Here is a 115,343-nt window from a genome sequence, read left to right on the forward strand (position 1 = left end):
AGAAAAAGTAATTATAAATTAAAACTAGATGAATTAATTACATTAGGTATTCCAGATCCCGTAGAGTTAGACGTAAAAGCCGAAGAAATACACTTGGACGTTTTATATGAAGATAGTGACGTAATTGTGATTAATAAACCACAGGATATGGTTGTTCACCCTGCACCAGGCAATTATAGTGGTACCTTGGTTAATGCACTCTTAAATCATTGCACAGATCTATCAGGCATCAATGGTGTGCTTAGACCAGGGATAGTTCATAGGATTGATAAGGACACATCTGGAGCATTAGTGGTAGCTAAAAATGATAACGCCCATAATTCTCTTGCCGCACAGCTTAAAGATCATTCAATGACAAGAAGTTATTTAGCTCTTGTAGAAGGTATAATTAAAAGTGATGTAGGCACAATAGATGAACCGATCGGAAGACACCCTAAAGATAGGATAAAAATGGCAGTAGTTGAAAGTGGTAAGAAGGCTGTTACCCATTTTAAAGTAATAGAAAGATTTGATAGTAATACATTAGTAGAATGTAACTTAGAGACAGGGCGAACTCATCAAATAAGAGTACATATGGCAAGGATAGGACATCCTTTAGTTGGCGATTTGATATATGGTTATAAAAAGCAGAGCTTTAATTTAAAAGGGCAAGCTCTTCATGCGAAAAAACTTGGATTTATACACCCAAGTACTAATGAATACATGGAATTTATTTCACCCCTTCCAAGTTATTTTGAAAAACTGATTACTAAGTTGAAAAATAGTTGAAATAGCGCATAACATGTGATATTATGGTGGAAATACAATACCACATGTCAGGTGTATTGTGTTATTAATATAATATTTATCCCTTTAAATGTTCCAGAGAGATCATAAGGATAAAGATAGTAATACTATTATTTAAGTATAGTATGCCTTTACCTTTTGGTGAAGGCTTTTTTATATTAAGCTCATTAAAAGAAATAATACTATTAAGTAGGAGGCTAGGTTATGGAATTTAAATCAGTGCTGTTAGATGAAAAAGCCATAAAAAGAACATTGACAAGAGTAGCACATGAAATTATTGAAAAAAACAAAGGAACAGAAAACATTATGCTTGTAGGAATTAAAAGACGAGGAGTACCAATTGCAGAAAGAATTGCCCTTTTAATAGAACAGTTTGAGGAAATTAAAATTCCAGTAAGCAGTGTCGACATTACTTTATATAGAGACGATCTTACATCAATAGACAATCAGCCAGTATTAAATAATGTAGACTTGGAAATAGATGTAATAGGTAAAAAAATCATTTTAGTAGATGATGTTCTGTATACTGGAAGAACTGCAAGAGCTGCTATTGATGCCATAATAGATAAAGGTAGACCTCAAATGATACAATTAGCTGTTTTAGTAGATAGAGGACATAGAGAACTACCTATTAGGGCAGATTATGTAGGAAAAAATATACCTACTTCAGGTAAAGAAATTATTTCTGTTGAACTTTTAGAAACTGATGGGAAAGATTCAGTAAGCATATTTGAACTGTAGCTTCGAAGAAGATAAATAGCTTCGAAGAAGATAAATAGCTTCGAAGAAGATAAATAGCTTCGAAGAAGATAAATAGCTTCGAAGAAGATAAATAGCTTCGAAGAAGATAAATAATCGTTTAATATAGTCTAGCGAGACTAAAAGGGGGAACAAAATGAAAAAATTTGTAGATGTTGATGAAAAATTACCTTTAATAAAGACTATCCCATTAAGTTGCCAACACTTATTTGCTATGGTGGGTGCGACTATACTTGTACCAATGTTAACAGGTCTTAGCCCATCAATTGCGCTATTTTGCAGTGGTGTGGGAACACTATTGTATATTTTATGTACAAAAGCTAGGCTTCCAGCATATGTAGGATCATCTTTTGCATTTATAGGACCGATGTCAGTTGCAACAAAGTTATATGGACAAAGTTCTATGTTGTCGGGCATTATTGCAGCAGGGTTTGTATATGTAATTGTAGCTTTAATTATTAAACTTGCAGGAACCAAATGGCTAGATAGAGTACTGCCCCCAGTTGTGGTAGGTTCCGTTGTAATTGTAATAGGACTTAGCTTAGCTAGCGTAGCAATAGATTGGTCGGGTCTTAATGCATCATTTACAACCCCAGCACTTGAAGGTGTATCTAGAGGTACATGGGTATTTATATCAATGGCAACACTTGTCATAGCAATAATGGGTACTATGTATTTTAAAGGATTTTTCGGGGTAGTACCAATTTTGATTGCAATGGTAGTAGGATATACACTTTCTGTATTTTTAGGAGTAATTCCGAGTGAAGTTTTAAAGGAAATATGGTCTGCTAAATTTATTACATTACCAAGTTTTGTTATGCCTTCCTTTAACATAAATGCTATTATGCTTATTGCCCCAGTATCTTTCGTAACACTCGCTGAACATATCGGTCATGTATATGTTACAAGTAATGTTTGCGGAAAAGACTTCGCAAAAGATCCGGGGCTTCATAGATCAATCCTTGGAGACGGTGTTGCTACCATGTTTGCTGGGTTTGTAGGTGGTCCTCCTAATACGACTTATGGTGAAAACATAGGAGTTATGGCAATCACAAAGGTTTATAGTGTTTGGGTAATTGGAGGAGCCGCTATCATCGCAATTATATTATCATTCATAGGACCAGTATCTGCGGTAATAGGAAATATTCCACTACCTGTAATTGGGGGAGTTAGTGTAATGTTATTTGGAATAATTGCATCCTCTGGTTTTAGAATTTTTGTAGAAGATAAAGTCGATTTTAGTAAAAAGAGAAATCTGATTATTGCTTCAGTGATAATAGTTTTAGGTATTGGCGGAGGCGGTATTAAGGTTCCATTAGCAGGGGCAGAGGTAGAAATTGCAGGAGTGGCTTTAGCAACTTTAGTGGGTATAATATTGAACTTAGTTTTACCTGAAAATAGTAAGTCAGGAGATAATTAATGACATTTCAAAGGGAAGGTATCCCACTTCTATAAGTGGGAGTTAATTACTCTAGCAAAAATAAAATTTCAGTGGGGGATAACAATTGAGAATTGGTATCTACTCCAGAGGGTTACAAAGGGGTAAATCTCCTTCTGAAGCCGTCAATTCATCTTCTGCGAAGCTGTGCAGCACCGCAGGTGATGATAAATAGGGGTTTCAAACAAAAGTGCCAGATTAGTTCAGGCACTTTTATTTCAATGTGCTTAATTTAAAAATTCTAGACAATACTAACAAATAGAGATATTATAATATAAGAGAGATACGAGAAATAACGTAAGAAGAAATGGGAGAGATAATATATGATGTATACTTTAATTGCCACTACTACTTTTGGAATAGAAGCGGTTACAGCAAAGGAACTAAAGGCACTTGGATACGAAGATTTAAAGGTTGAAAATGGAAGGGTAACCTTTGAAGGGGATGAAATGGATATTGCTATATGCAATACTTGGCTAAGAACAGCAGAAAGACTTTTTATAAAGATGGCTGAATTTAAGGCATTGTCTTTTGAAGACTTATTTCAAGGAACACTCGCAGTCGATTGGGGTAATCTAATACCAGAAGACGGCAATATGCATATCGTAGGCAAATCTGTAAAATCACAACTCCACAGTGTGCCAGATTGTCAAGGCATAGTAAAAAAAGCGGTAGTTGAGTCTATGAAGAAAAAATATGATAAAGAGTGGTTTTCAGAAGAAGGACCTGAGTATAAGATAGAGGTTGCAATCTTAAGAGACGTAGTAACTTTATCAGTAGATACTTCGGGTGCGGGATTACATAAGAGAGGATATAGAGAATATGCTGGTGACGCACCACTAAAAGAAACTTTAGCTGCAGCCCTTGTGTTAATAAGTAAATGGGATAGCTCAAGAGTTTTAGCTGACCCGCTTTGTGGTTCGGGAACAATTGCAATAGAAGCAGCTCTTATAGCTAAAAATATTGCCCCAGGGATAAATAGAAAATTTGCAAGTGAAACTTGGCCTAATATAGAGAGTGATATTTGGACGCAAGTTAGGGAAGGTGCAAGAAAAACTGTAAGTCCTAATGAAGTTGAAATACTAGCTTCTGATATTGATGGAAGACTATTAAAGACAGCAATTGACAATGCAGAGAAAGCAGGAGTCAAGGATTTTATAAAATTTCAAAAAATACCAATGCAAAGTTTTGCGTCTAGGCAGAAATATGGAGTTATAATAACAAACCCACCATATGGAGAAAGATTAGGTGAAGCAGAAGAAGTAAAAAGACTGCATGTTGATCTTGGAGAAATGTATTCAAGCTTAAATGAATGGTCTTGCTTTGTTATAACAGCTAACCGTGAGTTTCAGAGGGACTTTGGAAAGAAAGCAGATAAAAATAGGAAATTATATAATGGAAGATTACTATGTTATTATTATCAATATATAAAAGAGATACCTAGGAAAAAAAAGGAAGACTAAGAGTGTAGCCGTATGGAAATTCTCCTACGTGCCTTGAAATAAGACTCAAAACGTGAAATTCAATCAATAAATTCTAATCTTTTGCGAATATAAAATTTTCTGACGTTCGCACTCCATTTATTGTCAGGTTCACGAGAATTTTATATTAGCAAAAGAAGAATTTCTAAATGAAGATAAGACAAGTGATATATACATATATCACTTGTCTTATCTTTTGACTTAAAGTTCGTTGAATGGATCAGAAAAGTAGTTATATAATTTCAAAAAAATGCTGGATTTAACGATGATTTAATGTTGAATACGGAACAAAACACACCATAAAAAGTTATTTTATGGTATTAGACTTAAATAAAAAAATATATCAAGTATTAACAACTAAAATTATTTGCGAAGGAGAGAGTTTTTATGAGTATTATTAATATTATTATTCCATTATTTTTTATTGTGATTATTTTAAAACAGTTAAGAGATATGAAAGCATTAATGGTGCCAACAAGAAAAGGGTATGTAGAAATTATTACTGTATTATTTGGTGTGATTATTTTCATTGGTATTATATATTTTTATGCTAATACCTGGGTTCATTATGTAACAGGGGTACTAGCTATTTTTATGTTTGTAAGCATGTGGATTAAAGAAGGAATTAACTCAAAAGGCTTCATATCAATGAATAGATGTAAAGAGAGTATTTCATGGAATGAAATTGAAAAAGTTATGGTAATTAGTTCAAAGGATATAAAGGTTAAGTTAGCAGGTGAGTTTATGGAGCAGACATTTCATTTTAAAAAGAGTGATTACGATAAAGTTATTACTATTCTAAAAGAAAATTTACCTATACAAGCACAGTTACAAACTAATCCTCAATAGGGAGATGAAAAACATGACTGTCCTGTACTGAAAACTCAATTTCTAAATATGGTAATAGCTAAAGCAATCTTTAAATTAGAAGTTCCGGTTTTTATTTTGGAAAGTGAACCTAGGTATATTAAAAGCATTTTGTTGAGTATTTTAGATCGATATAGTAAACTGAGCTCAAAAAAGTTCCTACACTGGACATTATAGGAACCTTTTTAAAAGTAAGTTATTTTATAAAAATTTAGTTTAAATAAAAGGATACTATGATACAAAAATATTCAGGTCAGAAAAGCAGAAAACCCCACGATATATATTCTGTTTTACCAATATAAGGGGTTGGATTTTCAGTACAACTAAAATTAGTAGTTCTTAGAGAAGCGAATGCATTAATCGTATTGCAATACGCGTAATATATACTTTATTTATTTATTCAACTCTTTCTAAAGTACTTTCTATAGGGGTTATATACATAGTTTTATTTGTTGAGTAAATAACCATACCAGGTTTTGAACCAGAAGGTTTCTTTACATTTCTCACCTGGGTATAATCAACAGGTACACTAGAGGAATTTTGGGATTTACTATAAAATGCTGATAAGTTTCCAGCCTCGAGTAGGGTGGTTTCAGGTATATCACCAATGTTTTTAATAATAACATGAGAACCAGGTATATCCTTTGTGTGAAGCCACATATCGTTTTTGTTGGCAAGTTTTAAAGTTAAAAAATCATTTTGAATATTATTTCTACCAACATAAATATCAATGCCTTCACTTGAGATGAAGTGCATAGGTTTGGTCGGCTTTGCCTTTTTATTTTTACCTTTACTGTGTTTTTTTAATGTAATATAGTCAGTTTCTATTAATTCATTTTTAATATCTTCAATTCCATTATAATTTTCTACATTTAGTATGTTGGTGAGTACAGAATGAAGATATTTTAACTCGTTTTCAGTGAGAGTCATTTGAATTAGGCCCATTTCTTCTGCTATCTTAAATTTATTATATTTTTTATAATAGTATTGAACATTCTGCGATGGAGTTTTGTTTTCATCAAGTTTTATTTTAATGTACTCACCATCTTCACTGTAATAATTTAAAAGATTAGCAACTTTGTCACCCTTTTTAAGGGAGTGTATATTTGCAGTTAAGAGTTCACCATGTAATTTATAGGTGCCTTTAGTTTTACAGTCATTTAAGGTCGCGTTTAGTATTTTCACTTTTTTATCACAACGATTAATATTGTTATTAACTATTTTTTGAAGGTTTGAGCTTTTAGAATTTAATCTATCATGTTTATCTTTTCTAAAATAAAAAGTCTCTATTAACATAGATGGTGATTCAAATTCTTCAAAATCACAATCTTTTAATGAAGTAAGTTTTATACAATGGAAATCTTTTAGTTTATCATTCATAGCATAGGCCGCTAAAAAAATATTATCATGCATGTTTTTAAAGATGCTTATAGTGAAATCATAAATGTTTTTAGCGTGATCTAAATCAAAAACAATATTTTCCTCATAGTACCTATAAACAAGTTCTGATGATAAGTTGGAGCTTATTCCTGTAAAAGCACCAGTAAAAAACTTTTCAGCGAATGGTATGTTTTTATCCATTAGATATTTATAGAATTCATCATACTCAAAATTAAAAGGATCTAGTTTTGTGGAAGCGGGAGGGTATATATATTCTACACCTGTGTATAAAACACGATAACTGTTGACGTCTGAACTAACATGCTTAATGCTATCCATAATTAAATTATCACGGGTACGAACTAGGCTAATATTACTGTGCCTGCCCATTATTTCAACTATTAATGAGTATACACTATCAAAGCCTAATTCATCGCTGCTTTTAAAGTCAATAACTAGTATTCTATCTGAATTTAGTTGTCTTATATCTAAAACTGTGGCAGTATTTAAATATTTTCTTAGAACCATGCAAAATTTAGGCGCCTGTATTGGGTTTTGCTTATTAAAGTCTGTAAAATGAATTCTAGGATAATTGGAACTTGAACTTATTAATAACTTATAGACTTTTCTATTTTTTTTGAAACTTAATATAATTTCATCTTTTTCTGGTTGGGTTACTTTATCAACTCTACAATCTATGATTATATCTTTTATTTCCTCAACGAGGCTAGATAAATAAATTCCATCTAATGCCATATATATCATCCTTTCCTTCTGAAATGTAGTTAAGTCAGCATAAATTTATATTTATGCTTTGTAAATAATATATTATATAATATACTATTATTAAGATGTATTATTATTAATAGTATACCATTAAAGAAAATTATTGAAAAGTCATGGTATGCGGATAGCAAAGAGGAGGAGTTATATGGGAATTATAAAGTTTACAAAAATGCAAGGAACGGGAAATGATTTTATTGTTATTGAAGATTTTGAGGGCAAATATGACAATTTAGAGCAGTTAGCTAGTAAACTTTGTGATAGGCATTTTGGAATAGGTGCTGATGGTATTTTAATGGTTAGAAAAAGTAATATAGCAGATATACAAATGATAATTATTAATGCTGATGGTTCATATGCGTCTATGTGTGGTAATGGCATAAGATGCTTTGCCAAATATATTTGGGAAAAAAAATATGTGCAAGGCGAAAATATAAAAATTGAAACTGGTGATGGTGTAAAGCTCGCAAGTATACGCATTAAAGATGGATTTGCTGAAAGTGTAATTATAAATATGGGAAAATATAATTTTAACACTAAAAGTATTCCAGCTTTAGAAAAGGGAGAAATAGTTAATAAAAAGTTAGAGATTAACAATAAGGAGTACTATATTACGTCATTGCTTATGGGTGTACCACATACTATTGTTTTTGGGAAACATGAAGATTATAAGGTAGAGGAAGGGAAATTAATTGAGAATCACGGTTTATTTCCTGAAAAAACAAATGTAAACTTTTGTGAAATAGTAGCTAAAAACATGATAAAGGTTAAAACTTGGGAAAGAGGTGCAGGGCCAACTCTCGCCTGTGGCACGGGTAGTTGTGCATCAGTGGTAGCAGCCAATAGATTAGGGTATATAGAGAAAAAAGTATCGGTACAGGTTCCAGGTGGATTACTTAATATAGAGATTGTTAAAGAAGAGGTTCTAATGGAAGGGCCTGCAGAAATTACATTCGACGGAAAATTTTTTCTAAATTAATTTGCATACAACTGTCTATTTACTAATAGCGCAGTTGTTTTTTATTGTATTTGTTTTTTAAAAAGTGAATATAATTTCCAAAAGTGACAATGATTACAAACATGATGCGCTTTATAAATTTTACACATTAAGGAAAGGTAAAATAACATGAAAAAAAATTTACTAAAGTTATTATTAGACAAAAACCTAATTACCACAGAGAGTTATAAAGAGGTAAAGGAGATTTCACTTAAGAAAAATTGTAGTGAAGAACAAATAATACTGTATGACATAAAGATAGATTTAAATGCTCTTATTTCAATAGTAGAGAATGATTTTAGCATACCATATGTTGATATAGAATCTATTTGTACAAGGAATAAAGCATTTAATCTAGTTTCAAAAGAAATAGCAAAAAGATATTGTTTAATACCTTTTTATGATAAGAACAATGAAGTATATGTGGCTTTTTCAAATCCCTTCGAAATAAAAGTTCTTGATGAACTAAAATTTATAACGAATAAAAAGATTAAAATATTCTTTGCCCGAGCTAGCCAAATCTCGGATGCTATCGAAAATTGTTATGGAAAACAAATTGTCGATGTTGCAGTTGAAGAAATGAAACAAGAATATATGCTAGAAGCCAAGCAAAAAAATGAAGATGGTAATTCAACATTTTCTATTGAAAACGCACCTGTTATAAGGATAACAAAATCCTTACTAAAACAGGCTGTAAATGAAGAAGCTAGTGATATTCATCTGGAGCCTTTTAAGAATTTCACTATAATTCGCATGAGAGTAGATGGCATACTAAATGAAATAAACCAAATTCCTAGTAATGTATATAAATCCTTATGCACAAGGGTAAAAATAATGGCAAATATGGATATAGCCACTAAGTTAATCCCGTTAGATGGCAAGATAACTGAAAATATAGATGGAGTAGACTACGATTTCAGAGTGTCCTCGTTGCCAACAATGTATGGAGAAAAACTAGTTATAAGGGTTTTATACAAAGCGGAAAGATTCATTGATTTGGACTCATTAGGATTTAGCCCCGATAAAGTTATGATCTTAAGGGATACATTAAAACTTTCTCATGGAATGATAGTGGTAGCGGGACCTACAGGAAGCGGGAAATCAACAACATTATATGCGCTACTAAATGAAATCAATAGTAAAAGCAAAAATATTATTACTATAGAGGATCCTATAGAATATAATATGCCTAGAATTAATCAAGTAAATGTAAATAATAAAGCGGGTCTTACTTTCTCAAATGGGCTCAGAAGTGTATTAAGGCAAGATCCAGATGTAATAATGATTGGAGAAATACGAGATGAAGAAACAGCACAAATAGCTGTGAGGGCATCAATAACGGGACATTTAGTTTTATCAACGCTACACACGAATAATGCAAATACTTCAATATCTAGGCTGATAGATATGGGTATTCCATCATATTTGGTTGCAGATTCATTAGTTGTGGTAGTAGCTCAGAGATTAGTAAGAAAATTATGCCCTTATTGTAAAATTGAATATGAGATTACTTATGAGCAATCTAAGCGTTTAGGATTTAAGGGCGGAGAAAAAACATATAGTGCTTTAGGATGTAATAAGTGCAATGAGACTGGATATAAAGGGAGAACTGTGATATATGAATTATTAAAATTAGATAGTAATCATAAATCTATTATAGCAAAAAGTGGAATAAGTGATGAGCTTTGGAAATATTGCAATGAAAAAAAGTCAAGTTCGTTTATGGAGAGTTGTAAAGAGCTAGTGATTAATGGTGTAACCTCAATAGAAGAATTTGTAAATGCTACTTATAGCTACAATTTAAAATAAGGTAGCTGAAAATAATAACAAGTCAAGTATGACAAGTGATAGGTGAAATATAATATGAGATATAAATACACAGCTAAAACATCAAATGGAACTTTAATAAAGGGCAGTACAGAAAGCGACAGTACTTACGAACTAGCATTAAGCTTACGTGAAAAAGAAATATTTTTAATAAAAAGTAAGCGGATAAAAAAAATAACTAGTATTTCAAGTAAACCTAATTTAAAAATGATATCTATATTTTGCAAGCAATTCTCAATATGTATTAAATCGGGTATACCAATATGTGATATTCTTAATTTGCTTTACGAGCAAATGATTCATAAATCCATAAAAAAGAGTCTTATTAGCATTAGAGAAAATGTACAAAAAGGTAATTCACTATTTGTAAGTATGAAGAAGACTGTAAATGTATACCCTGAGTTTATGTTAAATATGATTTATTTGGGTGAAGAGAGTGGAAAACTGGATATAATTCTAGGGGAATTGTCTAAGTATTATGAAAAAGAGTATAAGCTCTTAAAAAAGTTTACTAATTCTATGATTTATCCCTGCACAGTATTTCTAACATTAATGGTTGTATCATTGTTTTTGATTATAAAGATAATCCCAGTATTTATATCAAACTTAAATTCTCTTGATGCAGATATTCCACTAATAACTAGGCTTGTTTTAGAATTCAGTAATTTTGTGCGTAGCAATTCATTATGGATTTTAATAATTTTTTTAATTCTAATTTTTGTTTTTATAGAATGTCTTAAAACTGAAAGTGGAAAGGTTATTTTTGACAAATTTAAATTTATGTGTCCTATAGTAGGTCAGGTGCATAAAAGGATTATTTATACAAGGTTTTCTAGAGGACTTAATATTTTATTAAGCAGTGGAGTGGGGCTACTTAAAGCGTTTGAAATAATTGATGATGTTATTGGTGATAGATATTTTAAGTTAAAGCTTAAAACAGTTTTTAATGATATAAAAAAAGGAGAAAGTTTATCGAATTCATTAGATGCAATGAACCTATTCCCACAATTTTTTGTGGCTATGATAAAAATAGGCGAAGAAACGGGGAATTTAGATGAAATGTTTTTAACAGCTGCAGATATATTCTATGAAGATGCTCAGGAAAATGTAGAGAAAGCCACAGTACTATTAGAGCCAATTCTAATAATATTTTTAGGAATTATGATTGGCACAATTATATTAGCGGTTATGCTACCTATGCTTAATGCTATGGACTCTGCGGGTAAATTTTAATGATGAAAAAGAGTGGATTTACATTAATTGAGACGATAATAGTTATATCGATTATGAGTATAATTGGTGGATGTAGCGCTATTTCTGTTAGGTATTATAAAACAATAAGAAACAAAATAGATGCGGATTATTATTGTAATGCTGTAGTAGGTTTTATTAATAATTCAAAAATGTATTGCAAAGAAAATTCTTGTAGTGCCGTTATAACTTTTGATATACCAGGAAATCAAATGATGTTACATGCTGATGGTGTGCCGATAAACAATCTAGCATTATCAAATAAGATAGTATTAGATAATGTAAATGTGGACCAAAGTAAAATGGGTATAGATAATGAGGGCTATATTAAGGAGGCGTACACAATAACCTTAAAGGAAAATAATTTAGTGAAACATAAAATTACAGTGAGAGTAGGTACGGAATATATTAAAATTATTGAGTAAAAGGGGATTTACATTAGTGGAGGTATTGTGTAGCCTCGCAGTATTCTCCATCATTTTCATTTGCATGATGTCCTATGAAATAGCTTCTTTAAATATAAAAAAGGATATTAAAACTATGAATAATAATGTGCTTCTAATGGAAAGTTTAAAAAACAATATTATATACTCTATGACATATGAAGAATTAGAACAGTTAAAAACAGATAAGAAATTTTTTGTAAACAAAGAAAATCTAAGTTTTGATAAGAGTGAAACTGATGTGAGGAATGTGTTTTCAAATCAGCGGCCTGTTTCGAGTCCATATATGGAATTAACATTTTCAGGTCCAGATAAGAAGGTTTATAAGCTAAATCTTTCATTATACTCTGGAAAGCTAAACAATGTTTCAGAATTACAGTGCAGTTTCTATAAAGGTGACCATAAATGAAGAAAAAGGGATTTACACTTATAGAAATAGTAGTTGTTATGGCATTGGCATTTCTAATGATAGGGGTGGTAGGTAGTTTGCTTATATCTTATGTGAAAAGCTATAAAAGCAGTATATTACAAAACAGGGGGTTTAATTACTTGAATGATGCCATATGTATAATAGAAAAAGGAGTGAATCAGAATGCCAGAGAAGTAGAAACATCTGGAAATATTATTACGATAAATTATTACAAAGGAAGTAGTCCTAAATATATAAAACTGCTTAATGAGAAACTTGTTGTTTCTTCTAACAAAACGAGTAATTTGGGCAATAATACAATTATTGATGATGTGAAAGAATTTGTGGCTATAAAATCCGGGGAAATTCTTTATATTAAAGTGGTTTGGTACAACGGGCAAAGTATTGAGAGGTGTTTAGCGATAGAAAATGCAAACTAAAAAGGGGTTTATATTGATTTATACGATTTTGTTAGGGATTATCTGCTTAACTATCATGATGTATATATTTGATATTCAAATGTCAGAAGTGGAGTATTCTGCAAGTAATAAAAAACATATATTAAAAGAGGATAATTATCAAAGAGACAAAGAATATTTAATGACTTTATTTTTTACTTATATTAATGAAAATAAGGAGAAAATGAAAACAGATGGAACAACTAAGGTTTTTAATGATTCTACAGGCGACATACCAGAGTATAAAATAATAGAGTATGATACAGCTAAGGCGATTTACTCTAAAAAAACAAATGAATTAATTATTAAAACAGTTGACCAATATAGAACAACTAGAAATGATTATTTTAAATTAGAAATTATTGATGAAAAATTTCAGATTATATTTATAGAAACTGAATATATTTATAAAATCTGATTATTTTGTAAATAAAGGAGGTAAAAAATGAAATTTAGAAAAAATATGATTTTAGAAGTTTCAAAGCAAAGAGTATCAGGCATAGAATTTTCTAAAAGATCTATATTAAATAAAGCTGTAAAGATTGCTTGTGAAAATACATATTATAAGGATACGCTAAATATAAAAGATTTCAAAATTGATATAAAAGATAAAAATTTATATGTTCTTGTTGAAGGAGAGACAGTATATATTAAGCTGGTAAAATTGCCTTTAGTTAAAAAATATCTAATTAATGATATGATTAAAAATGAATTAAGATATTATTATAAGGACATAGATCATATTGCATATACCTATAAGTTGATTAAACAAGACAAATTCAATATGGAAATATTAGTTTTTTGCCTAAATGGAAATAGATTAGATATTTTAGAAGACAGCATTAATAATAATATTAATCTGAAAAAAGTAAACTTAATTCAGTTTTGCTTTAAAAACTATTATTCTAACCAAATGAATATGGAAAACTATGTTCTAGTTTTCTATTATAATTCCAATTTGTATTTTTTAATATGTCATAATGATGAAATCGTGGTTAATAATATTATAGGGGTTAAGGACTTACTATTATTTAAATTTTCAAATTTAATGAACAAATTTTTAGAAAAGTACAATGACTATGCAAAACTATGTGAGAAGATATATTATGCAAATATTGAGGAATTGAATATTGATGAATTTAAATATTTAGGATTAAATCATCAAATATTAGGTGAGTTAAATCGAGAAGAATTGCTGAAATATATAGTAATAAGAGGGTAGAAATGTATGGTAAAAAGAACATTCATTCCAAATTGGTACATAGATAAAAAAGATAAAATAAGGAATAAAAAAATAAAAGTATGTATTATAGTAACTTTAATAGCAAACATTTTTTTATTATTTCTTATACTAAATATTTCCAATAAAATAAAAATTATAGAGCAAGAGCAAGTTAAAGAAAATAAAAATAATATTAGTGTGGTAGAAGCTGCTGAGACTGATATAATTACTAGAGAAAAATATAAAGAGCTCAGTGATTTTTTTGGGGAAAACAAGTTTAGTTACAAAAATATTATTATAACTAAAGCTGGTTTGGAAATAGACATTGAAGTTAAGAGTTATGAGGAATATGTTAATGTGATAAGATATATAGAAAATAAGTATTCAATAAAAAATTTAACTCCAAATAATAAAGAGGAAGGGACTTTTAACTTTAAAGTTATATTAGAGGTATAAAAATGTGTAAAACTAGAAAATTCAAGGGAACATTAGCTATATTATTAATGTTAATGGCAATGTTATCTTTTAAACTTATGTTTGTGAAGGATAAATTTATTGCATATAAAAAACAGGTCGTATTTAATGTTACAAAAAACGCAAATGTTACAAAGGACGAAAATGATAATAATGAAGAGAAATATGGATACAGTGATATTTTGGAATGTCTAATAGAAAACAAAGATTTTGAGATGAAATCTATTAATATGATGGAAAATGAGAAATGTAATGTTGAAGTGAATTACAACGGAGATATAAAATTATTGAGAAGTTCTTTATCTGCTTTAAATGAAAGTGAAAATTTTTTAGGGGTTAAGAGTATTAGTATTAATAAAGATACTAATACTACAAATATAAGTATCGACTTTAAAAAGAATAAGTAAGTTATAAACATATCTAATTTTTTTATAAAAAGAATTGGATATGTTTGTTTTTATGAAGCTATATGGACTTAAAATGGTGTTTTTATAAAAAAGATGCAACATTTTCAAATAATATATAATTATATTTGCAAATGTCATTAAGTTTTGATAAAATAACATTGTTCCACTGTAATGTTTTTATCTAGAGTGGTTATAGAAATTGGTATTAATTTATCGAGTAAGGTTATAATATAAATGGTTAATTGAATTACTAATGAATTTTGGAGGGATACACAATGATATCAGCGGGAGACATAAGAAAAGGAACTACATTTGATGAAGGTGGACAAGTTTACACCGTAATAGATTTTTTACATGTAAAACCAGGTAAGGGAGCTGCATTTGTTAGAACTAAATTAAGAAACGTTATTAATCAAGGGGTTACAGAAAAAACATTTAACCCAACTACAAAATTACAAGAAGCAGTTATAGAAAGAAAAGAAATGCAATATTTATATGCATCAGAAGGATTATACTACTTTATGGATCAAGAAACATTTGAACAAATACCACTTAATTATGAAAAAGTAGAAGATGCCATAAAATACTTAAAAGAAAATATGTTTGCTATAATAAAATTTTATAAAGATGATGCTTTTTCAGTAGAAGCTCCAAACTTTGTAGAACTAGTTATAACTAGTACTGAACCTGGGGTTAGAGGTAACACATCTTCAAGTGTAACAAAACCCGCTACTGTGGAAACAGGAGCAATAATTCAAGTTCCAATGTTCGTTAATGAAGGTGAAACTATTAGAATAGACACTAGAAATGGCGACTACATGCTAAGAGTTTAAATTATATATTTAAAAAGAACCAATTTGGTTCTTTTTTTTTGTTCTTTTTTTGAGAGGGAAGACATATATTTTTTTCAGATGATTAAATTAATTTAAATCACATTAAATCATCTCCTGGGTGATGCACAGCTTCGCAAAAGATGAATTGATGAACCTCAGAAGGTGATTTATACTCAAACTTATAGAAGTGGGAGACTTTCCTTCTGGAATGTCATTAAAAAAATTCGATTATATGGAATATTTTACGAGGTGGTAAAATACAAATTATATATGAGAGGGTGAGAAAAATGTTGGCTACAAAAGATTTATTTGAAATATTACCTAAGACTATTAGAAGTAAATTGGAACAGATTGATAATTTGCAGCAACTTGAAGAAATTAGAATAAAAGTAAACAAGCCTCTGTTTATTCACATTGGCAGTAAAGAAGAAATCTGGAATTATATCGCAACTCCAGAAGATATAAAATACATAATGCAGAGGATAAGCAATTACTCAATATATGCTTTTGAAGATGAGATTAGACAAGGATATATAACTATAAAAGGTGGACATAGAGTTGGACTATGTGGGATTTGTGTTATTGAAAACAATAGCATTAAAACTATTAAAGACATTTCATCTATAAACATAAGAGCATGTAAAGAAATTATCGGTTGTGCTGATAAAGTGATGCCTTATATTACTTATAATAATTCAGTGCACAATACAATTATTATATCTCCTCCTAAATGTGGTAAAACAACCCTACTTAGAGATATTTCGAGGCAAATATCAAAGGGGGATAAAAACAAAAACTTTAACGGTAAAAATGTTTCTATAATTGATGAACGATCAGAAATAGCTGGTTCGTTTAAAGGAATACCGCAAATGGACGTGGGAGTGCGTTCGGATGTGTTAGATAATTGTCCAAAGAGCCAAGGAATTATGATGGCAATTAGAAGCATGTCACCTGATGTTATAGTTTGTGATGAAATTGGCACCCAAAATGATATGGAGAGCATTTTAATGGCATTAAATTCTGGAATTAGTTTAATTACAACTATTCATGGTTTTGGAATTGAGGATTTGTATAAAAGATTAGTGTTTAAAGAGATTGTGGAAAATTACGTATTTTCAAGAGCTATAGTTCTTAGTAATAAAAAAGGAATTGGAACAATAGAGTGTATTTATGATTTTACTAAAGGTAAAGATATATGGAGGTCATAATATGATTAAAATAATTGGATGTGCTGTAATATTATGTGCTTCAACTATGGCAGGATTTATATACAGTGAAAGATTAAAGTATAGAGTTTTTCAGTTAAATGAAGTTCAAAGGGCAGTTTATCAACTTCAAAATGAAATAACTTATGTACATGCTCTTTTGCCGGATGCTTTTAAAAATATAGCACATAAAAGTAAAGAGCCTATAAGGGAACTTTTTAATAAAACCAGTGAATTACTATCTGACAATGAATATGAGAATGTATATGAGGCCACGAATAGTGCAGTAAACTTAATGAAAAACAGATTATATTTAAACTCTGATGACATAAATGTTATTTTAGATTTAACAAAAACCTTAGGGGAATCTGATATTGAAGGGCAAAATAATATTTTTTCTTTGACTATAGCAAATTTAAAAAAACAAATTAAAATATCAGAAGAGTTTATGAACAAAAATATAAAAATGTACAGATATTTAGGATTTTCTTTTGGAGCGATGCTGGTAATAGTACTAATATAGGGAGGAGGTTTTTAAGTGTTAGATGTTAGTTTGCTGTTCAAGATAGGGGCAACAGGTATTCTGATCATTATTATTGATAAGGTTTTAAAAAGTGGCGGCAAGGAGGACATTGCTGTAGTTGCAAATTTAGCAGGAGTAATACTACTTCTTATAATGGTGATAAATTTAGTAAACAAGCTATTTGATTCTGTAAAAACTTTGTTTCAGTTTTAGGAGGATATAATGGAAATAATTAAAATTGTTGCATTTGCTTTCACAGCATTATTTATCGTACTTATATTTAAAGGTAGAAGGGATGATTTAGCTATTCAAGTTAGCATTGCAGCCGGAATATTAATTTTTTTATTTATGATAAACAAACTTACAATAATAATGGGTTTTTTGCAAACATTAGCAAATAAGGCCAATATTGATGTTGTGTATTTAAACACAGTTTTTAAAATACTTGGCATTGCCTATTTAGCTTCCTTTTGTAGTGAAATTTGCAGGGATGCTGGTGAGAATAGCATTGCAACTAAAGTGGAATTTTCTGGAAAAATACTAATTTTAGTTTTGGCAATTCCTATTTTGATGGCAGTAATGCAATCTATTTTGAAAATAATGTAGAGGTATAGTATGAAAAAAATATTACTAATTTTAATACAGAGGTATAATATGAAAAAAATAATAATAATTTTACTATTTTTAATATGTTTGCCTATTAGTGTACAAGCCACACAACCAGGTAAACTAGGAGAAAAAGAAGAAAAAGAAATAAGCAATTTATATGATTATATTACTAACATAAAAACAAAATATGAAATATTTAATGATATGGACCCACGAACTTTTGTAGAACAATTTATAAAAACTGGTGAAAATGGTTTTAGTTTTAAAGAAACCTCTAATTACGTTATTAGATTCACATTTAAAGAAGTAGTTGCATCAATGGAGTTAATAGGTAGTCTTATGATTATTGCGGTTATTTGCGCGTTACTTAATAATCTTCAAAGTGCCTTTAATAAAGAGGGTTTATCTAACATCGCTTATTTTGCGTGTTACGGTGTAATGATCGTGATGATAACTAAAAGCTTTTATATAGTAGCAGAACTTGCTAAAAGTACTATTCTTAATATGACAGATTTTATGGCGGCACTTATGCCAGTACTAATGATGCTCCTAGCTAGTGTGGGAGGATTTGCAGAAGCGACCTTACTAGACCCTATAATAATGGGTTTTGCTACTCTAAGTTCTAGAATTTATGTAGATATGATCATTCCTATAATATTTATGAGCTTCGTACTTCAATTTGTTAAGAATATATCCAGTGATTATAAGATAAATAATTTAACAAAGCTTTTTAAGCAAATTGCTATTTGGTCACAAGGAATAGTGATGACAGTATTTATTGCGGTAATTACTTTAAGAAGCATAGCAGCAAAAACAATAGATCAAGTTACTATAAAAACAGCAAAGTTTGCAGTAGATAATTTTATACCTGTAGTTGGAAAATGTTTATCTGATGCGATTTCAACAGTAGCCGGATACTCACTTCTTTTAAAAAATGCTATAAGTGGGTTAGGATTAGTTATTATTATAGTAATTGTTTTATTCCCTATTATAAAACTGTTAATTATGGCTTTTTTATATAAAGTAGCAGCTGCATTAATTGAACCAATAAGTGACAGCCGTACAGTAGATTGTATGAATTCAGTAGGTGATTCTATTCTTCTTTTAATGTCCTGTGTAATATCAGTAAGTGTAATGTTTTTCATAATGGTTGCAATAGTAGCTTCAACTGGCAAAGGCATAATAAGCTAATAATCTAGAAAGTGGTTACTATCCTATATAAATTTATTCATAAAGGAGGTGGTGATAATTTGATAGAAGGATTAAAAGTCTGGGTAACAAACATTACCATTGCTATATTTTTTATTACTGCAGTGGAGATGATTTTGCCAGACAATAGCATGAGAAAATATGCTAAATTTGTATTAGGACTGATGTTAATTGTGGTAATTATAAATCCCATAATGAAGATTTTTGATAAGGACTTTGATTTTAATTCTTATTCAAATAAAGCAACAACTTACATGGAGGGTAGTAATACCGAAAAAGATATTAAAAAGTATAAAGATATTAACATACTTAATACAACGGAAAATTTTAAAAAGAATTTAGAGAATGAATGCATTATAAACTTAGAAGAGGAATATCCAGAGAATAAGTATAATGCTGATATAGAGATTGTTTACGATAGTAAAAATCTAATATTTAAGATTAATACGGTTGAAATTGGAATTGTGGAAAAAGGGGTTAAAAAGATAGAAAACATAGAAATTAATACAAAAAGTGTAAATGCATCTAAAAAAAATATTATGCAAGGCGAACAAGGAAACAAAATAAAGAGGCTCCTAAGTAGTAAATTCAAGATATCTGGTGATGCTATTACTGTTTATAAATTAAATTCATAAAACCTATAATTGTTAATCAGTATATAAAAACAAGAAAGGAGGGGGGGGATTCTATGAACAATGATAATTTGCTTAGTAAATTTACTGAGTATATTAAAACAGAATTATTAAATAGTGGTCAAGGCAACAATAAAAACAATAAAATCAAAAAATCTGACAAGTTATTGGGAAACTTGGTATTAGTGATTTTAGTGGCAGTTGTAATAATTTTAGCAAGTAGTTTTTTTAAATCTCCAAAGCAAACTTCAGCTGTCGCAGGCGATGCACAAAATGATAAAATTGTTAAGGAAAATAAAGCACTACAATTAAATGATTATGAAGCACAATTAGAAAGCAAACTTAAATCAACACTTGAAGGGATTCAAGGAGTTGGAAAGGTGCAGCTTATGATCTATTTTGAGAGTGGAGAGGAGAGTGTTCCAGCGGTAAATGTTAATGATTCTAAAAGTCTTACACAAGAAAATGATACAACAGGCGGAAAAAGAAACATCACTCAAGAAAATAACGGAAGTGCTGTTGTTATGTCCAATAATGGAAATGAAAATGCACCATTAATTGTGAAAAAAATTAAGCCTATTATTACTGGTGTATGCGTAGTGGCAGAAGGATCTAATGAAAAAGTCACTGAACTTAGAATTAGGCAGGCGGTAATTGATTTATTTAATTTACCTAAAAACAAAGTTAATGTATATCCTATGAATAAGTAGCATATAATTTCAAAGAAAGGTAGATGGGGGGGAATATTATGAATAAAAAACAGTCTGGTATAATTGTTGCGTTGGTAGTACTTATTGTGTTTGCAGGGTATCTTGCGGCAAAGGTGAATGGACCATTATATGTAAATGATGGTGATTTTAGCAGTGAGAAGAGCGCAATATCTCTAAAGGAAAGTAAAAGTAATTCATCCTATTTTGAAGAAGCAAAATTATCAAGAGATCAAGAAAGTGTAAGCACTCTTCAATCGATTAAAGCTTTAATTGATGATACTAATACTCCAAAAGCACAAAAGGCAACTGCGTCTGAGCAATATCTAAACATATCAATGGCTTCACAGAATGAATCAGACATAGAACTTGCACTAAAAGCTCTAGGGTTTGAAGAAGCAATGTGCAGTATAGTAGATGATAAGGTACAAATATTAGTTAAAAGTGATAAAAAACAACTTTCAGAGGAAGAACTTCGTAGCATTAATGATGTTGTAATGAACAAAACAAAATTAGAAAAAATTGAAGTTAAAATCAAGCAATAGTAATTGTAAATGCTATATTTATCTGATATAATAAATATAGCATTGTCATGTTTTACCTAAGCTAAATAAGGGGGTACTAATATGGAAGATAAAATTTTAAATGAAACAGAAATGGGCACTGTTAAGATATCCGAGGATGTGGTTAGTGTAATAGCAGGACTCGCTGTTGCTGAAATACAGGGAATCGTTGGTATGAGTGCTAGTCTCGTTGGTGGAATAACTCAAATATTAAGCGGAAAGAAGAATTTATCTAAGGGCGTTAAAGTCAATGTAGGAGAAAGTAGTGCAGTAATTGATTTACACGTTGTAGTTGAATATGGTATTAAAATTCCGGAAGTAACTGAAAAAGCACAAATAAATGTGAAAAAATCTGTAGAGCTTATGACAGGCCTTACAGTAACAGCCGTAAATGTGTATGTACAAAATGTTGTATTATCTAAAACAGAAAAGCTAGAGGAAATAGAAGCATAGTAATAAACACCCTCTGTAATCAGAGGGTGTTTATTACTATGCTTGTTATTTTTATATTAAAAGTATAATTTAGGATGAGAAAATTAGGAGGATTACTAATGAATAGAAGAAAGTCAAGAGAAATAGCAATGAAATTACTTTTTGAAATGTCAATAAATAAAGAAAACTATGAGGATATAATTGAAAATTTTAAAGAGAACACAGATGTTGATTTAAATGAAATTGATATGTCGTATATTACCAAGATGCTAGCCGGGATTCATGAAAATAGCAAGGAGATTGATGAAAATATTGAAAAGCACTTAATTAAGTGGAAGTTGGCTAGATTATCAAAAATGAATCTAGCTATCTTAAGAGTAGGTGCATATGAAATATTATTCGAGGAAGAAATACCAGGTAAGGTTTCTGTAAATGAGGCAATAGAACTTGCTAAGAAATATGGGGAAGATAGTTCCCCAGCTTTTATAAATGGTATCTTAGCGAAGATGATTTAAAAAAGGCAAGATAATTAAATAACAATAAAATAACTAGGGCATCTTTGACTAGTTATTTTTTTTGATAAAAGAGGAATTTTGAAAGTGTGTTAGAACTGTATTATAATAACTAGTATTTAAAAAACACATAACAAGGAGAGGATAATATGGGAATTAAGGTTAATGGAAAGGTGATAGTTGAAAAGTACAGAGATGAAATTAAATCAGTTATAAAAGGCGGTATTAGTAAGGGACTTAGGGTTCCATCAATTAAAACCATATTAGTAGGTGACGATGGAGGTAGCACGTCATATGTAAAAAGTCAGAATAACCTCTGCAATAAATTAGGTATATCTTATACTTGTATTCACTTGGATAAAGACGTTGATCAAAAAGATATTGTAGATATTATAGAAAAATTGAATGAAGATAATACTGTGGATGGTGTAATCATTCAATTGCCTTTACCGAAAAAGTTTAATGAGAAGGAAATCACTTCTAAAATTTCATATAAAAAGGATATTGATGGATTAAGTGATGTAAATATGGGCAGATTTTATAAGGGAGAGAAAAGTTTTATTCCTTGCACTGCTTTAGGAGTCATTGAAATGATTAAAAGTACTGGATGCGTTATTAAAGGGAAACATGCTGTTGTTATTGGTAGAAGTAATATTGTTGGAAAACCAGGAGCACAATTGCTACTTAATGAAGATGCAACAGTAACAATATGTCATTCTAAAACAACAAACTTAAAGGAAGTTTGCAAAACAGCAGATATAATAGTTGCCGCAATAGGTAAACCAGGTTTTGTAACAAGTGATTTTATTAAAGAAGGAGCAGTTGTTATAGATGTTGGGACAACAATGGTGAATAATAAAGTAACTGGGGATGTATCTTTTGATGATGTTATTAATCATGCAAGTTATGTTACACCAGTACCAGGTGGAACGGGACTAATGACTACGACAATGCTTATAAAAAATGCTTGCATGGCATGGAGGGATAATGTTTATTAAAGTATTAACAGTAACTGATCTTAATGGATATATTAAGAAAATAATAGACAGTGACTTTATATTAAAAAACTCAAATGTTAAAGGCGAACTATCTAATGTAAAATTGCATTCTAGCGGGCACATATATTTTTCATTAAAAGATGCATTTGGAAAGATAAATTGTGTAATGTTTAAATCGCAGGCTTTTAAACTTAAAATTGCACCTAGAGATGGCATGAATGTTATCATCAGTGGTAGGGTTTCTGTTTATGAAAAAGAGGGGTCTTATCAGCTTTATTGTGACTCCATGGAGCAGGATGGAGAAGGCCAGTTATATTTGACTTTTCAAAATCTAAAAGAGAAATTAGAGAAAAAAGGATTATTTGATAAAGAACACAAGAAAAGTATACCTTCATTTCCTACTAGAATAGGAATAATTACATCCCCAACAGGAGCTGCAGTTAAAGATATTATTAATGTTGCAACAAGACGTAACTTAAAGGCTAACATGCTTATATACCCAACAATTGTTCAAGGTGTAAATGCTAGCGAGAGTGTTGCGCAAGGTGTAAAATATTTTAATGAACTAAAAAATGTTGATTTAATCATTATTGCAAGAGGAGGAGGCTCAATTGAGGAGTTATGGGCATTCAATGAAGAAAATTTAGCAGTCACTATCTATAATTCTAAAATACCTATAATTACTGGAATTGGTCACGAAACGGATTTTACTATAGCAGATTTCGCATGCGACCTTAGGGCGCCGACTCCATCGTCCGCAGCAGAAATTGCTGTGAGAAATTTAAAAGATTTAAATAATGAAATTAAATCACTTAGAGAACTCTTACTAAAATCTGTGGAATTTAAGGTTAACAAAGAATATAATAAAGTTAATTTATTAAATAAAACTTTGAAAATAAATAGTCCTTTAAATTTTATAGTTAATCAATACATCCATATAGATAATTTAAAAGAAAATCTAAGTTACAGGTTTAATGCGAAAATTTCACTAGAAAAGCAGAAACTTTCCAAGTGCAATGCTCTTTTGCATGCTCATAACCCCTTAAATGTATTGAATAAGGGATATGCGGTACTTCAAAACAATGAAAATGAAGTTATTAGTGAAATTAGTGATTTGAAAAATATAAAAGAGGTGAAAATTACATTAAAGGACGGTAGTGGTAGATTTAATGTAAGAAATTTGGAGGAGTTCTAATGGCAAAGAAAAAAGAATCTTACGAAAATATGATGGTTCGTCTTGAAGAAATTGTAGACCTGATGAATGGGAATGAAGTTACGTTAGAACAAACTATGATTAATTATGAAGAAGGTATAAAAATCTGCAACAGTTTATACAAAATTTTAAATGATACAGAAGGTAAAATAAAGATATTAACAGCTGAAGGTGAAAGGGATTTTATGACTCTTGCGGAGGTCGTTAAAGATTAGATTACACTATATTATTTTTACAACCTATCATGAAAAGAAGGGATATAATGAATATAAAATTGCTAAAAGATGTAGTAGAACACTGGATAAATGATTATTTTGATAATAAACCAGAAATTGACAATAGAAATTTCGAATCGATGATTTATAGTATAAAAGTCGGTGGGAAAAGAGTCAGACCGATTTTAATGATTCTTACATACAATATGTACAAGGAAGATTATAGAGATATTTTACCTTTTGCAGCGGCCCTTGAAATGATTCATACATATTCCCTTATTCATGACGATCTGCCCAGTATGGATAACGATGATTTGCGCAGAGGGAAGCCTACAAATCACAAAATTTATGGAGAGGCAATTGCAATACTCGCAGGAGATGGATTATTAAATGAAGCTATGATTATAATGCTAAATCAATGTTTAGATGGAAGTTTAAATAAAATTAAGGCAAGTGCCTTCATAGCAAAAGCTTCTGGAGCTCAGGGGATGATAGCTGGACAAATCTGTGATATTTTAAGTGAAGGCATCGCAATATCAGAGGAAGAACTTCTGTATATGCATAGAAATAAAACTGGAGAACTAATTAAAGTAGCAATAATATGTGGTGCTATCTTAGGCAATGCCAGTGAAGAAGAGTTAAGTGAATTAAAAGAGTATGGTGACAAATTAGGTTTGGCATTTCAAATTAAGGATGATATATTAGATGTAATTGGAGATGTTAGTGTTTTAGGTAAAAATGTAAAAAGCGACGAGTGTAATAATAAAACTACTTTTATAACCATGTATGGTTTGGAAAAATGTAAGGAAAAGTGTAATGATTTAAGCGAAGAGTGTTTTGAGATATTAAAAAATCTTAAGGTGAATACAAAGTATTTAGAAGAAATGACGGAATTTTTATTAAAAAGGGAATATTGAAAATTTACTAATATTCTTTGATTAATGAACTACACCTTAAATGTCATTAAATTGTATTTTAAGTCGAAACAGCTTTTGAATTAAATATTATTATATGATATAATATCTCCATAAATGTGGGTATGATAATATAATTAATAAAAGAGGATAGATGTATATGAGTAAAATTTTAGATGATTTTAATGACATAAATTCAGTGAAAAAAATGTCTATACAAGAGTTGAATGTTTTTGCAGGAGAAATTAGAAGTTTTCTAATTGAAAAAGTATCTAAAACTGGAGGACATTTAGCTTCTAATTTAGGTGTAGTAGAATTAACATTAAGTTTATACAATGTTTTTAATTTGGATAAAGACAAATTAATATGGGATGTGGGTCACCAATCTTATGTACATAAAATTCTTACAGGAAGAAAAGATAAATTTGATGCACTTAGAAATTTCGGTGGATTAAGTGGTTTTCCTAAAAAAGAAGAAAGCAAATATGATATATTTGAATCAGGACATAGTAGTACTTCTATTTCTGCAGGGCTGGGCATTGCAAGGGCTAGAGATTTACAAAAGGAAGATTATAACGTTATTTCGGTAATAGGTGATGGTGCACTTACAGGAGGTATGTCTTTTGAGGCATTAAATGATATAGGCTTTAGGAAAACTAAAATGATTATTGTGCTTAATGATAATCAAATGTCTATTTCTAAAAATGTTGGAGGCATGTCTAAGTACCTAAGCCAATTTAGAATTGACCCAACTTATAATAGAATAAAAAAAGAAATAAATTCTACGCTTAGAAAAATTCCTAGCGTAGGAGACGGTATGGTTAGTTCAATTCAAAAGATTAAAAATGGAATTAAGCAGGTTATTGTGCCAGGGATGCTCTTTGAGCATATGGGTATTAAATATTTAGGACCTATAGATGGACATGATATTAAAGAGGTAAGCAAGGTATTGAAGCTAGCTAAAGAAATAGACGGACCAGTGATTATTCATGTTATAACTAAAAAGGGCAAGGGTTATAAATTTGCTGAAAACCAGCCACGTAAATACCATAGCGTAGGTCCATTTAACCCCTTAATTGGAGAGCTATGTGGTAGTTCTAAGAAAAGTTACTCTGATGGATTTGGGGAGCAGATTGTAAGCCTTGCAAAGGAGAACAAAAATATAGTGGCAATAACAGCTGCCATGCCTGAGGGTACTGGCCTAGAAATGTTTTCAAAACAGTTTCCTAATAGATTTTTTGATGTAGGAATTGCGGAGCAACATGCAGTTACTATGGCAGCAGGAATGGCATCGCAAGGTTTAAAACCTATTTTTGCGGTTTACTCAACTTTTCTTCAGAGAGCTTATGACCAAATTGTACATGATGTATGCATTCAAAAGTTACCTGTTATTTTTGCTATAGATAGAGCGGGCATTGTTGGAGCCGATGGAGAAACACATCAAGGAGTATTTGATTTATCATATTTATCTCATATTCCCAATATGACAATTATGGCTCCAAAATGTATAAGTGAATTGAAGTCAATGTTAACTTTTGCAGTTAAACAAGATTACCCAATTGCTATAAGATACCCAAGGGGTGGGGATAATTGCAATGTTAAAATGTCTCCTATTGAAAACTTTAAGAGGGGGAAATGGGAAACCCTTTTAGGCGGAGGAAAAATAGCCTTTATAGCTACAGGTAAAATGGTTCAAAATGCTATATTGGTTAGAGAAAAATTAAACAATATGGGAATAGAAGCTACTGTAATTAATGCGTGTTTTATTAAACCTATTGATAAAGAACTACTTTTAGAGCTAGTGAATAAAAAATATTCTTTAGTAACTATAGAGGATAATCTTGTGCATGGGGGATTAGGTTCTTTAGTACTAGAATATGTGAATTCACTTACGACAAAAACAAGGGTCATTAATTTAGGATTTAAAGATGAGTTTATTCCTCACGGAACAGTTGACATACTGTATAAATTACATAAACTAGATGTAGATGGAATTTTTGAAAGTATTTTAGGGTTAGTTTAAATAATGCACTTTAGTGGAGTCTTAAGGAGTTTTTTATGTTAGAAGATAAACAAAGATTAGATGTTCTTGTAGTTAAAAGGGGAGTTCTATTTTCAAGAGAAAGAGCAAAGGAAAATATAATTTCCGGAAATATATTTGTGGATGGTATTATGACTACTAAATGTGGGAAAAAAGTAGATATATCATCTAGTATTGAATTCATAGGAGAAGATATTCCTTATGTAAGCAGGGGTGGATTAAAGCTTCAAAAGGCTATAAATTCTTTCGATATTGAACTTAAAGATAAAGTTTGCCTAGATATAGGCGCATCTACAGGCGGGTTTACAGATTGCATGCTTCAACATGGAGCATGCAAGGTATACGCTATAGATGTTGGAACAAATCAGTTAGGTGATAAATTGAGAGGCGACGTGCGAGTAGTATCCATGGAAAATACAAACATAAGATATTTAAATGTAGATAGTATAGGAGAACTTGCCGATTTTGCAAGTATTGATGTATCATTTATATCCCTGGAAAAAGTTATTCCCAATTTACTTAACCTATTAAAAAATGATGGTAGCGTTGTAGCACTATTAAAGCCACAATTTGAAGTAGGGGTAGGCATCGTAAATAAAAAAGGTGTGGTTAAAAAACCTAGTGAACATGTAAAGGTAATAGTTAGAGTTTTAAACTTTCTGAGATGTCTAGATGTAAAGGTTATTAATGTTAATTACTCATCGATAAAAGGACCTAATGGGAATATTGAATATTTAATTTATTTTACAAAATCTAAAGAGAACTATGTGAATTATATTGAAGATAATATAACTCACATAGTTAGTGAAGCTCATAAAGATTTAAATAGGGTAAGCGAGGATAAAAATAATAGTTGATATATGATATAGAAGGCGGCAAGGAGGGAATATGAAAAAAATTGGCATTAATATAAATACAACTAAGGATGAAGATGGGAAAATAAGTAAGTATGTAAAAAATATTATTAGTAAGTATATAGATGATACTAACATATTTGTATTTAAAGATTCCATTGGCCTTGAAAATATAAAATATAACGATTTAGATATTATTATTGCTTTAGGTGGAGATGGAACTATTTTAAGAACATCGCGAAATTTAAACAACTCTAATATCCCAATTTTAGGTGTGAATATAGGCAATCTGGGATTTCTTTCTAGTGTGGAGTTACTAGAGTTTGAAAATGCTATGAAAAGATTTAGTGAAGATGATTATTATGTAGAAGACAGAATGATGCTTAATTGCACTTTGCCATATCGAGATAAAACTGAAGAATATACTGCTTTAAATGATATAATTGTATCAAAGGGAACACTAGCGAGAGTTGTTAAATATGAATTACACATAGATAATAAGTTTTACATTGAGTTTACAGGGGATGGGCTTATAATATCTACGCCAACAGGGTCTACAGCATATTCATTATCTGCAGGAGGGCCTATAATTTATCCTAACTTAGATGTTATAGCTGTAACTCCTATTTGCCCATTATCTTTATATATGAGAACTATAGTGCTGGACTGTAAAAGTGAAATATCTATAAATATAAAAAGTGAACATGAAAGCATATTTTTGACATTAGATGGACAACGGGCAATAAAGCTAAATAACTATGAAAAAATATTAGTAAGTGTTTCAAATAAGAAGTGTAGATTGGTTAAATTTAATGATTATAATTATTTTGAAATTTTGAGAAAAAAAATAATTTCTAGAACAATGGATTGTGAGGGAGAAAAAAATGAAGATTTCACGTCATGCAAAAGTAATTGAGATTATCCAAGCTAATGAGATTGAAACTCAGGAGCAGTTAGCAGAAGAACTAAAAAACAATGGATTTGATATTACTCAAGCAACTGTATCGAGAGACATAAAGGAATTGAAATTAATTAAGGTTATGAATGCACATGGAAGTCACAAGTATGCAACTAGTTCTCCAGCAGATACCTTTTTATCAAATAAATTGGTTAATATTTTTTCTCAAACAGTTCTTTATGTTGACCATGTAGATAATTTTATAGTATTAAAAACGATTTCTGGAGCTGGAGCTGCTGCTGCTGAAGCTTTAGATTCTTTAAAGTTCAATGGTATTGTAGGTACTATAGCTGGAGATAATACTATATTTATTTTAGTTAGAAAAGAAGAAGAGACAAAAGAGATAATCCAAAAAATTAAAAAAATGATTAGTGAATAGGAGGAGGTAGTATGCTCCTACAATTAAATATTATGAATTTTGCCCTAATTGAAAAGTTAAGTATTAATTTTGAAAAAGGATTTAATGTCCTTTCTGGTGAAACAGGAGCGGGAAAATCAATTTTAATTGATGCTATAAATTATGTATTAGGGGGTAAATTCAATAAGAACTTAATCAGGACAGGTGAAAACAAAACTTATGTTGAGGCAATATTTAGCATTGATACTAAAAATAACAAAAATGCTTTAGATGAGATGGATATTGATTATGAGGACATGGTATTTATAAGTCGCGAAACTTTTCAATCTGGGAAAAGTATTGCAAAAGTTAATGGTAAATCATTGCTACTCTCAAAGGTTAAGTGTATTAGTAAAAATTTATTGGATATTCATGGTCAACATGATAATCATAATTTATTAGATAAAGTCAATCATATATTTTATGTGGATTCCTTTGGAACTGATAAAATTCATAAGGTTCTTGTGGGATATAATGAGAAATATGTAAGAATGACTACAATCAAAAATAGAATTAATAAACTTGAAGGAAATGAAGGACAGCGAGAAAAAAGAATCGATTTCTTGAATTACCAGTTAGAAGAAATTAAAAGCGCCAATCTCAAAATTGGTGAAGACCAGGATCTTTTAGAAAAATATGCAATCATTAGCAATGCAGAAAATTTGGAAAAACATTTATCAAAAAGTTATGCATTATTAGATACCAGTGATGAGGAAAATACTTCGGTTTTTTATAATTTAGCTATGGCTATTAGGGAATTAAGAAGTATAGAAAAGCACATGGAAAAAATAAAATTAATTGCAGACTCTATAGAAGAAAGCTATTTTAATATAGAGGAAAATATTACGGATTTAAGAAACTTAAAAGAGACAATTTATTATGATGAAAAAGAATTAGAGTATATGAATAGTCGAATAAGCCTGATTAACACTTGTAAGAAGAAGTATGCACCTACCATTGAGGAAATTTATGAATATAAAGAAAAAATCCAAATTGAATATGAAGAATTAATTAATAGTAGTGATATAATCATTGTTCTTAAAAAAGAAAAAATAGCTCTTGAGCGTGAAATGAAAATTATAGCAGATCAGATTCATGAAATTAGATCTGATACAGCAAAAAAACTCCAAGGTAAAATAAAAGATGAATTAAATTATATTGGCCTTGAAAAAAGTGAGTTCTACATAGAAGTAAAACTCGTAAATGAATTTTATGAAAATGGCTGTGATAAAGTTCAATTTTGTATATCTACTAATCCTGGAGAACCACTAAATCCATTAGAAAATATTGTGTCTGGTGGGGAATTATCACGTATAATGCTTGCACTCAAAACTGTATTCGTTAATAAGGATGAAATACCTACTGTTATATTTGATGAAATAGACACTGGTATTAGTGGTAGAATCGCGCAATGTGTTGCAGAAAAGATGTATTCAATATCATTAAACCATCAAATCCTTTGTGTAACACATTTGCCCCAAATAGCTAGTATGGCAGATACAAATTATTTAATATCTAAAAATGTTTTAAAAAATAAAACTTATACCAATGTTATAAAAATGAATGATGAAGAAAAGCAACAAGAAATAGCTAGAATGATTGGTGGTACACAGGTTACTAAATTAACCTTGGAAAATTCTAAAGAAATGATAAATATGGCAAAGAAACAAAAAAAATATTAATTTTGTTATTTAGGTTAGCATAGTTATAAAAATAGGTTAATAGGGAAAAGTAAAGTCATAATTTTATGGCTTTATTTTTTTCGTTTTTTTTAACCTAAAGTATAAAGCCTCTAAGTTTGTATAATTAATAAAAATGTAAAAATAATTGCAATAGAGGGTAATTTTTTTAATTTAGTATAAATTAGTTTTGAATCTATGTCTTTGACTATTTTTGAATTAATGTTATAGCATAATATGGAGAATTCGAGGGTAACTTAAAGTTATAAATATAAGAGAAAAGGAGGTAAAGCTTATGAAGAAAAGGTTAAATATAATATGTTGGATTATAACACCTTTAGTAGTAATAATTGCTTTAAGTGCGTATCTTAAAGTCCAAAATAAAATTGTTGCAGCATATGATAGACCAATGGAAACATTATATTCTAACAAACTTGTAAAAGTAAAAGACGATAAAGACATTATTCTTAATAAACCAGATATAAATAATAAAAAGAAAAATGAGAAAAAAGTTAATTTAGAAAATAGCTTAGAAGTTGAATCAACATTTATAAAAGACAAATCAGATTTAATGGTTTATCCAGGAGGACAACCAATTGGTGTTAAATTGAATACTAAAGGTGTTTTAGTAGTAGCTTTATCTGATATTCAAGGTATAAATGGTAAAACACCAAGTCCTGCCGCAAATGCAGGTGTACAAATAGGTGATAGTATAATAAGTATAAATAATGTTGAAATAAATCATGCAGAAGATGTAATAAGATTTATAAATAAAGAAAAAAATACAGAACTCACTCTTAAATTACAACGTAAAAATGATTTAACATTTTTTCAAGTTAAAATTAAACCAACTATTGATTCAGAAGATGGAAAACAAAAAATTGGTTTATGGGTACGCGACTCAACTGCTGGTGTAGGAACATTAACGTTATATGATGATAAAACTAAAAAATTTGCTGCGTTAGGTCATCCTATTACAGATGCTGATGCCGGAACAATATTGAATGTTAATAATGGTGTAATTATATCATCTAATATTGTATCAGTAAAAAAAGGAACAAGAGGAACTCCAGGAGAGTTAAGAGGACTTTTCATAGATGAAAGCAAAATAAAAGGTCAAATAACCAAAAATACTGAATGTGGTATATTTGGAGAAGGAACTAAAAGTCTTATAAATAATAAATTTAGTAAACCTATGAAAATAGGACTAAGAAATGAAATTAAAGAAGGAAAAGCTCAAATTTTAACCACTATAAATGGTAGTGAACCACAATTGTTTCAAATAGAAATTCAGAAACTATTACCTCAAAATAAATCCGGATCGAAAAGTATGGTCATTAAAATTACAGATCCTAGGCTTCTAGAAAAAACTGGCGGCATAGTGCAAGGTATGAGTGGTAGTCCAATAATTCAGAATGATAAGATTATTGGTGCGGTAACCCATGTTTTAATTAATAAACCTGATTTAGGATATGGAATATATATAGAATGGATGTTGAAAGATGCAGGTATTTTATCAAATTAACTAGCATTATTTAAAAAAAGGGGTTAAAATAGATATTAAGCAATAAAGGATAGCGGATGCTATCCTTTATTTTATAAAAAATGATAAATAATGATAAATAATTATTTATTTGTAAATTTTCTTAATATAAGAAGGAATTGTAATTCTTTTGTCGAATTAATATTTGTTAAGATATGGGAATTTATTTATAAAGGGGAGTTATAATATGGAAGAAGCTAGAATTAGTGTGCTTATTGCAGATGATAATAAAGAATTTTGCAATATTTTAAATGATTATTTATTAAGCCAAAGAGATATTATGGTTACAGGTATTGCAAAAGATGGAATAGAAGCTCTTAAGTTAATAAAAGAGAGAAAGCCTGACTTGGTAGTATTAGACATAATAATGCCACATTTAGATGGTCTTGGGGTACTAGAAAGATTGGGTAGTATGGACCTTGAACCAATACCAAAAATAATAGTATTATCTGCAGTTGGGCAAGATAAGATTACACAAAGAGCTATTGCATTGGGAGCAGATTATTATGTAGTAAAACCATTTGATATGGAAGTTTTTACAAAGAGAATAAGACAAATGTTTAATAATACAATTTCAAGTGATAACAGCAAAAAATCAATATCTTTTATTGATACATCTGAAACTAGAAAAAGTAATCATAACGAACCAATGGATTTAGAAGCTGAAATTACAAATATAATTCATGAAATTGGTGTTCCAGCTCATATTAAGGGATACATGTATCTAAGAGAAGCAATCACTATGGTAGTTAATGATATTGAACTTCTATCCGCAGTGACGAAGGAATTATATCCATCTATTGCTAAAAAATTCAACACAACTGCTAGTAGGGTAGAAAGAGCAATAAGGCATGCTATAGAAGTAGCATGGGGACGTGGTCAAGTTGAAACAATAAATAAAATATTTGGTTATACCATACATAATGCTAAAGGTAAACCAACCAATAGTGAATTTATAGCTATGGTAGCCGATAAGTTAAGATTACAAAACAGGGTTTCTTAGCCTTATATAACGACGGTTTCAGACCGGTTTGTTTTTTATCGAAGTTAATTATTTAGTTAATATTGAGTTATAAAACAAAAACTAATAGACTTATTCATTTATTAAGTAAATGAATAAGTTTATTTTTATGGAAATAATTGATACTCATAAAATGTAGTAGATTAGCCAATAGTTTCATAGGGGATTTTGATATAGAAATATGAGTTTATTTTTTGAAAATCATACTTCTTATTATATAAATTCTATTCGGAGAAGCGTATCCCATAGCTAAATAGGACTTTCCATATTCTAAAGCAAAAGTTAAACCCTCACTTTCTCCTGGGTTATTAAAATGATAAGTTGCAATTATTATACCTTCATAATTTAATATTGTAATCTTATTATTTGTATATAAATAAATGTATTTGCCATCTGTTTCTAAGCCTTGTGGAACACCTTGCGTAGCAATATTAAAAGTATTTATTACATTCATGTTGGCTAAATTTATAATAGTAAATGTTGGATTACCAATATCAGCTCCACTTGAAATGGTATGGAGTATTAAATAATCATGGACATTATCTATAGCAAGTAAGGCTGATGTTCCCAAACGTTCATAGCTTAAATTACTTAATATTGTACTTGTAGTATAATCAACAACATAAATATGAGTTAAATTAGTTCCTCCACCATTAGCAATATAAATTTTGTTTGTTTTGGTTCTATATCCAAGTTCAGCACAATGGCCTAGAGACATAGATGCTGTTTCACATATTTTCTTTCCTGACATATCATATTTAATTATTTTCCCGTTTCCAGCTCCTAAATCAAAGCCACAATAAAAATGTCCATCAAAAAATGTTAATCCTTGAAAATTTTTAGTGGATGGAATACGAAATAGTAATTCATATTGAAATTTTTCTGTTTTATTATTCGGAGATATTCTGTCATTTTTAATAGCAAATGTTAAATTATTATCGAAAGTATTAATAGATAAGGCCAAGGCACACACGCATAAGTATCTTCTATAAGTTTTCAATTTAATAACACCTACCTTTTATTTTATAGTATGTTTATAATCATAAATTTTAATGCTAGCGATTTCTGCGACATGGCAAAAAAATATTCACTTATGTAGTAAAGTAAATTAAATATGCATATAACCATCTTTGATATCATAAATATGAATTAAGTTATAATATTGCAGCACCGCAGGTGATAATTTAATTCATATAAGGGGGATTTTAGCATACATATAACGTAAGTGAATTTTAACAATATATTATGAATAGCTAAAAAACAAGCAGAATGATCAACAAAAGGGGGAAAAATTATGTCATCTAATACTTTAATGGGAAACATAAACAAACATATACAAGAAAATTTTTGGCTATATATTATAAGTATTCTTTGCGTATTTACAGGTATAATTTTAGGAATCTACAGTGTGAAGTACATGGGGGATTTTGAACGAAATGATTTAGTAAATTACTTGATGAATTTTATTGATCCTTCAAATACAAGTGGGATTAGTTATAAATTAATATTTTTACAATCGATTAAAAATAATCTGCCTGTGATTATTTTTCTTTGGTTTTTAGGTTTAACTATTATCGGGATACCAATAATTATAATTATTGATTTATTGAAAGGATTTACAGTTGGATTTACCTTTAGCTTTATGATTAGCGGCCTAGGAAAGAATGGCATTGGTATAGCAATACTAGGGGTGATACCTCAGAATTTAATTTATATTCCATGCATTATTTTTGCATCTGTAGTATCAATGGAATTTTCTATAATGCTACTTAAAAGTAAGTTCAATAAACAATGGACAAGTAGTTTATCTAGCAGAATAATATATTATAGTGCAATATTCATTGTAATAATAATTTTCTTGTTTATAGGGATAATTATAGAATCTTATATTGCACCGCATTTTGTTAAAAATCTTATTAATAATTTGGGAGCAGTAAGCAAATGAAGCATAAGGATGTATTGCACTTTATAATGTTAACAATAAAATGTTTTGTGATTTTACTAGTAATTGGAATTTACTTGCCTAAAGCTGTGGATTACTTGCTTCAAAATTTAATTAATAATACAAAAATCTACAAAAATAGTGTTGTAGTTTACAAATTAGTTGATAATAATTATAAATTAATTTATAATTATATTCTTACATTTTATTTATTCTTTAGAGTATAATGTATGTATATATTAATATTCTCTATAATATGGGAGATACATTATGAATGATTTATTAAAAATCTATAGCGATAATTTAAAAAACAATAAACTAACGAGAAATACTATTGAAGCTTACACTCGAGATGTTAAACGTTTTATTGAATTTATAGAATATAAAAATGAAAGTATAAAAACGGTTGATTGCATAACAATAATGGCATATTCTGAGTATCTTAGAAAAGAAGGTCGTGCAAATAGTTCCATAGCAAGAAGTATAGTTTCCATCAGAAATTACTATAAATATCTTATTAAAAACGATTTTGCAGAACATGACCCAACAGCCTATTTTTCAATTGCAAAAATTAAACGAAATATACCTCAAATTCTATCTATCGAGGAGATAGATGAATTATTAAATCAACCAGAAGAGTCAACGATTAAAGGATGTAGAGATAAAGCAATGCTAGAATTAATGTATGCTACAGGCATAAAGGTTTCAGAACTTTTAAGTTTAACAACATATGATATTAATTTAGAATTGCTATACATAAGGTGCAATAATGGTAAGAAAAATGAAAGAATAATTCCTATTGGTACCCAGGCGGTTAGATGTCTATCGCAGTATTTAAAGACAAGATCTATTATAAACTTAAATAATTTAAGTTTACTCTTTTTAAATATAAAAGGGGATAAAATGACAAGGCAAGGCTATTGGAAAATTATTAAAGAGTATGCTAAAAAGACTAATATTAAAAAAGCTATAAATTCTTATACAATAAGACATTCATTTGCTGTGCATTTATTGCAAAATGGCGCTGGTATAGCCTCAGTTCAAGAACTATTAGGTCATAATAGTATGTCTACAACTCAAATTTACTCAACTATAGTTAAAAAGAGCAAAATTGCTGAAATTTATAAGAATACTCATCCTAGAGCATAAGATAAATGATTTAACTACAATGTAGAATTTAAATAGAATATAGAAAAATCCGCTTTCACTAATTATGAAGGCGGGTTTTTATTTTTGTTTTTAACTATAATAATTTTTTTATTTTATTATAAATAAATAGTGATAATATTAATGCAAATTGGTAAAAATAATGTTATGAATTTTAATCAACGCAGACATTTTTGTCTAGCGAAAAGTAATAAGAGGAGGATACATATGAAAAGGAACTTTAGGAACGTATTATGTTTAATTTTAACGTTGATTTTTACAACACAGTTTTTCTGTCTGCCAGCTAAGGCAGAAGGAGAAAATAAGGATGATAAAGGAATTGTAGTAGAAGCAAAGTCAGCACTACTAATGGAACCATCCACTGGCAAAATAATATATGAAAAAAATTCTCATGAGAGATTTGCACCAGCATCAGTAACTAAAATAATGACTATGTTATTAGCTATGGAGGCCATAGATTCTGGTAAGATTAAATTACAAGATAAGATAACCGTAAGTGAAAACTCGAAAAAAATGGGTGGAAGTAGTATGATTCTTGAAACTGGTGAAATTAGAACCGTGGAAGAAATTTTAAAAGGGATTGCCATTGCATCAGGAAATGATGCAGCAGTGGCAATGGCAGAATATCTAGGTGGCAGTGAAGGTGCTTTTGTAAATATGATGAATGAAAGAGCAAAAAGTCTTAATATGAAAGATACTGCTTTCAAAAACTGCACTGGTCTAAGTGCAGTAGGGCATTTTACAACTGCCTATGATATTTCAATTATGTCTAGAGCACTATTAAAACATCCTAAAATATTAAAATATTCAGGAACCTACATGGAAACTATTTCAGAGGGCAGAAAGTCACCTATAGGTCTTGTAAATCATAATAAGCTTGTTAGATTCTTTGCTGGATGTGATGGACTCAAGACTGGATTTACAAATGAGGCAATGTATTGTATGTCTGCGACTGCAACACGAAGCAATGTAAGGATGCTTGCAATAATTATGGGTGCGCCAACTTACACAAAAAGAAATAGAGATGCTAGCATGTTAATGAATTACGGATTTACAAAATTTGAGACGAAAAAAGTAATAGCAAAAGATCAAGGATTAGAAAAAGTAATTTTAAATAAGAAAGGTGATAAGTTCCTAATAGCTAAAGCACATAAAGATTTCCTTATAACCCTTGAAAAAGGTAATAAAAATAAAATAACTAAAAAATTTGTTATGAAGGAAGGTTTGAAAGAGTATAAAAAGGATGTCGCAATTGGATTTTGTGAAATATATGTCGATAATAAGTTAAGTGGTAAGATTGTTATTTACAGCGATAGGGATATAAAAAAATCTAGAGTGTGGGATAATATTAAAAATAACTTTACAGACTTATTTGATAAGGCGATTTAACAAAACTTTATAGTAGTGTTTACAGATTTATGTAGATATAAAAATATAGCTTCTGGGCAATAAATTATTTGCTTAGAAGCTAAGTTTTTATAAAATAATATACTTTAGGAATTAAAATGTCAGACTTAATTGGGAATATTACAAATATTAAAGGACTTGAAAAGTGTAATATGAAATAAAACAAGCTAGTAAATTGACTAGTTATTTTTCCAAAGATGAATTATACTTAGAATAGACTTGATATAAAGAAATCAAAGTAAAACTTATATTTCTTTAAAATTATTTATTTAGGAGAGAGTGTACATGCCATTAAGTATAAAGGTAACTAATTTTGAAGGCCCATTTGACTTGTTATTACATCTTATTAAGAAAAATGAGATGAACATATATGATATCAATATTGTTGAAATCACAAATCAGTATTTGGGGTGTCTTAAAAGTATGAAGGAAATGGATTTAGAGGTGACATCAGAATTCATAGTTATAGCCGCAACTTTAATTGAAATTAAATCGAAATATTTGTTGCCTAAAAATAAAGAGGATCATAGCGAAGAAGAAGAAATTGATGTAGAAAAGGAATTGCTAAATAAATTGATAGAATATAGAAAATATAAAACTATAGCTGAAAATTTAAAGGTGTTGGAACAGGGTACAGGTATAATGATTAGTAAAAAACCAGAAATAATTGAAGAGGATAATGAAAACACTAAGGAAATGGATTTTTTGAAAAATATTACAATGCTTGATTTGTACAATTCATACAATAATTTAATGCAAGTATATATAAATAAAATGAATACTGATAATATTATAAATAAAAAAATCCTATTAGATGAATATAAAATAGAAGATAAAATGGAGGAATTAAAAAGAGAGCTTGAATGTTTTGGAAAAATTCATTTTACAAAGTTAATATATGGATATTCATCAAAGTTAGAAATTATTGTTACGTTTCTAGCATTACTTGAGCTTATAAAGATTAGAAGTGTGATAGTAATTCAAGAAAGTAATTTTAAAGATATATATTTAGAAAGGGTAAATGAATATGAACGAATTTAACACTAAACAATTAGAGATTGAAGAGGTTTCTACTAAAAATATATATTTTTCTATTATAGAATCATTGCTGTTTGTTGCCGGTGAATCATTAAAGCTAACTGAAATAGCGAATATATTAGAATGTAGCATTGGTTTCACAAGAGAATTAACAAATGAATTAAGAGCAAAATATGAAGAAGAGCAAAGAGGAATTAAAATTATAGTAACTAATGATGAATACCAATTTGTTACAAAATCTTGCAATAGTGAATATGTACAAAAGCTATTAAAGACAAGTATTAGACAATCTTTATCTCAAGCGTCTATTGAAACTTTAGCAATAATTGCGTACAAGCAACCCATAACCAGAGTGGAAATCGAGGAGATAAGAGGAGTTAAGAGCGATAGAGCAATTTATACATTGTCAGATAAAAAATTAATTAAAGAAACTGGACGAAAAAATGTTCCGGGAAGACCAATTATTTATGCAACCACGGATGAATTTCTTAAACATTTTGATTTTCAGAGTCTAAATGAAATGCCTTCTTTAGAGGAGATTAACAAAGAAAAAGTACAACAAAATATTGATAGCAATCAAACTGAGTAGATATTTTTTGAAGGCAACTGATGTATACACTTATTAACCCCACTATAATAAAATTTCCAGTGGAAAATTCTTATTATGGTGGGGTTAATATTTTTAATATATAATTTGAACAATTAAGAGAAGTTATTCAGAATACTTATCGCTATCTTCGCATTCTGTATTCTTATCACAACTATCTTTAAACATACCCTTAATAATATCGATAACCTGTGGTACAGTATCAACGATTTTATCATATGTATTTTGCTGATCTACAGGCAATAGTCTTACTGAATCGTTTTTAACAACTAAAAATGCAACGGGCTTAACAGTGACTCCAGCTCCAGAACCACCACCAAAAGGATAGTTATTACTTGAGTCAGAAGACGTAACACTATTGAATTCACTACCTCCAGATGCAAAACCAAAACATACTCTTGAAATAGGGATAATTGTAGTCCCATCTAATGATTGGATAGGTTCTCCTACAATGGTATTCACATCTATCATATCTTTTATGCTTTCCATCGTGCTCCTCATCAAATTTTCAATTGGATGATTATCCATGTATATTTCCTCCTTTATATTTTTTTATATTCATTTTGTTATGTTTTATGGTTATAAGGCAAATTAACATAATAAATGCTATATAAGTAATTTTTGCTAAATTGACGTAAATTATACTCGAAATTTCCATAACAAAATCATTTTTTTTAAAATGAGGGTTAACTTTAAAATCAATATTTTTAACTTTTACAAAATCTGTTAATATTAAATACAAAAAACTATAAGTTGAATGAATTAAGCCAAATAAAATAGCGACCAATGCAGCATCATCAAATCCATATTCTAGTTTAGTATTTAAAGTTAATGTTGGTTTGAATTTTAATTTCTTAATTTTATAGGTAATTAATTTTATATCGCTTAAAATTAAAGACTTAAAGAAATTTTCTTTTAGGCTACCTTTTAAATCATTTTTATTACCATTTTTTAAAACTTTTTTAACCTTTAATTTCTTATTATAAATGTAAATTCCCAAAATTTTGTTTGAGTACTTAAGGGTTATTTTTAAATGGATTGGAAATAATATAATTATTATAGTTAAAAGAAATACTATTATACATTTAAACATCTTAACCTCCCAATCTATCTAATAACTGGTATTATGTCCAATAATTTATAAAAATATCAACTTGTGTATATAATATTCAAATTTAAGAGAGGTGAAATAATGAGAAAAAATTTTAAAGTATATTTATCATTATGTTTAAGTTTGTTTTTTCTATTTTCGTCATTTGTTGAAAATGTTTTTGCAGAGGATTTATATGTTAATGCTATAAGTGCTATAGCAATAGATGCTGATTCGAAAATTGTTTTATATGAAAAAAATGCATATACACCAATTGAAATTGCAAGTACTACAAAAATACTAACGGCGCTTGTAGCAATAAAATGTGGAGATTTAAACAAGAAAATAATTGTATCAGAGAAAGCAGCATCTATACGCGGTTCAGAAATAGGATTAAAAAAAGGAGAGGAAGTAACCTTAAAAGAATTGTTGTATGGACTCTTGTTGAGATCTGGAAATGACGCCGCAATTGCAATTGCTGAAGGAATTAGTGGAAGTGTTGATGAGTTTTCAAAGCTTATGAATGAGTATGCTTTAGAAATTGGATTATTGAATAGCAACTTTGAGTCTCCTCACGGGTTAGACAGTGCAAATCACTATTCTACAGCGTATGATTTAGCTTTAGTTACTGCAAAGGCAAAAGAAATTAAATTTTTTAATGATATAGTAGGATCTAAAGATGTGGATGGTAAACAGAATAACTTTACTAGAAGTTACCACAATATAAATAAAATTTTATATCTTTTACCAAATTCAACAGGAGTAAAAACAGGATCTACTGGAAAGGCAGGTAAATGTTTAGTAACTTCTGTTAAAATTCAAAATAGAGATGTTATTATAATTACACTAAATTGTACACCTAGATGGAAGGAAACTGAGAAAATAAGTAAGTATGTTGAAAAAAATTATGAATACAAAAAAATAATCAGTAAAAATGACATTTTAGAACATCTAAGCATAAAAGACGGAGTGGGTAATGTTGAAATAGTAAGTAAAAGAGATATTATAATTCCAGTAAAAAACAATCAAAAAATAGAATTCAAAATTAGAAAGCCACTAAATGAGATTTATGCCCCAATACATGAAGGGGAAGAGGTTGGTAGGATAGATGTATATGCAAATAATAAACTCTTATTTACAGAAGCCTTAGTGGCTAAAAATTCTATAAAAAAGAAAAATAAGGTTAGACAAGAATTTGATAAAATTAAAGATTTAATTATACCTAACAAATAAGAGAGAATATAAGTCTCTCTCTTATTTGTTAGAAAACTTTAACAGTGTACAAATACAATTTATGGTTATTTTTCAAGGTGATTCATTGATAATAATGATTTATATAATTTAGATTTTTCTAATATGTGGGAATGATTAATTATGAATATTAAATTTAAGTTGTAACAAATTTCACAATTTCAAATATTTTAATAGTATAGTACTTTAGGAGGTTAGAATGATGAGTTATGAACCCTACGATTGCATTGATGTAGGAAGTGAATTTTGTCCTTGCCACACTAAACTGCGATAATCAGTTTAGTGTTTTAATTTTTACAATGCCTCTAGCGCCATCCCAGTATATTGAGTTTACAATATTATTAATTAATAAGCGTTTGTTATTAAAATCTAAGATATCCATTATTGATGAAAAGCTATTTGAAGAATTTAAAAATTTATCGACAATCGGATTATTATTTTTAAATTTATAGGAAGTAGAGGCTAAGTCTTTATATTTAACACTTAATTTTTCTAATTCAATTCCTAATTTGTAAATTTGAGGCCTTATATATTTGGATATTTCATTGTCCAAAGATAATTGATTTACTAGAATATCTATTTGATCTTGTTTTATATTTATTTGTGATGATAAACTCTCTATTTCAGATTGTACCAAATTAGTTTTTGATAGTTCGGATTTTATTTTATTTAACTCCTCTAATAAAATATTTCTTGAAATTGTGATATTTTTTAAATTATCTATAACTACCTTTTCGAGTTCATCTACGCGTACATTAGGATTATTACATCGCTCGCCTTTTGAATAATCTTTAGTACTACAAACATAATACTGGATTTTTTTATTAGTTGTTGCACTAATATGACCATGTTTAACAATCATACTTTTACCACATTTAGAACATTTTAAAATTCCGGTAAGTAATGCTGCTGCAGAGGTTCCGAGCCGTGGTGCCTTGTTTTTATTATCATCTAATATTTGTTGAACCTTAAGCCAATTGAAAGCATCAATAATTCCTTCGTGTTTAGAAATAGCAGCTATCCATTCAGTTATATCTCGTTTAATCCTAGCACCTTTACTCTTATTATAAGTTATAATACCTTGTTTATCATTAGCTTTTCCCATTACATTCATGCCAATAAGCTGAAGGTGATTCATAACAGCTTCATTTGCTCTAACGTAAAGGGGGTTTCTTAATATAAGTTGAATCCTTTTCTTATTAAAGTCAGCGCCGTTTTTTGTTTTAATATTCTTTTTAAAGATGAAAATAAAAACCTGGCTAATAGATTTATACTGTAGATATTTATCATAAATAATTTTTACTACATCTAATTCCTTTTTTATGGGTGATAATGTATACATAGATTTTTCTCTAAATTCACCATCCAAATAGGATAGTTTTCTACTTTCATACCCCAAAGGGGTTTGACCTCCTAACCATCTTCCACTTTTAGCGAGTTCTAACATATTGTCACGAACCCTTTCACCAATAGTTTCACGTTCTAGCTGCGCAAAAACAGATGCAATATACATCATGGCACGACCCATAGGGGTTGATGTATCAAACTGTTCATTAACACTTATAAAGCTAATGTGTAAACTATCTAATTCATTTATAAGAGTAGTAAAATCAGAGATATTCCTACTAATTCTATCCAGTCTATAACAAATTAGTACATGAAATTTTTTTTCCCTTGCATCAATGAGCATTTTTTGAAACTGAGGCCTTTTGATATTTTTTCCTGAAAAACCTTCGTCCTCATATATTATAAATTTTTCGATTTCTAAATGATTACATTCATGTTTACATAATTCAATTTGGTTAATTATCGATTCGCCTTTTCCTGTGATTTTTGATTTTCTGGAGTATATAGCGGCAATTTTCAATTTATTACTCCTTAATAATTGATTTATAAAATTTATAAAAGCTTATATAAGCATTATAAATAATTATGATATATTCTATAAACTATAATTTCTTCACAAAATAAAGATATGTATTTTAGAAAAATAATATTACGTAATCATGTATATAATTAAATATATATAGGTATATACATGATTACGTAACACTAAGGTTTAAAGATGCATACTATAATATAATAGTTTATTTGGAGGATTATAAATGAAAGTTAATTCTACAATTGTTTTAGAATTAAATAAAAAAGAAGTAGAACTCTTGGATGAGCAGTATACAAGGACTGTTGCGAAAATAATAGCTTCAGAGCTTACGTTACAAGAAATGAACGAATTAATAGAAAAGTTAATGATTAGCTAAGATATTTCAAATTGCAGGAAAAACAGCACTACAATAAAAAGGAATATATGTATAATAGTAGAATAAAATAGAAAAGTAAAAGAGTTAAAATAATAAGGAGCAGTTATTCTATTAATGAGAAATAAACAATCAGAATATATCGAACAAATTCTATTGAAAGATGATATACTGTTATAATATTGTATACAACATAAAATATGGAGATGATTTATATGAAGTTATGTGAAATATGTAAAAAAAATATTGCAATGATATTAACATCAAGAATTGAGAATGGAAAAACCGAAACTATAGGATTATGCATAGAGTGTGCTAAAAAAAGGGGTATTCCAGTTATGGATCAATTAGTGCAACAAGCTGGATTATCCTCAGAGGATATTGAAAACTTAAATGAACAAATGGGTAATATGTTCAAAAATATGAATTTAGAGGATATAGATCTTGAGGATTTAAATGCTCCCAATATGGATATTGAGAATGGTGATAAAAAAAAGACCATTGGTAATATTTTTAATGGATTATTTTCACCTGTTGATGAAAATAGTGATTTTATAGAGGATGAAGGTCAAATCTCATCAAAGATTAAAGAAACAGCTGAAGATAAATCAAAAAAGAATTGGTTTAAAAAGAAGCGAAAGAATTTAGATACATATGGTATAAATCTAACTAACAAAGCAAATCAAAATGGCGTCGACAAGGTTGTTGGACGGGATAAAGAAATCGATAGAGTGGTACAGATTTTAAATAGGAGAAGCAAAAATAATCCAATATTAATTGGAGAAGCAGGTGTTGGTAAAACAGCTATTGCAGAAGGGTTAGCTGTAAGAATTGTAGAAAAACAAGTTCCAGAAAAATTATTTAATGCGGAAGTTTACCTGCTTGATTTAACTGCGGTGGTTGCAGGTACACAATTTAGAGGGCAATTTGAAAGCCGCATGAAGTCAATTATTGAAGAAGCTAAGGAAAATGGAAATATAATATTAGTTATTGATGAGGTGCACAATATTATGGGTGCTGGTGAGGTTCAGGGGGGTGCAATGAATGCAGCAAATATTTTGAAGCCAGCTTTGGCCAAGGGGGAAATACAAGTTATTGGAGTTACTACATTGGAGGAATATAGAAAATATATAGAAAAAGACGCAGCACTCGCGAGAAGATTTCAGCCAGTCCTAGTTGAGGAACCTAGTATAGCTGAGACAATAGAAATTTTAAAAGGAATAAGAGGCTACTATGAAGAATACCATAAAGTTAAAATATCTGATGAAGTAATTGAAGAAGTTGTAAATTTATCTGAAAGATACATAACAGAAAGATTTCTGCCAGATAAAGCCATTGATGTTATTGATGAGGCCGGTTCTAGAGCTAATTTAAAAAATAAAGGTCTTGTCGAACTTGCAGAATTAAAAGAGGAATCAGAAAAAATTCAAAATGGAAAGAAGGAAGCTGAGGTTGCCGGAAATTTTGAAAAGGCTGCAGAATATAGGATGAAGCTATGCAAAGTAAAAGAAGATATTAACGAAACTCAAGAAAAATATAGTGATGTTCAAATTACTCTAGAGGATATTGCTTTTGTGATTGAGTCATGGACTAGAATTCCAATTAAAAAAATTACAGAAAAAGAAGCGAAAAAGCTATTAAATTTGGAAGGTAGGCTACACAAACGAGTTATAGGTCAAAATGAAGCTATTATAAGCTTATCTAGAGCAATTAGGCGGAATCGTTCCGGATTTAGAAAAAAGAAAAAGCCATCTTCTTTTATTTTTGTAGGACCAACAGGAGTTGGAAAAACAGAGCTAGTTAAAGCACTATCTTGTGAGCTTTTTGGAAGTGAGGAGTCATTAATTCGTATAGATATGTCTGAATACATGGAAAAACATACAGTTTCGAAGCTAATTGGTGCACCACCAGGGTATATAGGATATGATCAGGGTGGACAATTAACTGAAAAAGTCAGAAGAAAGCCATATTCAGTGATTCTTTTAGATGAAATTGAAAAGGCTCATCCGGATGTATTTAATATGCTGCTTCAAATTCTTGAAGATGGAATACTAACAGATAGTCAAGGCAGAACTGTTTCCTTTGAAAACACTGTAATAATAATGACGTCTAATGCAGGTACTAAGTTTAATTCAGGTAATATTGGTTTTGTTCAAGGTGATTATGATATCTTAGAATCACGTGTAAAGGACGCTTTAAAAGAAACATTTAGACCAGAATTTTTAAATAGAGTAGATGAGATTATTGTATTTACCACTCTTAAAAAGGAAGAGCTACGTAAAATAGTAGATTTAATGATGATGGAAGTAATAGGAGAGGTAAAGGAAAAGAAAATTACAGTGCATGTTTCAGAAGATGTAAAGGACTTTATATTAGAAAAAGGATACGATGATAAATACGGTGCAAGGCCACTTCGAAGAACTATTCAAAAATACATTGAAGATGAAATTGCAGAGCATTATCTTGAGAATAAATTTAGTGAAGGATCAAATATATCCATAGAATTAAAAGATGACAAAATTGTTATAATATAAAGTTAAAAAGCTGCTGAAAATTATTCAGCAGCTTTTGATTTAGCAGTATTATTGTTCAATATCTTGTTTTGTGAAGGTATAAACTTTTTTGGAATTATAAAGTTTGTAATGTTCTTCTACATAAATGATTGAAGTGAATATCACATTACATAAGAATATTGCGAAAAAAATATCCATTATTACGTGTTGTTTAACAAATTCAGTGGATATAATAATGAGAAATCCTAAGATATTAACTGGAATTTTAATACGTTTTCTAGCATTAGCAGCGTTAATCCCTTTAACAGCTAGGTATGCAGTAATTACATGGATGCTTGGAAAACAATTATATGGTCCATCAGAATTATAGGTAAATAAAATCAGCTTCGAGAATATATCATCCCCTGTAACAATAGGCCTTGGAACAGTTGTTTGAAAAAAGTAATAAGTGACAAAAGCAACAACATAACATAGGACTAAAGTAAGCATAATCCTATAATAAACTTTTCTGTTCTTAAAGCATAAATAAATAAAACAAAATGCTAAGAAAAACCACAAAGTCATATAAGGTATTATAAAAATTTTTATAAGTGGTAAAGATCTATCTAAATCAGTAGTTAGATCATAAACTCCTCTTTGAGTATTATTTAATGTCCAATAGAATAAATTGGAAAAAGGAACAGAACCAATAAGTAATAATGGCAATAATTTTTTTAAAAGAGCTTTCAAATAATCAGTCCTTTCTTCAATGACCATTTTAACGGAAAATAACAATAATTTCAATGATTTTTGTAAAAAGTTTTTATGAATATTATGTAATTAATATGAAAATTAAGTGATTGTATGTATATAAGTATAGACTTGATTAAAAGAATATCGTAGTTTGGCGTCTCAACCATGTCCTTGCCATCTGGCAGAAACAGGGGACTGCATATTATGTTCACAGCTAGCAGGTAAAGATTTCTGCGACTGCTGCAACTTTAATGGGGTATGTATATATCAAGAATATGTTTCAAACAATTTTAAAGCTAAAGAGGGTAGGAAATATTATCATTGTAAAATATTAGAAAAAAATAAATTAGAGGACAATGTTATTATACTTACAGTAGGTGCAAGTGATAAATTGGTAAGTGAATTAGTTTATGCGGGAAGTTATATTTTTGCACGAAGACCAGATACAGAAACGAGGTTTGATACGCCAATATCAATATTGGATACGGATACCAGAAATAATACTATAACTATTGCTATAGAACTTAAGGGGACTAAAACCAAAGCATTAGATTTGTTAAAGCTAGGGGAAGAGTTGCTTGTAAAAGGGCCATTTTGGAATGGTACTTTAGGACTAAAAAACATATATAAAGTTAAAAATAGTATATGCTTAATTGTAGCACGAGGTATAGGGCAGGCACCTATGATACCAGTACTTAAATATTTGCATGCAAATAATAATGAAAATATAGTTGTGCTTGATAATTCCCCTTATAAAAATAGTTTTGTGAGTGAGTATTTAGAAAAGTATGCTTCAAAAGTTATACAGTGCAATACTATAGAGAATGGAAGAGTAACAGATGAATTTAATAATATATTAAATGATTTAATTAGTAATAATAACATTAGTTTAGTTCACTGTGATGCTGCAGATGTTTTAAATTATGAATTGATGAAGGTCGTAGAAGATATGGACAAAAACATTAAATATTCTTGTTGTAATAATGCCAAAATGTGCTGTGGAGAAGGTGTGTGTGGCTGTTGCACAAGAATAAATAACGACCTTAAATTAAGGCGGCTCTGCAAAATGCAGACAGAACCTAAATATGTATTAGAAGGGAGGAGAATATTTTGAAGGTTATCGTAATTGGTGGTGGGTGGTCTGGTTGCAGCGCGGCAATAATAGCAAAAAAAGCAGGAGCTACGGTTGCGTTATATGAAAAAACAGATATGCTCTTAGGACTTGGCAATGTAGGCGGTATAATGAGAAATAATGGAAGGTATACTGCGGCAGAAGAAATGATAGCGCTTGGGGCAGGAGATTTAATACATTTGACTGATGAAAACACTAGACATAAAAATATTGATTTTCCGGGGCATAAACATGCCTGGCTTTACGATGTAAACAAGATCGAACCAGCAGTAGTAAAATATTTAAAAGCTATGGATATAGAATTAAACATGATAACAAGAGTGGTAGATGTTGAAAAAGAAGGCAATAGAATAAAAGGAATATATCTATCAGACGGGGAATATGTTGAGGCAGATGTATTTATAGAAACTACAGGTTCAACAGGGCCAATGGGTAACTGCTTAAAATATGGAAATGGATGTTCAATGTGTATTTTAAGATGTCCAGCTTTTGGGCCAAGGGTAAGCATAAGCTACAGAGCAGGAGTTGAAGACTTAAAAGGAGAAAGACAAGAAGACGTATATGGAGCTTTTAGCGGCTCGTGTAAACTAGCTAAGGATTCTTTAGCCGATGACGTTGTAAAACAACTAGATGAAGCAGGAGTGGTTGTTTTGAAGATTCCAGAAGAAGATATAAATTTAGAAAAACTTAAATTAAAGGTATGTCAGCAGTATGCCCTTAAAGAATTTGCAGAAAATGTAATTTTATTAGATACAGGTCATGTAAAGCTTATGACTTCATATTATCCATTAGATAAGTTAAGAAAAATTAAAGGACTTGAAAATGCAAAATATATAGATCCATATGCAGGGGGAAAGGGAAACTCTATAAGGTATCTATCAGTAGCTCCAAGGACAAATAGTATGAAGGTTATAGGCCTGGATAATTTGTTCTGTGCAGGCGAGAAGTCTGGATTATTTGTAGGTCACACAGAAGCAATGATAACAGGGGCTTTAGCCGGACACAATGCCATAAGAAATTATATAGGAATGCCTCTTTTGATGTTGCCAAGGTCCCTTGCCGTTGGAGACATAATGGCCTATGCGAATGAAAAAATGAAATCTAAAGAAGGAAGAAGAAACAGATATACTTTTGCGGGAGCGGGGTATTTTAAGAGAATGCAAGAACTTGGACTTTATACTTTAGATAAAGATGAAATTAAGGGGAAAGTAGAAAAACTAAATTTAACTAATATATTTAATGAAAAACTTATATAAAAGAGGGTTAGTAGTATATTTTACAAGGTAATACACACAATATTCTCATGTGGAAAAGATTTATTATATACGGATTTTTAGGGCTTTTAGCAGAGATTTTGTGGAATGGGTTTGGAGCAATGATTAAGGGCGATGTATTACTTAGGGGCACTACCTGTATCTGGATGTTTCCTATATATGGGCTTGCTGTATTTCTTGAACCTGTGCATTATAGGATAAAACATCTTCCGCTTATTGTGAGGGGAGGCATATATATGGTCCTTATATTTGCAGTAGAATTAATTAGCGGACTACTGCTTAGGGCGTTTTTAGGTGAGTGTCCATGGAACTATGTAAATAAAAAAAATTCAATATGTGGGATAATTACATTAGGTTATGCACCGGTATGGATGGCCTACGGAATTATGTTTGAAAAAATACATGATGTTATAGTACGCATTGAAAACAGTCTCAGTGGTAATGCTAATTAGGTTTAGATTAGGTCTTAAAAATTATAAAAACTTGATGACGTAGGTTTAATGTAACAAGTACATTAAACTTACTTCATCAAGTTTTCGTTTATTATATAGGAAACAGCTTGCGGAACTGAAATGATGCATTAATAGAAATATTTGCTTTTTTCTTTTTTATTATGAGTTTACTGTTAATATAATTTGAAATTGGAATTTAAAAATAAATGTATAGCATTTTATAAGTATAGTAAAGTAATAACATAGCTAGAATACCCACTATAATCCAAAATACAGCTAGTTTATAATCGTTTTTTTTTACCTTTGGAGTGAAAACATCAACAATATTATTAAGTGGTTTATTAATTTCTTCATGTATAATTTTTTTAAAGTCATTGTCCATTTAATACACCTCATTAATCAATTACTTATTTATATATATTATCTACATATAAATTAATATTCCATTTGTGAATAATTCCATGATTATTATAAATTTTATCATTCAATTGTGGAAATAAACTAAAATAATTGATTGTAAAACTAAAACTTTGACATATATGAAAATAAATTCTAAGTAAAGATGCTGGGTATAATAAATATTATATTGAGGAAAATAATAAAGTGAATGTAAAGAATTTTAACACAAATATCGTTATTGAGGTAAAAGTTTCAGACTTTATTTAAAAGCGGAACATAATTAAATTTGAAGGGAGTTTTAACGATGCCTGATCATCAACATGTTGGAGGTAGTAAAAATAGTAATATTGATGTTAAACGCGACGATATCAATAAACCTAAGAAAAGCAAAGGGGATAAGAAAAAACCACCTTTGTATGAAAATTTCAATGGAAAAACCCTTGATTAGGTTATAAAACTAGTGGCTAGTATTGCGTGCCTAAATCAAATGAATACATGTGGCTTAGATTATATTAGATATATGAAGGAGGTTAATAATATGCAAAAAGGCAAAAAAAGTGAAGTTAATGGTCAAGAAATTAATATTGGGACTAAAAGAACAGATGCTAGCGATAAGCAGAAAGGTGTGAAGAAAGAAAAAAGAAATTAAAATAAATTTTCATACTAAAAGCTACAGTTTTTTTTAGTTTAAAGTCTTAACTATAAAAAGAAAAGGAGTGTGATTTAATGATAAGTAAAATAGAGGATTTTATAAGTGAAGGTTATAAAATAATGAAGTTTGAACGTGATATTGATAAAGTTACTGGTCAAGAGGTAGGGAAGATTGAAGTTAAGGCGTTAGACGGATATAGGCAGTATATAACCTTAGATGATAATTGTGCCGATGAAATAGAAAAAAAATTATTTGAATATTTAAAAAGTAAATAGTATGGTTCTCTAGCTACCAAATCCATAAACGATTATGTAGTAATAAATTATGTATAATGAAAATGATGTTAATAAGATATGCTTATAACTATAAGCATATCTTATTTTTTTGTTAGACCGGCAGGTGAGTATGCAAATACACGAAAAATTCATTTGCTAATATTTGTGTGATAAGCTATTTAAGGTTATAATTATTTTACAGTTTAAAAATAAACAAAAAAATATCTGTTTTTAATAAGGGTAGGAGGAATTTTAATTGAAAAAAGTTGTGGTTATTTTTAATGGAGGAACAATCTCTATGACGGTTGACCAAAGAATAAAGGCTGCGGTTCCAACGCTAAGTGGAGAAGAAATAATGTCTATGGTTACGGGAATTGAAAATTATGCAGAAATAGAATCACATACTTTTTCAAATTTACCGGGACCTCATGTGACACCGGAACTAATGATGGATTTATCTAAATATATACAAAGTTTTTTATGTAGAGACGATATATGTGGGGTTGTAGTTACTCATGGTACAGATTCACTTGAGGAAACAGCGTATCTGTTACACCTAACTATTGATAATCCAAAGCCTGTAATTGTTACAGGATCAATGAGAAATAGTTCGGAGCTTGGATATGATGGCCCAGCAAATTTATCAGCTTCCATCTGTACCGCTATTTCGGAAGATGCACGTAATAGGGGCGTATTAGTATGTTTAAATGACGAACTTAATTGTGCTGGAGAGGTTACTAAATCACATTCAATGCACTTAAATACTTTTCAGAGCCCAGAGTTTGGACCAATAGGGATTATAGATAATAATGAAGCAATATTCTATAGGGAAAGTTTAAAAAAAGAACATATTATAACAGAAAAAATAGAAACTAGAGTAGATTTAATAAAAGCTTGTGCTGGGATGGATTCGAAATTAATTGACTTTTGTGTGCAGCAAGGGGCAAGAGGGATTGTTATTGAAGCTATGGGAAGAGGAAATATTCCACCTAAAATGGCGGATGGAGTAAAATCAGCTATAGAAAATGGAGTGACAGTAGTTATGGTATCTAGATGTTTTAAAGGACGAGTATTAGATTCTTATGGATATCCAGGTGGTGGAAAAGAACTTAGAAATGATGGTGTGATTTTTGGAGATAGCCTGCCAGGCCAAAAAGCTAGAATTAAACTTATGCTTGCACTTGCAAGTACAACTAGGAGAGAAGAAATTAAATGCATATTTGAAAGCGGTCGGTACAAAAGCCGAATTTAAAAAACAAATTAAGCTTAAATATTCGTGATGGTATTGACGTACATGCCTATTTTTGTTATTATGTTTGTATAAAAGTAAAATAACCACTATGGTTTATTAATAACCATAGTGGTTTTATTTTGTATTGCAAACACATGGAGGGAAACTAAATGGAATATTTTAAATTGAAAGAAAACGGAAGTGACGTAAAAAAGGAAGTTATTGGAGGGATAACTACATTTTTAACCATGGCATACATTATTGCGGTTAATGCAAACACATTAGGTAATCCTGGTGTAGGAATGCCTGTACCCGCTATAGTAACTGTAACTTGTTTAACAGCGGCTTTCGCTACTATATTTATGGGGTTATATGCTAACTTGCCCTTTGCTTTAGCACCAGGAATGGGATTAAATGCATTCTTTGCATATACTGTAGTAATAGGAATGAAAGTTCCGTGGCAAGTAGCATTAGCAGCTGTCTTTGTAGAAGGAATTATTTTTATTATATTATCATTAACTAATGTTCGCGAAGCTGTAGTTAATGCTATACCAACAACTTTAAAATTGGCAGTTACCGCAGGTATTGGACTTTTCATTGCATTTATTGGTTTTGTAGATGCTGGTATTGTAGTTACTAATAAAGCAACAAAGGTTTCTATGGGTAGTTTTAGAAGTCCTACAGTATTAATAACTGTAATAGGAGTAATTATAATAGTGGTGTTGTCTAAAAAGAAAGTTAAAGGGGCTATATTATGGGGAATAGTTGCAAGTACAGTATTGGCTTGGTTATTTGCAATAATATTACCAGAAGCTGCAGCAACTTATAAAATAGGTACACCACAAGGTATATTTAAATTTGAATCAATAAAACCAATTGCAGGTAAACTAGATTTTTCATACTTAACTGATACAACTAGAATATTGGGATTTATGACAATAGTCTTAACGTTTTTATTTGTTGACTTTTTTGATACTGTAGGAACTTTAGTAGGAGTTGCTTCAAAGGTTGGAATGCTTGATAAAGATGGTAAGGTAAAAAATGCTGGACGTGCGTTACTAGTAGATGCCGTTGGTACTACTGTGGGAGCTTTTCTTGGTACATCAACTGTAACCACTTTTGTAGAAAGCTCAGCGGGAGTTGCAGAAGGTGCTAGGACTGGACTCGCTTCCGTTGTAACAGGAATATTATTTTTAATAGCAATGTTCTTTTCACCTTTGTTCATTGCAATACCATCATGTGCAACTGCACCTGCTTTGATAATTGTAGGATTCTTTATGATGGAGAATATAGTTAAAATAGATTTCAGTGATTTTACAGAGGGAGTTCCTGCTTTCCTAACAATCGCATTAATGCCTTTGACTTATAGTATTGGAGATGGTTTAACTATAGGTATTCTTTCTTATGCGGTGTTAAACCTAGTAAACAATATATTTACTAGGGATGCTAGTAAAAAGAAGAAGGTTTCAGTTGTAATTTATATCTTAGCAGTATTGTTTATTATCAAATTAATTGTAACTGGTTAAATTATCTGTAAAGCAGTAATAATATGTGTATTATGAATATACTAGAGCATGATAGTATAACTTATCGTGCTTTAGTATATTTTTTAACGAAAATTTAGAAGTCATTAATATTGTAGTTTTGAATATAATAAATAACTTCGACAGTGATTTAACGCGGATAAGTAAAATAACTGTAACAAGGTTAGTGCCGCCCGAATAACATAATAAAAGAAATATATAAAGGGTGATATTATGAAAATAAATAATAGACTATCCAATGTTTATGAATATCATTTTAAAAAGATTAACGATAAAAAAAATGAAGCTTTGCTGAATGGGAAAAAAATTATTGACCTTAGTATAGGGGATCCAGATTTAACAGTTCATTCAAAAATTACCGATGCCTTAATAGAGGGATTAAAGGATGATAGATATAATAATTACCCTCCCTACGATGGGTTAATGGAACTTAAAAAAGCAGTTATAAGGTACTATAATCAGGTTTACAGCGTAAGTCTAAGTTTGGATGAAGTAATAATTCTTATAGGATCAAAAGAAGGTATAAGCAATATAATACCAGCTGTATGTGATATAGGGGATTGTGTAATAGTGCCTGAGCCTGCATATCCTGTTTACAGTACTTGTTCAAAACTCTGGGGTTGCGTGCCATATACTGTAGCCCTAACACAAAACAATGGATATATGATGAATCTTGAGGTCATCCCCGAAGAAATTGTTAAAAAATGTAAGCTTATTTTTATAAATTATCCCAATAATCCAACAGGTGCAGTAGCGGGTTCTGAGTTCTATAAGAGGATTATAAAGTTTTCTTATGATAATAATATTGTTTTATGCAATGATTCAGCATATAATGAAATAATTCAAGTAAATAAAAAAAATATAAGTCTTATGCAATATGATTTAAAAAGGAAATGCGTAGAGTTTGGAACTTTATCTAAAACTTACAATATGACAGGGTATAGAATAGGGTATGCTGTAGGTAATGCTAAGGTAATAAACTCTCTTTTAAAGATAAAAAGCAATTGTGACTCTGGTCAATTTATTCCAATTCAAAAGGCTGCTATTGCTGCTCTTAATTTAGAACGTGATTATATTCATAATACAAGAAAAATATATGATGAAAGACGTGAAGTTGCTAAAAGTGTTTTGCTACAAAAGAATGTTGATTTTTTTGATGCAGAGGGCACTTTTTATTTGTGGTGCAAAACACCTAAAAATTATACAACAAATGAGTATTGTGAAGAATTATTGGAGAATTATGGGATTGTGGTTACGCCTGGAAATGTATTTGGAAAACTTGGATACGATTATTTCCGTATAGCATTGACTAAAGATAAGCTTATTATTGAAAAAGCTTTAAAATCTCTAAAAAAATGTGGTGATTAATATTATTATTGGTATAATATAAATTATATAGGAAATATTTTAATATAAGGATGAGCTGTTTTTAAAATAAGTCGATTTATAATTTGATAACATTTCAGAAGGAAAATATCCTACTTATATAAGTGGGAGGTACATACTATAACAAAGAGAAAACTTCAGTAGAAGTATAAATTCCCTTCTGAATTCGTTAATATTGAATCACTTAAGTGAGAATTTAAAAGTATTTTTTTATATGAAAATCGTAATAAAGTGAGAACTTATAATTTTAGCTTGAAACTTAGGTGATAGTTTATGTATAATTATAAAGATTCACAATGAACATTGGAAGGATGCGTTGTTATGATTAGGAGTATGACTGGGTTTGGAAGAGGAAGTTGTGAAAAAGATGGTAAAAGCTTTACCATAGAGATTAAAAGTGTCAATCATAGATATTTCGAAACTAATATAAGAATGCCTAGAGTATTAATAGCGTTTGAGGATAAAATTCGGAAGATAATTGGTGAAAAAGTAAAAAGGGGAAAGCTTGATGTTTTTGTAACTCAAGGGAATTATGATAAGGAAGATGTTGAGGCTTATTTGAATGAAAAATTAGCTGAAAGCTATATAAACTGCTTTCGAACATTAAAAGATAAATATAATCTGGATGGCGACATTCTAGTTGACACAATAGCTAGATTGCCGGAGGTAATAACTCTTAAACAAAAGGAAGAAGAGGGTTCAGAAACTTTTGATCAGATTGAACAATCACTAAAAAAAGCTCTTGAAGCTCTTCTTTTTATGAGAGAAAGAGAAGGCCAAAAATTATTAGCGGATGTTATCATTAAATGTGATTTAATCAATGGGTTAGTTGAAAAAGTCAAGGAAAGAGCACCGTTTATTGTTTGTGAGTATAAAGAAAAACTAGTTCAAAAACTAAATGCTTTGCATAAAGAAGTAGGGTTTGATGAGAATAGAGTTGCCATGGAAGTTGCGATTTTTGCTGACAAAGCTGGAATTGATGAAGAAATTGTAAGATTAAATAGTCATATAGAGCAAATGAAGGAAACTTTAATTTTAGACGAACCAATTGGCAGAAAGCTTGATTTCATTATTCAAGAAATGAATAGAGAAACTAACACTATAGCATCAAAAGCAAATGATTTAGAAATTTTAAATACAGTAATTAATATGAAAAGCGAAATAGAAAAAATTAGAGAACAAATACAAAACATAGAATAAACAGGAGGCACACGATGAGTATAAAATTGATAAACATAGGTTTTGGGAACATTGTTTCAGCAAACAGATTAGTAGCCATAGTTAGTCCTGAATCGGCTCCAATTAAAAGAATAATTCAGGAAGCGAGAGATAGAGGTATGCTAATTGACGCCACTTATGGAAGAAGAACCAGAGCAGTTATTATAACTGATAGTGATCATGTTATTCTATCAGCTGTTCAACCTGAAACTGTTGCGCATAGGTTATCTGTTAAAGATGATGAAAGGTTAGACGAGGTTGATGAATAATGAGGAGTAAAGGACAGCTAATTGTTATTTCAGGCCCTTCTGGTGCTGGTAAAGGGACTGTATGCAAGGCGCTTCTCGAAAAAAACAATTTTTGGATTTCGGTCTCTGCGACTACAAGAAGCCCAAGAAGCGATGAAATAGAAGGAATAAACTATTATTTCATAACTAAAGAGAAATTCCTAGAAAAAATCGCATTAGAAGATTTTCTTGAATACGCAGAGGTTTATGGAAATTGTTATGGTACTCCTAAATCTGAAGTTCTAAAAATATTAGATGGCGGTAGGGATGTAATACTAGAAATAGATATTCAAGGCGCACTTAAGGTGAAAAGGGCTTATCCAAGCGGTTTATTTATTTTCATTCTTCCACCGTCTATGGAGGAATTGAAAAATAGAATTACAAATAGGGGCAGTGAAACGCCAGAGTCCTTAATTACTAGATTTACATCGGCGCATGAAGAAATTAGTTTTGTATCAAAATATGATTATGCAGTTGTAAATGACACTGTAGATAATGCTTGTGAAAAAATTCAAAGCATTGTAATTGCAGAAAGATGTAGAGTCGATAGAATGAATGGAGATTTTCTAAAGGAGGAAATTAGTAATGAATAATTCAATGATTAACCCATCAATAGTAAATTTATTAGAAAAAGTAGATAATAGGTATTCGTTAGTTGTAGCAACATCAAAAAGAGCAAGACAAATAATAGAAGGTCAAAGCCCACTTGTACAGGTAGATTCCACAAAGCCAGTTACTATATCTATACATGAAATTTATGAAGGAGCTATTGTGGCGATGACAACAAAAGAAGGAATAAAATAGTATGGAAAACAAAAAGACAGTAGTTATTGGTGTAACAGGTGGGATAGCAGTATATAAGGCTTTAGATGTTATTAGTAGATTAAGAAAAGAAAATGTTTGCGTACATGTTATCATGACTAAAGCGGCGTCGGAGTTTGTAACCCCTCTAAGTTTTCAATCTATGAGTCAGAACATTGTCATTCATGATATGTTTGATGAGCCTAAAGCATGGGAACTACAACATATATCTCTTGCTAAAAAAGCAGATCTATTTGCTGTAATTCCAGCAACGTCCAATATAATTGGTAAAGTTGCAAATGGGATTGCAGATGATATGTTAACTACTACTATTATGGCAACAAAGGCACCAGTGATTTTTGCTCCAGCAATGAATGTCAATATGTACAATAATCCAATACTGCAAGGTAATATTCAAAAGCTTAAGGCTTTTGGATATGATTTTATTGCGCCAACATCAGGAAGACTCGCCTGTGGGGACATAGGAGAAGGAAAGTTAGCACAAACTGAAGATATTTTTGAAGAAATCATGAGCAAGTTGTATCCTATAAAAGATATGAAAGGCACTAAAGTTTTAGTTACAGCTGGGCCTACAATTGCGCCTATTGATCCTGTAAGATTTATAACAAATAGGTCAACAGGCAAAATGGGATATGCAATTGCGAGAGAAGCTAGAGATAGAGGGGCAGTTGTAACTTTAGTATCTGGACCATCTGGTGAAAAAACACCTTTTGGTATAAATGCCATAAAGGTTAATACTAATGAAGAGATGAGAACTGCTGTAATAGATAATTTTTACGATAGTGATATAGTTATAAAAGCAGCAGCTGTATCTGACTTTAAGCCTAAAACATACTGTAGTAGCAAAATTAAGAAAAGTGGAAATGGATTAAACTTAGAATTTGTACGTGATAATGATATTTTAAAAGAATTAGGATCGCTTAAGAAGAATCAAGTATTAGTGGGTTTTGCAGCTGAGAGTAATGATTTGCTACAAAATGCGCAATCAAAACTTCTTAAGAAAAATTTAGATTACATAATTGCCAATGATATAACGGGAACAGATATTGGGTTTGGAACTGAAGATAATAAAGTGATTATTTTAAGCAAAGACAATAGTCCAATAACAATAGACAAAATGCCAAAAAAAGAAGTTGCTAGGGAATTGTTTGATTTAATAAATAAAAAGCGCTAATGCGCTTTTTTATGTTATATAAAATCATAAAATTAAAAGGGTGATTAAGTGTATCAGTATGCTGGAGTTGTGGTGAATAATGATTCGGTTCAAGTGGATAAGGTTTTTACATATAAAATACCTATTAGATTAATAGGCAGTGTCCATTTAGGATTTAGAGTTAAAGTGCCATTTGGTAGAGGAAACAGGACAGTGGACGCTTTTGTATTGGAACTTTATAAGCAATGTGAGAATGTGAAGAATATTAAGGAGATAACAACTATATGTGATGAAATGCCACTCCTTAAAATAACTGATATTGAACTTGTAAAGATTATGAAAAAAAAATACCTTTGTACATATTTGGAATGCATAAAAGTTATTATTCCAAGAGGTATAACAAAAGGTATAAAGAATAAGACGATGCAAGTATTAACTGCGAGCAAGGAACTAGAAGGCAAATTTTTAAATGAACCTTACAAAAATATTTATGAGATAATACAATTAAATAATATGAAATATAATAAGACTGAGTTCAGTAAAAATTTTAATAAATCACTGTCATCAATAAATACAATGATTAAGCATGGATTCTTAACCACGCAAGAGGTTATAATTAATAGGTATAGCGAAAAAAACTATTCTAGGTATGAAGAAAAAACACTAAATGAAAGACAACAGCAGTCAGTTGATTTTATAATAAATTCTAAGGCGAAAAAATTCTTGATACATGGAGTTACAGGTAGTGGAAAGACTGAGATATACATGAATTTAGTTAGTTATATGTTAAAAGAGAATAAGCAGTCTATAATACTTATACCAGAAATATCGTTAACCCCACAAATGGTTGAAAGGTTCAAAGGTAGATTTGGACGTGATATAGCAGTTTTTCATAGTAGGCTATCAGATGGTGAGAGATATGACGAATGGATGAGAGTAAAGCTCGGAAATGTTAAAATTGCTATTGGGGCAAGGTCAGCTATATTTTTACCTTTTGAAAACTTAGGATTAATTGTTATAGATGAGGAACATGAAGCGAGTTATAAATCCGACAGTAATCCAAAATTTGATGCTCGTGAAATAGCTTATATGAAATGTGAACTAGAAAATTGCAAATTAATATTGGGGTCAGCTACTCCATCTATTGAAAGTTATTATAGGTCTACCATAAAGGAATTAGAATTAATTACTATTAATGAGAGGGCAGATGGTGCTGCCATGCCAAAAGTAGAAATCGTTGACATGCGCGAAGAGTTAATGAATAACAATCGTTCAATATTTAGTAAGCCACTGCATGAGGGTATTATTGAATCTCTAAGCAGAAACGAGCAGGTGATTTTGTTTTTAAATAGAAGAGGTTTTTCGACCTTCGTATCCTGTAGGAAATGTGGTTATGTTTTCAAATGCAAAAAATGTGATATATCATTAACCTACCATAATTCAAGTGAATACCTAACTTGCCATTATTGTGGGGAAAAAGAAAAAATAAGTAAAACATGTCCTAATTGTGGAAGTAGTTATGTTAAATATTTTGGAGTTGGAACAGAAAAAATTGAGCAAGAAATTAATAGGATTTTTCCAAGTGCAAAAACTCTAAGAATGGATTTTGACACAACTCGGAAAAAAAATTCTTATGAATATATATATAATACCTTTAAAAATAAACAGGCAGATATTTTAATTGGAACTCAGATGGTCGCTAAAGGATTAGATTTTAAAAATGTTACTTTAGTAGGAGTAATAGCTGCGGATTTATCATTGAATTTACCGGATTTCAGGGCTTTTGAGCGGACGTTTCAACTACTTACTCAAGTCTCAGGAAGAGCAGGTAGAGGTAAGAAAGAAGGCAAGGTAGTTATCCAAACATATAATGCTGACAATTTGACCATACAGTATGCAGCGGAGAATGACTATGATAGTTTCTATAAAAATGAAATCATGATGAGAAAAGTTATGGACTATCCACCTTTTACAAGTATTCTAGTCATAACTATGAGTTCTGAGGATGAAAATTTGTTAATAAAAAGTACACAAAATGTTGGTGAAAATTTAAAATATAAGATTAAAAACAATGATAAAATTACATTGCTAGGTCCATGCCCTTGTGGAGTTTCAAAAATTAAAAACTTCTATAGATGGCAAATTATAATTAAAGGAAACATTGAACAAACAATTGCAGAGGAAATAAAAAAATCGGTTTATGAATTGCTTAAGAATGTTTATACTAGTATACGAGTTAGTATAGATATTAATCCAAGTAACATGATCTAACAGCACCTTTGGTGATAATTAATGACAAGGAGGTTTTCGTATGGCTATAAGAACGATTAGAACCTATGGCGACGACATATTAAGGAGAAAAAGTAGAGTGGTAGATGAAATTAACCCTAGGATTCTATTATTAGTTAAAGATATGAAAGAAACTATGTATAAGTCTAAGGGAGTAGGGCTTGCTGCACCGCAGGTTGGCATTTTAAAGAGGATAGTAGTTATTGATGTTGGTAATGGACCTATGGCAATTATTAACCCACAGATTGTAGAAATACAAGGTTCACAAATAGACAATGAAGGTTGTTTAAGCATACCAGGAGTACAAAAAAATGTAGATAGGCCAGAAACAGTAAAAGTGAAGGCATTAAGTGAAAATGGAGAAGAGATAATAATAGATGGAGAAGGTCTTCTTGCAAGAGCACTCTGCCATGAAATTGATCATTTAGATGGGATATTATTTATAGACAAAGCAATAGAGGGTGAGGAAAAATAATATGAAGATAATTTTTATGGGTACGCCAGAATTTTCAGTGCCATCCCTTTCGCAACTTATAAATGAATTTGAAGTTTCTGCTGTTTTTACTCAGCCTGATAGACCGAAAGGAAGAGGTAAAAATTTAGCAATGTCCGCTGTTAAACAGTTAGCTGTGACTTATAATATACCGGTATATCAGCCTTTAAGACTCAGAAATAATGAAGAAATGATAGAAATGATTAAAAACTTAAAACCGGATTTTATTGTAGTAGTAGCGTTTGGACAAATCCTTCCAAAGGAAGTGCTTAGTATTCCTAAATATGGATGTATAAATCTACATGCATCTTTATTACCCAAATATAGAGGCGCGGCTCCTATAAATTGGTGTGTTATTAATGGTGAGAGTAAAAGTGGAAATACAACAATGCTTATGGATGTTGGTCTTGATACAGGTGATATACTTTTAACAGAGGAAATGGAACTGCCAGGTGTTATGTCTGCGGGAGAATTGCACGATATTCTTATGAATAGCGGAGCACAACTTTTAGTTAAAACAATAAATGGTATAGTAAGTAACGAAATAGAGCCAGTTAAACAGGAAAATGAATTTAGTTCATATGCTTCTAAGTTAGGCAAAGAAATGGCAAAGATAAATTGGGAATGTAGTAATGTTAATATTCATAATTTTATAAGAGGATTAAATCCATGGCCAATTGCATATACTCATTATGAGAATATAGTAATGAAAATATATAAGTCAAAAGTAATAAACGAACAATCAAATAAAATGATTGGGAGTATTATAGAGGTTTCAAAAGAAGGATTAAAGGTAGCAACTGGTAGTGGTGTTTTACTTATTGAAGAGATACAATTTCCGGGTAAGAAGCCTTTAAAAGTAAGGGATTATATAATAGGAAATAAGATAAATGAAGGTTCGATTTTGAAATAAGAAGGGGTGAATAATATGCTTTTTTATGATAATACTATGGTTGTATTATTGCCAGCTATAATTATATCAGGCTTAGCACAACTTAAAATTAAGTCTTCATTTAGTAAATACTCAAAGGTGAATAGTGCAAATGGATATACAGGGGAGAAGGTAGCTAGAATGCTACTTGATGATGGAGGGCTTTTTGATATACCAGTGGAAATAGTAGGTGGAAAGCTTACTGACCATTACGACCCTTCTAAACGAGTTATGAGGCTCTCCAAGGAGGTTTATAATGGGACAACAGTTGCAGCTATAGGGGTTGCGGCTCATGAAACTGGGCATGCGCTTCAAGACAAAGAAAAATATGCGCCTTTAAAAATAAGGAACGCTATAGTGCCAGCAGTTAATTTTAGTTCTAATGTATCCTGGTTACTATTTTTAATAGGAATAATTTTAAGTGTACCTTCTCTAGTGAATATTGGAATTATATTATTTTCAGCAGTGGTAGTATTCCAGTTAATTACCTTGCCAGTTGAATTTAATGCATCTAGTAGAGCACTTACAATTTTAGAATCCAAAAGTATACTTTATGGAGATGAAATAAAAGGAGCTAAAGCAGTATTGAGTGCAGCTGCTATGACATACGTGGCGGCAACACTTATGGCAGTTTCTCAGCTTATACGTCTTGTTCTTTTAAGTCGCGATAGATAAAATCAAATAGAAAATTGAGGTAATAACATGAACAATAGTAGGTTAGTAGCAATTGTAGTTATAGAAAAAGTAATAAATGAAAACGCTTATTCTAATATAGTTTTAGGTCTGGAACTTAATAAATCCGATTTAAATGATAAGGATAAAGCGTTAGTTACAGAAATAGTTTACGGTACTTTAAAATATAAATACACAATAGATAAAATATTGAGCAGTTTTTTAAAAAAAGGCTTTGAAAAGGTAGATAGTTTTGTTTTAAACATATTAAGAATATCAATATATCAAATTAGGTTTTTGGATAAAATACCAAGTTTTGCTGTGGTTAATGAGGCTGTAAACTTAACAAAAAAGATGAGTAATGTAGGAGCGGCACAATTTGTTAATGGAGTACTTAGAAACTATCTAAGGGGCGACACCGCGGTGTATTATAATGAAAAAAATGATATTGAAAGATTATGCTTTGAGTATTCCTTCACTAAGGCTTTAGCTAAACTCTTTATAAAGCAATATGGGATTGAAAGCGCTGAGAAAATTCTAAGTGGCTTAAATCAAAAACCTGATGTTACAGTTAGAGTTAATACTCTGAAATTAACTTATGAGGAAATATGGGAAAAACTTATAGAAAATGGGTATAATATAGAAAAAGGCTATGCGTGTTCTGAGGCAATACGAATTATTAAAGGGAAAAATATAGAGAATAACCTTTTATTTAATGAAGGAAGTATAACAGTCCAGGATGAAAGCGCAATGCTTACAGCCCTTTCTATGGACCTTTTGCCAAATCTAGAAGTATTAGATCTTTGTAGTGCACCAGGTGGAAAGACAACACACATTGCAGAAATTATGAAAAACACAGGACATATTTTTGCATTTGATTTACATGAAAATAAGTTATCATTAATAAAACAAAATTTAAATAGAATAGGAATTGTAAATACAACTTGTGATGTTATGGACGCTACAATTTATGATCCAAGTTTACTTCAATCTGCAGATAGGGTACTTATTGATGTACCTTGCTCTGGTCTTGGAATTATTAGAAAAAAACCTGAGATAAAGTGGAGTAAACATATAAAAGACATAGAAAATATAATTCACACACAAAGAAAAATAATGGAGAATGCTTCAAAATACATAAAAAAAGGTGGAGTACTTGTATATTCAACATGTACCCTTAATAAGGAAGAAAATGAAAGCAATATTGAATGGTTCCTAGAGTCTCATTCAGAATTTAAGATTGAACCAGTATTTTACGGTGAATTTGATAATATAAACTATAGTGATAAAGGGTATGTTACTATATTACCGAATGAATACATGGATGGATTTTTCATAGCCAAAATTATAAAATCATAGTAGGTGTATAAAATGATAAATATATTAGATATGAATTTAGTAGAGTTAAAGCAATGGATGAAAAGTAATGGGGAAAGTGAATTTAGAGCTAAGCAAGTATTAGACTGGATTTATAAGGGAATATGGGAATTCGAAAATATGAATAATATTCCGCTCAGTATAAAAGAAAAGTTAAAAAATAATTTTTACATAGGAATACCTGAGCTCGTAGAGGAATATACTTCAAAACAAAATGATACAAGAAAATATCTTTTCGCTTTAAACGATGGTAATTTAATTGAATGCGTTGTTATGAAATATAAACATGGGAACTCTATATGCATATCGACTCAAGTTGGATGTAGGATGGGATGTAAATTTTGCGCATCTACCATTGGAGGAATGATTAGAAATCTAACTCCAGGGGAAATGCTAGCTCAAATAATGAAATCACAGCATCTAATTAATGAGCGAATTTCTAATGTTGTATTAATGGGAAGTGGGGAGCCATTTGATAATTTTCATAATGTAATAAAATTTCTTGAAATTGTGAATTCAGAAAATGGGTTAAATATTGGTCAAAGACATATAACTATTTCTACCTGTGGTATCGTACCAAAGATTAAAGAGTTTGCTGATATTAACTTGCAAACGACACTGGCTATTTCACTTCACGCATCTACGGATGAGATTAGAATGAAGAGTATGCCAATTGCAAATAAGTATTCTATTGCAGAAATTATTGATGCATCTAAATACTATATAAATAAGACTAATAGACGCATAACTTTTGAATATGCTCTTGTAAAGGGTCTTAATGATAGCACGCAAGATGCAGAAAAATTAAGTGTATTGTTAAAGGATATGTTATGCCATGTTAATTTAATTCCAGTTAATGAAATAGAAGAGAATGAATTAAAAAGATCTTCAAATGATGACGTTGCTGAGTTTAAGAGGGTACTTGAAACTAATAATATCCAGACAACAATAAGGCGCGAAATGGGCCTGGATATTAATGCGGCTTGTGGTCAACTTCGGAGAAGCTATATTAAAAGTGAAAACTTAAATGAGGGGGTGTAAAAATGCTTGGGGTTTTATCTGATGTTGGAAATGTTAGAAAAACAAATGAAGACTCGGTAGGCTATTTTGAAGATACTGATTTTGGTATTTATGCTATAGCAGATGGTATGGGTGGTCATAATGCAGGAGAAGTTGCAAGTCAGCTAGCTATTAAGGTTATAATAGAATATATAAAGAAGAATCATCATGGTTTAGATCTCAAAGAAGTGCTTTCTGAAGGAATAAAATCTGCAAACAAGAAAATTTATGACATGGCAAGTGGTAATGATTCGCTTAAAGGGATGGGGACAACTATAACAATCTGCTTTAAAAAACAAAATGAAATGGTTGTTGCAAATGTAGGTGACAGTAGTTGTTATATTATTGATAATAACAAAAAATTATTAAAAATTACAAGAGATCATTCTTTGGTACAACAGCTTTTAGATAATGGTACTATAACTGAAGAAAAAGCTAGAACTCATCCGAATAAAAATATTATTACAAGGGCACTTGGAACAAATGAGTTAGTAGAAGTTGATTTATTTGATGTTAATTTGACCAATATATTCAAATGTATTTTATGCACAGATGGCCTTACTAACGATGTGACTTATTCTGAAATGTATGATATTATTATTAAAAATGAAAATGACAATATTTCTAGCTGTAAAATGTTGGTGGATTTAAGTAAATCTAAGGGTGGACGCGATAACATATCGGTTATCGTATTTGAAGGAGAGTGCAGAGATGATAGGAACCATATTAGGGAGTAGATATGAACTCCTTGAAAAAATTGGAGAGGGTGGAATGGCGATAGTTTATAAAGCTAAATGTCGTTTGCTCAATCGTTATGTTGCTGTAAAAATATTAAAAGAAGAATTTTCAAATAATATAGATTTTATGGATAAATTTAAAAAAGAGGCTTCATCCGTAGCTAGTCTCTCATCAAATAATATAGTTAATATTTATGATGTTGGACAAGAGCGAGATATTAACTACATTGTAATGGAATATATAAAAGGAAAGACTTTAAAGGAAATTATACTTGAAAATGGTAGTATGAATTATGATCAAATAATAGACTATGGAATGCAAATTGCAAAAGCACTTGAGTGTGCTCATAAGAATAACATTATACATAGAGATATAAAACCTCATAATATTTTAGTGACTGAAGATGGAACGGTTAAAGTTACAGATTTCGGTATAGCAAAAGCTGCTAGTTCTGTAACTATAACTAATACCAGCACAGTGATGGGATCAGCTCATTATTTTTCACCTGAACAAGCTAAAGCAAGTTTTGTAGATTGTAGAACAGATATTTATTCTTTTGGAATAGTTCTTTATGAGATGTCTACAGGGCAAGTACCTTATGATGCAGAAAGTCCTGTATCAGTAGCATTAAAACATATACAGGAACAAGTTGTGCCACCTAAGAAAATAAATGGTAATGTTCCTGAAAATTTGAACAAATTAATATTAAAGGCTATAGAAAAAGAACCTATAAAGAGGTATCAAACTGCGAATGAGATGTTTTTAGATCTGCAGAGAATACAAAAGAATAGTTCATATACTATCGCAACAAATAGCATGGAAAATGAATACACTAGGGTTATGGCAGCTGTAAATGTAGATGACTATGAAAAAGAAGATGATCATGAAGAAGAAAAAGAAGAAGTAGTAGAAAAAGAACAAGTAATTAAAAAACCGAAGTCTAAAAATAACAAAAAAAATAAAACGATAATAATGGCTTTTGTTGCAATAATTTTATTGATTGTTTTAGGTAGTGTTGCGGGAGTCACATTAAAGAACTATCTTACTGACAAGCAAGTTAATGTGGCAGATAAGATATTGGTGCCTAAAATTATTGGCTTAGATAAGGTAGAGGCAGAAAAATTAGTTGTAGAAAAAGGCTTGAATTTTGTAGTGGCTGGAGAAGAAAATAGCGAAAAACCCGAAGGCGAGGTACTGTTATGTTTTCCTGATGAGGGAACAGAATTAAAGGCTAAGGGTGAAGTAAGAGTTACGGTGAGTAAAGGGCCTGCAAGTTTCAAAATTCCTTCTGTCAAGGGGACTGATAAAGCTTCGGCTACTGCTATTATTGAACAAAATGGATTGGTGCTAGGAAATGTAACATCTGAATTCAATGATTCCATTGCTAGTGGTTTAGTAATAAGCCAAAACCCAGATCCGGGTAGTTTAGTTCAAAAAGGCGATAAAGTAGATTTAGTAATAAGTAAGGGTGTAGAGATTAAATTAACAAAGGTTCCAAATCTAAATGACGTATCTTTAAATGATGCAGAGAGAGTATTGCAAAATGCAAATTTAAAATTAGGTGAGCGACACCCGGTGGTAACTCATGATAAGTCACTTGATGGTAAAATATTCAATCAAAGTATTGCTGCAAATACGGAAGTTACGGAAGGTAATTCTGTAGGAGTTAATTATTACAAGTATGAAGAACCTAAAAAAGAACAATTTGATGTTCCAGACTTTAAGGGGAAAACTGTTAAAGCAGCACGTGAGTCAGCTGCACAATCGAATATAAACATAGTAGTTTCTGGTAATGATGAAGATATCATTGAGTCGCAAGACAAGGAGCCAGGGACTAAGGCAAATGTTGGAGATACTATAACTTTAACATCTAAGGCTGCGGAAGTTCCAGTAACTCCTGAAACACCTCCAGCAACAACTGAAACACCCCCAGCAACAACTGAAACACCCCCAGCGACTCCTCAATAAGAATAAGTAATTACAAGATATATGAAATATATTCAAAAATATTAAATAGAAGGTAAATGGTGAGGGATATATGCAAGGAGTAATCATAAAAGGTGTAGGCGGGCTATATTTTGTAAAAGTTCAAGACAAAGTCATAGAATGTAAGGCAAGAGGGAAGTTCAGGTATACTGGGCTTTCCCCTGTTATTGGTGATAAAGTGGAAATAATGCTTGAGACAGATGAGAGCAAAGGTGTAATTGAAAAGATTTTTCCAAGAGAGACTGAGATGATACGTCCAGTGGTTGCTAATGTTACTCAAGCTTTTGTAGTTTTTGCCTTTAAACAACCTGACTTAAATATGGATTTGCTCAATAAATTTCTAGTGCTTTGTGAACATTACAAGTTAAAGATAGTTCTTTGTTTAAATAAGTTGGATTTAGTTGAGCAAGTTGATGAGGGCCTTATAAAAGAATTAAAAAGCGTAGGATGTGACATAGTATTTTTAAAAGCAAAAGAGGGTGATGGACTTTCTGAACTTAAGACTAGAATAAAAGATAACATTACCGTTTTTTGTGGACCGTCTGGAGTTGGAAAGTCAACTATACTTAATAGTATACTTGGAAGAGAAGCTATGAAAACTGGAGATATAAGTAAAAAATCGCAAAAGGGTAAGCATACTACAAGGCACAGTGAACTTATTGAATATGAAGAAGGATTTTTGTTAGATACTCCAGGATTTTCAGCCTTAAGTTTAGATTTCATTGAGAAAGAACAATTACAAGATTGTTTCCCGGAATTTGAAAAACATAGATGTGAATGTAGGTTTTCTAATTGCATGCATTATAAAGAACCTAACTGTAGAGTTAAGCAAGCTGTAGAAGATAATGAAATTTACAGGGATAGATATAAATTTTATATAAAGACATTAGAAGAAATTATTGCTAGGGGGAATAAAAAATGATAAAAATATCACCATCTATACTGTCAGCGGATTTTTCAAGGCTAGGGGAACATATTAAGCAGCTAGAAGCGTGCGGTGCTGATATGATTCATATTGATGTAATGGATGGTATGTTTGTACCTAATATTTCTTTCGGTATTCCAGTTATTAAGAGCATTAGAAAACTAACAAAATTACCATTTGATGTGCACCTTATGATAGAAGAACCGTCTAGATATGTAGAAGACTTTGTAAATTCGGGAGCTGACATTATAACTGTCCATTATGAAACCGATAGGCATATTGATAGAACTATTAATTACATAAAAAGTTTTGGGATTAAAGCGGGTGTTGCATTAAATCCTGCTACACCTGTAGAATGCATAAAACATTTAATGAGTAATCTTGATATGGTACTTATTATGTCAGTAAACCCTGGATTTGGTGGGCAAAAGTATATTGAATACTGCTCGGATAAAATTAAAGAAGTTAGAGATCTTGCAGATATTTATAATAAAGACATTATGATTCAAGTAGATGGTGGCATTGATGTAGGTAATATTCAAGAAGTTGTTAATAGTGGTGCTAATGTTATTGTGGCTGGGTCGGCAGTATTTAAGAATGATGAAATTGAGAAAAACATAAAAGCATTAAGATTAGGTATTTAACATGAAAGTCATAATAATCTCAGGAGGAAATCCACCATCACAACAATTACTCATGAATGAAATTACTGAGGATGCATTTTTAATTGGAGCAGATAGTGGTGCCAATTGCCTATATGACTATAATATAAATCCTCACTTACTTGTAGGAGATTTTGATTCTATTGATAAAGAGGCCTTGGATTATTTTAAAAAAAATAATTCTATAATAGATATTTATCCTACAGAAAAAGATTTTACTGATACTGAAATTGCAGTTAAAAAGGCTTTGAAAATGAAACCAAATGAAATAGTATTATTGGGGTGCACTGGAAGTAGAGTTGATCATCTGCTTGGAAATATTGGAATGCTAAAAAGTTGCTTAGAAAATGGCGTTAGTGCATGCATTAAGGATGAAAACAATAATATTAGGTTGATTGATGCCGGGACTTCATTAAGTGGCACCGTAGGCGATATATTCTCGGTACAATCTTATGGCGATGAAATAATAGGATTAACTATTAAAGGCGCAAAATATCCTTTAAATAATTACAATTTGAAAATTGGACAGAGTATAACTATTTCAAATGAGTTTGCAGGACCTCAGGTTCAGCTTAAATTTAAATCTGGAACGCTGATGATAATATTATCATCAGATTAATACTTCAATTAATAAATATTTTTATGCGCAAAAAAAGTATATATTACGTATAATGCATTGAAGCGAGCTTTAGAACTTCTTATTTTATTTTTAATTAAGATGCGTTAAGGAAAACATATGGTTGAGTAGAAATCGAGTTTATGTTTTTAACAGATTAATTAAAAATAAAATTAGTAGTTATTAGCGAAGTGAATGCATTAATAGTAATATATACTTTTTTATTTTTTATTTTTGGCAATATTATTGAAAGTAATTCATATAATAATATTGGAATACTTTGAGAGGGGATTAACTTACGAAAAGGTTTTATAAGTGTTTAGAAAAGCAGCTTGGAGTAATCATTGCATGTTTAGGCATAGGAATCATAACAGTAGTAATAGTCCCATTTTGGTGGTGGATAATTGTTGTAGGAGGAGGAATTGTTTATTATGGCTTTACTATAATGGATCATAACCATCATTGTTAGTGAGGTTCAGATAGATAGTGAAAGTTAGAAGAAATTTTACGGATTTCATGTTTGGGAGGTAAGAGAGATGAAAATTATGGCTATTAAGTTACCGAGATTTATATCTCGAATAATTAGATTTTTTTTAAAAAAATAACATAGAAAAACTCAGTTATTACAAAAAAAATCAGTTTTTAGAGGTGGGTTTAAAAAAAACAGCTTTTAAAGCTGGATTTAAATAAGCGATGTAGCTTTTAAAGCTGGATTTAAATAAAAAATGCAGCTTTAAAAGCTGCATTTTTATTTTTTAATTATATAGCACGTTGGACTTTACCTGAACGAAGACATCTAGTACATACATGTATAGATTTAGGCGTTCCGCTAACTATAGCTTTAACTTTTTGAATATTTGGAGCCCATTTTCTTTTTGATTCACGGTGTGAGTGACTATATTGGCTACCTGAAATTACACCTTTATTGCATATTTCGCATTTTCTTGACAATGAAAACACCTCCTTGACTACGAAGAAAAAAATCTTCTCAATTGAAACACGCATAATTGTAACATGAATATTACTACTCTTGCAAGTTAAATAAGAAATTATTCGTAACTAAAGCAATTATAAAATTAATTTTGTTGAATAAATTAGTATTATACTATAAAATAATCTATATAGCGGTATAAGGAGGAATTAAAATGAAAGGTAACATTGCAAGAGAGAATGGTAATATATATTATTCAGAGGAAGCGTTAGCAAACATAGTTGGTATTTCTACAACAGAGTGTTATGGAGTTGTTGGGATGGCACTCAAAGATGCCAAGGATGGATTTTGGCAATTGATTAAGAGCGACGCTTTAAATAAAGGAGTTAAAATTAATTCTAAGGAAAACCAACTATTTATTGAATTATTTATAATAGTTGAATATGGCACGAAAATATCTGTAATAGCAAATAATATAATTCAAAAAACAAGATATAATGTTGAAAATTATACAGGACTGAAAGTTGCAGCAATAACCGTAAACGTCCAAGGTGTAAGGGTCTAGGGAGGTAGCAATGGAATACTTAAAAATTAACGGACAAAATTTTCGTAATATGGTAATAAACGCATCTAATAGGTTAGAAGAAGAAAAAGAATATGTAAATTCGTTAAATGTATTTCCTGTTCCGGATGGAGATACAGGTACTAATATGTCAATGACTTTTAAAGCCGCAGTGCAAGAAATTGAAAGTATGTCAACTAAGTCTATTGCTGAGATATCTCAAAAACTAGCTAGGGGCGCGCTGATGGGCGCAAGGGGTAATTCAGGTGTTATATTATCACAAATATTTAGAGGCATTGCAAAAGGGCTAGAAGGCGTAGATGAAGCTACTTCTGAAGAATTGGCTAAAAGCATTTTAGAAGGTGCCCATTTTGCGTATAAGGCGGTTATGAGACCCACTGAAGGTACGATTTTAACTATTATTAAAGCTGCGGGTGAAAGTGCAGTTAATAGCGGAGCAACTGAAGTAGTTGCGCTCATGCAAGAAGTTTGCAAGTGTAGTGAAATTATGCTAGATAAAACTCCAGATATGCTTCCAGCATTAAAACAAGCAAAAGTAGTTGATGCAGGTGGAATGGGACTTTTAATATTGTTTAAAGGAATGCATGAAGCTCTAAGTAATAATATGGAATCTCTAATTAGCAAATCGGAAAAGAAAAGTACAAAATCACAAACAAAAACACCTGCAGCTTTAGATATGCCTGTAGACATAAAGTTTGGATACTGTACTGAATTGTTAGTTATCGCTGAAAATGTTGATGCTAATGAATTAAAGAGATATTTAGAAAAGTTTGGAGACTCAATGGTTGTGGTTTCGCAAGATGAATTTGTTAAAATCCATATACACACAAATGATCCAGGGGTAGTGCTTTCAAAAGCAGTAACACTAGGGGAACTGTCTAAGGTGAAAATTGAAAATATGAGAGAACAACATAGAAATTTATTAGGCATTGCGGATGAGAAAGTTGAAGGACCAGTGAAAGAAAACATTATTGAGAATAAAAAATATGGATTTATATCTGTTGCGCTTGGAGAAGGAATTAAGAATATTTTTGAGGATTTAGGTGTGGACGTTGTAATAGAAGGCGGCCAAACCATGAATCCAAGTACACAAGATATATTAGAGAGTATTAATAAAGTTAATGCGGAAAATGTATTTGTATTACCTAATAATAAGAATATACTTATGGCAGCGCTGCAAGCGGTCGAACTGTCAGATAAAAATGTAATTGTTATTCCGTCGAAAACTATCCCACAAGGAATAACTGCTGTAACAATGTTTAATCCAGAAGTTAGTGTAGAAGAAAATGAAAATATATTAAAAGAAGCAATAAAAAATGTTGCAACAGCTTCTGTAACATATGCAGTTAAAGACACTGAATCTGATGGTAATCTAATAAAAGAAGGAAACATTCTAGGTTTAATTGAGCAAAAAATTAAAGAAGTTGGAACAGATATTTATAAAGTTTGCGAAGATACTATAGACAGTATGGTTACAGAGGATAGTGAGCTTATTACAATTTTCTATGGTGAAGATTGTATAATAAGCGAAGTGGAAGAATTTATTTCTGCCCTAGAACACAAATATCCGAATTTAGATATTCAACATTATAATGGAAAACAACCACTTTATTATTTTATTGCGTCAGTTGAATAAAAGCCTTAGGGCTTTTTTTCTTAGGTATTTAATGTACCTTAAAGATTAGTAACGAACAAAACTAATATTAAATCATCTCCTGCGGAGCTGCAACATCTTCGCAGAAGATGCATTGACGACTTCGAAAGGAGAGTTACCCCTTTGTAAACCTCTGGAGTAGATAACAATTCTCAATTGTTATTCCCACCACTGAAGTTTGCTATCTGTTAGGGTATGCGACTCCCACTTATAGAAGTGGGAGTCTTTCCTTCTAAAATCTCGTTAAAATCTTATTTTTGGAGTGGTATAGGTGGATATTCATAGCGATATAAAATATATAAAGGGTGTTGGACCTAAAATGGCAGAAAATTTGAATAAGTGTGGAATTTTTAACGTATTAGATCTGATATTATATTTTCCACGAGATTATGAGAATGTATCTGCGAATAAAAGCATTCTGAAATGCGCGGAAAGTGAAAAACTCATTGTAGAGTGTACTGTGCTAAATATATTAAAAGATGTTAGGTTAAAAAATAATAAAACTCTTTCTACCATAGTTTTTTGCCAAGGGGATAATAGATTCAAAGGTAAATGGTTTAATCAAACCTATGCAAAAAATAGTTTTAAAATTTCAAATAAATATATTATCACAGGCAAAGTTAATAAATTCAGGGAAGAAATCACAATTATGAATCCTAAGATAGTAAAAAATACGTCTATGGCTACAAATAACATTATTGCCAAGTATCCACTTAAAAATAATGTTACAAATAATTTTTTTAATAAAATTATATCTGACGTATTATGTGATGTTGAAATAACGGAGAATTTGCCTAAATGGCTTGTGGAAAAATATGATTTTTGTTCTTTAGATAATGCTGCTCGAAATATACATAGCCCTAAAAGCTTAGAACTCCTTAATAAATCAAAGAGAAGGCTTAAATTTCAAGAATTATTCACTTATTCATTAAAAATATTAATGCTAAAAGAGTTTATAAAATATCATAATAATGGTATTCAATTTAAAATAGCACCAGAGCTTATAATCTTAAAGGAGCAACTTCCATTTCAGCTTACTAAGGCACAAAGTAAAGTTGTAAGAGAAATTCTAATAGATCAAAAGAAGGATATAGGAATGAATCGAATGGTGCAGGGAGATGTTGGAAGTGGTAAAACTATAGTGGCTATAATTACTATGTTTAATGTTGTGAAAAATGGGTATCAGGCATCTATGATGGCACCAACTGAAATCTTAGCAAAGCAACATTATGAAGAAATTCAAAATGTATTAAAAAATTTTTCACTAAAAATACAACTACTAAGCGGAAGTGTTACAGCAAAAAATAAACAATTAATTAAACAGGAGTTAAAAGATGGAACCATTGATATTATTGTTGGAACTCATGCACTTATTGAAGATGATGTAGAGTTTAAAAACTTAGGAATGATTGTTACTGATGAGCAGCATCGTTTTGGAGTATCACAAAGAAATAGATTTTCTAATAAAGGTAAAAACATTGATATTCTTGTAATGACAGCTACCCCTATTCCCCGGACACTCTCTTTATATTTATATGGTGATTTAGACGTATCTATTATAGATGAATTGCCTCCAGGCAGGCAGAAAATTGATACAAGCTATGAAAGTATGTCCTATAGTAAAAAGGTGTATGAATTTGCTTTAAACGAGATTAATATGGGGAGGCAAGTTTACATAGTTTGTCCATTAGTGGAAGAAAATGAGGAGATGAAGTTAAGTTCAGTCGAGAAGCTTTACGAAAAATTAAAAGAAGAATATTTTGACTCTATAGAAATAGGGATGATATATGGTAAAATGCCAAGTAAACAAAAAAATGAAATCATGGATAAATTTAAACTTGGAGAAATTAAAGCGCTGATTGCAACTACAGTAATTGAGGTTGGAGTAAATGTACCAAACGCTACAGTTATGATAATTGAAAACTCAGAAAGATTTGGACTTGCACAACTCCATCAACTTAGGGGACGAGTAGGAAGAGGAAAGCATAAGTCATATTGTATACTACTGGCGAATATTACAAATAATATAGTGAAAAGAAGATTAGAAATACTTATAAAAAGTAATGACGGTTTTTTTATTGCTGAAGAAGATTTAAAAAATAGAGGCGCAGGAGAATTATTTGGCATCAAGCAGCATGGTGAATCAGGGTTGATTTTATCAGATTTAATTGAAGATATAGATATTTTAAAACTTGCAAATAGTGAAGCAAAAAAGTTAATGCAAAGTAGGAATGTTGAAGACGTTAAAATAAAGGATGCAATAATAGAAAAAATCGAGCAAAGTTCTAACTACATTTGTTTTAACTAAAGAAAAAATTTCTTTGTATAAATTATATATATATGTTAAAATATTATCGAAACTGGCTTAAATGGAGGAATAAACATATGAGAATTATTTCAGGAAGTGCAAGAGGAAGAAAATTGTTGTCCCCTGTAGGGATGGGAACGAGGCCCACATTAGATAGAATAAAAGAAGCTATATTTAATATAATCCAGGATAGAACACGAAATGCTGTAGTCGTGGATATGTTTTCAGGTACTGGTAGCTTAGGTCTAGAGGCCGCAAGTAGGGGAGCTGAGAAATGTTATCTAATTGATATGGGTGATACTACATTTGATATGTTACAAAAGAATGTAGATAATTTAAAGTTTAACGATAAATGCAAGTGCTTAAAAGGTGACACATATAAATACATGCAACAATTTGCAGATGAAAAGATTGTGTTTGATTTGATTTTTATAGATCCACCATATGCTAAAGACATGATTCCACCTGCTATTGAGATTATTGCATCAAATAGCCTTTTAAGGGAAGATGGGTTGATTGTTTGTAAAATAGATTCTTCAGAAGAAATATATGAAGGAAATTCTATTATTCAGCTTTCCGATTTAAGAAAATATGGTAATACTACTGTATTGCTTTACAAATATAAGGAACTAATAGTTAAGAATTATTAGTTCCTTAAGAAAATACATGAGGGTAACAATTTATAATTGTTACCTACCTCAGAGGAAAACGTGGAGGAATAAGATGAAAAAAGCAATTTGCCCTGGAAGTTTTGATCCAATAACTAACGGACATTTGGATATTATTAAGAGGGCGTCTAGAGTTTATGATGAATTAATCGTAGGAGTGCTTGTTAACCCTGAGAAAAAATGTCTCTTCTCTGTAGATGAGAGAATAGAACAAATAAAAAATGTAGTTAAAAATTTACCCAATGTACGCGTGAAGAAGTTTAGTGGTTTACTTGTTCAACTAATGAATCAAGAGGGTGCTAGTGTCATTGTGAAGGGACTCAGAAGTGTTTTAGATTTTGAATATGAGTTTCAAATGGCATCAATGAATAACAAATTGGATCCAAGTAAGGAAACTGTGTTCATGATGACAAAGACAGAATATAGCTATATAAGTTCCTCTTCAGTTAAACAGGTTGCAATGCTTGGAGGATGTATTGAAGAATTAGTACCTGAGGAAATTATTCCAGATATTATTAGGAAAATTAATTCTAAATAGGGGGGAAATATGGATGTTATAAAACTTTTAGAATACCTTCAAGAAATTGTTGAAAGTTCTTCTAAAATACCTGTTACAGGTAAGGTGGTTGTAAATAAAAGAGAAATATTAGATATAATTGATCAAATTATGAGTCATTTGCCAGATGAGTTTAAAAAGGCTCAGTGGATTTGTGATGAAAAAGAAAGAATTCTTGTTGATTCAAAAAAACAAGCTGAAATTTTTGAAGAAGAGACCATTGATAAAATAAGAAGAAGAGTTGAAAAGCAAGACTTAGTTAAAGAAGCACAAACTCGAGCTGAAGAAATTATAGCATCAGCTCAGAGAGATGCTAAAATTATGAGGCTTGGGGCTAAAGATTATGCGGATGAAATATTATCCCAATTAGATAAAGAGATTGAATTAAAAGGTCAGAAAATGCTTCATAAGATTAAGGGCGATGTTCAAGATTTTTTAATATCTCTACAAGGAGAAGTTACGGATACCACAACTTCAATAAGAGATAATGTAAAAGAGCTAAGAAGTATGAAATAGTTTAACTATATTTATAAGTAATATCGGGATAAATAAAATGATTAATATTAAAAAATATAAATTACTAACTTTATATATACTTACATTATTAAAAGTAAAAACCGATGTAGTATGTAGAAAAATACAATATAGAATCAGCGTTAAAATTGAGGAAATTATGCCTTGAATAAACTTTCGAGCAATGTATTTTTTTATTGAGACATCATATTTATAGGTATAGCTATAAACTTGAGAAATTATAGACAAACCACTAAAAGCAATTAAAAAACTCAAAACTGGAAGTTTTACATACAGATTTGAATTACTAGAGGATATTAAATAGCATCCGTTAGTCATCTCTAACATTCCTAATAATAACCCTTCTATAAAATTCCCAGAACAGCCAATAATTAAAGAAAACTTATTAAGGGCAATGTGAAATATTACATTGTCTTTAATTAATCCTGTTATTACGGAGAATATTACAATAAAACCACCGATATTTAAGGCATTCTTCATGGCATCTTCAATACTGTTTTTCAATATCATGCCAATATTTGTGGTGGGTGGATGGTTTCTTGAAAAATTGTCACCTCTATTTTTAATTTTAAAATAAGAATCTTTTGAGGGAATAATAAATCCCATAAACATGCAAGAGAGAATATTAGAGAGTATTAACATATAACCAATTTTAGCATTTGACATCATAGAAGCGCCCACTGCGCCTATAATAAAAAGTGGGCTTGCATTAGAAGCTATATTTAGCAATCGTTCACAGGTATTTAAATCAATTATATTTTTTTCGTACAAATCGCAAGTGTATCTCGCACCAAGGGGATAACCACATAGTAAACTAACTAAAAGAGCAAAGTTACATTCTTTTGGTAGCTTTAAGGGTTTACAAATTAGATTGCCTAACAATTTAGAATAAATATGAATGCCGTCGTAGCTTATTATAATATTTATTACAACTAAAAATGGAAAAAGAGAAGGAAAAATTGAATTGAAAAACAATTTTGCACCAGAGATAGTGTACTGGATACAAATATTAGGAGCTATTATTATTTGTAGAATAAAAAGAGAACAAATTAATGTTATTGATAGATTTATCTTCAAAGCTTTAAATAGTTCAAATAATAATAATATTATGAAAATTAATAATATAATTAATAGTAATTTCAATGTTAGACCCCTTTTTAAGTATTACTGTATTAAATATATTTAAATTTTCATAAATTTATGTGTTGGAAACACTAATTTTAAATATAATAAATGCTACTATCTATTTATGATAGCAGCATTTATTTTTACTTTATAATTATAGGCGATATCAAATAATCGCTATTATGACTTATACTACTATTTATAATGCTATAAGCCCTTGTAGACTGAGTATCTAGTTGCATGGTGTCATTGCACTTTTTAGGAATTTTAGTATAAAGCGGAATGCTACTGTTTGATTTTATAGATTTTAGAATTGACTTTCCATTTGAGTTAAATCCTAAAATTCGAGCATAAGGGCAAGGCATTGATCTTAATTTTTTAGTATCAAAGCTATCAAATCCTATAAAATATTGACATAATATTCTACTAATGCGAGTGTAAGTGTAGCGTTTGCTTTTTATATTGGCCAGTGCACTAGAGTAACTTAAACTATTTTGTAAGGAGCTAATAATCCTATTATCAAGACCCTCAGATACGTCTGGTAAATTTACTAAAGAATTTTTTGATGTAGCAGATTTATGTTTAATATACGGGAACATGGAATCTTCAAATGTAAATTCATAATTTTTCGAGTATAAGTTTTGAAGTTCAGTTAATACTGAACTTGGGATATGACCTGCAAGTTTTATTAAAGAACCATTTTCTTTCAAAAATTTTCTTATAGCTGTCGCGCTTGAAAATTCATTATGTAAAAGATCACTGTTATAAGATGCACCTTCTCTTTTTAATGTGTAAGGTGTAATAGAACTTTTTAACTTGATTAAGCTTTTGCAATACTCTATACCTAGTATATTATTAGGTGAATTTAAACAGTTATCTAATAATAAGTCTGATATGTCCAATTTTGAATTCATCAAATAATCATAAAGTGCATTAGATCTTGCTAAAGGGTAAGTGATACCTTTTGATAAATAAGTTTTTAACAGTGATTTAAATTCAATAGGTTCTTGAAGTAATATATTGGAAATATTATATAAATCATTAATATTTCCATGTTCACTACCAAAGCAAATATTATCCACTACTCCTAGGCTGTTTAGAAGACTTACAGCGCCAAAGGAAAAAAAATCTGCTGATGATACGCTGTAGATAGTTGGTAGCTCTATTACTAAATCTACTCCGTTATTTAATGCCATTTTAGTTTTTGTCCATTTGTCTATACTTGATGGAATACCACGTTGAGTAAAATTCCCACTCATAACACAAATTAAGGCATCACAGTTTGTGAGCTCCTTGGTTTTATTAATATGATATACGTGACCGTTATGTAATGGATTATATTCAACAATTATACCTGAAATATTCATTAAATCACCTCATGAAAGCTCATATAAATATAAGCTAATAATTTATGTCTAAAGAGAAACCACTAAAAATAATGCAATAATTATATTCTGAAATGTCGTTAAAACTTATACATATTATATAATATAAAATGAATTAATTAAAGTACATATATTTCAAAAAAGACAAAAAGGATGAAAATTAAGAATATTTAAAATATAATATATGTAAATGATTTTGTAGTTTTATGTTGAAATGTATAGGGCAAAGGGTGTATATTATTATTGTATATTAAGTTGATAATAAACGAGAGGGGCAATAAGAATGGCATTTATAGCTAGAATGTGTAAATTGGCACAGGCAGATAAAAAAAGAATAGTACTTCCAGAGGGAGAAGAAGAGAGGACTATAAAAGCTAGTGAAATCATCAAAAATAATTCACTAGCCGAGGTAATATTAATAGGAGATAAAAGTGTAATACAAGCAAAAGCAGCTAAGTTATCAGTTAGCATTGAAGGTATAGAAATTGTAGACCCAAAAACTTCTGAAAGAACTGATTTTTATGCAAAGGAATTTTATGAGATAAGAAAAAATAAAGGAATGACTCTAGAAAAAGCGTCTGAAACAATGCAAGATTGTGTGTATTTTGGAACTATGATGCTTAAGATGGGAGAAGCTGATGGAATGGTTTCCGGAGCTGTACATTATACAGGAGATTTACTTAGGCCTGGAATGCAAATTATTAAAACTGCACCAGGAATTAAGATTATTTCAAGTTTCTTTATAATGGAATTGCCTCACGATGAATATGGAGAAGATGGACTGCTTTTATTTGCAGATTCCGCTGTTAATATAAACCCTAATGCGGAGGACCTAGCAGCTATAGCTATTAGCACTGCAGATAATGCAAGATTGTTATGCGATTTTGAACCTAAGGTTGCAATGTTGTCTTTTTCAACTAGAGGAAGTGCAAAGCATGAATTAGTTGATAAAGTAGTAAATGCTACTGAAATTGCAAAGAAGGCTAGACCTGATTTACAAATTGACGGAGAACTTCAGTTAGATGCAGCGATTGTTGCTAGTGTAGCAAAACAAAAAGCACCAAATAGTACTGTAGCTGGAAACGCAAACGTTTTAATATTTCCAGACATACAATCTGGAAATATTGGATATAAATTAGTGCAAAGATTTGCTAAAGCAAAAGCTATCGGACCGGTTTGTCAAGGATTTGCAAAGCCTATAAATGATTTATCAAGAGGATGCAGTGTGGATGACATAGTTAATGTTGTTGCAGTTACTGCGGTTCAAGCTCAAATTCAAAATAAACTTATATAAAACATATAATTTAAATATATATTATTAGGAGGAAAATTTAATGAAAGTATTAGTCATAAACTGTGGAAGTTCATCACTTAAGTATCAATTAATAAACATGGAAAATGAAGAATGTTTAGCACTCGGATTAATAGAAAGAATAGGAATGGAAGGTTCAAAATTAACGCAAAAGGTTAATGGGGAAAAATATATTATTGAAGAGACTATGAAAGATCATACAGATGCTATTAGATTAGTAATTGGCGCACTTGTAGATTGTGATCATGGTGTTATTAAAGATTTATCAGAAATAGATGCAGTGGGACATAGAATTGTTCATGGTGGAGAAAAATATGCAGAATCAGTTATAATTAATGATGAAGTGATGAAGAACTTAGAAGAATGTGCAAAACTTGCACCACTTCATAATCCAGCTAATATAATCGGGATTAATGCTTGTAAAGCATTAATGTCTAGTACGCCTATGGTAGCTACATTTGATACCGCGTTTCATCAGACAATGCCAGAAGTTGCATACATATACCCACTTCCGTATGACCTTTATACTAAACATGGTATTAGAAAATATGGATTCCACGGAACATCTCACAAATATGTTTCAGATAAAGCTGCAAAAATGATGGGTAAAGACATAAAAGATCTAAAATTAATTACTTGTCACTTAGGAAATGGAGCAAGTATTTCTGCAGTGCAAAATGGTAAATCAGTAGAAACAAGTATGGGATTTACTCCACTTGAAGGAATAGCTATGGGAACTAGATGCGGAAATATAGACCCAGCTATAATAATATATATAATGCAAGAATTAAAATTAACAATTGATGAAGCTAATGATTTAATGAATAAAAAATCAGGCGTTTTAGGAATATCAGGGGTAAGCAGTGACTTTAGAGATATAGAAGATGCTGCATGGAAAGATGGAAATCATAGAGCACAGTTAGCGCTTGATATATTTGTCTATAAAGTTAAGAAATTTATAGGATCTTATGCTGCAGTAATGGGCGGAGTAGATGCAATTATATTCACTGCCGGACTTGGTGAAAACTCTCCAGAAACAAGAGAAGATATATGCAAGGGACTAGAGTTCTTGGGAGCAGTCTTAGATAAGGCAAAGAATAAGATTCGCGGAAAAGAGGCAGAAATAAGTACAGAAGATTCTAAAACTAAAATACTTGTTATACCAACAAATGAAGAATTAGTAATAGCAAGAGACACGAAGGCTTTAATAAAATAAAATTATTGCTAATGTCTATAATAAATAATTCTTGACTTTTTACTGTATTGTTTATATAATTAACTGTGTTTGATGTAAGTAAAAAACTATTTAGTTAGGAGGGACGCGGAAGCTTTGCTCGAGCTGTATATTTTTTTATACAAGGTATAAAGATTTTCTTTATATGAGAAGAACTAGAACTAAATAGTATTTAGTTTTTCAGAGTGGATAATATGGTAATAGACGTTTCAGAATTATTTAGTAATAAAAACAAAAGAAAAGAACTTCATTTAGATTTGGAAAAAGATAAGTTTTTCTATGATAATGAATTTGTACAATTTTCTAAACCAGTTAAAACGCATTTAATTTTAAAATCTATCGATGATGAAATAGATTTAACTGGAAGTATGGAGACAGAACTATTACTTGCTTGTTCTAGGTGTCTTGAGACTTTTTCTTATTCAATACATATTGAATTAAATGAAAGATTGTCAAAAACTCTAAAGAGTGAAGATGAGGATATTATTTTTATTGAAAATGATAGATTAGATTTAAATGAAATTATGGAAAATAATATCATTTCTATGCTGCCTATAAAAAAACTTTGTAATAAAGATTGCAAAGGGTTATGCCATCATTGTGGAATCAATCTAAATCATAGTGCATGTAAATGTGCAATTGACGATGTTGATCCAAGGTTGGCAAAACTAAAAGAACTGTTTTTAACTGATTAAGGAGGTGTTACAATGGGAAATCCTGCTAGAAAATTTTCTAAAGGTAGAAGAGATTCTCGAAGAGCGCAAACATTTAAACTTGGTTTACCAGGAATAGTTGAGTGTCCTCAGTGCCACGATATGAAACTTTCGCACAGAGTATGTAAAAACTGTGGATATTACAAAAATAGAGAAGTTGTTTCAATGGAGCAAAAATAAAAAGGAAAGTCGAAAGACTTTCTTTTTATTTTTTAAATACAATTATATTTGTATTCTGGTATTATTAATACTAGAATTATTTGCGCACTATGGTATATAATATAAACAAACAAATAAATATAAATAAATATTTATTTGTATTTATTTGTTTGTTATAATGCACATTTAAAGTGAGGGTTTAAAATGGTAGTTGTTGTAGATGGAATGGGTGGAGATTTTTCTCCAAATGCTGTGGTTGAAGGTTGCATCGCAGCTATAAAAGAATATGATATAGATATAGTAATAACTGGTCCTGAACAATTAATTCGCGAAGAACTAAAGAAGTATACTTATGATTGTAACAAAATAAAAATTGTTGATGCTATAGAAGTTATTAGTACAAATGAACATCCTGTAATGGCGGTTAAACGCAAAAAGAATTCAAGCCTCGTAAAAGCATTGAATCTTGTGAAAAATGGAGAGGCAGATGCTATTATTTCAGCTGGAAGTACAGGTGCTTTTTTAGCTGGATGTACACTTATAGTAGGAAGAATAAAAGGTATAGATAGACCGGCTCTAGCACCAATAGTGCCAGGTAAAAAAGGCCCCTTTATGATAATTGACTGTGGAGCAAATGCAGAATGTAAACCTCATTATTTAGTGCAATTTGGACTTATGGGGAAAACATATTTTGAAAACATTTTAAAAATAGCTAGTCCATCAGTAGGTCTTGTGAATATAGGAACTGAAGAAGAAAAGGGTAATGAACTTTCAAAATCAGCTCATAAACTATTAAAAGAAGCAGATTTAAATTTTGTAGGCAATGTGGAAGCTAGAGAAATTCCAACTGGAGACGTCAATGTTATAGTTTGTGATGGATTTACAGGAAATGTAATTTTAAAGCTATATGAAGGTGTTGTTGCTAGTGTATTTGATTTATTAAAAACAAGAATAATGGGATCCTTCAGAACTAAATTTGGAGGAATGCTATTAAAACCAATTTTTAAAAGCTTTAAAAAGGATTTCGACTATAAAGAATATGGCGGAGCTGCATTTCTCGGAGTAAATGGGATTTGCATAAAAGCTCATGGTAGTTCAGATTCTAAAGCTTTTAAAAATGCAATTAGACAAGCTACAATATTTTATGAAAATAATGTTGTAGATAAATTAAAATTAGAAATTGAAAAATTATCTCAGCAGGAAAAGAACATAAATGAGAACTTGTAATAATTGTTAGGTATAATATAGAAAGGTAAGGAGGTGAGTATATTATGTTTGAAAAAATTAGAGCGTGTATAGCATCGCAATTAAGCATAGATGAAGAAGAAATAAAAATGGAATCATCTTTTATGAATAATTTAGGCGCTGATTCTCTTGATATCGTAGAATTAATTATGGCACTCGAAGAAGAGTACGATATAGAAATTCCGGATGAAGATGTTGAGAAAATTGCGACTGTTGGCGATATAGTGGAATATATTAAAATTCACTCAGAAGAGTAACATGAGGTCCCGCAGTATTGCGGGCCTTTAGCTTTTTCAAACTTATTTTTGAATTTACTATAAAAGTTATCTTTCTAAGATAACCAGTAAATGTATTGTTTTATTTGTCAGGCTAAGTAAATTGAATAATAAACTTGAAGAATCTTGCGAATGAAGAAAACATTATTTAAATAAACTTCCGAAAAGGAGGAATGATTATGAAGTACGATATAAAATTACAGGAACTTGAGAAGGAACTGAAATTGAATTTTAGTGATAAAGAGTTATTGAAAACAGCAATAACCCACAGTTCCTATGCAAATCAGAAAAAGAAGGTTGAATTTAATGAAAGGCTTGAGTTCTTGGGCGATTCTGTATTACAACTTGTAATATCCGAATACTTATACAGTCGCTTTACGGAAAAACCTGAAGGATACTTAACTAAAATTAGGTCCCTAATTGTTTGCGAAAATTCGCTGTGCGATATTGCAAACGTATGGGAACTTGGAAAGTACATGAACATGAGCAAAGGTGAAGAAATTACTGGTGGTAGAAATAGAGTTTCAATATTGGCTGATTGTGTTGAAGCAATAATTGCTGCTGTATATTTGGATAAAGGAATAGAATATTCTAATTCATTTATACTTAACAACTTTAAAGAAATCATTGAGAAAGCAATTAGCAACGAGATAGTTTTGGATTATAAGACTAAGCTTCAGGAAATATTTCAGCAGAATGGGGAAGTAAATATTTGCTATGAACTTGTGAAATTTGAAGGGCCACCACACAAGAGAAAATTTTTTGTAAGCCTATTAATAAATGATTGTGTAAAAGGCTCAGGGCAAGGTTATAGTAAAAAAGAAGCAGAGCAAAATGCAGCAAAACAGGTTATGATGAATCAGGAGGATGTACATGAGTAATTTGCATTACATTATTCCTATTTTCGTTCCACATGAGGGTTGCCCACATGATTGTGTATTTTGTAATCAAAATAGCATAACAGGAACATCAACAAAAGTTGATGCAATGTATGTGGAGCAAACGGTAAATGAATATTTGAAAACAATAAATAATGATGATGCTATTATTGAGGTATCATTTTTTGGAGGAACTTTCACAGCTATAAAAATGGAAAAGCAAATAGAACTTTTAACTGTTGCTAAGAAATTAAAAGATGATAATAAAATAAAATTCATTAGATTATCTACAAGGCCAGATTATATTAATGATAAAATATTGAGCAATCTAAAAAAATACTCTGTAGATATTATAGAACTCGGAGTACAATCCCTTGATGAAGAAGTGTTATTAAAGTCTGGAAGAGGTCACACTGCAAGTGATGTAGTGAATGCTTCAAAACTTATAAAGCAGTATGGTTTTGTTTTAGGACACCAAATAATGATAGGCCTTCCAGGAGATAATATAAATAAAGATATAGAGACAGCCAAAAGAGCGATTGATCTTAAGCCAGATATTTGTCGGATATATCCGGCACTTGTGATTAAAGATACACCTATGGAGAGCATGTATATAAAGCAAGAATTCAAACCTTATTCATTAAGTGAAGCAGTAAACATAAGTAAGATTATTTACATTATGATGGTAGCAAACCAAATAAATGTGATCAGGATAGGATTACAGCCAACTGTTGAAATCTCAGAAGGCAATGATTTAGTTGCAGGACCATTTCATCCTGCATTTAGAGAATTAGTTGAAGGCAGTATATATAATGATTTATTATATGATGTTATAGTGAATAATTTTAAAAGTGACACGGGCGTTAATAAAGTTTTAGTGAAAATAAATCCAAAAGACATTTCAAAACTTTACGCTAATGGCAAAAGTTTTTTTTATGGCATAAAAAAACAAATAAAAACAGTTTCAATAGAAATATCCCAAGATATTACCATTAGCCGTGGAAGTATTAGTATATCTAAAGAAGAAAAATGCATTATTATGACCATACATGAGTATGTGTCCTCAAAGTATAAAGAAGGATTTTAATTTGGTGTATAGAATATAGTGTCTATCCTTGCACGTTAAATAAAGTATATATTACGTTAAATTATTTGTAGTAATATATACTTTATTTATATTAAAGAAAAAAATAAAAATATGAGGTGAATTATGAAAAAGAAAACAAGAGATAAATATACAAAGGTATTTATTTATAGTATAGTTGTAATTTTTATTATAGGATTTATATCGCCAATGCTATTTAGGTAAAATAGGAGAGTGTTTTAATGTTCTTAAAATCTATTGAAATAAGAGGATTTAAATCCTTTGCAGATAAAACAGAGTTAACATTCACGAAGGGAATTACGGCAGTAGTTGGGCCAAATGGAAGTGGTAAAAGCAATATATCTGATGCTGTTAGGTGGGTCCTCGGAGAACAAAGTGCACGAAACTTAAGAGGAGATAAAATGGAGGATATTATATTCGCTGGCACACAGTTTAGGAAACCGGTTGGCCTGGCGCAAGTTTCCTTGATTTTGGATAATAGCGATTCTGGACTGGACATTGATTATTCTAATGTTACAATCTCGAGAAGATTATATCGTTCAGGAGAAAGCGAATATTTAATAAACAATACATCTTGTAGATTAAAAGATGTTCAACAGCTTTTTATGGATACTGGTATAGGAAAAGAAGGATACTCAATTATTGGTCAAGGTAAAATTGATGCTATTTTAAGTGGTAAAACTGAGGAAAGACGAAAATTGTTTGAAGAGGCTGCAGGAATTGTTAAGTTTAAAACAAGAAAAGAAGAAGCAGAAAAGAGATTAGATAGTACAGATCAAAATTTGATTAGAATAGAAGATATTTTAAGCACTTATGAAGAAAGACTAGAACCATTAATGAATGAAAGCGAAAAGGCAAAGAAATTTTTAAAACTTTTTGAAGAATTAAAAAGCAAAGAGGTTAGCATAATTATTGACTCCATTAATAAGGTTGAAGAAAAAATTAAAAGATTACACGATGAAGGTACTGAATTAGATGGCGAAGTAATACAAAGCACAAAGGGAAAAACCCAATTTAAGAAAGATGTTGAATACTGGAACAGTGAATTTGAAACATTTGAAAATAAAAACCGAGAAGAAAAACAAATATATTACAACAATAAGTTGATTTACCAAAATAATGTCTCTGAAATAAAGATACTAAATGAAAGAATAGATAATTTAGCAAAAGCAATTGATAAAACATCAAATGAGAGCGATATTATTCGTAAAAATTTATTGGAATTTAAACGCAATAAGGATGTATCAGAAGATTCTTTGAATATTATAAAAAATACTCAAATGGAAATAGTAGAAAAAATTCAATATGAAGAAATAAAAATTAAGGGTATTGAGGGAAATATAGCGATTGAAAGTGATGAAGCTAAAACTCTTAAGGAAAAAGAGCAAAGCAGCATTGATAAAACTATTGAATTTACCAATAATCTATTAATTTTAAAAAATAACATGGATATCTCTAAAAAAAGAATTGATACTTTGAAAAATAACATTGAAAATTTCGACAATTCAATAAAAATCAATGCGAATACAAAAACAGTATTTGAAAGTCAAATGGAAGAATTTAAAGATAAAATAGTTCGCTATGAAAGTAAGGTTAGGGATAATAAAAAAGAAAGTGATAAATTACAAAACATTCTAACGTTTAATGAAAGAACTATGAAAAATTGTAATTTTAAAATTAATAAAACAGAAGCTAATTTTAATGTACTTACAACTTTGGAAAAAAAGCATGAAGGTTATAATAAATCGGTAAAAAATTTAATGCAACACGTGAATGAAGGTAAAGTAGGAAATATTCGTGAGTGTTTTGTACTTGGAGAAATTATAAAGGTGGAAAAAAATTTAGAAGTAGCTATAGAAATTGCCTTGGGGGGATCTATATCACATATAATAACTAAAGATGAAACCGTGGCAAAATTATTAATAGATTTTTTGAAGGTAAACAATCTCGGAAGAGCAACATTTTTACCTTTAAACATTATTAAGGGTAAAAGACTTACAATTGATAATGAAACTAAAAACAATCCTGGATTTGTTGGAATGGCAAATGAATTAATAAGTTATGATGAGAAATTTAGTGAAGTTATTGCATTTATTTTAGGTAGGACAATTATATGTAAAGATATGAATTCGGCCCTCCAAATATCTAAAAAAAATAATTTTAGATATAAAATCGTTACATTATCAGGAGAAATTATAAACGTTGGCGGTTCGTTAACTGGTGGAAGCGTATATTCAAAGACTTCAAGCATAATTGGTAGAAAAAGAGAAATAAAAGAGTTGGCTAAGGATTTAGATGTGTTAAAAGATGAATCAATTATTTACTTGGAAAAAATAAAACAAAGCAAATCTGAAATTTTAGGGTTAAACGAAGAAAACTTAAATTTAAAGGATAAGGTTCACTTTGAAAATATTGAAGTAACGAAGGTGGAAGCTAAAGTAAGCTCAATAATTAATGAAACAAACAGATTAAAAAACAATATAATGGCTCTAAACACTGAAAAGTCATTAGAAGAGGGTAAACTTGAAAAGGGAAATAAAGAAATTGATGAAAAAAATGAATCTGTTGCTAAATTTATTCATGCGAAAGATGAAATACAACAAAGTCTTAACAAGGTTGATTTTAAATTAAAAGATAAATTGCAAGAAATTGAAAATATAAAAGAATCAATTATTGATGCTAAGATAAAAAAAGCTCAAATTGATGAAACAATACATAATAAGCGATCTGAAATTCAAAGATTAAATGATGAAATATCGGTATATAATGAAAAAATAATTGTATTTTCTAGAGAAATAGAAGAATCCATGAAAAATAAAAACAAAAATTTATTTTCAATTCAAAGTGCCGAAGTAAAAGTAAAAGAAATAATGAGTATACTAGAAAAAACGGAAAAAAAATTTGAAGACAATGAAATTAAAAGAATTAAAATTAAAGAGCATATAAAAATAAGTGTGGAGCATTTAGAAAATGTTTCGCAAGTGCTAGAAAAAACCGAAAAAGAAATGCACAAATGTGAATTAGCCCTTGCGAAAGTTAAAATGGAAAAGGATACTTACTATCAGAAACTGAACGATGACTTTGAATTAACATATGCGGAAGCATTGCAATTTAAAAATGAAATTGAAGACATTGATAAGCTTAAAAAGGAAATAATAGCACTAAAAGCGGCAATATCAATGCTTGGTAAAATTAATGTTAGTGCGATTGAAGAATATAAAGAAGTTAAAGATAAATTCACTTTTATGAATGGTCAAAAAGAAGATTTGGTTTTAGCGAAAAACGAATTATTAACTGTAATAGGTGAAATGACTGAAAAAATGAAACAAATATTTGCAGAAAATTTTATTATATTAAGACAAAATTTTAATGAAACCTTCACGGAATTATTTAAGGGTGGAAGTGCAGATTTAATACTTACAGAAGGCGACGAACTTACTGCCAAAATTGATATTAATGTTCAACCACCAGGGAAAAAACTTCAAAACATAAGTTTAATGTCTGGTGGAGAAAAAGTTTTATCCGCAATAGCATTATTATTTGCAATATTAAAGATGAAGCCAACACCTTTTTGCATTTTAGATGAAATTGAAGCAGCACTTGATGATGCGAATGTAGTTAGGTATGCTGAATTTTTAAAGAGATTTTCGGATAATGTTCAGTTTATTATAATAACTCACAGGAAGGGAACTATGGAAGCTGGAGATGTATTATATGGGGTTACCATGGAGGAAAAGGGAGTGTCAAAAATAGTATCTGTGGATTTGAATAAGTAAAATTATTTATAATAATTACTTTGTTACAAAAAATAAACAAGGAGGAGTAGAAATGTTTGGAAATTTTTTTGGAAAATTAAAAGACGGACTAGCAAAAACAAGAAATAGCATCACAGAAAAAGTCAGTGAAGTACTAAACTTAGCCATTACAATTGACGATGAATTATATGAGGAACTAGAAGAAATATTAATCACATCAGATATAGGGGTAGAGACTTCTATTCATGTCATTGAAAAGCTTAAAAAAAAGGTGAAGGAAGACAAAATAAAAGAACCAGAAGAAATCTGGCCATGTTTAAAAGAAGTTTTGATTGACATATTAGGTGAAAATGAAAACCCAATACAACATGCAAATCTACCGGAGGTACTTTTGATAATTGGGGTTAATGGTGTTGGTAAAACCACTTCCATTGGTAAAATCGCTGCATCGCTAAAAGACAAGAAATATAAAGTTCTCATTGCTGCAGCGGATACGTTCAGAGCGGCAGCAATTGATCAGTTAGAGATTTGGAGCAGTAGAGCAGGCGTGGAATTAATAAAACATCAAGAGGGGTCTGATCCTGCGGCTGTGGTTTTTGATGCTGTTCAAGCAGCCAAAGCAAGGAAAGTTGATGTTCTAATTTGTGATACGGCAGGTAGGCTACATAATAAAAAGAATCTTATGGATGAATTAGCAAAAATAAATAGGGTGATTAAGCGAGAGTATAGTGAGGCCCATATGGAAACTTTATTAGTAATTGATGGTACAACAGGACAAAATGGAGTTGAGCAAGCTAAACAATTTATGAAGATATGTCCTATAGATGGTATAATACTAACTAAATTAGATGGCACGGCTAAAGGTGGCGTTGTAATATCAATAAAAAATCAACTTGATATACCGGTTAAATATATAGGCGTTGGTGAAGGTGTAGATGATTTACAAGAGTTTAATTCAAAGGATTTCGTAGAGGCTTTATTTTAAAATGTAGATCTAAGACACTGGTTCATATAAAAATATTGACCTGTTAAGTAAAACTACTTGACACTGCATTTAAAATCTGATAATATATGACTTGTGAGCAAGGTGATGAAATGGAAAAAAGATTTGAAATTTCTTTATTATTAGATTTTTATGGTGAATTGCTTACTGAAAAGCAGAGAAACATAATGGATATGTATTTTAATAATGACCTCTCTTTATCAGAAATAGCAGAGATAAATAATACTAGCAGGCAAGCTATTCATGATACCATTAAAAGATCTGATAATGTGCTTTTAGTATATGAAGAAAAATTAAAGTTATTAAATAAAAATCATGAACTAAAAGAAACTTTAAAAGACATTATATCAAAATTAGATAACTTACAAGTTAATATAAAAGATGAAAATATAAATAAGATTATATGTGATATAAAAACCCAGATTATTGAAAACATTTAGGAGGTTTATTATGGCTTTTGAAGGGTTATCTTCTAAGTTACAGGATACCATAAAAAAATTAAAAGGTAAGGGTAAGCTTTCCGAAAAAGATATTAAAAATGCTATGAGAGAAGTAAAATTAGCATTGCTTGAAGCAGATGTTAACTATAAAGTGGTTAAAGATTTTGTGAAAAATGTTAGCGAAAAGTGTTTAGGTAATGGAGTATTAGAAAGCTTAACACCAGGGCAACAGGTCATCAAAATTGTTAATGATGAGTTAACTGATTTAATGGGTAATTCAGAAAGTAAGTTAGAGTTTTCTATAAATGGGATAACAGTTATAATGCTTGTTGGTCTTCAAGGTGCCGGTAAAACCACAATGGGTGGGAAACTTGCCCTTTCACTGAAACGAAAAAACAAAAAACCACTATTGGTTGCTTGTGATGTATATAGGCCAGCTGCAATTAAACAATTACAGGTAGTAGGAAAACAAATTGATGTTCCGGTTTTTACCATGGGAGAGAATGTGAGCCCTGTAGATATAGCAAAAGCATCATTAGACTTTGCTAAAGATAATGGTAATAATGTAGTTATAATAGATACAGCAGGAAGACTTCATATAGATGAAACTTTAATGGAGGAACTTCAAAATATAAAATCAAGTGTTAAGCCAAGCGAAATAATGCTTGTTGTAGATTCTATGACTGGTCAGGATGCAGTTAATGTAGCAGATAGTTTTAATTCGCAGCTGGATATAACTGGAATAATTTTGACTAAGTTAGATGGTGATACAAGAGGTGGTGCAGCTTTATCAATTAAAGCAATAACTGGTAAATCTATAAAATTCGTTGGTGTTGGCGAAAAAATGAATGATTTGGAAGTTTTCTATCCAGATAGAATGGCATCAAGAATACTTGGTATGGGGGATGTGCTTTCATTAATAGAAAAAGCTCAGGAAGCTATAAATGAAGATGAAGCAAAAGAACTTGGAAGCAGAATGCTATCTCAAGAATTCAATCTAAATGATTTTTTAGCAATGATGCAACAGATGAAAAAGCTTGGACCATTGAATAAATTGGTTGAAATGATGCCAGGTGTAAATAAAAAAGAATTACAGGGTGTAGATTTGTCTCAAAGCGAAAAAGAAATGGGAAAAGTTGAAGCTATCATAAAATCAATGACTATATCAGAAAGAACGCATCCTAGTTTAATTAGTGGTTCTTCTTCTAGAAAAAAGAGAATTGCTAATGGGTCAGGCACATTGGTACAGCAAGTAAATAAGCTGTTAAAAGATTTTGAAATGGCAAAGAAATTTATGAAGCAAGCAAAAGGATTCCAAAAACCTGGTAAAAAAGGTCTGTTTGGTAAAATGCCTTTTTAATAAAACTACTTGAGCAATGATTAAATTTAAGGAGGTGATTATACATGGCAGTTAAAATAAGATTAAAAAGAATGGGTGCTAAACATGCTCCATTTTATAGAGTAGTAGTTGCAGATTCAAGAGCTCCTAGAGATGGAAGATTTATAGAAGAAATAGGATACTATAACCCAACAACAGAGCCAACTACTATTAAAATTGATGTTGAAAAAGCAACTAAGTGGATGAAAAATGGTGCACAACCATCTGATACAGTTAAAAGGTTACTTAGCAAAATAGCAGTCAACTAGAAAAGTTTGTAAGTAATGAATGGAGGAGTTTTCCATGAAACAGTTACTTGAAGTATTGGCAAAGTATTTAGTTGATAAACCAGAAATGGTAGTAGTAAACGAAGTAGCACATGAGCATGCAGTACTTCTTGAATTATCTGTAGCTCATGAGGATATGGGAAAAGTTATAGGTAAACAAGGTAGAATAGCTAAAGCTATTAGAACGGTTGTTAAGGCAGCTGCTGTTAAAGAAAATAAAAAAGTAGTTGTTGAAATAAAGTAAGAGTTAGGTTCTGCCTAACTCTTATTTTAATTAAATTTTGAGTTTTAGTTATTTATATAAGTGATTTTGAAAGGAGGATTTTAAATGGAAGATTTTATGAGCGTAGGTAAGATAGGCAAGACACATGGCTTAAAGGGTGAAGTTAAAGTCTTTTCGCTAACGGATAGTCTTGAAAGATTTAAAAAATTAAAAAGTGTGTATATTGATGGTGAAATTAGAAAAATTGAAGGTTGCAAACTTCAAGCAGCTAACGCAATACTTAAAATTGAAGGTATAGACAGCATAGAGCAAGCAGAATTGTATAGAAATAAGTACTTGATGGTTAAAAGAGAAGATGCAGTTGAACTGACTGAGGATAGTTACTATGTGGCTGATTTATTAAATTGCAATGTTTTCGAGCAGGGCGGAGAAGAACTTGGAAAAGTATATGATGTTCTTCATACTCCGGGTAATGATGTATATTGGGTTAAGGGAAATAAAGAAGTGCTAATTCCAGTGCTTAAGGATATTATAGTTAGTATAGACATTAATAAACGCGAAATAATAATTAAGCCAATAAAAGAATGGCAAGAATGAAAATAGACATTCTAACTCTATTCCCTGAAATGTTTGATATTTTTAATTATAGTATCATTGGAAGAGCCATAGAGAAAAATATACTGGAGATTTCTCCTCGTAATATTCGGGACTATGCAATAAACAAACATAAAAAGGTAGATGATACTCCTTATGGTGGAGGAGCAGGTATGGTAATGCAAACTCAACCGCTAGTTCACTGTATTAATGATGTTAAATTGCATAATGGTGGAAAGGTAATATTTTTGGGGCCACGGGGTATTACTTTTACCCAAGATATTGCAAAAAAGCTCAGCACGGAAAAAGAATTAATATTTGTATGTGGACATTACGAAGGTATTGATGAGAGAACCTATGACTATATAGATATGGAGATTTCTTTAGGTGATTATGTTTTGACAGGTGGAGAAATGGCATGTATTCCTATAGTCGATAGTATTTGTAGATTAATTCCAGGGGTATTATCTTGCCCGGAGAGTTTCACAGAAGAATCCTTTTATGATGGCGTACTAGAATATCCTCAGTATACAAGACCAGAATGCTTTGAGGGTAAAAAGGTTCCAGAGGTATTGACATCAGGACACCATGAAAACATACGAAAATGGAGAAGAGTGCAGTCACTCTTAATAACTAAAGAAAAAAGACCAGATTTATTTCAAAAACTTAATCTTACGAAGGAAGATAAAAAACTATTAAGTAAGGCTTTTGAAAGAAAGCAATAAGTATAAATGTACTAGTATACTGACTAGTTATTTTTTACAGGTGGTTAATTAATTTCCGGAGAGTTATTTAAAATTAAAAATATCTTATATATAAGTATAAAAAGTGTTTTTATGTTGATATATATATTTTTTTATGATAAAATATAGTTTGTGCTAGTACGGACGGTCCTCTGTTATATTATAATAAGCATGAACGTCACAATAAAATTTTAGGAGGGAATGCACATGTTAGAAATTATAAGAGCAATAGAATTAGAACAAATCAGAACTGACTTACCAGAATTTAGTGTAGGTGATACTGTTAAGGTTCACATCAAAATTAGTGAAGGTAACAAGGAGAGAATCCAAGTATTCGAAGGAACCGTTCTTAAAAGACAACACGGCGGTTTAAGAGAAACTTTCACAGTAAGAAGAGTAGCATCTGGTGTTGGTGTTGAAAAAACATTCCCAGTAAACGCTCCAGTAATCGAGAAAATTGAAATTGTAAGACTAGGTAAAGTTAGAAGAGCTAAACTATTCTACTTAAGAGATAGAGTTGGTAAGGCTGCAAAAGTTAAAGAAAGAATGAGAAAATAAAATTGGGGCTGAAAAGTCCCTTTTTACTTTTAAAGATAATTAAACTTAGGTGTAAATATTCTTCATAAGTTTTCAATTAAGTAATTTAAGTAGTTTATTAAGTAGGTGAATATATTGACAAAAGAAGTTTTTGCAGTAGTAAAATCTATAGCAATTTCACTTTTAATCGCTGTATTTATTATAAATTTCTTATTCCAAATAGTTACAGTGAATGGCGAATCTATGGTTCCTACGGTGCAAAATAATGATAAATTAATAATTGAAAAAGTATCATATAGAATAACATCGGCTAAGAGAAATGATATTGTAGTAATAAAGTACCCTGCTGATATAAGTCAAAGAATAATAAAAAGAGTTATAGCAGTTGCTGGAGATAAAGTTAAAATTAACAACAATATATTGTACATAAATGATGAAATTATTAATGAGCACTATAAAAATGAAAATTTTATGGAAGACTATAATGAAGTTTTGGTGCCACAAGATTCAATTTTTGTCCTCGGAGATAATAGAAATTTCAGTAAAGATAGTCGTAGTAGTGATGTTGGGTTTGTAAAACTCAATCTGTTGGAAGGAAAAGCGGTTATAAGGCTTTATCCATTCAATAAAATGGGAGGGATTAAATAGTATGGCAATGACAATAAATTGGTTTCCAGGTCATATGGCTAAGACAAGAAGACAAATTGGAGAGAGTTTAAAACTTGTTGATGCTGTAATAGAAATTAGAGATGCAAGGATAGTTAAATCAAGCGCCAATCCACAAATTGATGAGATATGTAAAGATAAGCCTAGAGTCATTTTACTAAACAAAAGTGATCTAGCTGAAGACAAAGTAACCAAAGACTGGATAAAAAAGCTTACAACTGATACTATAAAGCCATTGGCTGTAAATTGTATTACAGGTCAAGGTCTAAAAAGTATAAAGATTACGCTTGATGAGTTATTAAAAGAAAAACATGATAGACAAAGAAAAAAAGGATTAGTTAACATAGTTACGAGGGTTATGGTAGTTGGTATACCTAATGTTGGTAAATCTTCTTTTATAAATAAATTAGGAAAAAATAATATTGCTAAAACTGGTGATAGACCGGGAGTTACTAAAAGCAAGCAATGGATAAAAACTAGCTTAGGTATAGAATTAATGGATACTCCAGGTGTATTATGGCCTAGATTTGAAGACGAGACAGTTGGACTTAATTTGGCATTTACAGGTGCTGTAAAAGATGAAGTCATAGATATAGAGGAATTAGCACTTAGATTAGTAGAAAGACTACAAGTTAATAATGGAGAAAGGCTAATGGAAAGATATAAACTTGATGAGATTATGGAGAATCCTTTAGACAATCTAGATAATATTGCTAAAAAAAGAGGATCAGTAATTTCTAGAGGTAATATTGACTATAATAGAGTCGCAGTTATGCTTTTAGATGAATTTAGAGGTGGAAAATTAGGACCTATATCATTAGAAAGACTAGATGAAGTTTAAATTTTTATATAAAAAAATCATATGCAATTCCTATCTGAAAACAGGTAGGCATTTTAAAAAATAAATAGAGCATCTTAAAAAAACGTTAGTGCTATACTTGTTTTTTAAGATGCCTAAATAACACTATTAAGAAATAGTAAGGAGACAATACCATGGAATTTAATATTAAATTTTCAGACATGAGTTACAAGGAAATATCTACATATATGTTGAGTTTAGAGAATGCTGAAAACGATTTCTCTGATGGTGATAAGCAAATCATATCTAATATGCTATTACAAGACAAGAGGAAAACCGTTCAAAAATTAGGTATTAAAATATCTAGAATGATTGAGCTAAAAGAAAAGGAAATTCAGAGAGTAAAAAAAATGTACGAATTTGATAGAAGCTTTGGGGACTATAAATATGTTGCTGGAGTAGATGAAGTTGGAAGAGGCCCTTTAGCTGGACCTATAGTTGCAGCGGCAGTAGTATTAGATTTAAAATCAAACGAGGATAGAGATTTAATCTTAAGAGCTAACGATTCTAAAAAATTATCAATATCTAGCAGAAAAGAGCTAGCTCATATTATTAAAGAAAGAGCCTTAGCCTATAAAATTATTGCTATTGACAATAAAGAGATTGATGAAAAAGGCATTGGTTGGTGCAATAATCAAGTATTTATAGAATGCTGTGCGGGGCTAACTATTAAACCAGAATTAGTATTATCAGATGGTTATAAAATAAAAAACTTTTCAGATTTAAATGAGTTTGTAATAAAGGGAGATGCATTAAGTATAAGCATAGCGTGTGCTTCTATAATTGCAAAAGTATATAGAGATGAACTGATGGCACAGTATCATAATGAATACCCAAATTACGGATTTGATAGAAATGTTGGTTACGGCACAGAAGAACATGTGCTTGCAATAAAAAAATACGGAACTATTCCAATACATAGAAAAAGTTTTTTGAAAAATATTTTAGACGAAAATAAAAATTAAAATATATTTTAATTTTTATTTTTATTTTTTATCTAAAATTATAATTGAAAAGCGTCCTCAATATGATTAATTAAAAAATTATTATTATCATTATTCAACATAACTTCTACAACATCAAATCTGAAATTGTAGTCAATAATATTTTTTCTAGAAATATATACTTGAGCTGTTTTACAAATCTTCTTCTGTTTAGAGGAGGTAACCGATTCAGCGGGTGTTCCATAATGTATTCCATATCTAGTTTTCACCTCGACAAAGCAAATATAGCCTTTATTTATTGCTATTAGGTCAATTTCACCACATTTGCATCTAAAATTTTTATCTAATATTCTGTATCCTAAATTTTCTAAATAATTTTCTGATATATCTTCACCAAGTGCTCCGATATCTTTATTGAAAGTTTTCATTGCAAACGTCCTTCCATAAATTTCTATATATACTAATAATAAATTAAAATAGATTAAAAATCAATATAATGTTTATAAATTCAAAAAGTCTGTAGATTGGATAATGTTCTAGTTTACCTCAATCCATTTATTTATGCTATGTATTAAAACAAAATTAGTTTAGAAAAAATTTATATATATTATGTTCTAATATCTAGAAAAAGGAGTAACAATTAAAGTAAATGAATTTATTAAAATAAAGGAGATTTTATGATAAAAAACATTTCTTATAAATTTAGGGATAGATTTTTTTCGAAATTTAAGATTGGAAAAATAATAATTATCATTATTGTAATGGTAGGCGTAGGTATATTCTTTCCGCATTTTTTTAGAAATACTTATACAGTAACCATTGCAAATAAACGAATAATAAGACATGATAATATTGATAGGTATTTAATTTATGCACAAATGGAGAATGGCGATATAAAGGTATTTGAGGATGCTAATAGTTTATTAGAATTTAAAATTCATTCTGAAGATGTGTACTGGGGATTGACAATTAATAGAAAATACGAAATTAAAGCATATGGCTTGAGTATACCTTTATTATCGTATTATCAAAATATCACAAAAATTAAAGGGTTAAATAGGGAAAAATGAAGTTATATATTGATTCGTTGTTACGATATCAATTTTTGTTCTTTTTTTATTTTCATGAGACATACATTTATTATATGTTTTTGTGCATATTTATACAGTAAGTTAATGCTCTTGCTTTTTATTAGGAATGATTACTTTAAACTGTCATCAAACTCTTTTCTTATCATGGAAAGCAGGTTGTTATCAGTAATAACATCGTACCCAGTACAAGCGAGTGCCGTAGCCCCTATAATCAAAGAATTATGGGCCTGATGCGTTATTGTTGCTTTAGCCATTTCATCGGTATGTAAGTTCAATTTTGGGTTTCCTATTCCAAGCAGAGGATGTATTGATGGTACAATGTAACTTACATTTCCCATATCTAGTGAGCCGATATTTTCTGGTGGGTTGATATCTGTTATACCGCACATTCTCAAGTTTTCATTAAATGCATCAGATAAATTTTTATTAGTATTCATATCATCAAAAGAGGGCTCATATAAGCTGATTTTTACACTCGCCCCAGTCATGAGTGCGGCTCCATTTGCAATGTTTTTCACCTTTTGTATCACTTCTTTAAGATAGGCCTTTTTCTGGGCTCTTATGTAGAATTTTGCAACAGCCTTATCGGGCACTATATTGGCAGCTACACCACCTTCGCTGATAATGCCATGTATTCTTACATCTGAGGTCACATGTTGTCTCATTGCATTTATACCATTAAACATTAATAGCACAGCATCCAGTGCGTTAATTCCATTTTCAGGTGTGCTTGCAGAGTGGCTTGACTTTCCTGTAAAATCAAACTCTAGTGCTTCCATAGCCAAGGATGATCCACTTGAACATGTCTTGCCATACGGATGCATCATCATAGCAACATCAACATTGTCAAATACTCCTTGTTCAACCATATCAACTTTCGCACCAAATGTTTCCTCGGCAGGGGTTCCATATACTTCTATTTTCCCACCAACTTGGCTTATTACTTTGCTTAAAGCAACAGCTGCTCCGGCACTAATTGTTCCTATCATGTCGTGACCACAGCCATGTCCTATTCCTGGTAATGAATCATATTCACACAAAAATGCAATGGTTGGACCTTTTAGGTTACTGTCATATATAGCTTTGAATGCAGTTTCCCTGTTTGCTATATTAATATCGACTTTGAAAGAATGTTCTTCAAGAAAAGATGTTAATTTTTCAACCGCTTTAAATTCCTCACAACCTAATTCTGGGTTATTATATATATAATCATTTATTTCCAATAGATCTTCTTTTATATTTTCAATTTCATTAATGATTTGATTTTTCATCTTGTATACTCCTTTGTTCTTAGGCTTATATAACATAATAATTAAAATGGTTGTAACATTTGCTATATTTAAAATGGGAAATATGCATAATTATACGGTGATTAATATTTTTTGTCAAATATAAGTAAGCATGATTTCTGTGTTCACTTTATAAAGTTAATTGAGTATCAAGTATAAAAGAATTTTTAAAATGTAGTTTTAATGGAAGGTAGAAGTAAGATAGCTGTAACTGGTTATTAAATGGTCATTCACGGTAACACTTTCTTATTAATTACTACTTATATTATTAACAGCTTTTATTAATTTATAATTTTTATTTTATGGTAATAGTTAGTGAAATAATGTTTGTTTATTTTTCATAATAAAATTTCAGCTTCTTGGTAAACATATAAGTATAAAAAAATTTAAATAAGGAGGTAATTTAATTATGGAAAATAAAGAGAAAAAAGGTGCTTTTAATAGCTTAACAGGTATGATAATAAGATTTGTAGTAACTTCAATTATATTAGCTATAACGTCATTTTTAACACCAGGTTTTGTACTTGTGGGTCTACGGTCAATTATATTAGCGGCGGTAGTTATATCTTTAATAGATTATTTAGTGGAAAAACTTATGCGCGTCGATGCATCGCCTTTTGGGAAGGGAATAAAAGGGTTTGTAATAGCGGCTATAATATTATATATAGCGCAATTCCTAGTACCTGGGATGAGAGTATCTATGATAGGTGCAATATTTGCTTCAATAGTCATTGGAATACTAGATGCTATACTACCAGGAAGAGCAATATAATCGCTGGAGTGAGAGCATTAAAAATTAAAATTTATAGTTAGTACATTTTTGTAATAAACAGCAAATAATAAATTATATTTGAATATTGAATATTTTTAAAATGGTTAGGAGGAGCTTATGCTCCTCTTAACCATTTTCATCACATTAAATCAATACAGATACAATATTATTCACCCGTGACATGCACAAACTACTTCTATATTTTCTATCAATCTTTTTTTGAAAATTTGTGACATAATTTTTAATGTACATATTTTTAATTTGTAAACACAAAATAAAATTGTTCTTTTATTATTAAAGGGAGGAAGTAATTTTATGGATGAAAAAAATGATGTATGTATTAATAAACAATTAAAATCAAAATCTTATTGGATTGATTCAACTAATGAAACAAACTATAAAGCTTTAGAAAAAGATGTTAAAGTTGATATAGCAATAATAGGGGGAGGTATTACAGGCATAACAACTGCTCTCCTTTTAAAAAATGAAGGGTTCAAAGTTGCGTTAATTGAAGCAGATAAAATAGCCAAGGGAGCTACAGGGCACACCACAGCTTATATTACTTCACAACATGATATAATATATAGTAATTTAATTAGAAGTGTGGGAATTGAAAAAGCTAAGCAGTATGCAGATGCTAATGAAGGGGCAATAGATTTTATAGAATGTATGGTAAAAAAATATAATATTGATTGCGATTTTTGTAGGCTACCAGCATACATCTATACAACGGATGAAAACTATATAGATACTATTAAGGAAGAAGCAGAAGCTGCTAAAAGGCTAGGTATAAAAGCAAAATATGTTGAAAAGTTGGATTTGCCATTTTCAATAAAGGGTGCATTATGTTTTGAAAATCAAGCTCAATTTCACCCTAGAAAATACCTCCTTGAAATTGCTAAAAACATTTCTAGCAATGATTGTAACATATATGAAAATACCAGAGCTGTAGATATTGAACATGATGATTTATACACTGTAATAACAGACACAGGCTTTAAAGTAATAGCTCCAATAGTTGTTTTAGCTTCACATTTTCCTTTTTATGATGGGTTAGGGCTGTATTTTGCAAGGCTTCGACCACAAAGGTCATATGTAATAACTGCAAAAATAAAGGATGAATTGCCAAAAGGTACATTTGTAGATGCAGGGGAGAAAGGTTGGTATTTTCGTTCACAAAAGTATAAGGATGTCCAGATGATAATTATCGGGGGCCAAGATCATAAAACTGCTCATGGTGGTGATATGATAAAACATTATGTTAATTTAGAAAAGTATGCTGAAAAAAACTTTAGTATTGAAAAATTTTTGTATAGATGGTCGACTCAAGACTATATAACAATAGATGGTGTGCCATATGTAGGTAATCTTACTTCTTCATCAGAAAATATTTATGTTGCTACAGGTTATGGTGAATGGGGAATGACAAATGGAACAGCGGCTGCGAATATACTAAGGGATATTATAGTTAATAAGGTAAGTCCTTATCAAGACGTATATAATCCATCGCGTAATATTTCAACTGATGGGATTAAGAATTTTGCTAAGGAGAATTTTGATGTTGCAAAGCAATTAATAAAGGGAAAACTTCAAGTTGGACAATATAATATTGAATTAAAAAATGATGAGGGAAAGATGGTAGAGATTGATGGAGAAAGGTATGGAGCATATAGGGACAAAAATGGAAAACTGCATATAGTTGATATAACATGTACGCACATAGGTTGTGAACTGAAATGGAATAGTGCGGAAAAATCCTGGGATTGCCCTTGTCATGGATCAAGATTTACTTTTGAAGGCGATATTATAGAAGGCCCAGCCGTTAACAGGTTAAATCACTACAAAGAAAGTGATAATATGGAGTGAAAGATCTACGTCAAAATTCAATAAGCTTCATCTATAAAATTAGTATACTCCATACAATAATAGTATGGGGTTATTTTACGGTGAAAGCCTTCGGTGATTTATTGTCCATCAGACCTTTGGACGTCACAGTTTCATCAAGAGTATTATGATTGAAATAAAAGTTGTTGTAAAATATTATTTTTATAATCATTTAATACATTTATTCTGAATATATTATTAATGATGAAATAATAATTTAGGAGTATGTTATGATATCAAATCAAAAATTTATAAATCAATCTTTAGAGTTAAATCTATTCTTTCTAAGAATAATGAAGGAGCACTCCATATTTTTGGAGGCAGCATTTGTTATAAAGGATAGAAATTTAATCAATCAAGCGGATGCCTTTAAAAATGAATTTACTAGATTGCTTTCACATGCAATATCCTTGTCTGACGGAGTAATTCCTGTTAGAGTGTTAAAGGCAAATGAAATTTCGACTAAATATACAATGGATGCTGAGAGGGCGACTCAATTTGCTACTGGAATTTTTATAGACTCAAGCGTAACTGCTATGGAGAACTCATTAGTACCTGGAATGAATAATATGAACCTATCCATGTTAACTGAACATGTTTATGCGCTGAATTACAATTCTATAGCAGCGACTAATATGATTGCTAAATTCAAAGCCAAACTTAAAAGCGATGTTTTATCCTGCAAGGTATTTACTACCGCTTATCCATTGTTAATAGATCATATACTTAGGGAGGCAATATTCTTTGCAACGTTATTAACAAGATTACAAAATGGTATTGAGATTGATGTGCAAAGAGATATAGTTGAACAGGAAACCTTTTGGAACAGAATAATGTCAGAGCATTCTTACTTTATTAGAGGGTTATTAGATCCTACTGAAGTGGAACTATTCGATATATCAAATAATTTTGGGAAAGAATTTGAAACACTAAGAAAAGAAGCATCTGCTGTGAATAAATCTTCATTAGAGTTATCTGGCCTTACGGATAACACTTTAAGACAAACTATTAAGATTAGAGAATTTAAGACTCAGGCTACTGAAGGACTCTTAAATTGTAAAATCAAGTCAATAATTGTTCCGCTTTTGGCAGATCATGTCCTTAGAGAAGCCAATCATTATATAAACCTTTTAGAGTTATTCCGTGACAAGTAGGACATTTAATATGTTAAAGTAAAGAAGGATTACATGGGAAATAAAGTTTTTCTATGAGTATAAAAATAATGGATAAACAAGTTAAATTTTGATAGTACTTATTATTAAATAGGACATAAAAAATAAAATAAGAATCATATTATACAAGTATAAAATGGACCTTATAAGGGATACAGTTAAAAAAAGAGGCGTAATTGTCTCAAAGTTAACTGACTCTACTTTGTAGGGTATTTTTGTCATAATTGTATTGAACCACATGGATAGCCAGGAATACGAGAAATTAATTCCATAAATGACCTTTCCCCACTGTTTTCCCTTTGCCACTATAAATCAAATATTTCTTAAACGCAACAAGTACACTATGCTTGTGACTAAATAATATATAAAAAGTAAAATAAGAGTTATATTATATTTCTATAATATAACTCTTATTTATTTTCAAATTATGCCTGCTGCTTTTATAGTAATTAAAGGGTTTTACATTCTTTTATAGAAGTTAAAAGAGTGGGAGGTGAGGGTGTGGATGTAAATGCTTTGAGGGATATAAAGAATTCTATGTATTGTATTACTGGCACTCTAACTCATTTTATATAATAGCAAAATTATGAAAACTTAATAATTTAAGAAAGGTTTGATTATTTTATGAAAAAATTATTTAACGTATTTGGCCTCTTAGTATTACTTATAGGTTCAGTATTTATTACTTATAAAATACATGCTCCGATTAAAATAACAGAGACGCAATCTTCTGTAGATAAGACTACAGATAAAGAAAACATAATTCAACCTACTGCCAGTGAACTCACGCTACCTCAAACTTCCTCGGACACAACTACGAAAAAAGCTCAAGTCATTTATGATATTTTAGGTACAAGTAGTAGACCTACAATCTATCCCGATGCAGCAATGACAAAATGGAGAAAAAATGTAGTGAACTTAGCTAAAAAATATCCTTCTGACTTATATATTAATGGCCAAAATGTAAACAAGGTAGTAGCACTTACATTTGATGATGGTCCAGACCCCACAAATACTCCTAAAATTATTAAAGTATTACGCGAGAATAATATTCAAGGCACTTTTTTCTGTATTGGTAAACAAATCGAAGCATGCAAATCCATAATTAAAGAGGCCTATGAAGATGGAAATGTAATATCAAATCATAGTTGGGCTCATAAAGACTTCGCCACTATTAATGCATCTGAAATTAGGAATGAAGTAACTTTAACTGAAAATGAAATCAATAAGGTAATAGGAAAAACGCCTGCATTAATAAGAGTACCCTATGGTGATACAAATGATGCTGTTCAGAATTCTTTAACAACATTAAATTACAAAAACATAATTTGGTCCACCGATACCTTAGATTGGGAGCAACGCGAAGTTGATAATATTGTTAAAAATGCAGTTGAAAACGTACGTCCTGGAGAAATAATCTTAATGCATTGTAATGAAGATAAAAAAGTCACTACCGAGGCACTGCCACAAATTATTTCAAAGCTTAAAGAAATGGGATACAGCTTCGTTACTGTAGATAAGCTTTTAGAGATATCAGCATATAAATAATTAAAACTTAACTGAATGTCAATTTGCTTTAGTCAATTACACTGTATCCATAAGATATCAGGATCATATGCTACTATTTCTTTGATAATTCATTTGAGCACCTCAGCCTGAAATAAATTCATAATGATTAACAATAATAAATACATTATAAAAGTATATGAATATTATTTAAAGGAGAGTCTATGCATAAAATAAATAATATAGGTAAAAGTGTGCCTAGAAAAGAGTCTTTAGATAAAGTAACAGGTATGGCTAAATATACCAATGATTATCAAATTCCAGGACTTTTATATGCAAGAATGAGAACAAGTCCTCATGCTCATGCAAAAATAAAATCTATTGAATATGCAGATTCATTAAAATCTCCAGGAGTTAGGGCGGTAATAACAGGCAAGTACTTTCCGCAGCTTATAGGATCAACTATTATTGATAGACCTCCTATTGCAATAGATAAAGTAAGATACAATGGTGAACCCGTGGCGGTGGTGGTGGCTGATAGCGAAATCGAGGCTGAAAAAGCGGCTTTGCTTATAAAAATACAGTATAAACCTTTGCAAGTTGTGAATTCTCCTGGCGAGGCTCTTAAAAAAGATGCCCCATTGGTTCATGAAAATCTTGGTCAATATACAATTATAGATGATACGCTGCCAGAAGCTAATACAAATATTGCTAACAGAACTAAAATAAGAAAAGGTGATATTAGAAAGGCTTTGGATAAAAGTGAGGTAACTGTCGAAGCTAGCTTTTATTTTCCACCCTCAGATCATGCTGCTATGGAAACCAGGTGTGTACGGGCAGAAATATTACCGGATGGTAGGGTTATTATATACTCTGCTTCTCAGGCACCCTTTGTAATAAAAAAGCTTATAAGTGATTTCTTTAAAATTGACCCTGGTAAGGTTATTGTTAATGTACCTTTAGTAGGTGGGGCTTATGGAGGTAAAACAGCTGTACAGCTAGAATTCATTGCTTATTTGTGTTCAAAGGCGGTTGGAGGAAGACAAGTTAAACTTACAAATACAAGAGAAGAAGATATGATTACATCTCCAGTTCATATAGGTCTTGATGCAAAAGTTAAGCTAGGATGCACAAAATATGGGAGGCTAACTGCTGTAAAGATAACATATTTATTTGATGGAGGTGCATACTCAGATAGAGCGGTAATTATAAGCAGGGCAGCTGCTATAGACTGTACAGGGCCATACAATATTGAAAATGTATGGTGTGATTCATTGTGTATGTATACAAATCATCCTTATGCTGCAGCTTTCAGAGGCTTCGGTCATGCGGAGCTTACATTCCCAATAGAGAGAATAATCGATATACTAGCGGATAAGATTGGGATGGATCCTTTAGAATTAAGATTAAGAAATGCAATATTACTAGGGGATACTAGCCCTACTCAAACTTTACTCACTAGAAGTAATTTGGGAAATTTACCGAAGTGTATTGGAAGGTTATCTGAACTAATACATTGGGAAGAGGGAAGAATAGCTGAAACCGAGGATGGTAAAGTGAAGGCTAAAGGTATAAGCTTCTTCTGGAAGAATTCAAATACAGCTTTAAATGCAGGAGGAGGAGCAATTCTTACCTTTAATCCGGATGGAAGCATTAATCTTATTTGTGGTGCAGTTGAAATGGGGCAGGGAACTAAAACAGCTTTGGCACAGATATTAGCAGAAAAAATGAAAATGGATGTAGATCAAATCCATGTAGTGATGGATGTTAATACTCAGACATCTCCAGATCACTGGAAAACAGCTGCAAGCAGGACTATTTTGCTGATTGGTAGAGCAATACTTAGAGCAGCTGAGGATGCCATTGATCAACTATGTATAACAGCAGCTATTCCTTTAAGGTGTTCCACCGATGAACTGGAAGTTGGTTGGGGAAGAGTATTTTTAAAAGACAATCCCCAAATAGGAATAAAAATAAGTAAAATAGCATTTGGCTATACCTATCCCAATGGAAATTCAGTTGGAGGACAGGTTATTGGAAGAGGAAGTTTTGTTTTAAAACATCTAACAGGATTAGATCCTGAAACTGGCAAAGGTAATCCAGGTCCAGAGTGGACTGTTGGTGCAACAGCTGTAGAAGTAGAATTTGATAAAAAGGAATATACCTACAAAATTACAAAGGCAGCTTGTGTTATAGATGCAGGGAAGGTTATTAATCCAGCGATTGCAAAAGGTCAAATTTCTGGTGGTATGAACCAGGGATTGAGTTTTGCTAGTAGAGAAGCATTTTTGTTTACGGATAAAGGCATTATTCAGAATAAGCAGCTAAGAACATATGAAATTACGAGATTTGGAGAAACTCCAGAGTATCTTGTAGACTTTATAGAAACTCCACAAATAGACGCCCCATATGGTGCAAGAGGAATTGGAGAACATGGTGTAATTGGAATGCCAGCAGCGCTTGCAAACAGCTTATCTTATGCGGCAAAGGTCCCCCTTAACCAATTGCCGTTAACTCCTGAGTTCATATGGAAAGCAAAAGAGGGAGGACAATAATGATTGCATTGGATTTTGAGTATTATAAACCTGATTCATTAGATGAGGCAGTAGAACTGTATCACAATCTTCGCCAGAGCGGTAAGGAGCCTTTATATTATTCGGGTGGTACAGAAATAATCACTATGGCAAGGAGAAATGATATATCTACAAAGGCAGTAATAGACACTAAAGGAATTTCTGAGTGCAATGTATTTGAAAAAAGAGGCGACCAGCTAGTAATAGGAGCTGCAGTTACGCTTGCTCGCATTGCCGAGAATAAATTAATCCCATTCTTGAGTAAGACAGCAAACTTTCCGGCAGATCATACATCGCGTAATTTGATAACTGTAGGAGGGAATATTTGTGGTAAAATCATATATAAGGAAGCGATTTTAGGCTATTTAATTGCAGATAGCAATGCAGTTATATATGGAGAAAAAGGTAAAAGGATAGTTCCAATAAATCGTGCTTTTAATCAAAGTCTTCAACTGGAAAAAGGAGAATTGCTTTTTCAATTGACAACAGATGTGAGTTATTCCGATTTGCCTAATATATGTATAAAGAAGACCAAACAAGAAAAGATAGGGTACCCTTTAATTAGTATGGCTGCACTTAGGAAACACAATAATATTCAAATGGCATTTAGCGGGGTCTGTGCTTTTCCATTTAGGTCTATAGAAATGGAAGGGTATATAAATAACAAAAATGTTTCAAAGGAGAAAAGGATAGAACAGGCGATAAGTCATTTGCCTGCTCCTATATTGGGCAATATGCAAGGTTCCTCTGGATATAAGAAGTTCGTATTAAGAAATTTGCTAGATTATACTTTGGAAATACTGGATGGTGAAGGGAAATGATATCATATATTGAGACATCAAAAATAGAACTCAATATTAATGGCGAAAAGAGAAAGTTAGTTATTAGGCCTGCGGATACCCTACTTAGGGTGCTTAGAGAACAATTGGGACTAACTGGAGCAAAGGCTGGGTGCGAAAATGGAGATTGTGGTACATGTACTGTACTCTTAGATGGATTGCCTGTTAAATCATGTATTATGCTAGCTGTTGAAGCTATTGGACATAAAGTGACCACTATTGAGGGCTTAAAAGAAGAGCCAATTCAAAAAGCTTTTATAGATAAATGGAGTTTTCAATGTGGATATTGTACTCCAGGTTTCATAATGAACTGTTATGGACTTATAACCATTCACCCGGATGCAGATGACGAAACTATTGAGGAATGGCTTCAATCCAATATTTGCAGATGCACATCATATGAAGAGATTAGAGAAGCTGTAAAATCAGTATTACTCTTAAATAAAAAATGAGGGTTATGTAAAAATTAACGGAATAAGTAGCATGGTATCTAAGTTTGGATGCATTGTATTAGGTCAGATTTAACCCAACTTATAGCACAGGTAAAGTTATTATGCCTGTGTTTTTTGTTTTTTGTTTAAAATAAAAAGCTTTAATGAACTAAATTATATGAATAATGAGTCTACAGAAAATTATTTTGTCAATAATTATGAAATAGAAGTAATAATAAAGGTTAAGGTGATAATATGGCAATACAAATTATGTCTGCTGCTTTTACAGGAATTAAAGGGGTTATAGTTACTGTTGAAATTGATATCACTCGAGGGTTGCCTGCTTTAAACATTGTTGGACTTGCAGATATTGCAGTTAAAGAATCAAAAGAGCGAGTACGTTCTGCAATACTAAACTCAGGGTTTGATTTTCCAGTAAATAGAATAACTATAAATTTAGCACCAGCAGATTTAAAAAAAGAAGGGTCTCTATTTGATTTGCCTATAGCTATAGGGATACTTCTGGCAACTAAACAAATTATTGTTAATGATATTAACGATTATCTTTTTATCGGAGAATTATCTTTGTCTGGAAAGTTAAGAAAAGTAAGAGGCTCATTACCTGTGGTTATGGAAGGAATAGAAAACGGAATTGAAAAATTTATTGTTCCTAGTAACAACGCAAAAGAATGTAGTCTTGTTAAATCTGCAAAGATATTTCCTTTAGATAATTTAAATCAAGTAGTGAGTTTTTTAACTTATAAGGACTTGTTGCCTTATAAGCAGTGCAATGATTTAGAAATATTAATAAATGAAGAGTTAGATTATGAAGACGTTATGGGACAAGAAAGCTCAAAACGTGCTATTGAAGTAGCAGCTGCAGGAAATCATAATTTACTTATGTATGGTCCACCTGGTTCAGGTAAATCCATGATGGCTAAGAGAATTCCTACTATACTACCATCTTTAAGTCAAGAGGAATCACTTGAGGTTACTAAAATTTATAGTGTTTCTGGAAATCTTGGTGATAATGGAGGGATTATTCTGCAAAGACCTTTTAGGAGTCCGCATCATACTATATCACGAATTGCTTTGGTTGGTGGTGGAAATAAGTTAATACCTGGAGAAATCTCTTTAGCGCATAAAGGAGTATTGTTTTTAGATGAAATATTAGAATTTAAAAAAAATGTAATAGAAATACTAAGGCAACCTTTAGAGGATAGAAAAATTAATATTTCAAGAATAAATGGAACTGTAGAATATCCATCAAACTTTATGTTTGTAAGTGCCTTAAATCCATGTCCTTGTGGATATTACGGATCTTATGAGAAGCGATGTAGTTGTAGTGATTATGAAAGAAGAAGGTATTTGAGTAAACTATCAGGCCCACTTCTAGACCGCATTGATATATTTACAGCAGTAAATGCTCTGCCTTATAATAAAATAGCTAGTGGGAAAAGTAGTGAAAAATCTAATGTTATTAAAAAAAGAGTAGAGGTAGCAAGAGATATTCAAGAAAAAAGATTTAGAACGGAAGAAATTCACTGTAATGCAGAGATGAGCCAAAAGCTAATTAAAAGGTACTGCCATTTAGATAATAAAGCTAGTAAAATCATGGAATTAATGTATAATAAATTTACTCTAAGCACAAGAGCTTATTCTAGAATTCTTAAGGTAGCAAGGACTATTGCAGATTTAGATGAAAGTGAGAATATCTTAGATAAACATATAATTGAAGCTATGCAATATAGAAAATTTATAGATGAAAAGATAGTTTAACGACATTTCAGAAGGGAAGTCTCCCACTTCTATAAGTGGGAGTTCCATACTATAACAAAGAGAAAACTTCAGTGGGAGTGTAAATCTCCTTCTGAAGTCGTCAATGCATCTTCTGTGAAGATGTTTCAGCTCCGCAGGAGATGATTTAATTGGTAATATAAAAAAATAAATTTAAGTTAGTGGAGGTAGAGTGAAAAAAATGAATGACTATGATATATGGTTTTCTTTAATTAAATTATCCCCTAAAAATAAACTGAAATTAATAAATGATTTTCATAATACAGAAAAAATATGGTATTATGGTGTACATAATAAAAAAACAGAATATTTTAAAAATAATTTAATTGACGTACTTACAGATGCTTGGAATGAGGGTGAAATTGATAAGGTAAAAAAAAAATTAGAGGTTAATGAAATAAAATCAGTTACTTATTTAGAAGAGGAATATCCTAAAAAATTAAAAAATTATGATGATGCACCATTTGCGTTATTTTATAAAGGAAACATATTGCCATTAGAGGATGGATTCAATATTTCTATAGTTGGTTCGAGGAAGTATTCAAATTATGGTAAGGATGTTACTAAAATTATATGCTCGGATTTATGTGCTAATAATATTAACATTATTAGCGGAATGGCTAAGGGCATTGACACTTTTGCCCATGAAAGTTGTTTAGAAGGCGAAGGCTATACTTGTGCAGTTTTAGGTTCAGGGTTAGATATAGTATACCCAAAAGAAAATCTTAAAATTTTCAATGAGATAATTGAAAAAGGTGCTGTTATTTCAGAGTTTTTACCAGGAACACCACCACATGCTTACAACTTTCCCCAAAGGAATAGAATAATAAGCGCTCTCGGTGATATTATTATTGTAATAGAGGCTGGTGAAAAAAGTGGATCTTTAATTACTGCAAATTTAGCACTCGAACAAGGCAAAGATGTTATGGCTGTGCCAGGCTCTATATTTTCATATGAAAGCAAAGGAACCAATAAATTAATTAAGGATGGAGCATACCCTATGACTTGTTCTGATGATATATTTAATTTAATGGGGATAGAGATGAAGAATCAAAAAAAAACCACTGTGCGGTCTTTTAATAGTCAAATTAACAAAAAGATATATAGCATTATAAATGATAGTCCACTACATATAAACGATATTATTAGAATAACTAACATTGACATAAAACAATTATATGAGGTATTATTTGAAATGCAGATTAAAAATGAAATATTATGTCTATCAGGAAACTATTATGTAAAAGTAAATGACAAAATATAAGTAAATATATATTAACTATATTAGAATACATTGATGGAGGGGATAAGATGGGACAAAAACTTGTTATAGTTGAGTCGCCGGCTAAAGCTAAAACTATAAAAAAATATTTAGGAAGTAGTTATGTAGTTGAGGCGTCCATGGGGCATGTTAGAGATTTGCCAAAAAGCCAATTGGGGGTTGACATAGAAAATAATTATGAACCTAAATATATAACTATCCGTGGTAAGGGAGAACTTCTTTCGAAACTAAGAAAAGAAGCAAAAAAAAGCGACAAGATTTATTTGGCAACAGATCCTGATAGGGAGGGTGAAGCTATAGCTTGGCATTTAGCAAAAGCCTTAAAAATAGATGAAAAAGATAAGTGTCGGATAGAATTCAATGAGATAACCAAAACAGCGGTTAAAAACGCTATAAAGTCGCCAAGGGTAATAAATGCGACGCTTGTGGATGCCCAACAAGCAAGGCGTATACTTGATAGATTGGTTGGATATGAAATTAGTCCTATACTTTGGAGAAAAGTTAAATGGGGACTTAGTGCAGGTCGAGTTCAATCAGTTACACTTAAAATAATCTGTGACAGACAAAAGGAAATAGAAAAATTTATAAGCAAAGAGTATTGGACTATAGAATGCGAGTTGTACAAAGAAGGAGATTCTCAGAAATTAAATGTTAAATTAGCTTCTAAGGGTAAAGAAAAAGTTGAAATGAATTCTAAAGAAGAAAGTGATAATGTCATTAATGAACTTAAGGAAAAAGAATTCATTATAAGCAAAATAAAGAAATCATCGAAGACTAGAAAACCATTACCACCATTCATAACAAGTACATTGCAGCAAGATGCATATAGAAAACTTAATTTTGCAACTAAAAGAACTATGTCTATTGCGCAACAATTATATGAAGGTATGGAGATAGAAGGACATGGAACAGTGGGATTAATTACATATATGAGAACTGATTCTACTAGAATAGCTGAAGAAGCTCAAATAAATGCGAAAGAATTTATTGAGAGTAAA

Annotated in this window: 120 protein-coding genes (2 of these 120 cut by a window edge); 108 read left to right on the top strand and 12 right to left on the bottom strand. The window is 30.6% G+C overall.

Annotation, left to right across the window (positions count from 1 at the left end; translation table 11 throughout):
- From KTC94_RS00535 to KTC94_RS00555, 5 genes are all read left to right on the top strand, one after another.
- Positions 1-768 carry the 3' portion of an RluA family pseudouridine synthase gene (locus tag KTC94_RS00535; RefSeq protein ID WP_216302485.1) on the top strand. The gene continues 144 nt to the left of window position 1, outside the view, so the window shows 768 of its 912 coding nt (coding positions 145-912); its start codon lies off the left edge, out of view; it ends in the stop codon at positions 766-768.
- A gap of 222 nt (positions 769-990) precedes the next feature.
- A complete protein-coding gene (gene pyrR, locus KTC94_RS00540) occupies positions 991-1,527 on the top strand; it encodes a bifunctional pyr operon transcriptional regulator/uracil phosphoribosyltransferase PyrR (protein WP_216302486.1) in 537 nt (178 codons plus the stop codon).
- Between the two features lie 154 nt (positions 1,528-1,681).
- Complete coding sequence (uraA, locus tag KTC94_RS00545; RefSeq protein ID WP_220319490.1) at positions 1,682-2,965, top strand: uracil permease; 1,284 nt, start codon at positions 1,682-1,684, stop codon at positions 2,963-2,965.
- Positions 2,966-3,306: 341 nt separating this feature from the next.
- Positions 3,307-4,446: a class I SAM-dependent RNA methyltransferase gene (locus KTC94_RS00550; RefSeq protein WP_220319491.1), complete on the top strand. Its 1,140-nt coding sequence runs from the start codon at positions 3,307-3,309 to the stop codon at positions 4,444-4,446.
- Between the two features lie 405 nt (positions 4,447-4,851).
- The gene (locus tag KTC94_RS00555) at positions 4,852-5,313 is read left to right on the top strand and encodes a hypothetical protein (RefSeq protein WP_216302489.1); all 462 of its coding nucleotides are present in this window, start codon (positions 4,852-4,854) and stop codon (positions 5,311-5,313) included.
- Between the two features lie 414 nt (positions 5,314-5,727).
- Here KTC94_RS00555 and KTC94_RS00560 read toward each other — a convergent pair whose 3' ends face one another.
- Positions 5,728-7,467 (bottom strand): NFACT family protein, encoded by a 1,740-nt coding sequence (locus KTC94_RS00560; RefSeq protein WP_216302490.1) that lies wholly within the window; start codon positions 7,465-7,467, stop codon positions 5,728-5,730.
- A gap of 184 nt (positions 7,468-7,651) precedes the next feature.
- On the opposite strand from KTC94_RS00560, the gene dapF reads away from it, so the two are divergent.
- From dapF to spo0A, 32 genes are all read left to right on the top strand, one after another.
- Positions 7,652-8,473, top strand: a complete 822-nt coding sequence (gene dapF, locus KTC94_RS00565; protein WP_216302555.1) for a diaminopimelate epimerase — start codon at positions 7,652-7,654, stop codon at positions 8,471-8,473.
- A gap of 147 nt (positions 8,474-8,620) precedes the next feature.
- Positions 8,621-10,300, top strand: coding sequence for a GspE/PulE family protein (locus KTC94_RS00570; protein ID WP_216302491.1), 1,680 nt, complete (start codon positions 8,621-8,623; stop codon positions 10,298-10,300).
- Positions 10,301-10,354: 54 nt separating this feature from the next.
- A complete protein-coding gene (locus KTC94_RS00575; protein WP_220319492.1) occupies positions 10,355-11,551 on the top strand; it encodes a type II secretion system F family protein in 1,197 nt (398 codons plus the stop codon).
- Positions 11,551-11,994, top strand: a complete 444-nt coding sequence (locus tag KTC94_RS00580) for a prepilin-type N-terminal cleavage/methylation domain-containing protein (protein WP_216302493.1) — start codon at positions 11,551-11,553, stop codon at positions 11,992-11,994. Before KTC94_RS00575 ends, KTC94_RS00580 begins: the two co-directional genes overlap by 1 nt.
- The gene (locus KTC94_RS00585) at positions 11,987-12,421 is read left to right on the top strand and encodes a prepilin-type N-terminal cleavage/methylation domain-containing protein (protein ID WP_253198133.1); all 435 of its coding nucleotides are present in this window, start codon (positions 11,987-11,989) and stop codon (positions 12,419-12,421) included. The genes KTC94_RS00580 and KTC94_RS00585 overlap by 8 nt, the downstream gene beginning before the upstream one ends.
- Entirely contained in the window at positions 12,418-12,861 is a 444-nt protein-coding gene (locus tag KTC94_RS00590; RefSeq protein WP_216302495.1) for a type II secretion system protein, read from the top strand. The genes KTC94_RS00585 and KTC94_RS00590 overlap by 4 nt, the downstream gene beginning before the upstream one ends.
- A gap of 13 nt (positions 12,862-12,874) precedes the next feature.
- Positions 12,875-13,297, top strand: a complete 423-nt coding sequence (locus KTC94_RS00595; RefSeq protein ID WP_220285926.1) for a hypothetical protein — start codon at positions 12,875-12,877, stop codon at positions 13,295-13,297.
- Positions 13,298-13,324: 27 nt separating this feature from the next.
- A complete protein-coding gene (locus tag KTC94_RS00600; RefSeq protein ID WP_220319493.1) occupies positions 13,325-14,101 on the top strand; it encodes a hypothetical protein in 777 nt (258 codons plus the stop codon).
- A gap of 6 nt (positions 14,102-14,107) precedes the next feature.
- Positions 14,108-14,557, top strand: coding sequence for a hypothetical protein (locus KTC94_RS00605; RefSeq protein ID WP_216302498.1), 450 nt, complete (start codon positions 14,108-14,110; stop codon positions 14,555-14,557).
- Between the two features lie 2 nt (positions 14,558-14,559).
- Positions 14,560-14,982 (top strand): hypothetical protein, encoded by a 423-nt coding sequence (locus KTC94_RS00610; RefSeq protein ID WP_220319494.1) that lies wholly within the window; start codon positions 14,560-14,562, stop codon positions 14,980-14,982.
- Positions 14,983-15,257: 275 nt separating this feature from the next.
- Entirely contained in the window at positions 15,258-15,815 is a 558-nt protein-coding gene (gene efp, locus KTC94_RS00615; protein WP_165412085.1) for an elongation factor P, read from the top strand.
- Between the two features lie 290 nt (positions 15,816-16,105).
- Positions 16,106-17,023, top strand: a complete 918-nt coding sequence (spoIIIAA, locus tag KTC94_RS00620; RefSeq protein ID WP_216302556.1) for a stage III sporulation protein AA — start codon at positions 16,106-16,108, stop codon at positions 17,021-17,023.
- Position 17,024: 1 nt separating this feature from the next.
- Positions 17,025-17,543 (top strand): stage III sporulation protein SpoIIIAB, encoded by a 519-nt coding sequence (gene spoIIIAB / locus KTC94_RS00625; RefSeq protein WP_216302500.1) that lies wholly within the window; start codon positions 17,025-17,027, stop codon positions 17,541-17,543.
- 15 nt (positions 17,544-17,558) lie between these two features.
- Positions 17,559-17,756 carry a stage III sporulation protein AC gene (gene spoIIIAC / locus KTC94_RS00630; RefSeq protein ID WP_216302501.1) on the top strand — a complete coding sequence of 66 codons (198 nt, stop codon included), beginning with the start codon at positions 17,559-17,561 and terminating at the stop codon, positions 17,754-17,756.
- A gap of 9 nt (positions 17,757-17,765) precedes the next feature.
- Complete coding sequence (spoIIIAD, locus tag KTC94_RS00635) at positions 17,766-18,149, top strand: stage III sporulation protein AD (protein WP_165412082.1); 384 nt, start codon at positions 17,766-17,768, stop codon at positions 18,147-18,149.
- Between the two features lie 48 nt (positions 18,150-18,197).
- Positions 18,198-19,343 carry a stage III sporulation protein AE gene (gene spoIIIAE, locus KTC94_RS00640; protein ID WP_216302503.1) on the top strand — a complete coding sequence of 382 codons (1,146 nt, stop codon included), beginning with the start codon at positions 18,198-18,200 and terminating at the stop codon, positions 19,341-19,343.
- Between the two features lie 59 nt (positions 19,344-19,402).
- On the top strand, positions 19,403-19,996 hold the full coding sequence (gene spoIIIAF / locus KTC94_RS00645; RefSeq protein ID WP_216302504.1) for a stage III sporulation protein AF: 594 nt from the start codon (positions 19,403-19,405) through the stop codon (positions 19,994-19,996).
- 53 nt (positions 19,997-20,049) lie between these two features.
- Positions 20,050-20,703, top strand: a complete 654-nt coding sequence (gene spoIIIAG, locus KTC94_RS00650; protein WP_216302505.1) for a stage III sporulation protein AG — start codon at positions 20,050-20,052, stop codon at positions 20,701-20,703.
- 38 nt (positions 20,704-20,741) lie between these two features.
- Positions 20,742-21,245: a SpoIIIAH-like family protein gene (locus KTC94_RS00655; RefSeq protein ID WP_216302506.1), complete on the top strand. Its 504-nt coding sequence runs from the start codon at positions 20,742-20,744 to the stop codon at positions 21,243-21,245.
- Between the two features lie 81 nt (positions 21,246-21,326).
- The gene (locus tag KTC94_RS00660; protein ID WP_165412078.1) at positions 21,327-21,716 is read left to right on the top strand and encodes an Asp23/Gls24 family envelope stress response protein; all 390 of its coding nucleotides are present in this window, start codon (positions 21,327-21,329) and stop codon (positions 21,714-21,716) included.
- Positions 21,717-21,814: 98 nt separating this feature from the next.
- Positions 21,815-22,210 (top strand): transcription antitermination factor NusB, encoded by a 396-nt coding sequence (gene nusB, locus KTC94_RS00665; RefSeq protein WP_216302507.1) that lies wholly within the window; start codon positions 21,815-21,817, stop codon positions 22,208-22,210.
- 146 nt (positions 22,211-22,356) lie between these two features.
- Positions 22,357-23,205: a bifunctional 5,10-methylenetetrahydrofolate dehydrogenase/5,10-methenyltetrahydrofolate cyclohydrolase gene (locus KTC94_RS00670; RefSeq protein WP_216302508.1), complete on the top strand. Its 849-nt coding sequence runs from the start codon at positions 22,357-22,359 to the stop codon at positions 23,203-23,205.
- Positions 23,195-24,400: an exodeoxyribonuclease VII large subunit gene (gene xseA, locus KTC94_RS00675; protein WP_220319495.1), complete on the top strand. Its 1,206-nt coding sequence runs from the start codon at positions 23,195-23,197 to the stop codon at positions 24,398-24,400. The genes KTC94_RS00670 and xseA overlap by 11 nt, the downstream gene beginning before the upstream one ends.
- Positions 24,400-24,633, top strand: coding sequence for an exodeoxyribonuclease VII small subunit (locus KTC94_RS00680; RefSeq protein ID WP_165412074.1), 234 nt, complete (start codon positions 24,400-24,402; stop codon positions 24,631-24,633). The genes xseA and KTC94_RS00680 overlap by 1 nt, the downstream gene beginning before the upstream one ends.
- A 44-nt stretch (positions 24,634-24,677) precedes the next feature.
- Complete coding sequence (locus KTC94_RS00685) at positions 24,678-25,550, top strand: polyprenyl synthetase family protein (protein WP_216302557.1); 873 nt, start codon at positions 24,678-24,680, stop codon at positions 25,548-25,550.
- Between the two features lie 157 nt (positions 25,551-25,707).
- On the top strand, positions 25,708-27,570 hold the full coding sequence (gene dxs, locus KTC94_RS00690) for a 1-deoxy-D-xylulose-5-phosphate synthase (RefSeq protein WP_216302511.1): 1,863 nt from the start codon (positions 25,708-25,710) through the stop codon (positions 27,568-27,570).
- Positions 27,571-27,605: 35 nt separating this feature from the next.
- Positions 27,606-28,445 (top strand): TlyA family RNA methyltransferase, encoded by an 840-nt coding sequence (locus KTC94_RS00695; protein ID WP_216302512.1) that lies wholly within the window; start codon positions 27,606-27,608, stop codon positions 28,443-28,445.
- A 31-nt stretch (positions 28,446-28,476) separates the two neighbouring features.
- On the top strand, positions 28,477-29,358 hold the full coding sequence (locus tag KTC94_RS00700; protein WP_165412070.1) for an NAD(+)/NADH kinase: 882 nt from the start codon (positions 28,477-28,479) through the stop codon (positions 29,356-29,358).
- Positions 29,327-29,779, top strand: coding sequence for an arginine repressor (locus tag KTC94_RS00705; RefSeq protein ID WP_165412069.1), 453 nt, complete (start codon positions 29,327-29,329; stop codon positions 29,777-29,779). The genes KTC94_RS00700 and KTC94_RS00705 overlap by 32 nt, the downstream gene beginning before the upstream one ends.
- An 11-nt stretch (positions 29,780-29,790) precedes the next feature.
- Entirely contained in the window at positions 29,791-31,479 is a 1,689-nt protein-coding gene (recN, locus tag KTC94_RS00710) for a DNA repair protein RecN (protein WP_220319496.1), read from the top strand.
- 292 nt (positions 31,480-31,771) lie between these two features.
- Positions 31,772-33,001 carry a SpoIVB peptidase gene (gene spoIVB / locus KTC94_RS00715; RefSeq protein ID WP_216302514.1) on the top strand — a complete coding sequence of 410 codons (1,230 nt, stop codon included), beginning with the start codon at positions 31,772-31,774 and terminating at the stop codon, positions 32,999-33,001.
- Positions 33,002-33,206: 205 nt separating this feature from the next.
- Complete coding sequence (gene spo0A, locus KTC94_RS00720) at positions 33,207-34,022, top strand: sporulation transcription factor Spo0A (protein ID WP_165412066.1); 816 nt, start codon at positions 33,207-33,209, stop codon at positions 34,020-34,022.
- Between the two features lie 205 nt (positions 34,023-34,227).
- Here the strand turns inward: spo0A and KTC94_RS00725 are convergent, their stop codons facing one another.
- Complete coding sequence (locus KTC94_RS00725) at positions 34,228-35,040, bottom strand: hypothetical protein (protein ID WP_220285921.1); 813 nt, start codon at positions 35,038-35,040, stop codon at positions 34,228-34,230.
- A gap of 294 nt (positions 35,041-35,334) precedes the next feature.
- Between KTC94_RS00725 and spoIIM the strand changes: the two genes are divergently transcribed.
- The 6 genes from spoIIM to scpB all read left to right on the top strand — a co-directional run bounded on the left by spoIIM (position 35,335) and on the right by scpB (position 40,183).
- Positions 35,335-35,985 carry a stage II sporulation protein M gene (gene spoIIM / locus KTC94_RS00730; protein ID WP_220319497.1) on the top strand — a complete coding sequence of 217 codons (651 nt, stop codon included), beginning with the start codon at positions 35,335-35,337 and terminating at the stop codon, positions 35,983-35,985.
- Positions 35,982-36,209, top strand: a complete 228-nt coding sequence (locus KTC94_RS00735; protein WP_220285920.1) for an endonuclease III — start codon at positions 35,982-35,984, stop codon at positions 36,207-36,209. Before spoIIM ends, KTC94_RS00735 begins: the two co-directional genes overlap by 4 nt.
- A gap of 43 nt (positions 36,210-36,252) precedes the next feature.
- A complete protein-coding gene (locus tag KTC94_RS00740; RefSeq protein WP_216302515.1) occupies positions 36,253-37,131 on the top strand; it encodes a tyrosine recombinase in 879 nt (292 codons plus the stop codon).
- Positions 37,132-37,356: 225 nt separating this feature from the next.
- On the top strand, positions 37,357-38,538 hold the full coding sequence (locus tag KTC94_RS00745; RefSeq protein WP_216302516.1) for a D-alanyl-D-alanine carboxypeptidase family protein: 1,182 nt from the start codon (positions 37,357-37,359) through the stop codon (positions 38,536-38,538).
- Between the two features lie 303 nt (positions 38,539-38,841).
- Positions 38,842-39,597 carry a segregation/condensation protein A gene (locus tag KTC94_RS00750; protein ID WP_216302517.1) on the top strand — a complete coding sequence of 252 codons (756 nt, stop codon included), beginning with the start codon at positions 38,842-38,844 and terminating at the stop codon, positions 39,595-39,597.
- The gene (gene scpB / locus KTC94_RS00755) at positions 39,584-40,183 is read left to right on the top strand and encodes an SMC-Scp complex subunit ScpB (RefSeq protein WP_165412060.1); all 600 of its coding nucleotides are present in this window, start codon (positions 39,584-39,586) and stop codon (positions 40,181-40,183) included. The genes KTC94_RS00750 and scpB overlap by 14 nt, the downstream gene beginning before the upstream one ends.
- 123 nt (positions 40,184-40,306) lie before the next feature.
- On the opposite strand, the gene ytfJ is transcribed toward scpB, so the two are convergent.
- The gene (ytfJ, locus tag KTC94_RS00760; RefSeq protein ID WP_216302519.1) at positions 40,307-40,729 is read right to left on the bottom strand and encodes a GerW family sporulation protein; all 423 of its coding nucleotides are present in this window, start codon (positions 40,727-40,729) and stop codon (positions 40,307-40,309) included.
- Positions 40,722-41,294, bottom strand: coding sequence for a DUF2953 domain-containing protein (locus tag KTC94_RS00765; protein ID WP_220319498.1), 573 nt, complete (start codon positions 41,292-41,294; stop codon positions 40,722-40,724). The genes ytfJ and KTC94_RS00765 overlap by 8 nt, the downstream gene beginning before the upstream one ends.
- A 99-nt stretch (positions 41,295-41,393) precedes the next feature.
- Between KTC94_RS00765 and KTC94_RS00770 the strand changes: the two genes are divergently transcribed.
- Complete coding sequence (locus KTC94_RS00770) at positions 41,394-42,524, top strand: D-alanyl-D-alanine carboxypeptidase family protein (protein WP_220319499.1); 1,131 nt, start codon at positions 41,394-41,396, stop codon at positions 42,522-42,524.
- A gap of 292 nt (positions 42,525-42,816) precedes the next feature.
- Here KTC94_RS00770 and KTC94_RS00775 read toward each other — a convergent pair whose 3' ends face one another.
- On the bottom strand, positions 42,817-44,409 hold the full coding sequence (locus KTC94_RS00775) for a recombinase family protein (protein WP_165414966.1): 1,593 nt from the start codon (positions 44,407-44,409) through the stop codon (positions 42,817-42,819).
- A 238-nt stretch (positions 44,410-44,647) separates the two neighbouring features.
- Here KTC94_RS00775 and KTC94_RS00780 point away from each other — a divergent pair, with 238 nt between their 5' ends.
- Both KTC94_RS00780 and KTC94_RS00785 read left to right on the top strand, forming a co-directional pair.
- The gene (locus tag KTC94_RS00780) at positions 44,648-44,800 is read left to right on the top strand and encodes a hypothetical protein (RefSeq protein ID WP_165414967.1); all 153 of its coding nucleotides are present in this window, start codon (positions 44,648-44,650) and stop codon (positions 44,798-44,800) included.
- Between the two features lie 212 nt (positions 44,801-45,012).
- Complete coding sequence (locus tag KTC94_RS00785) at positions 45,013-47,331, top strand: ATP-dependent Clp protease ATP-binding subunit (protein WP_165414968.1); 2,319 nt, start codon at positions 45,013-45,015, stop codon at positions 47,329-47,331.
- Positions 47,332-47,379: 48 nt separating this feature from the next.
- Here KTC94_RS00785 and KTC94_RS00790 read toward each other — a convergent pair whose 3' ends face one another.
- Positions 47,380-48,066, bottom strand: coding sequence for a phosphatase PAP2 family protein (locus KTC94_RS00790; RefSeq protein WP_216302522.1), 687 nt, complete (start codon positions 48,064-48,066; stop codon positions 47,380-47,382).
- Between the two features lie 127 nt (positions 48,067-48,193).
- Between KTC94_RS00790 and KTC94_RS00795 the strand changes: the two genes are divergently transcribed.
- The 3 genes from KTC94_RS00795 to KTC94_RS00805 are packed head-to-tail and all read left to right on the top strand — an operon-like array spanning position 48,194 to position 50,900.
- Positions 48,194-49,156, top strand: coding sequence for a sulfide/dihydroorotate dehydrogenase-like FAD/NAD-binding protein (locus KTC94_RS00795; protein ID WP_216302523.1), 963 nt, complete (start codon positions 48,194-48,196; stop codon positions 49,154-49,156).
- Complete coding sequence (locus tag KTC94_RS00800) at positions 49,153-50,430, top strand: FAD-dependent oxidoreductase (protein ID WP_216302524.1); 1,278 nt, start codon at positions 49,153-49,155, stop codon at positions 50,428-50,430. Before KTC94_RS00795 ends, KTC94_RS00800 begins: the two co-directional genes overlap by 4 nt.
- A 47-nt stretch (positions 50,431-50,477) precedes the next feature.
- Positions 50,478-50,900 carry a hypothetical protein gene (locus KTC94_RS00805; protein ID WP_165413674.1) on the top strand — a complete coding sequence of 141 codons (423 nt, stop codon included), beginning with the start codon at positions 50,478-50,480 and terminating at the stop codon, positions 50,898-50,900.
- A gap of 196 nt (positions 50,901-51,096) precedes the next feature.
- On the opposite strand, the gene KTC94_RS00810 is transcribed toward KTC94_RS00805, so the two are convergent.
- Positions 51,097-51,282 carry a hypothetical protein gene (locus KTC94_RS00810; RefSeq protein ID WP_165413675.1) on the bottom strand — a complete coding sequence of 62 codons (186 nt, stop codon included), beginning with the start codon at positions 51,280-51,282 and terminating at the stop codon, positions 51,097-51,099.
- 321 nt (positions 51,283-51,603) lie between these two features.
- On the opposite strand from KTC94_RS00810, the gene KTC94_RS00815 reads away from it, so the two are divergent.
- The 21 genes from KTC94_RS00815 (at position 51,604) to KTC94_RS00915 (ending at position 71,618) form a co-directional block, all read left to right on the top strand.
- Positions 51,604-51,747, top strand: coding sequence for a hypothetical protein (locus KTC94_RS00815; RefSeq protein ID WP_165413676.1), 144 nt, complete (start codon positions 51,604-51,606; stop codon positions 51,745-51,747).
- Between the two features lie 278 nt (positions 51,748-52,025).
- On the top strand, positions 52,026-52,226 hold the full coding sequence (locus KTC94_RS00820; RefSeq protein ID WP_165413677.1) for a hypothetical protein: 201 nt from the start codon (positions 52,026-52,028) through the stop codon (positions 52,224-52,226).
- Between the two features lie 256 nt (positions 52,227-52,482).
- Positions 52,483-53,478 carry an asparaginase gene (locus KTC94_RS00825; protein ID WP_165413678.1) on the top strand — a complete coding sequence of 332 codons (996 nt, stop codon included), beginning with the start codon at positions 52,483-52,485 and terminating at the stop codon, positions 53,476-53,478.
- Positions 53,479-53,627: 149 nt separating this feature from the next.
- A complete protein-coding gene (locus tag KTC94_RS00830; RefSeq protein ID WP_165413679.1) occupies positions 53,628-54,983 on the top strand; it encodes an NCS2 family permease in 1,356 nt (451 codons plus the stop codon).
- 231 nt (positions 54,984-55,214) lie between these two features.
- Positions 55,215-56,369 carry an aminotransferase class I/II-fold pyridoxal phosphate-dependent enzyme gene (locus KTC94_RS00835; protein ID WP_216302525.1) on the top strand — a complete coding sequence of 385 codons (1,155 nt, stop codon included), beginning with the start codon at positions 55,215-55,217 and terminating at the stop codon, positions 56,367-56,369.
- A 339-nt stretch (positions 56,370-56,708) separates the two neighbouring features.
- Positions 56,709-57,587: a YicC/YloC family endoribonuclease gene (locus KTC94_RS00840; protein WP_165413680.1), complete on the top strand. Its 879-nt coding sequence runs from the start codon at positions 56,709-56,711 to the stop codon at positions 57,585-57,587.
- A gap of 14 nt (positions 57,588-57,601) precedes the next feature.
- On the top strand, positions 57,602-57,874 hold the full coding sequence (gene remA / locus KTC94_RS00845) for an extracellular matrix/biofilm regulator RemA (protein ID WP_165413681.1): 273 nt from the start codon (positions 57,602-57,604) through the stop codon (positions 57,872-57,874).
- On the top strand, positions 57,874-58,485 hold the full coding sequence (gmk, locus tag KTC94_RS00850; protein ID WP_165413682.1) for a guanylate kinase: 612 nt from the start codon (positions 57,874-57,876) through the stop codon (positions 58,483-58,485). The genes remA and gmk overlap by 1 nt, the downstream gene beginning before the upstream one ends.
- Positions 58,478-58,696 carry a DNA-directed RNA polymerase subunit omega gene (gene rpoZ / locus KTC94_RS00855; protein ID WP_165413683.1) on the top strand — a complete coding sequence of 73 codons (219 nt, stop codon included), beginning with the start codon at positions 58,478-58,480 and terminating at the stop codon, positions 58,694-58,696. Before gmk ends, rpoZ begins: the two co-directional genes overlap by 8 nt.
- Position 58,697: 1 nt before the next feature.
- Positions 58,698-59,888, top strand: coding sequence for a bifunctional phosphopantothenoylcysteine decarboxylase/phosphopantothenate--cysteine ligase CoaBC (gene coaBC, locus KTC94_RS00860; protein ID WP_216302526.1), 1,191 nt, complete (start codon positions 58,698-58,700; stop codon positions 59,886-59,888).
- Positions 59,889-59,936: 48 nt separating this feature from the next.
- Positions 59,937-62,138 (top strand): primosomal protein N', encoded by a 2,202-nt coding sequence (priA, locus tag KTC94_RS00865; RefSeq protein WP_216302527.1) that lies wholly within the window; start codon positions 59,937-59,939, stop codon positions 62,136-62,138.
- Between the two features lie 40 nt (positions 62,139-62,178).
- Positions 62,179-62,631 carry a peptide deformylase gene (def, locus tag KTC94_RS00870; protein WP_165413686.1) on the top strand — a complete coding sequence of 151 codons (453 nt, stop codon included), beginning with the start codon at positions 62,179-62,181 and terminating at the stop codon, positions 62,629-62,631.
- 1 nt (position 62,632) lies between these two features.
- Positions 62,633-63,562 (top strand): methionyl-tRNA formyltransferase, encoded by a 930-nt coding sequence (fmt, locus tag KTC94_RS00875; protein WP_216302528.1) that lies wholly within the window; start codon positions 62,633-62,635, stop codon positions 63,560-63,562.
- 15 nt (positions 63,563-63,577) lie between these two features.
- Positions 63,578-64,255, top strand: coding sequence for a zinc metallopeptidase (locus KTC94_RS00880; protein ID WP_216302529.1), 678 nt, complete (start codon positions 63,578-63,580; stop codon positions 64,253-64,255).
- Between the two features lie 27 nt (positions 64,256-64,282).
- Positions 64,283-65,611, top strand: coding sequence for a 16S rRNA (cytosine(967)-C(5))-methyltransferase RsmB (gene rsmB, locus KTC94_RS00885; protein WP_216302530.1), 1,329 nt, complete (start codon positions 64,283-64,285; stop codon positions 65,609-65,611).
- A 12-nt stretch (positions 65,612-65,623) separates the two neighbouring features.
- Positions 65,624-66,670: a 23S rRNA (adenine(2503)-C(2))-methyltransferase RlmN gene (gene rlmN / locus KTC94_RS00890; protein ID WP_165413690.1), complete on the top strand. Its 1,047-nt coding sequence runs from the start codon at positions 65,624-65,626 to the stop codon at positions 66,668-66,670.
- A 2-nt stretch (positions 66,671-66,672) separates the two neighbouring features.
- Positions 66,673-67,425, top strand: a complete 753-nt coding sequence (locus KTC94_RS00895) for a Stp1/IreP family PP2C-type Ser/Thr phosphatase (protein WP_165413691.1) — start codon at positions 66,673-66,675, stop codon at positions 67,423-67,425.
- Entirely contained in the window at positions 67,400-69,394 is a 1,995-nt protein-coding gene (pknB, locus tag KTC94_RS00900; protein WP_216302531.1) for a Stk1 family PASTA domain-containing Ser/Thr kinase, read from the top strand. Before KTC94_RS00895 ends, pknB begins: the two co-directional genes overlap by 26 nt.
- 70 nt (positions 69,395-69,464) lie before the next feature.
- Positions 69,465-70,334: a ribosome small subunit-dependent GTPase A gene (gene rsgA / locus KTC94_RS00905; protein WP_165413693.1), complete on the top strand. Its 870-nt coding sequence runs from the start codon at positions 69,465-69,467 to the stop codon at positions 70,332-70,334.
- A complete protein-coding gene (gene rpe, locus KTC94_RS00910) occupies positions 70,331-70,981 on the top strand; it encodes a ribulose-phosphate 3-epimerase (protein ID WP_220285909.1) in 651 nt (216 codons plus the stop codon). The genes rsgA and rpe overlap by 4 nt, the downstream gene beginning before the upstream one ends.
- A 1-nt stretch (position 70,982) precedes the next feature.
- Positions 70,983-71,618 (top strand): thiamine diphosphokinase, encoded by a 636-nt coding sequence (locus KTC94_RS00915; RefSeq protein ID WP_165413695.1) that lies wholly within the window; start codon positions 70,983-70,985, stop codon positions 71,616-71,618.
- 756 nt (positions 71,619-72,374) lie between these two features.
- Here KTC94_RS00915 and rpmB read toward each other — a convergent pair.
- Positions 72,375-72,566, bottom strand: a complete 192-nt coding sequence (gene rpmB, locus KTC94_RS00920) for a 50S ribosomal protein L28 (protein WP_165413696.1) — start codon at positions 72,564-72,566, stop codon at positions 72,375-72,377.
- A gap of 194 nt (positions 72,567-72,760) precedes the next feature.
- Here rpmB and KTC94_RS00925 point away from each other — a divergent pair, with 194 nt between their 5' ends.
- From KTC94_RS00925 to KTC94_RS00950, 6 genes are all read left to right on the top strand, one after another.
- The gene (locus KTC94_RS00925) at positions 72,761-73,111 is read left to right on the top strand and encodes an Asp23/Gls24 family envelope stress response protein (protein ID WP_165413697.1); all 351 of its coding nucleotides are present in this window, start codon (positions 72,761-72,763) and stop codon (positions 73,109-73,111) included.
- 10 nt (positions 73,112-73,121) lie between these two features.
- Positions 73,122-74,765: a DAK2 domain-containing protein gene (locus tag KTC94_RS00930; protein WP_220285908.1), complete on the top strand. Its 1,644-nt coding sequence runs from the start codon at positions 73,122-73,124 to the stop codon at positions 74,763-74,765.
- Between the two features lie 289 nt (positions 74,766-75,054).
- Positions 75,055-77,091 carry an ATP-dependent DNA helicase RecG gene (recG, locus tag KTC94_RS00935; RefSeq protein ID WP_216302533.1) on the top strand — a complete coding sequence of 679 codons (2,037 nt, stop codon included), beginning with the start codon at positions 75,055-75,057 and terminating at the stop codon, positions 77,089-77,091.
- Positions 77,092-77,168: 77 nt separating this feature from the next.
- The gene (gene rsmD / locus KTC94_RS00940; protein ID WP_216302534.1) at positions 77,169-77,741 is read left to right on the top strand and encodes a 16S rRNA (guanine(966)-N(2))-methyltransferase RsmD; all 573 of its coding nucleotides are present in this window, start codon (positions 77,169-77,171) and stop codon (positions 77,739-77,741) included.
- A gap of 73 nt (positions 77,742-77,814) precedes the next feature.
- On the top strand, positions 77,815-78,297 hold the full coding sequence (gene coaD, locus KTC94_RS00945; RefSeq protein ID WP_165413701.1) for a pantetheine-phosphate adenylyltransferase: 483 nt from the start codon (positions 77,815-77,817) through the stop codon (positions 78,295-78,297).
- 9 nt (positions 78,298-78,306) lie between these two features.
- Complete coding sequence (locus tag KTC94_RS00950; protein WP_165413702.1) at positions 78,307-78,831, top strand: ATPase; 525 nt, start codon at positions 78,307-78,309, stop codon at positions 78,829-78,831.
- Here KTC94_RS00950 and ylbJ read toward each other — a convergent pair.
- Both ylbJ and KTC94_RS00960 read right to left on the bottom strand, forming a co-directional pair.
- The gene (gene ylbJ / locus KTC94_RS00955; RefSeq protein WP_216302535.1) at positions 78,814-79,992 is read right to left on the bottom strand and encodes a sporulation integral membrane protein YlbJ; all 1,179 of its coding nucleotides are present in this window, start codon (positions 79,990-79,992) and stop codon (positions 78,814-78,816) included. The two genes, KTC94_RS00950 and ylbJ, sit on opposite strands and share 18 nt — an antisense overlap.
- Before the next feature lie 125 nt (positions 79,993-80,117).
- The gene (locus KTC94_RS00960; RefSeq protein WP_216302536.1) at positions 80,118-81,341 is read right to left on the bottom strand and encodes a nucleotidyltransferase; all 1,224 of its coding nucleotides are present in this window, start codon (positions 81,339-81,341) and stop codon (positions 80,118-80,120) included.
- Positions 81,342-81,642: 301 nt separating this feature from the next.
- On the opposite strand from KTC94_RS00960, the gene pta reads away from it, so the two are divergent.
- The 21 genes from pta to KTC94_RS01065 all read left to right on the top strand — a co-directional run bounded on the left by pta (position 81,643) and on the right by KTC94_RS01065 (position 99,730).
- Positions 81,643-82,653, top strand: a complete 1,011-nt coding sequence (pta, locus tag KTC94_RS00965; RefSeq protein ID WP_165414025.1) for a phosphate acetyltransferase — start codon at positions 81,643-81,645, stop codon at positions 82,651-82,653.
- Between the two features lie 40 nt (positions 82,654-82,693).
- Positions 82,694-83,887 (top strand): acetate/propionate family kinase, encoded by a 1,194-nt coding sequence (locus tag KTC94_RS00970; protein ID WP_165414024.1) that lies wholly within the window; start codon positions 82,694-82,696, stop codon positions 83,885-83,887.
- Between the two features lie 212 nt (positions 83,888-84,099).
- Positions 84,100-84,600, top strand: a complete 501-nt coding sequence (locus KTC94_RS00975) for a DUF177 domain-containing protein (protein ID WP_165414023.1) — start codon at positions 84,100-84,102, stop codon at positions 84,598-84,600.
- A gap of 12 nt (positions 84,601-84,612) precedes the next feature.
- On the top strand, positions 84,613-84,798 hold the full coding sequence (gene rpmF / locus KTC94_RS00980) for a 50S ribosomal protein L32 (protein WP_165414022.1): 186 nt from the start codon (positions 84,613-84,615) through the stop codon (positions 84,796-84,798).
- A 183-nt stretch (positions 84,799-84,981) separates the two neighbouring features.
- A complete protein-coding gene (gene plsX / locus KTC94_RS00985) occupies positions 84,982-86,004 on the top strand; it encodes a phosphate acyltransferase PlsX (RefSeq protein WP_220319500.1) in 1,023 nt (340 codons plus the stop codon).
- Positions 86,005-86,045: 41 nt separating this feature from the next.
- Positions 86,046-86,279 (top strand): acyl carrier protein, encoded by a 234-nt coding sequence (acpP, locus tag KTC94_RS00990; RefSeq protein ID WP_304518712.1) that lies wholly within the window; start codon positions 86,046-86,048, stop codon positions 86,277-86,279.
- 197 nt (positions 86,280-86,476) lie between these two features.
- Positions 86,477-87,178, top strand: a complete 702-nt coding sequence (rnc, locus tag KTC94_RS00995; protein ID WP_369811881.1) for a ribonuclease III — start codon at positions 86,477-86,479, stop codon at positions 87,176-87,178.
- The gene (locus KTC94_RS01000; protein WP_216302540.1) at positions 87,171-88,262 is read left to right on the top strand and encodes an elongator complex protein 3; all 1,092 of its coding nucleotides are present in this window, start codon (positions 87,171-87,173) and stop codon (positions 88,260-88,262) included. Before rnc ends, KTC94_RS01000 begins: the two co-directional genes overlap by 8 nt.
- Before the next feature lie 123 nt (positions 88,263-88,385).
- Entirely contained in the window at positions 88,386-88,484 is a 99-nt protein-coding gene (locus KTC94_RS01005) for a DUF4044 domain-containing protein (protein ID WP_165414017.1), read from the top strand.
- 17 nt (positions 88,485-88,501) lie between these two features.
- Positions 88,502-92,056 carry a chromosome segregation protein SMC gene (smc, locus tag KTC94_RS01010; protein ID WP_216302541.1) on the top strand — a complete coding sequence of 1,185 codons (3,555 nt, stop codon included), beginning with the start codon at positions 88,502-88,504 and terminating at the stop codon, positions 92,054-92,056.
- Between the two features lie 52 nt (positions 92,057-92,108).
- Positions 92,109-93,020 (top strand): signal recognition particle-docking protein FtsY, encoded by a 912-nt coding sequence (gene ftsY / locus KTC94_RS01015; RefSeq protein ID WP_216302542.1) that lies wholly within the window; start codon positions 92,109-92,111, stop codon positions 93,018-93,020.
- Positions 93,021-93,130: 110 nt separating this feature from the next.
- Entirely contained in the window at positions 93,131-93,478 is a 348-nt protein-coding gene (locus tag KTC94_RS01020) for a putative DNA-binding protein (protein WP_216302543.1), read from the top strand.
- Positions 93,479-93,488: 10 nt separating this feature from the next.
- A complete protein-coding gene (gene ffh, locus KTC94_RS01025) occupies positions 93,489-94,838 on the top strand; it encodes a signal recognition particle protein (RefSeq protein ID WP_216302544.1) in 1,350 nt (449 codons plus the stop codon).
- 44 nt (positions 94,839-94,882) lie between these two features.
- Positions 94,883-95,125: a 30S ribosomal protein S16 gene (gene rpsP, locus KTC94_RS01030; protein ID WP_165414012.1), complete on the top strand. Its 243-nt coding sequence runs from the start codon at positions 94,883-94,885 to the stop codon at positions 95,123-95,125.
- Positions 95,126-95,159: 34 nt separating this feature from the next.
- On the top strand, positions 95,160-95,387 hold the full coding sequence (locus KTC94_RS01035) for a KH domain-containing protein (RefSeq protein ID WP_165414011.1): 228 nt from the start codon (positions 95,160-95,162) through the stop codon (positions 95,385-95,387).
- Positions 95,388-95,471: 84 nt separating this feature from the next.
- Entirely contained in the window at positions 95,472-95,963 is a 492-nt protein-coding gene (gene rimM, locus KTC94_RS01040; protein ID WP_165414010.1) for a ribosome maturation factor RimM, read from the top strand.
- Positions 95,960-96,685 (top strand): tRNA (guanosine(37)-N1)-methyltransferase TrmD, encoded by a 726-nt coding sequence (gene trmD / locus KTC94_RS01045; RefSeq protein ID WP_216302545.1) that lies wholly within the window; start codon positions 95,960-95,962, stop codon positions 96,683-96,685. The genes rimM and trmD overlap by 4 nt, the downstream gene beginning before the upstream one ends.
- Positions 96,686-96,910: 225 nt before the next feature.
- On the top strand, positions 96,911-97,261 hold the full coding sequence (gene rplS, locus KTC94_RS01050; RefSeq protein ID WP_165414008.1) for a 50S ribosomal protein L19: 351 nt from the start codon (positions 96,911-96,913) through the stop codon (positions 97,259-97,261).
- A gap of 114 nt (positions 97,262-97,375) precedes the next feature.
- The gene (gene lepB / locus KTC94_RS01055) at positions 97,376-97,888 is read left to right on the top strand and encodes a signal peptidase I (RefSeq protein ID WP_220285905.1); all 513 of its coding nucleotides are present in this window, start codon (positions 97,376-97,378) and stop codon (positions 97,886-97,888) included.
- Between the two features lie 7 nt (positions 97,889-97,895).
- Positions 97,896-98,747, top strand: coding sequence for a ribosome biogenesis GTPase YlqF (gene ylqF / locus KTC94_RS01060; RefSeq protein ID WP_216302558.1), 852 nt, complete (start codon positions 97,896-97,898; stop codon positions 98,745-98,747).
- 179 nt (positions 98,748-98,926) lie between these two features.
- Complete coding sequence (locus tag KTC94_RS01065) at positions 98,927-99,730, top strand: ribonuclease HII (protein ID WP_369811891.1); 804 nt, start codon at positions 98,927-98,929, stop codon at positions 99,728-99,730.
- A gap of 38 nt (positions 99,731-99,768) precedes the next feature.
- On the opposite strand, the gene KTC94_RS01070 is transcribed toward KTC94_RS01065, so the two are convergent.
- Positions 99,769-100,137, bottom strand: coding sequence for a YraN family protein (locus tag KTC94_RS01070; protein ID WP_216302547.1), 369 nt, complete (start codon positions 100,135-100,137; stop codon positions 99,769-99,771).
- A gap of 249 nt (positions 100,138-100,386) precedes the next feature.
- Between KTC94_RS01070 and KTC94_RS01075 the strand changes: the two genes are divergently transcribed.
- Entirely contained in the window at positions 100,387-100,779 is a 393-nt protein-coding gene (locus tag KTC94_RS01075) for a DUF1523 domain-containing protein (RefSeq protein WP_216302548.1), read from the top strand.
- Positions 100,780-100,910: 131 nt separating this feature from the next.
- On the opposite strand, the gene KTC94_RS01080 is transcribed toward KTC94_RS01075, so the two are convergent.
- Entirely contained in the window at positions 100,911-102,071 is a 1,161-nt protein-coding gene (locus KTC94_RS01080; RefSeq protein ID WP_216302549.1) for a M20 family metallopeptidase, read from the bottom strand.
- 427 nt (positions 102,072-102,498) lie between these two features.
- On the opposite strand from KTC94_RS01080, the gene KTC94_RS01085 reads away from it, so the two are divergent.
- The 10 genes from KTC94_RS01085 to topA all read left to right on the top strand — a co-directional run.
- Positions 102,499-102,861 (top strand): phage holin family protein, encoded by a 363-nt coding sequence (locus KTC94_RS01085; RefSeq protein ID WP_165414002.1) that lies wholly within the window; start codon positions 102,499-102,501, stop codon positions 102,859-102,861.
- 315 nt (positions 102,862-103,176) lie between these two features.
- Complete coding sequence (locus tag KTC94_RS01090) at positions 103,177-104,727, top strand: FAD-dependent oxidoreductase (RefSeq protein ID WP_220319501.1); 1,551 nt, start codon at positions 103,177-103,179, stop codon at positions 104,725-104,727.
- A gap of 248 nt (positions 104,728-104,975) precedes the next feature.
- Positions 104,976-105,899, top strand: a complete 924-nt coding sequence (locus KTC94_RS01095) for a DUF2935 domain-containing protein (RefSeq protein ID WP_220319502.1) — start codon at positions 104,976-104,978, stop codon at positions 105,897-105,899.
- Between the two features lie 642 nt (positions 105,900-106,541).
- Positions 106,542-107,465, top strand: a complete 924-nt coding sequence (locus KTC94_RS01100) for a polysaccharide deacetylase family protein (protein WP_220285901.1) — start codon at positions 106,542-106,544, stop codon at positions 107,463-107,465.
- A 182-nt stretch (positions 107,466-107,647) separates the two neighbouring features.
- Positions 107,648-109,978: a xanthine dehydrogenase family protein molybdopterin-binding subunit gene (locus tag KTC94_RS01105; protein WP_220319503.1), complete on the top strand. Its 2,331-nt coding sequence runs from the start codon at positions 107,648-107,650 to the stop codon at positions 109,976-109,978.
- Positions 109,978-110,817 carry a xanthine dehydrogenase family protein subunit M gene (locus KTC94_RS01110; RefSeq protein ID WP_220285899.1) on the top strand — a complete coding sequence of 280 codons (840 nt, stop codon included), beginning with the start codon at positions 109,978-109,980 and terminating at the stop codon, positions 110,815-110,817. The genes KTC94_RS01105 and KTC94_RS01110 overlap by 1 nt, the downstream gene beginning before the upstream one ends.
- Entirely contained in the window at positions 110,814-111,287 is a 474-nt protein-coding gene (locus tag KTC94_RS01115; protein WP_220285898.1) for a (2Fe-2S)-binding protein, read from the top strand. The genes KTC94_RS01110 and KTC94_RS01115 overlap by 4 nt, the downstream gene beginning before the upstream one ends.
- Before the next feature lie 234 nt (positions 111,288-111,521).
- Positions 111,522-113,045, top strand: coding sequence for a YifB family Mg chelatase-like AAA ATPase (locus KTC94_RS01120; RefSeq protein ID WP_220285897.1), 1,524 nt, complete (start codon positions 111,522-111,524; stop codon positions 113,043-113,045).
- Positions 113,046-113,244: 199 nt separating this feature from the next.
- On the top strand, positions 113,245-114,327 hold the full coding sequence (gene dprA / locus KTC94_RS01125) for a DNA-processing protein DprA (protein ID WP_216303115.1): 1,083 nt from the start codon (positions 113,245-113,247) through the stop codon (positions 114,325-114,327).
- Between the two features lie 47 nt (positions 114,328-114,374).
- Positions 114,375-115,343, top strand: partial view of a type I DNA topoisomerase gene (gene topA / locus KTC94_RS01130; protein ID WP_216303099.1) — the 5' end (the start) only. 1,143 nt of this gene lie beyond the right edge of the window; 969 of the gene's 2,112 nt are visible here — the first part of the coding sequence; the start codon lies at positions 114,375-114,377; the stop codon falls past the right edge of the window.

It is taken from the genome of Clostridium sp. CM028, assembly GCF_030585565.1.
Lineage (GTDB): Bacteria > Bacillota > Clostridia > Clostridiales > Clostridiaceae > Clostridium_AD > Clostridium_AD estertheticum_B.

Excerpts from the sequence above, each read along its gene's own strand:
- KTC94_RS00925 (WP_165413697.1), top strand. The coding sequence starts at position 72,761 with ATGAAAGGTAACATTGCAAGAGAGAATGGTAATATATATTATTCAGAG.
- KTC94_RS00770 (WP_220319499.1), top strand. The coding sequence starts at position 41,394 with ATGAGAAAAAATTTTAAAGTATATTTATCATTATGTTTAAGTTTGTTT.
- KTC94_RS01080 (WP_216302549.1), bottom strand. The coding sequence starts at position 102,071 with ATGAAAAATCAAATCATTAATGAAATTGAAAATATAAAAGAAGATCTA.
- KTC94_RS00570 (WP_216302491.1), top strand. The coding sequence starts at position 8,621 with ATGAAAAAAAATTTACTAAAGTTATTATTAGACAAAAACCTAATTACC.
- spoIVB (WP_216302514.1), top strand. The coding sequence starts at position 31,772 with ATGAAGAAAAGGTTAAATATAATATGTTGGATTATAACACCTTTAGTA.
- spoIIIAD (WP_165412082.1), top strand. The coding sequence starts at position 17,766 with ATGGAAATAATTAAAATTGTTGCATTTGCTTTCACAGCATTATTTATC.
- KTC94_RS01075 (WP_216302548.1), top strand. The coding sequence starts at position 100,387 with ATGATAAAAAACATTTCTTATAAATTTAGGGATAGATTTTTTTCGAAA.
- KTC94_RS00580 (WP_216302493.1), top strand. The coding sequence starts at position 11,551 with ATGATGAAAAAGAGTGGATTTACATTAATTGAGACGATAATAGTTATA.
- KTC94_RS01090 (WP_220319501.1), top strand. The coding sequence starts at position 103,177 with ATGGATGAAAAAAATGATGTATGTATTAATAAACAATTAAAATCAAAA.
- KTC94_RS00605 (WP_216302498.1), top strand. The coding sequence starts at position 14,108 with ATGGTAAAAAGAACATTCATTCCAAATTGGTACATAGATAAAAAAGAT.
- KTC94_RS00590 (WP_216302495.1), top strand. The coding sequence starts at position 12,418 with ATGAAGAAAAAGGGATTTACACTTATAGAAATAGTAGTTGTTATGGCA.
- KTC94_RS00960 (WP_216302536.1), bottom strand. The coding sequence starts at position 81,341 with ATGAATATTTCAGGTATAATTGTTGAATATAATCCATTACATAACGGT.
- KTC94_RS00705 (WP_165412069.1), top strand. The coding sequence starts at position 29,327 with ATGAAGATTTCACGTCATGCAAAAGTAATTGAGATTATCCAAGCTAAT.
- KTC94_RS00810 (WP_165413675.1), bottom strand. The coding sequence starts at position 51,282 with ATGGACAATGACTTTAAAAAAATTATACATGAAGAAATTAATAAACCA.
- plsX (WP_220319500.1), top strand. The coding sequence starts at position 84,982 with ATGGTAGTTGTTGTAGATGGAATGGGTGGAGATTTTTCTCCAAATGCT.
- KTC94_RS00695 (WP_216302512.1), top strand. The coding sequence starts at position 27,606 with ATGTTAGAAGATAAACAAAGATTAGATGTTCTTGTAGTTAAAAGGGGA.
- rpsP (WP_165414012.1), top strand. The coding sequence starts at position 94,883 with ATGGCAGTTAAAATAAGATTAAAAAGAATGGGTGCTAAACATGCTCCA.
- KTC94_RS01020 (WP_216302543.1), top strand. The coding sequence starts at position 93,131 with ATGGAAAAAAGATTTGAAATTTCTTTATTATTAGATTTTTATGGTGAA.
- rnc (WP_369811881.1), top strand. The coding sequence starts at position 86,477 with ATGAAGTACGATATAAAATTACAGGAACTTGAGAAGGAACTGAAATTG.
- rlmN (WP_165413690.1), top strand. The coding sequence starts at position 65,624 with ATGATAAATATATTAGATATGAATTTAGTAGAGTTAAAGCAATGGATG.
- KTC94_RS00840 (WP_165413680.1), top strand. The coding sequence starts at position 56,709 with ATGATTAGGAGTATGACTGGGTTTGGAAGAGGAAGTTGTGAAAAAGAT.
- KTC94_RS00750 (WP_216302517.1), top strand. The coding sequence starts at position 38,842 with ATGCCATTAAGTATAAAGGTAACTAATTTTGAAGGCCCATTTGACTTG.
- rimM (WP_165414010.1), top strand. The coding sequence starts at position 95,472 with ATGGAAGATTTTATGAGCGTAGGTAAGATAGGCAAGACACATGGCTTA.
- KTC94_RS00790 (WP_216302522.1), bottom strand. The coding sequence starts at position 48,066 with ATGGTCATTGAAGAAAGGACTGATTATTTGAAAGCTCTTTTAAAAAAA.
- KTC94_RS00555 (WP_216302489.1), top strand. The coding sequence starts at position 4,852 with ATGAGTATTATTAATATTATTATTCCATTATTTTTTATTGTGATTATT.
- KTC94_RS00745 (WP_216302516.1), top strand. The coding sequence starts at position 37,357 with ATGAAAAGGAACTTTAGGAACGTATTATGTTTAATTTTAACGTTGATT.
- KTC94_RS00655 (WP_216302506.1), top strand. The coding sequence starts at position 20,742 with ATGAATAAAAAACAGTCTGGTATAATTGTTGCGTTGGTAGTACTTATT.
- KTC94_RS00830 (WP_165413679.1), top strand. The coding sequence starts at position 53,628 with ATGGAATATTTTAAATTGAAAGAAAACGGAAGTGACGTAAAAAAGGAA.
- trmD (WP_216302545.1), top strand. The coding sequence starts at position 95,960 with ATGAAAATAGACATTCTAACTCTATTCCCTGAAATGTTTGATATTTTT.
- KTC94_RS01000 (WP_216302540.1), top strand. The coding sequence starts at position 87,171 with ATGAGTAATTTGCATTACATTATTCCTATTTTCGTTCCACATGAGGGT.
- KTC94_RS01035 (WP_165414011.1), top strand. The coding sequence starts at position 95,160 with ATGAAACAGTTACTTGAAGTATTGGCAAAGTATTTAGTTGATAAACCA.
- remA (WP_165413681.1), top strand. The coding sequence starts at position 57,602 with ATGAGTATAAAATTGATAAACATAGGTTTTGGGAACATTGTTTCAGCA.
- spoIIIAE (WP_216302503.1), top strand. The coding sequence starts at position 18,198 with ATGAAAAAAATAATAATAATTTTACTATTTTTAATATGTTTGCCTATT.
- KTC94_RS01110 (WP_220285899.1), top strand. The coding sequence starts at position 109,978 with ATGATTGCATTGGATTTTGAGTATTATAAACCTGATTCATTAGATGAG.
- KTC94_RS01095 (WP_220319502.1), top strand. The coding sequence starts at position 104,976 with ATGATATCAAATCAAAAATTTATAAATCAATCTTTAGAGTTAAATCTA.
- recN (WP_220319496.1), top strand. The coding sequence starts at position 29,791 with ATGCTCCTACAATTAAATATTATGAATTTTGCCCTAATTGAAAAGTTA.
- dxs (WP_216302511.1), top strand. The coding sequence starts at position 25,708 with ATGAGTAAAATTTTAGATGATTTTAATGACATAAATTCAGTGAAAAAA.
- KTC94_RS01100 (WP_220285901.1), top strand. The coding sequence starts at position 106,542 with ATGAAAAAATTATTTAACGTATTTGGCCTCTTAGTATTACTTATAGGT.
- KTC94_RS00740 (WP_216302515.1), top strand. The coding sequence starts at position 36,253 with ATGAATGATTTATTAAAAATCTATAGCGATAATTTAAAAAACAATAAA.
- KTC94_RS00970 (WP_165414024.1), top strand. The coding sequence starts at position 82,694 with ATGAAAGTATTAGTCATAAACTGTGGAAGTTCATCACTTAAGTATCAA.
- KTC94_RS00780 (WP_165414967.1), top strand. The coding sequence starts at position 44,648 with ATGAAAGTTAATTCTACAATTGTTTTAGAATTAAATAAAAAAGAAGTA.
- coaD (WP_165413701.1), top strand. The coding sequence starts at position 77,815 with ATGAAAAAAGCAATTTGCCCTGGAAGTTTTGATCCAATAACTAACGGA.
- pyrR (WP_216302486.1), top strand. The coding sequence starts at position 991 with ATGGAATTTAAATCAGTGCTGTTAGATGAAAAAGCCATAAAAAGAACA.
- KTC94_RS00575 (WP_220319492.1), top strand. The coding sequence starts at position 10,355 with ATGAGATATAAATACACAGCTAAAACATCAAATGGAACTTTAATAAAG.
- KTC94_RS00930 (WP_220285908.1), top strand. The coding sequence starts at position 73,122 with ATGGAATACTTAAAAATTAACGGACAAAATTTTCGTAATATGGTAATA.
- KTC94_RS01120 (WP_220285897.1), top strand. The coding sequence starts at position 111,522 with ATGGCAATACAAATTATGTCTGCTGCTTTTACAGGAATTAAAGGGGTT.
- KTC94_RS00660 (WP_165412078.1), top strand. The coding sequence starts at position 21,327 with ATGGAAGATAAAATTTTAAATGAAACAGAAATGGGCACTGTTAAGATA.
- pta (WP_165414025.1), top strand. The coding sequence starts at position 81,643 with ATGGCATTTATAGCTAGAATGTGTAAATTGGCACAGGCAGATAAAAAA.
- spo0A (WP_165412066.1), top strand. The coding sequence starts at position 33,207 with ATGGAAGAAGCTAGAATTAGTGTGCTTATTGCAGATGATAATAAAGAA.
- rsgA (WP_165413693.1), top strand. The coding sequence starts at position 69,465 with ATGCAAGGAGTAATCATAAAAGGTGTAGGCGGGCTATATTTTGTAAAA.
- KTC94_RS00785 (WP_165414968.1), top strand. The coding sequence starts at position 45,013 with ATGAAGTTATGTGAAATATGTAAAAAAAATATTGCAATGATATTAACA.
- pknB (WP_216302531.1), top strand. The coding sequence starts at position 67,400 with ATGATAGGAACCATATTAGGGAGTAGATATGAACTCCTTGAAAAAATT.
- gmk (WP_165413682.1), top strand. The coding sequence starts at position 57,874 with ATGAGGAGTAAAGGACAGCTAATTGTTATTTCAGGCCCTTCTGGTGCT.
- def (WP_165413686.1), top strand. The coding sequence starts at position 62,179 with ATGGCTATAAGAACGATTAGAACCTATGGCGACGACATATTAAGGAGA.
- dprA (WP_216303115.1), top strand. The coding sequence starts at position 113,245 with ATGAATGACTATGATATATGGTTTTCTTTAATTAAATTATCCCCTAAA.
- spoIIM (WP_220319497.1), top strand. The coding sequence starts at position 35,335 with ATGTCATCTAATACTTTAATGGGAAACATAAACAAACATATACAAGAA.
- spoIIIAG (WP_216302505.1), top strand. The coding sequence starts at position 20,050 with ATGAACAATGATAATTTGCTTAGTAAATTTACTGAGTATATTAAAACA.
- rsmB (WP_216302530.1), top strand. The coding sequence starts at position 64,283 with ATGAACAATAGTAGGTTAGTAGCAATTGTAGTTATAGAAAAAGTAATA.
- KTC94_RS00610 (WP_220319494.1), top strand. The coding sequence starts at position 14,560 with ATGTGTAAAACTAGAAAATTCAAGGGAACATTAGCTATATTATTAATG.
- rplS (WP_165414008.1), top strand. The coding sequence starts at position 96,911 with ATGTTAGAAATTATAAGAGCAATAGAATTAGAACAAATCAGAACTGAC.
- KTC94_RS00950 (WP_165413702.1), top strand. The coding sequence starts at position 78,307 with ATGGATGTTATAAAACTTTTAGAATACCTTCAAGAAATTGTTGAAAGT.
- KTC94_RS00975 (WP_165414023.1), top strand. The coding sequence starts at position 84,100 with ATGGTAATAGACGTTTCAGAATTATTTAGTAATAAAAACAAAAGAAAA.
- KTC94_RS00680 (WP_165412074.1), top strand. The coding sequence starts at position 24,400 with ATGGCAAAGAAAAAAGAATCTTACGAAAATATGATGGTTCGTCTTGAA.
- coaBC (WP_216302526.1), top strand. The coding sequence starts at position 58,698 with ATGGAAAACAAAAAGACAGTAGTTATTGGTGTAACAGGTGGGATAGCA.
- rpmF (WP_165414022.1), top strand. The coding sequence starts at position 84,613 with ATGGGAAATCCTGCTAGAAAATTTTCTAAAGGTAGAAGAGATTCTCGA.
- KTC94_RS01105 (WP_220319503.1), top strand. The coding sequence starts at position 107,648 with ATGCATAAAATAAATAATATAGGTAAAAGTGTGCCTAGAAAAGAGTCT.
- KTC94_RS01115 (WP_220285898.1), top strand. The coding sequence starts at position 110,814 with ATGATATCATATATTGAGACATCAAAAATAGAACTCAATATTAATGGC.
- KTC94_RS00805 (WP_165413674.1), top strand. The coding sequence starts at position 50,478 with ATGTGGAAAAGATTTATTATATACGGATTTTTAGGGCTTTTAGCAGAG.
- nusB (WP_216302507.1), top strand. The coding sequence starts at position 21,815 with ATGAATAGAAGAAAGTCAAGAGAAATAGCAATGAAATTACTTTTTGAA.
- KTC94_RS00915 (WP_165413695.1), top strand. The coding sequence starts at position 70,983 with ATGAAAGTCATAATAATCTCAGGAGGAAATCCACCATCACAACAATTA.
- ffh (WP_216302544.1), top strand. The coding sequence starts at position 93,489 with ATGGCTTTTGAAGGGTTATCTTCTAAGTTACAGGATACCATAAAAAAA.
- KTC94_RS00560 (WP_216302490.1), bottom strand. The coding sequence starts at position 7,467 with ATGGCATTAGATGGAATTTATTTATCTAGCCTCGTTGAGGAAATAAAA.
- KTC94_RS00815 (WP_165413676.1), top strand. The coding sequence starts at position 51,604 with ATGCCTGATCATCAACATGTTGGAGGTAGTAAAAATAGTAATATTGAT.
- uraA (WP_220319490.1), top strand. The coding sequence starts at position 1,682 with ATGAAAAAATTTGTAGATGTTGATGAAAAATTACCTTTAATAAAGACT.
- KTC94_RS01065 (WP_369811891.1), top strand. The coding sequence starts at position 98,927 with ATGAGTTACAAGGAAATATCTACATATATGTTGAGTTTAGAGAATGCT.
- KTC94_RS00880 (WP_216302529.1), top strand. The coding sequence starts at position 63,578 with ATGCTTTTTTATGATAATACTATGGTTGTATTATTGCCAGCTATAATT.
- KTC94_RS01085 (WP_165414002.1), top strand. The coding sequence starts at position 102,499 with ATGGAAAATAAAGAGAAAAAAGGTGCTTTTAATAGCTTAACAGGTATG.
- scpB (WP_165412060.1), top strand. The coding sequence starts at position 39,584 with ATGAACGAATTTAACACTAAACAATTAGAGATTGAAGAGGTTTCTACT.
- fmt (WP_216302528.1), top strand. The coding sequence starts at position 62,633 with ATGAAGATAATTTTTATGGGTACGCCAGAATTTTCAGTGCCATCCCTT.
- smc (WP_216302541.1), top strand. The coding sequence starts at position 88,502 with ATGTTCTTAAAATCTATTGAAATAAGAGGATTTAAATCCTTTGCAGAT.
- spoIIIAB (WP_216302500.1), top strand. The coding sequence starts at position 17,025 with ATGATTAAAATAATTGGATGTGCTGTAATATTATGTGCTTCAACTATG.
- rpoZ (WP_165413683.1), top strand. The coding sequence starts at position 58,478 with ATGAATAATTCAATGATTAACCCATCAATAGTAAATTTATTAGAAAAA.
- ftsY (WP_216302542.1), top strand. The coding sequence starts at position 92,109 with ATGTTTGGAAATTTTTTTGGAAAATTAAAAGACGGACTAGCAAAAACA.
- rsmD (WP_216302534.1), top strand. The coding sequence starts at position 77,169 with ATGAGAATTATTTCAGGAAGTGCAAGAGGAAGAAAATTGTTGTCCCCT.
- KTC94_RS00735 (WP_220285920.1), top strand. The coding sequence starts at position 35,982 with ATGAAGCATAAGGATGTATTGCACTTTATAATGTTAACAATAAAATGT.
- ytfJ (WP_216302519.1), bottom strand. The coding sequence starts at position 40,729 with ATGGATAATCATCCAATTGAAAATTTGATGAGGAGCACGATGGAAAGC.
- KTC94_RS00700 (WP_165412070.1), top strand. The coding sequence starts at position 28,477 with ATGAAAAAAATTGGCATTAATATAAATACAACTAAGGATGAAGATGGG.
- KTC94_RS00670 (WP_216302508.1), top strand. The coding sequence starts at position 22,357 with ATGGGAATTAAGGTTAATGGAAAGGTGATAGTTGAAAAGTACAGAGAT.
- efp (WP_165412085.1), top strand. The coding sequence starts at position 15,258 with ATGATATCAGCGGGAGACATAAGAAAAGGAACTACATTTGATGAAGGT.
- KTC94_RS00765 (WP_220319498.1), bottom strand. The coding sequence starts at position 41,294 with ATGTTTAAATGTATAATAGTATTTCTTTTAACTATAATAATTATATTA.
- KTC94_RS01070 (WP_216302547.1), bottom strand. The coding sequence starts at position 100,137 with ATGAAAACTTTCAATAAAGATATCGGAGCACTTGGTGAAGATATATCA.
- KTC94_RS00895 (WP_165413691.1), top strand. The coding sequence starts at position 66,673 with ATGCTTGGGGTTTTATCTGATGTTGGAAATGTTAGAAAAACAAATGAA.
- ylqF (WP_216302558.1), top strand. The coding sequence starts at position 97,896 with ATGACAATAAATTGGTTTCCAGGTCATATGGCTAAGACAAGAAGACAA.
- KTC94_RS00550 (WP_220319491.1), top strand. The coding sequence starts at position 3,307 with ATGATGTATACTTTAATTGCCACTACTACTTTTGGAATAGAAGCGGTT.
- KTC94_RS00835 (WP_216302525.1), top strand. The coding sequence starts at position 55,215 with ATGAAAATAAATAATAGACTATCCAATGTTTATGAATATCATTTTAAA.
- KTC94_RS01005 (WP_165414017.1), top strand. The coding sequence starts at position 88,386 with ATGAAAAAGAAAACAAGAGATAAATATACAAAGGTATTTATTTATAGT.
- KTC94_RS00600 (WP_220319493.1), top strand. The coding sequence starts at position 13,325 with ATGAAATTTAGAAAAAATATGATTTTAGAAGTTTCAAAGCAAAGAGTA.
- KTC94_RS00820 (WP_165413677.1), top strand. The coding sequence starts at position 52,026 with ATGATAAGTAAAATAGAGGATTTTATAAGTGAAGGTTATAAAATAATG.
- rpe (WP_220285909.1), top strand. The coding sequence starts at position 70,331 with ATGATAAAAATATCACCATCTATACTGTCAGCGGATTTTTCAAGGCTA.
- xseA (WP_220319495.1), top strand. The coding sequence starts at position 23,195 with ATGTTTATTAAAGTATTAACAGTAACTGATCTTAATGGATATATTAAG.